Source organism: Promicromonospora panici, assembly GCF_900608595.1.
Taxonomy (GTDB): Bacteria; Actinomycetota; Actinomycetes; order Actinomycetales; family Cellulomonadaceae; genus Promicromonospora; species Promicromonospora panici.
In genome coordinates this window covers 1-115343 of the sequence record NZ_UWYY01000011.1, presented here as the reverse complement: position 1 = coordinate 115343, position 115343 = coordinate 1, and the positions used below count along the sequence as shown (strand labels likewise).

The following is a 115343-nucleotide window of genomic DNA, read 5'->3' as shown; positions in this document are numbered from 1 at the left end:
CGCTACACGCTGCGCGTGCGCGACCTGGCCACGGGCGAGGACCTCGAGGACGAGGTGCGGGAGACCGCCCCCGGCGCCCTGTTCGCGCCGGACGGCGAGCACATCTTCTACCTCACCGTCGACGAGGCCTGGCGCCCCTGGCGGGTCTGGCGGCACCGGCTCGGTACCCCCGGGTCCGACGACGTGATCGTGTTCGAGGAGCCGGACGAGCGGTACTGGGTCGGCGTCGGGCTGTCCCGGTCCAAGAAGTTCCTGCAGATCGAGCTCGGGTCCAAGGTGACCAGCGAGTCGTGGCTGCTGGAGTCCGACGACCCGACCGGCGAGTTCCGCCTCGTGTGGCCCCGGCGCGAAGGCGTCGAGTACACGGTGGAGCACGCGGTGCTGCCGGACGCCGCCGGTGCACCCGCCGACGCCCTCCTCATCCTGCACAACAAGGACGCCCTGAACTTCGAGCTCGTCAGCTCCCCGGTTCCCGCGCCCGGCGCGACGGTGACCCCGGAGGAGGCGACCGTCGTCGTCCCGCACGACCCGGCCGTGCGCCTGGAGGGAGTGAGCGCGAGCGAGCGCTACCTGGTGCTCTACTACCGCCGCGAGGCGATCTCCCGGTCGGCGGTGCTCCTCCTGTCGAGCCTCCGCGACGGCGCGGCCTGGGAGTTCGACGAGATCTCGTTCGGCCAGCCGCTGGAGTCCGTCGGAGCCGGCGTCGGAGTCTGGGAACAGCCCAACCTCAAGGTCGGCTACACGTCGTTCGTGACGCCGTCGTCGCTCTACCTGTACGACGTCGCGTCCGGCGAGCGCACCCTGCTCAAGCAGCAGCCGGTGCTCGGCGGCTACGACTCGGGCGACTACGACCAGCGCCGGGAGTGGGCGGTGGCCGAGGACGGGACGCGCGTCCCGATCTCCCTGGTCTGGCGCAAGGACAAGGTGCGGTTCGGGGCCTCGGACGGCGACGGTGGCGTGCCCGCCGAGCCCGCGCCCCTCCTCCTCTACGGGTACGGCGCGTACGAGTACTCGATCGACCCGTACTTCTCGGTGCCGCGCCTGAGCCTGCTGGACCGCGGCGTCGTCTTCGCGATCGCGCACGTGCGGGGTGGCGGCGAGATGGGCCGCGCCTGGTACGACGACGGCAAGCTGGCCGCCAAGCGCAACACCTTCACCGACTTCGTCGCCTGCGGCCGGCATCTCGTCGACACGGGCTGGACGGCGTCGGACCGCCTGGTAGCCGACGGCGGCAGTGCCGGCGGCCTGCTCGTCGGAGCCGCCGTCAACCTGGCACCTGAGCTTTTCGCGGGAGTGCTGGCGGGAGTGCCGTTCGTGGACGCGCTGACGTCGATGCTCGACCCGACGCTCCCCCTGACCGTCACGGAGTGGGACGAGTGGGGCGACCCCCTGCACGACCCCGAGGTCTACCAGTACATGCGCTCGTACTCACCGTACGAGAACGTGGCCGACGACGCCTCCCACTACCCCCGGATCCTCGCCACGACGAGCTTCAACGACACCCGCGTCCTGTACGTGGAGCCGGCGAAGTGGGTGGCCCGGCTGCAGGCAGCGGGCGCGCCCGCGATGCTGAAGATCGAGATGTCGGCCGGGCACGGCGGCGTCTCGGGGCGCTACTCCGCGTGGGAGCAGGTCGCGTTCGAGCACGCGTGGGTGCTGGACGTGCTGGGCCTCGCCGACCACTGATCCCGACGGCTTGCGTCAGAGGCCGGCCTTGGCCGCGACGACCCGGGCCGCCGCCGCGTCCACCTTCGCGGCGAACGCCGGGTCGGCGCGCGCCGTCCTGATCAGCGCGTTCACCATGGCCGGCGTGACCGACGGCTTGGCAGAGGCGAGCACCAGGTCCACCCCGGCGTCGACGGCGCGGACCGCGCGCTGCCCCGCAGGCACGCCCTCGACCTGCACCGCCGCGGACAGGTCGTCCGAGACGATGACGCCGTCGAACCCGAGCTCGCGCACCAGGCCCACCGCCTTCGGGCTGAACACGGCGGGCGCGTCCGGATCGATCTGCGTGTAGATCGCCGACGACATCATGACCAGGCCAGTGCCCGCCTCGATACCGGCGTCGAACACGTCCACCGAAGGGGCGTCGGGGCCGGTGACCGTATCGGTCACCCCGGCCGTGGTGTCGGTGTTCCCGGTGACGCGGCCCAGCCCGGGGAAGTGCTTGATCGATGTCTCCACGCCGGCGTCGCGCTGCCCCTGCGCGAACGCGTTGCCGTGCGCGATCACCGACTCCGCCGTGTACCCGTAGTTCCGCCCGAACGCGCCGATCGGCGCGTTCGACGAGGCCGTCGCGGGCGGGACGAGGTCCAGCACCGGCGCCAGGTTGAGGTTCACGCCCGAGGCCGCGAGCTCGCGCCCCCATTTCCGGGACCGGGCCTGGAGCTCGGACGGGTCCAGCTCCGCCTGGTCGAGCGCGCTCGGTATGTCGCTGAACCCCGCGCCGCGCAGGACCTGCACGGCGCCGCCCTCCTGGTCGGTCGCCACGAAGAGCGGCTCCCGCTCCTTCGCCGCGGCGTCGACGGCGGCGTCGACCAGGTTCTTCACCGGTTGCCGGCCGGCCTGGGTACGGCCGTGCAGGAACACGCCACCGATCTGGTTGTTTCGGAGCATGTCGAACGTCGGCTGGAACGGGCCGGCCACGGGGAGGCCCACCATGACGATCTGGCCGACCTTCTCCTCCAGGGTCCAGCCGGCGACGAGCGACAGGTCCGGCTCCCCCGGCGTCGGCTCGGGCACGGGCTGCGCCGGTCCCGCGGTGGCGCCGGGGCTCGCGGTCGGTTCCCCGGGCGACGCCTCGGCGGACGGCGATCCCGAGCCGGACGGCGTACCGCCCGGCGGCGAAGAGGCCGGCCGGCTCTCCGACGGGGTGTTCGGCTGGGCGTTCGACTGAGCGGGCTCGGGCAGCGCTGTCGGCTCAGGTTCCGTCGTCGGACCGGCGCAGCCGCCGACCAGGCTCGCCACCGCGAGAACCACGGCGGCGACCAGGCCGAGCGGGCGAAAACTGGTCATGGGGCTCAGTGTCACCCAATCGCCGACCTCGCGTGCAATCGGCCCCCGCGCCCGCCGCGCTCGGAGCGCCCTGCTCAGAGAGCGGCGGCGACCGTCCGCACGAGCTCGTCGACGTCCGCCTCGGTCGTGTCCCACGAGCACATCCAGCGCACCTCGACGCGGTCGGCCGTCTCGCCCGGCGCCCAGTCGTAGAACCGCACGTGGGCCCGCGCGCGGTTCGCCGCCGCACGCGGCAGCGTCGCGAACACGGCGTTCGCCTCGGTGCGGCAGGTGAAACGGATCGCGCCACGTTGGTCGCCCTTCGACAGGCTCAGATCGGGACCCCCGGATCCGCCGGACCCGGTCAGCCCTGCCGCCTCGATCCCCGCGCGCAGGCGTGCGGCCATCAAGTTGGAGCGCGCGGCGTTGCGCAGCCACAAGGGCGCGTTGTCCCCGGTGCCGGACGTCGGCGCGCCGGGCTCGCCGAGCAGCGCCAGGAGCTGCGCGGACAGGAACCGGGTCTTCGACGCGAGCTGCATGGTGGCCTTGCGGAGGTACGGCACCGCTTCGGCCGGGCCGGCCGCGGTGCCAGGGCCGCCGCCGTCGGACAGCACGACGACCGCCTCGCCCAGCATGCCGCCGTTCTTGGCGGCGCCGAGGGACACGATGTCGACGCCGACGTCGGTGGTGAGGTCCCGCAGCCCGACGCCGAGCGTGGCCGCGGCGTTCGCGAGCCGCGACCCGTCGACGTGCACGCGCAGGCCCGCCGCGTGGGCCGTGTCGGCGAGGAGCTTGAGGTCGGCGACCGAGTAGACGGTGCCGAGCTCGGTGACCTGCGTGAGGCTGAGCACCGCGGGCTGCGCGCGATGCACGTCGCCGATGTCGCCGGCGTAGCGGTCCACGGCGTCCGGACCGATACGGCCCGCCACGCTCGGGATCGCGAGGATCTTGAGGCCGCCGACCCGCTCGGGGGCGCCGTTCTCGTCGGTGTGGACGTGCGCGACGTCGCTCGCGATCACGCCGCCCCACCGCGGGGCGACGGCCATGAGGCTGATGACGTTCGCGCCCGTGCCGTTCAGCACGGGGAAGATGCGGGCGTGCTCGCCGAACACCTCGGTGGCCCGCTCCTGCAGGCGGGCAGACACGGGATCGGCGCCGTACGAGACGGCGGCGCCGTCGTTCGCCGCGCCGATGGCGGCCATGACCTCGGGATGTACGGGAGCGTAGTTGTCGGAGGCAAAGTGCAGCACCCGCCAATTCTCCCCCCGCCGAGGTAGAACCCTGGCGAGGTAGAACTGGGGCGAGGTAGAACCGTGGCGTCGCTACGGTTCTACCTCGCCAGGGTTCTACCTCGCCAGGATGAGGGTCAGGAGGCCTTGTCCACGTCCTCCGCCAGGGTGCCCAGGTACAGCGAGATCACCTTGGGATCGGCCTGCAGCTCGCGGCCCGTCCCGGTGTACGCGTTCTGGCCCTGGTCGAGCACGTAGCCGCGGTCGCAGATCTGCAGGCAGCGGCGCGCGTTCTGCTCCACCATGACGATGGACACACCGGCCTTGTTGATCATCCGAGTGCGCAGGAACGTCTCGTCCTGACGCACCGGCGACAGCCCGGCGGACGGCTCGTCGAGGAGCAGCACCGACGGGTTCATCATCAGCGCGCGGGCCATCGCGACCATCTGGCGCTCACCACCCGACATGGCGCCCGCACGCTGCGTACGCCGCTCCCCCAGGGTGGGGAACAGGTCGGTGATGAACTCGAACCGCTCGGCGAACATCTTGGGCTTGAGGTACACGCCCATCTGCATGTTCTCCTCGACGGTGAGCGAGGGGAACACGTTGTTGTTCTGGGGCACGAAGCCGACACCCTGCGAGACGAGGCTGTTCGCCTTGTGGTTGGTGATGTCCTCGCCGGCCATCGTGACGGTGCCCGAGCTGACGTGCACCAGGCCGAACAGGGCCTTGAGCAGCGTCGACTTACCGGCGCCGTTCGGGCCGATGATGCCGACAAGTTCGCCCTTGGCGACCTCGAGGTTGCACTCGTTCAGGATGTTCACGCCGGGCACGTAGCCGGCCACGATGTCGGTCGCCTTGAGCAGGGTCTCCCGCTTGGCGGTCTCGGCTGAGTCGTTCATCGCTTCTCCTCCTCGGCCTCGAGCCGGGCCAGCACCGCGGGGTCGAGCAGGGAGTCGTCCCCGAGGTCGGTGTCGTGGTGGGCGCCGAGGTAGGCGTCGATCACTGCCTGGTCCTGCATGACGGACTGGGGCGGGCCCTCGGCCACGATCCTGCCCTCGGCCATGACCACCACCCAGTCGGAGATGTGCCGGACCGCATGCATGTCGTGCTCCACGAACAGCACGGTCATGCCCTCGTCGCGCAGCGCCTGGATGTGGTGGAGCAGCGACTGCACCAGGGCGGGATTCACACCCGCCATCGGCTCGTCGAGCATGATCATCGTCGGGTCCGTCATCAGGGCCCTGGCCATCTCGAGCAGCTTGCGCTGACCACCGGAGAGCGACCCCGCGAAGTCGTCCTTCTTGGTGTCGAGCTTGAACCGCGAGAGGATCTCGAGCGCCTTCTCGGTGTTCCGCTTCTCCGTGCCGGACCACAGCGGCCGCACCAGCGAGCCGAACAGGTTCTCGCCCGGGTTGTCCATCGCGGCGAGCAGCATGTTCTGCATCACCGTGAGGCGCGACAGCGCCTTGGTGAGCTGGAACGTGCGGACCATGCCGTTGCGTGCCATCTTGGCGGCGCTCGTCCCGGCCAGCGACCTGCCCTCGAAGGACCATGTGCCCTGGTTGGGCTTGTCGAACCCGGTGAGCAGGTTGAAGAACGTGGTCTTGCCCGCGCCGTTGGGACCGATCAGGGCGGTGATGACACCCCGCTGGACCTCCAAGTGCTCGACGTCGACAGCGGTCATGCCGCCGAACCGGCGCTGCACGCCGTCGGCCATCAGGATCGTGTCGGGCTTGCTGACCCCCACCTTCGGCTCGACGGCGGCGAGCACGTGCTCAGCCGCTCTGGCCGCCGCGGAGTCGCTGCGCCCGACCGCGTCCAGCGCCTCCACGGTGCTCGCGGGCTCGGTCACCTCAGTCACGGTGTTCTCCGTAGTCACGGTGTTCTCCGTCGTCTCATCGGGCATCGAAGGCCAGCTCCTTCTTGTTCCCCAAGATTCCTTGCGGGCGGAAGATCACCAGCAGCATCAGGGCCAGGCCCACGACGAGACCACCGATGTTCTCCACCTGGGTGGGAGCGAGTGTGCCGGCCATGCCCTCGCGCAGGCCGGCCCGCAGGAGCATGAAGACGGCCCAGAAGAGCATCGCGCCGAGCACGGGCCCGAACAGGGTCGCCGCACCACCGAGCAACAGCACGGTCCAGACGAAGAACGTCATCGACCGGGCCATGCCGTCGGGCTGGATGGCGCGCGGTAGCACGTACAACACACCGCCGAGGGATCCGAAGACGCCGCCCAGGATGAGGGCCTGCATCTTGATGGCGTAGACGTTCTTGCCCAGCGCCCGGACGGCGTCCTCGTCCTCGCGGACCCCCTTCAGGAGGCGGCCCCACGGGCTGCGGGTGAGCAGCCAGACGAAGACGAGGGCGAGCGCGACGAGGCTCCAGCCGACGAGCCGGACCCACCAGGAGTCGGAACCGTTGTTGAGGTACTCGAACGGGCCGATAGCGGTACGGCCGTCGGGCAGGGGCGAGAGCGCGGCGAACGTGTCCTTGAACTCGTTGCCGCGCAAGCCCGCCTGGCCACCGGTCCACTCGGCGAGACCGCTGGAGCGGCCGAGCATGCGCACGATCTCGGCGGCCGCGATGGTCACGATCGCCAAGTAGTCACCACGTAGCTTCAGGGTGGGCATACCCAGGATCAGCGCGAACAGGATGCTCGCGACCAGCGCGACGATCAGGGCGAGCCACAGGGGCGCACCGGCGATCGTCGAGATCCCGAAGCCGTAGGCGCCGAGCAGCATGAAGCCCGCCTGGCCCATGTTGAGCAGTCCGGTGTAACCGAAGTGCAGGTTGAGGCCTATCGCGGCCAGCACGTAGGCAGCGGTGGTCGGGGCGATCAGCTCGCCGGCCGCTTGCGTGAGGATTCGGCTCAGTTCTTCCATGGGAGTTGTCCTTTCACCCGATCCGCTCGCGCCGGCCGAGCAGGCCTTGCGGCCGCAGCAGGAGGACGAGAATCAGGATCGCGAGCGCGGTGGCGTAGCGGAGGTCGTTCGGCATGCCGGGGATGAGCGGCGACATCTCGACGACGACGCCGATGACCATCGACCCCGCCAGCGCGCCGAACGCCGTCCCGAGGCCACCCAACGTCACGGCCGCGAACATCAGCAGGAGCATCTGCATGCCGGTGTTCCAGCTGAAGGTGCCCACGGACAGGCCGTACATGAGGCCCGCCAGGCCGGCGAATCCGGTGGACATGGTCCAGACGATGCGGACGATCTTGTCCGGGTTGATGCCGGTGGCGGAGGCGAGCGCCGGGTTGTCCGACACGGCGCGCGTGGCCCGCCCGATGCGCGTGCGGGTGAGGAACCAGCCGATGAACAGGATCGCGAGGACCGCGACGGCCATCGACGCCCAGGACCAGGACGAGAGCCTGATCCCGGCGATCGTCATCGACGTCGGGTTCGTGTTCAGGATGCGCTCCGAGCCGTTGCCGATCAGCAGCTGGATCGTGAACTGCAGGGTGATCGAGAGCCCGATCGTGATGATCATGAGCTGCGTCAGTCGCGTAGAGCGCTGCCGCAGCGGCTTCCACAGCACGACGTCCTGCACGAAGCCGGTGGCCGTGCAGATGACCACCGCGAGGATCGCCGCCGGCCAGAACGGCAGGCCCCACATGTTGATCCCCATGAAGGCCAGCACGGCCCCGAGCGTGAACTGCTCGCCGTGCGCGAAGTTCGACAGGCCGGTCGTGCCGTAGATCAGGCTGATGCCCACGGACGCCAGCGCGAGCAGCAGGCCGAGGCGGATACCCAGGCCGAACTTCTGCCAGGCGTTCGCCAGGGAGAACCCGCCCGACGTCGCCTCCTCGGACCCCGCCTCGCCCGCTGCGGGCGTCTCGGCACCGCCGGTCGCGGTCTCGCCCGGCTCGGCCGTCGGCGCGGCACCGGCCGGCTGGTCGCCGAGGGTGATCGCGCCGCGCGCAGTGGAGCCCCTCTGCGCCGTCACGTCGATCTCGGGCGGGTCGGGGAACAGCCCGTCGGGCACCGTCGCCTCATCGAGGGTGATCGTGTACGTGCCGACCTGCGGCACCTCCACGGACACCGGGCCCTCCTGGGTGGTGGTCACCTGGGCCTCGAACTCGGCGCCGGAGATGGTGACGCCGACGTCCGGGACGAAGTTGTTCTCCTCGTCCATGACGATTGCCGCGACGCAGGCCGTCGAGGCTTCGGGTGTGCAGTCTGTCGCGACTGGCGCCGTGGCTGCCATGGCTGGCGCCGCGGCGAGCAGGGCCGGGAAGGCTGCTACCACGAGCGTGGCCATGAGCCTGCGCGCGGCCGTCGCGAGGTTCGGTCGGTCGGCTGTCATCTGCCGGGTCCTCCGTCGGTTCTGGTGTGTAGTGCTCCGAGGTCTCGGTGCCGCACGACGCCACGAAGATTTAGCCCTGCTTAACCAGGCCTGCATCAAACTGATGGCATCAGCGTGCCGGAAGTGTAGCCGCACCGTGTGTCACGGGTTACACACGTCGTGTCACACGGAGTTTCGGCAGCCCGTAGGCCCGGAATCGAAACGATCCGCGCCGTTGCGGACCGGGTGACGGGCGTGCGTCGCGCGGCTGGTGACGGGCTCGGTGTCCGGTTCGGGACCCGCCTTGGTCCCGGTTCCACAACGATCGGCCCGGCCACCCCGCGGGGTGTCCGGGCCGATCACGGTTCGGTAGTCAAGGACGAGCAGGTCAGCCCTCGACCGAGCCCTCGACGACCTTGGTCCAGATGTTCTTGTTCGCGTTGTCGTACTCGTAGACGCCGACGAACGCGGACGACGGGTCGTTGTCCTCGTTCAGCGGCCCGATGCCCGAGACGCCCTGGTAAGCGATCTCGTCGCCCGCCTCGAGCGCCGCGACGCCCTCCTCGAACGTCGAGACCGGGGTGGCGCCCTCCTCCGAGCCCGAGACGGCGCGGATGTTGTCGGCGATCGTCTGGCCGTCGGTGCCCTCACCGCGAACCGCGGCGAGCGCGATGAGGATGGCGGCGTCGTACGACTCGGGGCCATACGCGTAGTCGGCCAGCTCCTCGCCGTTCTCCTCCTGGTACCAGTCGGTCAGGCGCTGCTTGAAGTCCTCCGGGGCGTCGGCGCCGGGGATGGTGCCCTTGACGCCCTCCAGCGTGCCCTTGTCGAAGTCCTTCGAGTAGTCGGCCGTGTTGCCGTCACAGAGGTACGTCTTGCCGGCGAACTCCCAGTCCTGGGTGACCAGCTCCGCGATGGCCGCCTTGGTCTCCTCGAAGGCGAAGATGGCGATCGCGTCGGGCTTGGCGGCCAGGGCGTCCGCGACCACGTTCGAGAAGTTGGTCTCGGCCTGAGCGAACTCGGTGCCGTCGCCGGTGGCGCCGTAGACGACCTCACCGCCGCCGGCCTCGACGGCCTTCTGCACGTTGTCGCGCAGACCGGTCGCGTAGTCGTCCTGCATGGTGAGGAACGCAACCTTCATGTGCCCGTCATCGAGCATGAGCGAACCGAGCGCCTGACCCTGGACGGTGTCCGGCGGGGCGGTCCGCGCGAAGAGGGGCGAGTAGCCCGACAGCGTGGTCGAGGTGTTGGCGGGCGACACCTGGATGACGCCGGCCTCGGTCACCGAGTCGACGACGTTGAGCGTCACCGTCGAGGAGGCGGCACCAATGATGGCGCTGACGTCCTGGCCGAGCAGGTCGGTGACCGAGTTGGTCGAGACCGCAAGGTTGTCGCCGTCGCCGGAGTCAGAGGGCACGACCTCCACGTCGTTGTCGAGGACGCCGCCGGCGGCGTTGATGTCGTCTACGGCAAGGCCGACGCCCGCGACCTCAGGCGGGCCAAGGTAGGCGAGGTTGCCGGTGAGCGGGAGCAGGGTTCCGATCTTCAGCGGATCGGTCGAGCCCTCCCCCTCCCCTCCGGAGGTGGAACAGGCCGCGAGGCCTACGCTGAGGACAGCGGCGATCGCAAGACCGCGCGCCGCCGTGGAACGTCGAATCATTCTGCTGGTCCCCTTCGAGCGGGAGTGAACCGGACGTGGCGACTTGCCTCGTCGTGGCGATGAACGTAGCCACATTGTGTGACGCGGGTGTGACTAGTCCGTCACACCGACTCGATCGTTACGATGATGTGACCCGGGCGTGCGATGCCCCCGAATCGGGGCTAAATCAGGCCTTTAGTGGGCAAGAAGAATGGTCCGGCGGCGAGGGGTGGAAGTCCCTTCTGGTGCCCGACCGCGGGCCCGCGGTCGCCGGCCCAGGGTCAGCTCCTGAACTGTGTGAACGCGGCGACAGCGGGGTCCGTGCCGATCCGGCCGTCCGGGGTGTGCAGAGCATTGATATCGGACATCTGCACCTCGCTGAGCGAGAACGAGAACAAGTCGATATTCGTGGCCATTCGCTCCGGATTCACGGACTTCGGAATCAGGATCAACCCGTGCTGTACGTGCCAGCGCAATACGACCTGGCCCGGGGTCACGCCCAGTTCGTTGGCGATGCGGACAACCGTGGGCGCCTCCAGGTCCGCGCCCCGCCCGAGCGGCGAGTAGGCCTCGAGGACGATGCCGTGGGCTCGGCTCCGCTCGACGGTGGCGGGCTGCCGGAAGGTCGGGTGGATCTCGACCTGGTTCACCGCCGGCACCACCTCCGACTCGCTGACCAGGCGGTCCAGGTGTTCCGGCAGGAAGTTGGAGACGCCGATCGCCCGGACCGCGCCGTCGTCCAGCAGCTTCTCGAACGCTCGCCACGTCTCGACGTAGAGGTCGCGGCGGGGGACGGGCCAGTGGATGAGGTAGAGATCGACGACGTCGAGGCCGAGCGCCTGGCGGCTGTTCTCGAAGGCACGCAGGGCGGTCTCGTAGCTCTGGTCGCCGTTGCGTAGCTTCGTGGTCACGAAGATCTCCTCGCGCGGGAGGCCGGACGCCCGGACCGCCGCGCCGACGCCCTCCTCGTTGTAGTAGGCAGCGGCGGTGTCGATGTGCCGGTAGCCGAGCTCGAGGGCGGTCTCGACGCACGCCTGCGTGCCGGTGCCGGGCACCTGGAAGACGCCCAGACCGACCTGCGGAACCTTGACGCCGTTGTTCAGGGTGACGGACGGGATGTCGGTGGCTGCGCTCATGTCAACCGTTCTAACACCGCACTCCCGGCCCGTCGATGGCAGCCCTGAGACGGGCTCCGACGCCCCTCGGCGCAAGTCACTCGCGATTGATCGGGCTTTCCTTGCCCTGGGCGGGTAGAGTGGACGCGTTGCAGTGCCTCGATCGTTCTTCCGTGAGATGACGACGACACCGTGATTATGCGATCCCGACGGTCGGGGTCGTCGCCTCATGCAAGGAGCAGTACATGGCATTCGGAACCGTCAAGTGGTTCAACGCCGAGAAGGGCTTCGGGTTCATTGCACCCGAGGACGGTGGGCAGGACGTGTTCGCCCACTTCAGCGCGATCCAGTCGAGCGGCTACCGCTCGCTGGAGGAGAACCAGCGCGTCGAGTTCGACGTGAAGCAGGGCCCCAAGGGCCTGCAGGCGGAGAACATCCGCCCGATCTGATCCCTTTAGAGACTTCGCAGCCTTCGTGGTGAGCTCGTCCGAGCTCGTCGCCGGTTGTACGACGTCGGCCCGGTCACCTTTCGAGGTGACCGGGCCTTCGCCATTTTCTCAGGGGAACCGCCGGTGCGATCCGGAACCGTGCGACCGTGCCGGGCGTTCCCCACGTGGACCGTCACCCTACGAAGGACTACATCATGGGCTTCCTCGACCGACTGCTTGGCCGCGAGCCGCGCGAGCAGACCCCAGGCATGTACCAGGGCGGCAGAATGCCGCAGCAGCAGTACCGGCAGTCCTCGGGCCAGACCCCCGAGTACGGCACGGCGCCCGTCTACGGCTCCGCCGCGAGCACGGGCCGCAGTGAAGACGAGGTGGCGATCGAGCGCTACCGCTACCTGCTCCGCACGGCCCCGCCGGAGCGGGTCGAGGAGGCACACGCCGAAGCGTTCGCGCAGCTCACGCCCGAGCAGCGGAACCAGGTCCTGGCCCAGCTCAGCGAGGACGTCCCGCCGAACGAGCGAGCGACGTCGGACGACCCGCGTGACCTGGCCCGGATGGCCACCCGTGCGGAGATGCGCAATCCCGGCACGCTGGAACGCAACTTCGGACAGAGCCGCGGGCCGGGCTTCGGCTCGATCCTCGGCGCGAGCATGCTCGGCACGATCGGCGGCATGGTCATCGGCTCGGCCGTGGCGGACATGATGTTCGGCAGCTCGTTCGGTGACCCGGCGCAGGACTTCGCCGGTGGCGAGGAGAGCGGCGGCGAGGCCGGCGGCGCGGAGGAAGCCGGTGCCGAGGGCGGCGACCCAGGCGCGGAGGCCGGTTCCGAACCGGTTGAGGCCTCCGGTGGCGACGCAGGTGGTGACGCGGGCGGCGACGCCGGCGGCGGTTTCTTCGGCGACATGTTCGGCGGCGGCGGGGGCGACCTTGGCGGCGGCGACTTCGGGGGCGGCGACTTCTAACCCCTCCCCTCCTGGCGAGGTCGAACTGTGGCGAGGTAGGACCGCAGCGCACCAAGACGGCGCTGCGGTCCTACCTCGCCACAGTTCTACCTCGCCAGAGTTCTACCTCGCCAGAGTTCTACCTCGCCAGAGTTCTACCTCGGCGGGAGGGTTCGCGTCAGGCGCCGATGAGGCGCAGGAAACCGCCGAGCTCCATGAGGTGTCGGACACCGTCGGCCTCCAGATCTCCTGGCAGGTAGTCGGTGAGCCGGGGCGACGAGATGACCACCGCCTGCCACTGCGCGCGCGATACCGCCACGTTGATGCGGTTGCGCGACAGCAGGAATCCCATGCCGCGGGAGACGTTCTCCGGCGTCGAGGCGGCGAGTGTCAGGATCGCGACCGGCGCCTCCCGCCCCTGGAACATGTCCACGGTGCCGACTGGCACCCCGCCGAGACCCGCCGCGCGTAGCGCTTCGCGCACGAGGTGGACCTGGGCGTTGTAGGCGGCGACCACCACGACGTCGTCGGGTCCCACGGGGCGGGGTGGGCGACCGCCGCCCGGCGCCCACGTCCGCCCGATGACGCCCTGCACCTGGCGCACGACCTCGGCGGCCTCCTCCGGGGACGACGTCGAACGCCCCTCGTGGGAGACCGGGACGTGCACGACGCCGGGCGCCACGCCGTCGAGCGACCGCGTGGTGGTGACCGGGTGGGCGGAGAGCCGGCCGGCGTAGGCGAGCTCGGACACGGCGGCGCACACGTCCGGATGCATCCGCCATGACTCGGGCAGCAGGTAGCCGAGGCCGTCGGGCAGCACGGAGCTGCCGGCGGCGAGCCACGCCAGCGCCGACTCGTCGACCGGTTCGGGATGTCGTCCCTGGCTGACCTGCGGAAGCTGCTGCGGGTCGCCGAGCAGGAGCAGCCGCTGCGCGGCGCGCCCGACGGCGATCGTGTCCGCGAGCGAGAACTGGCCCGCCTCGTCGATGACCAGCAGGTCGAGCCCGCCGTCGGGCCAGCGCTCGTGCGCGAAGTCCCACGCGGTGCCGCCCACGACGCAACCGGTGGAGCTGTTCGCCGCGAAGTCCGCGAGCTGGGTGCTCGACAGCTCCTGCCACGGCTGGCCGCCGGCCTGCTCGGCGCCCTTCGCGCGCTGCTTCTTCGCCACCAGCTCGACCGGCACACCTGCCTTGTCGACGACAGCGCTCAGCATGTTCTCGACGGCCGCATGCGACTGGGCCACCACGCCGACCCGCCACCCGGCGCCGACCAGCTTGCCGACGACGTGCGAGCCGACGTGGGTCTTTCCGGTGCCGGGCGGGCCCTGCACCGCGAGGTAGGAGTGGTCGAGCCGCTCGACGGCGGTCAGCACCGCCGACTCGAGGTCGAGCCCGCCGTCGCCGGCGCTGCGGCCGAGCTCGGGCAGTGTCCCGCCGAGCTCTGCCGAGGTGCCCTGTCCTGAGCCCGTCGAAGGGTCGATCAGCCGCGGCGGTCGCCGACGCAGCAGGTCGACGGCGGCGCCGTCGGGCAGCGAGCGGTTCGCGTCCCAGGAGGCGAGGGCGGCGCGGGCCGCCTCCTCGACCGCCTGCTCCTGCGCGTCGTGCGCAGGACCGCGCTGCGGCGCGAGCGCGACGGGCACCTGGTCGTGCGGCTCGGCTCCTCCCGAGAGCCGCTCGCGCAGGATCACCACGTCGCGCCCGCGCGGTACGTCGTCCCGGTCACCGACGAGCTCCCGGGTCTCCTGGATCAGGCCGCCGGAATGCTCGCCCCGCACGGCCCGCGCCTCCAGCTCACCCACGGCGGGCGGCACCGGCTGGTCGTACAGCACGTACACGGCGTCTCCGGCCCCGAGGTCGGAGCCGTCGATCCGCGACCCGTCCAGCATGCGCCCCACCAGCTCGATCTCCCGGGACGGCAGCCGGTCGCGCCCGACGACGCTCCAGTCCCGCAGCACGGTCGAACGTTCCACGTGGAACGTCGACCGCCGACCCGGCCATTCGTCCAGCGGCAGCTCCAGCCGCGCGTAGTGCTCCAGCCAGAACGGCTTCTCCTCACGCTGGTAGTACCCGACGGCGGCCCCGAGCAGCGCGAGCGCCTGCACCTCGAGCGACCGCTCCCCCCGGTTCTCGCCGACCCGCGCGGAGATCTCCCCGGCCAGCGCCAGCCGCCGAGCCCGCCCCTCGCGCCGAGCGACCACCCGAGGAGACTCCTCACCCTCCTCCTCGGGAGACCCGGCAGCGGAGGCCGTAGGGAGCGAGAATGCGCGCGCGTTCTCGCTCCCCACGGCGGTCTCGACAGGCTCGACCGACGAGGGCTCCACCAACGAGGCCGACGACCGCGCAAACCTCAACCAGTCGAGCAACCGCAAGGTAGACCGGCAGTCGTACTCGTTGTAGTCCAGGATCCGCTGCTTGAGCCCCGCCGCCCGTTCGTCCCCGTCGGCGGCGAGCTTCGCGTACTCCGCGTACTCGGTGACCGACGCCGTAGCGCTCGTCACCCCCTCGCGCGCGGGGTCGTCCTGCATGTAGAGCGGCTCGAGCTTCTTGATCGACTTGGACCGGTTCGAGATGCGCAGGCACGACCGGACCACCGCATAGAGGTCGACCAGCACGCCGTCGCGCAGCAGCTGGTCCACCTCGTCCTCGTACACACCGTGTCGTGCCGCGATAGAGAGCAGGTGCGTCTTCTCGTACGCGGCGTAGTGGTAGACGTGCAGGTCCGGGTAGGTCTGGAGGCGTGCGTTGAGGTAGTCCACGAACCGGACGAGCGCGTCCCGCTCCCCCGTCAGGTCGTCCGCCCAGAGCCCGTGGAAGGGCGGGGTCCCGCCGTCCGGGCCGGGGCGCTCGACCCAGCCGAAGAGGTAGTCGAGACCCATCGCCGGCGCCTGGTCGTCGCCGGGCAGGCGCGCCGCCTCCCACAGCGGATCGCCTTCGAAGTCGAAGAACACGTCGCCAGGGCTCGGCGGCGGGAGCCGGTCGATGGCCTCGGTTGCGGTGAGCTGCCAGCGCAGCCGCGCGTCGGGCCCGTCGGGGTCGACGCCGTCGGGCAGATGGTCGAGGGCTACCGAGCCGTCGCCGTCGTCGAGCCCGAGCTGGAGGCGCGCCTGGGCGCGCAGGCCCTCGAACCGTGCGGCGGCCATGCCGTCCGGCGGCTCCGTGGCTGCCGCCAGCGTGTCGATCGTGGAGATCCCTGCCGCCGACAACTTCACCCGCTGCGCCCCGTACACTCCGCCGACGAGCAGGACGTCGCGGCTCCGGGCGGCGGCGTCCGCGCAGTCGGGGCAGTCCCGGAGCTTGCCGCAGGCCAGGTACCGGTCGTCTGCCCAGCTCACCGGGGCGTCGTCGGACACGTGGGCGTCCAGGATTTCGAGGAGCCGCGCGCGCCGCTTGCGGAAGACCGGCAGCAGGTCGGCGAGCCGGTGGGACGTGGTCTCCCCGGTGCCGAGCACGAGGTGCACCTCGTCGGTCGGGTCGATCCGCGCGCCCATGAGCTGGTCGGCGTACGCGGCGAGCTGGAGCAGGGCCCGGACCTTGGTGCGGCGCGCGAGCTTGGAGTCGTGCACGGCGTACCGCGGCATGACGCCGCCCGGGTTGCCGGGGTGCGCCATCTCGCCGAGCGGGTCACGCACCAGGAAGTCGGCCCGGCCGTGGAACCGGCCGTCGAAGAACGAGGCCTGGTAGACGACGTCGGCCCGCTGCTCCATCGCGGCCAGCGTGCGCGCGTGCGCGTCGACCAGCTCGTCGCGGGACATCCGGCGCGCGGGTGCGACCTCGAGCACGCCCCCCGCGCGGCCGTCGTCGGCGGGGCCGAACGTGCGCAGGTGACCGTCGAGGACGCGGCGTTCGTGGTCCTCGCCGAGCGCCGCGGTGCGGGCGAGCATCTCGTCCTCCTCGCGCGGCCGGCGCGGGCTGCGGCCGAGCAGCTCGTCCAAGCGTCTCAGCAGGCGGAACTCGCACTCGCCGGCGATCACGAGGTCGCTTGCCGAGTGCACGAGGGTGCCTGTGTCGTCGCGCTCCAGGAGGAACATGCCCCCAGGTCTACCAGTGACCCCTGACACAGGCGCGCTACTGTCGCCCTCACAGGCGGTAGATATGTCCGGTTCGGCCCCAGGTTCTGGCGTCAACCCGCCTGGATGGCCGATAGTGGGGCCGACCGTATCGAAGGAGCAACCATGCCCGTGCGCTTCAACCCGCCTCCGGGTTGGCAGGTGCCCCCGGGATTCCGACCCGACTCCAACTGGGCTCCGGACCCGTCGTGGCCTCCGGCCCCGCCCGGGTGGAACTACTGGGTCGACCGGCCCGACACTCCTCAGCCGGACGGCGGAAACCGCACCGCGGCGCCACCTGCGCCCCCCGTCTCCGCCCCGCCGCCTGCCTCGGCCAGTGCCGGCCCGGCGGACGCCGACACCAGGACCGTCGCGATCCAGGTCGTCGACGCCCCGGGTGGCGGCAACCGCCCCGCGGCCGCTCCCGCCCCGACGGTGGTGCAGAACGTGCCCGCCATGTCGCCCGCCGAGGCGATGGGTTCGACCATGACCATGGCCCCGATCGGCGCTCCCCCGGCTCCCGGACCGCCCCGGCCGGGCTCGGGCCCGCAGCCGGTCTACCCGCCGGCGCCCGGCATGGCACCACCGCCACCGCCCCCCGAGGCACCGCGGAAGCCGACCACCGGCGTGCTCGCCGCCCTCAAGGGTCTCGGCGGCCGGGGTTCGGCGCCACCGGCCTCCGGGCCGCGACCCGGCCCGCTGAGCATCGACGACGTCAACCAGCCCGGCCCGCGCGGACCCATGCCGCCTGGACCTGTGCCCGCGGGTGTCGTGCCGACGGGACCGCGCCCCGCCGGGACCGGACGTCGGCGCGCGCCGGGCGCCGGGCTGATGATCGCCATCGGCGTGGCAGGTCTCGCCCTCGGCGTGATCGTCGGTGTGGTCATCACCGCCGGCCAGCAGGCCGACGCGAACCAGGCGATCACCGACGCGCAGAACATCCAGTCCCAGATCGACGACCAGCGCGCCGAGATCGAGTCGGAACGCGCCCAGGTCGATAAGCAGCGCGACGAGGTCGCCGCACGCGAGCAGGAGCTCGGCAAGCGCGAGGCTCAGCTCGAGGAGCGGGAGACGGCGCTCAAGCAGCAGGAGCAACAGCAGGAGGAGCAACAGCAGGAGGACCAGGAGGACGACGACAACGGGAACGGTGGAAATCCCGGCACCGTCTTCTACTGGAACTGCGACGCCGTGCGCGCCGCCGGTGCCGCCCCTCTCCCGAACGGGGAGCCGGGTTACCTGCCGCACCTCGACGGGAACCAGAACGGTCTCGCCTGCGAGGACGGCGAGTAACCCCGCACCTCCGACGAGCAGTCAAACCGCTCGGTTCAGCTAGAGATAGAACGGGCCGAGGCAGATCCCCAGACTCTGCCTCGGCCCGCTCGTGTGTTCCCGGCCCACGCCATCTCCCCAGACGAGACGTGGACCGGGAAGTCTTTTAACCCCCGAAGAGTCCCTCCAGGAGTGCACCGAGGCCGAGGGGATCCTCGTCCTCGGGAGTCTCGGTCGGCTTCGGGCTCGGGGTCGCCGGCTTGGGCGACACCCCGCCGTCGGGCAGGACCTCGCCCGTCGAAGCGAGCTGTAGTGCCTCGCTGAGGTCGATCAGGCACAACCGCCAGACGTCGGCGTTCACGCCGGCCGGCGCCTGCCAGAACGACTTGCCGGTGAGCTGCGGCGGCGCGGTCCAGTCCGTACCGGTGCGCTGCGCGACGCAGGTCTCCATCGCGGGGACCTCGTTCGCCTCGGCGTTCTCGGCGAGCATCGGGGCGAGCTCCGCGACCACCGGCGCGGGCGCGGCGGCCTGCGGCGTGTCCACGGTCTTGCCCGCGACGTCGTGGATGACCGCGCACTCGGGCGAGGTGCTGCGGCACCACGAGGCGCTCCACGTGCCCTGCTTCGAGTAGACGAACCCGCGCGGCTCCGCGGTCTCGCGGTCCACCTGCAGGACCCGCATCCACACGCTGCCGTCGCCGAGCACGTCGAACGGCGTGACCGGGATCGAGGCGCCCGCTGGGGGTGCGTCGGTCCCCGGTGACGCGGGCGCCCCCTGCGCGCCCGCGGCACCACCGGTCTGCGGGTCGTCGAAGACCAGGTGCTGGGTCCCCTCCGTCGCTGCGGAGGAGAACCCGAACACGAGCGCCGGTCCGCCGTCGGCGGGCAGGACCATCGCGTCGGACGTGACGCCTCGCCAGAGCAGGGTTCCACCGAGGTTGCCCTCGCGGAGGTTCGCGAGGGCGGTGTCGCCGCCCGCGAGGACCTCCAGGTCCGTGGCGCTGTGGTGGCCGTCGATCTTCGCCAGCGTGACCACCGCGAGGTAGCGGTCGCCGCCTCCGGCGTCCAGACCGAGGTCGAGCACCACCGTGTCGGCGTCCACGCGATACGTCGCGGGCTCCGCCACCGTGCGCACGCCGGGCGCGAGGTACGCGAGCCGCGTCTCCGGCTCGGGCGACGGGATGTCCGTGGGCGTCGGTGCCGGCGGGTCGACGTCGACCTCGCCCTCCATGATCGACGGCGGCTCGGCGCTGGGCGCGACCTCTACCTGGGAGTTGCCCCAGAGACCCGGGATACCCGGCAGCGCTCCGGCGGCACCTGCCCCGACCGTCGCGAGCGCCAGCGTGCCGGCGAGCGTGACACTCGCCCGCCGCGTGACGTGCTTACGACGGCTCGACCGCAGCACGCTGTCGAGATCCAGCGTCGATGCGGGTACCGCCGCGTGCGCCGACTCGCGGACCCGGGCGACGAATTCGTCGTCAGGGGTGCCGTGGGAGAGGTTCATGTTCATCGGGTCCCGCCCAGAGAGTCGATGTCGAGGATCGCGCGCAGGTGGGCGAGGCCGCGCGAGGCTGTGGACTTCACGGTGCCGAGCGGAATGCCGAGCTCGCTCGACACCTCGGACTCCGACAGGTCCAGGAGATGACGCAGCACCACGACACGGCGCTGCTTCAGGGGTAGGCGCAGGAGGGCGCGCACGACGGCGTCGCGATCGTCCACGGTGCGCGTGGGCATGCGGGCGGCCGCCCGGGCGACGCGGACGTCGTCCTGCGGCAGCTCGTCGGGGCCGGTCAGGACCTCGCGCCGGGTACGGCGCCAGGCGTCGATGCGCAGGTTGGCCAGCACGCGCCGGGCGTAGACGAGCGGGTCGCCCTGCCGAGCCTTGTGCCAGTGCCGGTAGCACCGTTCGAAGGTCTGCTGGGTGAGCTCCTCCGCGCGGTGCGCATCACCGCTCAGGAGGAAGGCCATCCGGTGGAGGGGATCCTTGGCCTCTCGCATGAACGCGGTGAACTCTTCGTTCTTCGAGATCTGTGCGTTCCTGCGCGCGTGAGTGGCCGTAGGCCGGTCTGTCCGCACGGGCAGCGAGGCTACGTCATCAGCGCCCGTCGACCCACCCCGGACCACCGTCAGTGGCCGGGTCGCGGGGACGGGTTCGGGCTTTCGGGGGGTGGTGCCGTCCGCCGCCGGCTCCGGCGTCGTAGTGGATGGAGAGTCTGGGGTGTTCTGCTCGGTGGTCACGGTCTCCAGGTCGTCCGCAGAGCTGGAGTCGGCGCGCACGACACGCAGAATCACGGGCTCGGGGGCCCAGGACTCTGGCGCGAGTGCGCGCGGACTCGTGACTGTCACGAACGGAACACGGGCCGACCGGGGGGAAGGTTCCATCGGGTTTCGGGGAATTTTCCGGACTCGATGTGATCCGAACCACCCGCCCCACGACGAAGCACGTGTCAGACCCACAGGTCACCGGGGTGACCTGCACGTCCGACACGTGCCGGGTTGCTACGGGTGCGTCAGCGCCGGAAGTCGAGCGTCCCCAGGAAGGTGTGGAGATCGTCGAGGCCCTGCTCGGTGCCGTCGAACTCGACAACCAGGAACAGGTTCTCGCCCTGGCCTTCCTGATGGAGGTAGATGTCGACCCAGTAGTGGTCGACCTGGCCGTCCGCGTTGTACGCGGTCGGCAGGACCTCGGCGTAGTCGGCGCCCGGAACGTCGATCATCTGGGACTGCGGCGCGTCCGTGCTCCGGCTCCACCAGTTGCCGCCGGGCTTGCCGCCCTGCACGTAGACGCGTTCGGGCCGCGGCTTGTCCTGGGCCGCGAAGGCCTTCTCCTCCTTGGTGGCATCCGTCCACGACTCGAGGGTCTCCGCGTCGACGCCCTGCTCCGTGTACATGACCGTCGGTCCGGTCCACTCGACGCCCGGGGAGAACTGGCCCTCCGTCTCCTTGGCGACCCAGCCCTCGGGCACCGCGAACTTCAGGCCGTTGTGCTCGGTCCTGACCCAGCCGGCCGGGACCCCGCGCTCGATGGCGTCCAGGACCGGGCTCGAGAACTCCGGCTGGTACCAGTCGGGCTCGCCTGACTCCTTGAGCCAGAGGTTCCCCACGAAGTTCCGCAGCATTGCGTCGCCCTGCTCGTTCGCCGGGAAGCGGGTCTCGATGATCCAGCCCTCGTCGCCGCTGCGGAGCCGGATGGTCGCCGGGCGGACGGCGCCGTCCTGCTCGTGCTGCTCGATGACCACGAGATCCGCGCCCTCGATGTCCAGCGTCGTCGCACCGGAGTCCTTCGCCGGAACGGTCCAGCCCGCGACGTCGAGCACGTTCCGCAGCTCGATGGTGGCGTCCATGTCGTCGATGGTGCCGGTCTCGCCCAGGCCGCCGGCCTGGGGGTGGTCCGGGTCCAGCCATCCGGCGACCCCGCCTGCGTTGACGTCGCCGACGGCGATCCAGCCGCCGGGCGGCACCTCGTACCAGAGGCCGCCGAGGATGTACGGGGAGTGCCCCCCGTCCTCGACGACGCCGCGCTCGACCCCCGGCAGCACCGGCAGCGCCCCGCCACCGGTCGGCAGGTACTCCGTGGCCGCCGGCTCCGGATCCTCGGTCGGGCTCGGGTCAGGTGTCGCGTCGTCCGACGGCGACTCGCTCGCCGGGGTCGGCCCCGCGCTCGACCTGTCGGTGCCCGGCAGCGGCTCCCGGTCGGCATAGATCGCGCCGGCCGCGCCGATGCCCGCGCCGGTGAGCGCGAGCACGGCGAGGCCGGCGGTCGCGGCGACCACCACCCGGCGACGTCGGACGTTGCGCACCGCGCGAACCGCCATGGTCGTCGGGTCCAGAGACCTCGGCGGCTCGATGGTCGAGCCCGCCGCGCGGAGGCCGGCCAGCATCGCCGCGTCCTGCTTCGAGTGGATGTCGTGGACGTTCATGATCGGCTCCCTTCGCCGTCGGACACCACGAGGGTGCGCAGGCGCGCCAAGGCGCGTGAGGCTGTGGACTTGACCGTGCCGGCGGAGATGCCGAGCTCCGCCGCGGTGTCGGACTCCGAGCGGTCCAGGAGGTAGCGCAGGACCACCACGCGCCGCTGCTTGACCGACAGCGCCATGAGCGCCCGGACCAGGCGGTCCCGCTCGGCGAGCTCGGTGTCGGACGACGGAGCGCTCCGTTCCCAGGTGTTGCTCCCCGGGTCGTCGGTCAGCACCTCACGGCGGGTGCGGCGCCAGGTGTCGATGCGGGCGGTGGCCAGGACGCGGCGCGCGTAGGCGAACGGGTCGCCGTCGCCCACCTTCTTCCAGGCCTTGAACGTCCGCTCGAGCGCGAGCTGCACCAGGTCCTGCGCGCGGTGCGGGTCGCCGCAGAGCAGGTAGGCGATCCGGTACAGCGCCGGGGTGTTGGCCTGCGCGAACATCGTGAAGTCAGCCACCGGGTCCAGACCGCTCCGGACGACCGCGATCTCGCCGGTGCCCGGCTGCACCTCCTGACTCACCGCTACCTCGCTCATCCGGAACACCGCCCGGAGCTGTGGCCGGTGACCTGCCCCGGCACTGGTTCGCGGCGCAGCGCGCGTCGCTTCGTGTGCGTCATGCACCATAGACGCAGACCGGCACCGCCGCGGTTCCGCTTCTTTCGATCGGGTTCTTACGAGGTCCGGACGGCCGCGCCCGACGCCGGTGCTTCCGGCCCGCCCGCCCGTACGCTGAGGCGTGGCCCGAGTTCTCGTGATCGACGACGACGCCACCGTCGCGCAGGTGGTCGTCGCCTACCTGGAGCGTGCCGGTGTGCCGGCCGAGCACGCCGCCGACGGCCACGCCGCGCTGGCGGCCGCCGCCCGGAACCCGCCCGACGCCGTCGTGCTCGACCTCATGCTGCCCGGTATCGACGGTCTGGAGGTGTGCCGGCGCCTGCGTGCCGCCCGCCCGGACCTGCCGGTACTGATGCTGACGGCGCGCGGCGAGGAGGAGGACCGCGTGCTCGGCCTGCAGATCGGCGCCGACGACTACGTGGTCAAGCCCTTCAGCCCGCGCGAGCTCGTGCTGCGGGTGCAGTCGCTGCTCCGGCGCGCCGGGGCCGCCGTCGGCCCCGCAGGCGGCGTCCCGGAGGCGCGATCGGCCACGGCCCCGGCCGGCGGCCACGAGTCCGCCCACGGGGCGCCAGGAGCCCTGTACGACGGCGATCTGCGCCTGGACCCCGCCGCCCACCGCGTCACCCGCTCCGGCACCGAGCTCGCGCTCACCGTGCGCGAGTTCGAGCTGCTGCGCTGGTTCCTCACCCACCCCGGCCAGGTGCACGACCGCGAGTCGCTCCTGCGCGGCGTCTGGGGCTGGGAGTACGGCGACCGGTCAACGGTGACCGTGCACGTCCGGCGGCTGCGCGAGAAGGTCGAGGCCGACCCGTCCCGGCCGACCCGCCTGGTGACCGTGTTCGGCGTCGGCTACCGGTGGGACGCGACGGCGCCGGCGGCGGGCGCGACGGACGCGGCGCCTGCCTCGCCGCCCGCGTCGGACGCGACGCCGCACGAGCCGGGAGGCGGCACGTGAACGACCTCGAGGGCGTGCTGCTGTCCGTCTCCGTAGCCGCCGCCGTGGGCGCGGTGGGCGCCGTCGCCCTGTTCGCGCTCGCCCGGCGCCGGGTAGCGCTCGCTGCGACCCTCGCCCCCCTCGTCGTGGTGGGCTCTGTGGCGGCGGGCGTCTACGCGAGCGCGCAGGCGATGTTCCTGTCGGACGCCGACTCGACGACCGTGCTGCTGCTCCTGCTCGCGACGGTGCCGGTGGCGCTCGCCGTCGGTCTGGTGCTGACGGCGCGGATCCGCGCGGTCACCGCCGCTGCCGCCGCCGAGAAGGCAGCCCGCGAGCGCGACCGCGAGATCGAGGTGCGCCGCCGCGAGCTGGTCTCGTGGGTGTCGCACGACCTGCGCACGCCCCTGGCCGCCGTACGGGCCCTGGCCGAGGCGCTGGAGGACGGCGTGGGGCCGGTGGACGAGCATGTGCCGCGCATCCTGGCGGAGAACCGGCGCATGGCCGCGATGGTCGACGACCTCCTCACCCTGTCCCGCCTCCAGTCCCCCGCGACGACGCCGCGTCGGGAACCGGTGGCCGTGGCAGACCTCGCGTCCGACGCGATAGCCGGCGCGCAGCCCCTGGCGGACGCCGGTGGCGTCACCCTGACGTGGGACGTCGCCGAGCCCGTGGTGACGGCGCTCGACGCCCAGCAGGTCGGGCGCGCGCTGGAGAACCTGCTCGTGAACGCGATCCGGCACACTCCGCCGGGCGGCACGGTCCGCGTGGCCGTGGCGTCCGAGGCCGATCCGGGGGGCGCCCGGACCGTGGTGATCGGCGTCGAGGACGAGTGCGGCGGCATCCCGGAGGCGGACCTCGGACGTGTCTTCGAGGCGGGCTGGCGCAGCTCGGGTGCGCGCACTCCGGAGCGCGGGGACAGCCCGGGAAGCGGAGCGGGCCTCGGCCTCTCCATAGTTCGCGGTGTGGCGGAGGCCCACGGCGGAACGGCGAGTGTCACCAATGTCCCGCCCCCGACCGGCGAAGGCTGCCGCTTCACCCTCCGCCTCCCCACCACCTCGCCGAAGTAGAACCAGGGCGAAGTAGAACTGTGGCGAGGTAGAACCGCTGCCCCGCTGTGGTTCTACCTCGCCAGGGTTCTACCTCGCCACAGTTCTACCTCGGCGGGGTGGGTCAGAGGACGTGGGAGAGGAAGTTTCTCGTGCGTTCTTCCTTCGGGGTGTCCAGGACCTCCGCCGGCGGGCCGGACTCCACGATCACACCGTCGTCCATGAACACGACGTGGTCGGCGACCTCCCGGGCGAACCCGATCTCGTGCGTCACCACGATCATCGTCATGCCGGACCGTGCCAGGTCCTGCATCACCGACAGCACCTCACCCACGAGCTCGGGGTCGAGGGCCGACGTCGGCTCGTCGAACAGCATGAGCTCCGGGTCCATGGCGAGCGCCCGGGCGATGGCGACCCGCTGCTGCTGGCCGCCGGAGAGCTGGGCCGGGTAGTGGTCCATCCGGTCCGACAGCCCGACCCGCTCGATGAGCTCCAGCGCCCGCTGCTTGGCCGCCTTCTTGGACAGCCCCCGCACCTGCACGGGCGCTTCCATGACGTTCTCGAGCGCCGTCATGTGCGGGAACAGGTGGAACCGCTGGAACACCATGCCGATGCGCGAGCGCTGCTTGGCGACCGCCTTGGGGTGCAGCCGGTGCAGCGTCCCCTTGGCGTCCTGGCGGTACCCCATGAGGTCGCCGCCGACGACGACGGTGCCGCCGGTGATCTCCTCCAGCTCGTTGATGCAGCGCAGGAGGGTGGACTTGCCGGACCCGGACGGGCCGAGGATCACGGTGACCTCGCCCCGCGCGACGTCGAGGTCGACGCCCTTCAGGACGTGCACGGCGTCGTGCCCGTGACCGAAGACCTTGTGCACCGCCCGCACCGAGACCATGTCGGTGGAGTCCGCCGGCAGTGCGGCGGAGTCGGCGACGACGCTCATGGCGTCACCTCCCTGTTGACGTCTTCCTGCACGGTCCCGGCGGCCGCGATGGCCGCCTGCTTGCCGCCCGGCCCCTTGCCGCGCCCGCGGCGGCCGGTGGCGGTGCCGAACCCGCGCCCGTAGTACTGCTCCAGGTAGTGCTGGCCCACCATCAGGATCGAGGTGATGAGCAGGTACCAGAGCGCCGCGACGACGAGCAGCGGCACGGGCAGGAAGATGCGGTTGCCGATGGCGCTGGTGCCGTAGGTCAGCTCGAGCGTGAGCGGCACGGCGACCACGAGGGACGTGGTCTTCAGCATCGAGATGGTCTCGTTGCCGGTGGGCGGCACGATGACGCGCATGGCCTGCGGCAGCACCACGCGGCGCATGATCTTGCCGTCCTTCATCCCGAGCGCCTTGGCGGCCTCGGTCTGGCCGGGGTCCACCGAGGTCAGGCCGGCCCGCACGATCTCGGCGAGGTAGGCGGACTCGTTGAACGCGAGGCCCAGGAGCGCCGCCCAGAATGCCGTGATCACGTCCTCCGTACGGAACGTGAAGAACTCCGGCCCGAACGGGATGCCCAGCGACAGCCGCGGGTAGAGCACCCCCAGCAGCCCCCAGAAGATGAGCTGGGTATAGATCGGCGTGCCGCGGAAGAACCATATCCAGAGCCAGCTCACCCAGCGCATCACCGGGTTGTCCGACCGGCGCATCATCGCGAGCGTGACCGCCAGCACCACGGCGATCGCCATGGACGCGAACGTGAGGACCAGCGTCCACGTCACGCCCCGGATCACGACGACGTCCCGCAGGTAGAGCCAGACGACGTCCCAGCGGAAGTTGTCGTTCGTGATCAGGGCGTTGGCCGCCATGGCGGCCAGCACCAGCACGACCGCCGCTGCGACGAGACGGCCAGGACGCGGCACGGGCCGCGCGTGAATGCGGTTGGGCACAGGGTCGCTGCCCGACGCGTTTGTCTGCGTCGTCACGTCACCCATCCTTCCCTTGAAGAAACTGAGTGCACGGTACCCGCCGTCGCATCATGTGCTGACCGCGGGTGCCGTGCACTCGGCGGACGGGTCACTCGGCCGGGTTCAGCTCCGCCTCGTCCACGACGACGCCTTCGCTGCCCCAGCCCGCGAAGATCTGCTCCAGCGTGCCGTCGTCGATGAGCTTCTGCACCGCTGCCTGGACGGCCTCGGTCAGCTCCTCGTCGTCCTGGGCGACGACGATGCCGTACGGCGCCGCGTCGTTGATCTCACCGATGGTCTCGACCTCGCCCGAGGTCTGCTCGACGGCGTACGCCGTGATCGGCGAGTCGGCGTACATGGCCTGCAGCTTGCCGCCCACGAGGTTGGTCGTGACGTCGGCCTGCGACTCGTAGCGCACGACGTCGATCGGCTCCTCGCCGTCGTCCTCGCAGTCCTTGGTGGCCTCGGTGAGCTCGTCGTCCTGGATCGTCGAGGTCTGCACGCCGACGGTGCTGCCGCACAGGTTCTCGGGGTCGAAGCCCTCGGGGTTGCCCGCCGCGACGCCGAACTGCGAGCCCGCGATGGCGTAGCTGATCATGTTGGCCTCGGCCGTGCGCTCGTCCGTGATGGTGAACGCTGAGACACCCAGGTCGTACTTGGAGCCGATCGCGGGGATGATCCCGTCGAACGCGGCCGTCTGGACGTCGGCGTCCAGCCCGAGCACCGCGGCCACGGCGTTCACCATGTCGACGTCGAAGCCGACCGGCGTCTTGCCGTCGGCGTCGATGAACTCGGCGGGCGCGTAGGCCGTGTCGGAACCGACGGCGAGCGTGCCCTTGTCGGCGATCTCCTTCGGGAGCATCGCGGCGATCTCGTCGTCGACCTCGACGGTCGACGGGTCGAACGATGCCTCGGCGCTGGCCTCGTCGGAGGCGCCGGTGTTGCCGGCGGTCTGCTGCGACGCGTCGGTGCACGCGGTGAGGACGAGGGCGGCTGCGGTCAGTGCGGTCGCAGCGGTGAGGGCGGGAAGCCTTCGCATCAGGGGTCTCCTGGGTCGGATCGTTTGGTATGTCACGAGGCCCGCACGACCCGGCAGATCTCCGTCATCAGGGGAGCGGAGGACCCGACGGCGCGCCTGGCACCTCGTATGCGAGTCTCACCTAACCGTGACGCACCGCTGGCGTAAACCCGGAAGTTCGAGACCGATGTCACATTGTGATGTATGACGCGTTACACGCGCGTTTCACCCTTGTCCTTCAGGGTTGGCCTGCGCAAACACTCCGGCAAGCCGGTTCATGGCCGACTTGCCGGAGTGCTGCTCACGTGTCGTGCTCGACAGGCGGTTCGGGGCGCTCCTCGGGACCGCCCTCGTGCTCCCAGCCCTGTGGGAAGTCGGCCCGCTCCGGCCGCCTCACGAGAGCGACGATGCTCACGGCGAGCCCGCCCCACACGACAAGAAGCGAGACGACCAGCAGTGCGATTGCCTCGGCACTCATGACTTACCTCCGTAGCTCGGCCACGCATCGAACCTGTCGGGCTCGACGCGCCACCGCATCAGCGTGAGCAATGCCGCCCCGACGACGAGCACGACGACGGTGCCCCAACCCGCCACCCCGAGGTAGGTCGCGTCGTACTCCTCGTAGCCCTCGAGGGCCAAGGTGACGATGCGCGAGACGAGCATGTAGGTGAGCACCACCGGCCCGAGCACGATGACGCAGAAGGACCACCAGCGGCCCACCGCGATGGTGGAGACCGAGTTCAGGTGGAACCGCATCTCCCCGGTGCGCCGCAGCACCCAGCCGACGGCCACGGTCGTGACCACCGCGGACGCGACGATGCCGATGTTGTTCGCCCAGTTGTCGACGGTGTCGAGCGCGACCAGGCCCGTGGTCGTCGAGAAGCCCACCACCGAGATGACCGCCGCCACCACGCCGATGCCGATCGCGGCCTGCATCCGAGTCCAGCCGAACTTCTCCTGGAATGCCGCGGAGACCACCTGCAGGATCGAGATCAGTGACGTGAACCCGGCCATCACCAGGGAGCCGAAGAACAGCGCCCCGAAGACCGGCCCGGCCGGCATCTGGGACACGATCGCCGGGAAGGTGACGAACGCCAGGATGGGGCCGGTGATGCCCTCGAGCTCGGCGATGGCGATGCTCTGCTGGTTCGCCAGGAACCCGAGTGCCGCGAAGACGCCGATGCCCGCGAACACCTCGAAGCCGGAGTTGGCGAACGCGACCACCAGGCCGGGGGAGGTCAGGTTGGCCCGACGCCGGCGGTAGGAGGCGTACGTGATCATGATCCCGAACGCGATGGACAGCGAGAAGAAGATCTGGCCGTAGGCGGCGATCCACACGGCCGGGTCGGCGATCGCACCCCAGTCCGGGGTGAACAGCGCGTTCAGTCCGTCGGCCGCGCCCGGCAGGGTCAGGGACCGCCAGACCAGCGCGCCGAAGGCGAGGAACAGCAGCGGGATGAACACGAAGTTCACCTTCTCGACGCCCTTGGCCACGCCCGCGGCCAGCACGACGATCGTCGCCACCCAGACGAGCACCAGCGGGACCAGCACCGCGGACACGAAGTCGAGGGTGAACCACGGGTCGGCGCCGCCGACGTCGGCCAGCTGGAGGTAGCTACCGGTGAAGAAGCCCGCGGTGTCGTCGCCCCAGCGCAGGTCGAACGAGTAGACGAAGAAGCTGAGCGCCCAGGCGATGATCACCGCGTAGTAGACGGCGATGACGAAGCAGATCATCACCTGGAACCAGCCGAGGCCCTCCAGCCATCGTTTGAACCGGCGGAAGGCCAGCGGTGCCGAGCCTCGGAACCGGTGCCCGATCGCGTAGTCCAGGAACAGGATCGGGATGCCTGCCGTGAGTAGCGCCACCAGGTAGGGCACCATGAACGCGCCCCCACCGTTCTCGTATGCCACCCCCGGGAAGCGCCAGATGTTCCCCAGCCCGACGGCGGAGCCGATGGCGGACATGATGAATCCCAGCTGTCCGCTGAACTCCTCGCGCTTGGCGGGCTGCGCGGTTGCTCTCTGCGCGTCGCTCATACCCAGATCCTCCGAGAAAATCGCCGCAAATGCGAGACCGCTGCCATATCAATTTCCTTCCGTGAGCAGCTTATGGACGTATCCGCCCCGGAACTTACCCGCCGGATCGAGGCGCGCGGCCAGCTCGGCGAAGTCGCCGAACCGCGGGTACAGGCCCGGGAGGTCGGCCACCGGGACGGTGAAGAGCTTGCCCCAGTGCGGCCGCGCGCCCAGCGGCAGCAGTACCGCCTCCAGCTCCGGAAGCGCTGCCCGGACCGCCGGCCAGTCCTGCTTCCACGTGAAGTGGAACGCGAGGCTGTCCTCCGGTGTGGTGCTGAGCCACTGCTCGTCCCCGGCGATCGTGCGGATCTCCGACGTCAGCAGCAGCGGCCCGATCCGGTCCCCCAGGGCGCGCACGGCGCGGACGGCGTCGGGCCCCGCGGCGCGCGGCAGGAGGTACTCGGACTGCAGCTCCTCGCCGAGGGACGGCGTGAAGTCCAGCCGGAAGTGCGGCAGCCGCTCGAACCACGGCCCGGGCACGCCGCCCTGCTCGGTGCACGCGACGGCGGCGACGTCGGGCAGCGGGTGCATCGGCCGGGTCGCGGGAACGGCGCCCAGCTCGACGGGGAGCGCGGGCGCGGCTCCTCCCGAGCCCGCGGAGACCTTGGACTTGCACCAGACCAGGCGCACGTCGGGCTCGTGCCAGCTCGTGAAGACGCTGACGGAGTACGCGCTGCTCATGACGGCGTCGAGGTTGTCGAACAGCGCCTCCCACGGCAGCCCGGTGAAGACGTCCTGGCGCACGTCGAACGTCCGGACGGTCGACAGCTCCACGCGCGTCACGACGCCGAGGGCGCCGAGCGCGACGACGGAGCCCGGGAAGTCGGCGTCGCCACGACGCAGGATCAGCAGCTCGCCGGCGGCGGTCATCAGCTCGACCCCGACGACGTCGCCCGCGAGCGAGCGCGTGCCGTCACCCGAGCCGTGCGTGCCCGTGGCGACGGCGCCGGCCACCGAGATGTGGGGCAGGGAGGCCATGGCGGTCAGCGCCCGGCCCCGCGCGTGCAGATCCGCCGCGACCTCGCCGTAGCGCAGCCCTGCACGGACCGATGCCACGCCGGTGCCCGGGTGGACCTCGAGGGCCGGCCGTCCGTCGTCGAGCAGGTCGACCTGTACGTGCACGCCCGTCGTGTCGGCGACGTCGCCGAACGAGTGGCGTGATCCAAGGGCCCGGACGCGGGGCTCACCGGCGACGATGCCGGCGAGCTCCGCGAGGGTCCGAGGGCGCTCGACGCGCGCGGAGGAGTAGGTGAGGTTCGCTGCCCAGTTCTTCACCGGACAAGGGTGCCACTCCCCCGACTGATCGAACGGAGCCGACCAGATTCTGTTGTTCTACGACGTCAGGCGCTGGCCGCGGCGTTGCGGACCACTGGAATTCGCTGACTGATACCGACCATGTCCAGGACCTCCATCACCACGGCGGACGGCTCACGGAGCAGCACGGGCGAACCCGTCTCCTCGCCGAGCACGAACACCTGGAGGATGAAGGCCACCCCGGAGGAGTCGATGAACGTGACATCCCGGGCGTCGACGATGACGGGGTCGGGATCGGGTCGTGCTGCGAGCGTGGCCATCGCCTCGCTCGCGTTCTCGCGCAGTAGCGCGTCGATGTCACCCCAGAGGGTCAGCACCGTGCCCTCGTAGGTGTTCCGGCAGGCGATACCGGATCCCGGACGTCCGGGAACCATGTCCTGCGCTGAGTCTGACGGGAGAGGGTCCATGGGGTCATTCGCTCCGTCCTGCATTGGTCGGGCCTCGACTTCGTTAGACGCTGACTTCCACACACTTGCTTGGGCGTTGACTTGGACGCTTCTTGGTGCTCTCTGACCCCTCCTTGGTCGGGAGGGGCAAGAATTGCCTAGGGCGAGTGTTCACCCGGCACAGGGCTTCCGTCCACCCCCCAGGCGTTACGGTCACGTTGCACGAAGGAGAACTGCTGGCCTCCGCACCCTCGCGGGCCTGCTCGACACCTCTCCGAGACGGGCTCAGAGAGGGTCGGTCACGTCCGCCACCGTGGCATCGAGCGCCGTCGTGAGGTCGACGGCATCGACCGTGGCACCCACGCCGTGAGCACCTCCGCCGATCGACACGGGCCCTGGCTCACCGAGCCGGGAGTCCGCGACGACGGGCCATTTGTGGAACGCCCCGAACGGGGTGATGGTTCCCCTCTCGTAGCCCGTGACCTCGAAAGCCACCTCCTTGCTCGGCATCGACAGCCGCGAGACGCCGAGCAGCGCACGCAGCTTGGGCCACGAGATCTGCCGGTCGCCCGGGACCAGCACGAACAGGAAGTCGTCGTCCGCCCGGCGGACGACGATCGTCTTGATCAGCTTGCCCGGGTCGACACCGCGGGCGGCCGCCGCCTCGGCGAGGCTTGCGACCTGGCCGTGGCGCGTCACCTCGAACGGGATGCCCGCCGCCTCGAGTGCCGCGACGGCACGTTCTTCACTCATGGCATTTCCTATCCTGAAAACGCGAGTCTTCGTTGTCTCGCAATATGGTCAAGAGGGCCTCTGCGGGCAAGCCGGACTCCACGGGTTCTCGTCTCGGACCCCTCAGCCGTCGTACTCGGTGCGTTCGGTGCGCCAGTACTCGGCGCCGTCGCGCGTGCGCTGCACCAGGCCGTGGTCCACCATCGCACGCCTGAGGCCGGCCGGGTCGTGGGTCAGTTCCCGCAGGCGTTCCGTCAGCTCCCGCTCGGTGACGGGCTCGAGCAGCGTCGGAAGCGCCTGCACCGCCATGTAGCGCGTCACCGCCACCTTGTCGCGCCACCGCCGGGGCATCGACTCCAGGCGCCCGGAACGCAGGAAGCGCCGGGGATCGCCGGCAAGCCCTTCGCCCGGTGCCGCTGCCTGTGCTCTCGGTGTCTGTTCCGCTGTCATCCGTCAGCTCAGCCTCGCGGGCGGGAACGCCGGCTGGCCGTGACGACGCTCGTCGACCTGGGGAGGATCGCGAGCTGTCCGGACGACGACGCGTCAGCCTCATCCTCCGGAGCCTCGTCCGGGACCGCGCAGGGATCCTCGTCCGTCCCGCTCTCGGTGCCGCCATCTGCGGGGGTACTGCCAGCCGTGGCGCCGTCAGTCGCATCAGCGCTCGGTGCGGGCGACGGGTTCGGCTCGGGTTCCGTCTCCTGGCACTCGTCGGACGGCTCCCCGGACGGCGCTCCGCTCGGCTCCTCCGACGGTTGCTCTGACGGCTGCTCGCTCGGCTCCTCCGACGGTTCCTCGCTCGGCTCCTCCGAAGGCTCGGACGGGCTCGGCGACGGCGTCGGCTTGGGGTCGGACGGCGTTGGAGTGGGCGTCGGCTTGGGCGTCGTCGGCGGCTTAGGCCGCGTCGGCTCGTCCGTCGGGTCGCTCGGGGTCGGCTTCGGGGTCGGCTTCGACGGCTTCTGCGACGGCGGGTTGTCGCTCGGCTGGTCCGAGGGCTTCGTGGCCGGCTTGCGCACGCCGCCCGCGGACTCGTCGTCCTTCGGCTTGGGGTCGAGCGCGGGCTTGTAGCGCGGGGGCTCGGTGTCGGAAGGCTTCCAGGTGCCGACGTCGGACGGGTCGATGGCGCGGTTCGGGATCGAGCCGGCGGCGAAGAACTCGAAGTGCCACGGCTCCGGCTTCGCGCCGCCGAGCCGGGCCCAGGACGGGTTGTCCCAGCCGTAGTCCGGGCCGTGCAGGCGCAGCCAGACGTACTCCGCGGAGTTCCCACCGGCGATCGGGTTGCCGAGGTCCACAGCGATGCCCCAGCCGTGGTTCGACGTGCCGGGGATGGCCGCGAGGTGCGGCTTGATGCCGGCCAGGGTGACCTGAGCCCCGTAGGACCGGTAGGAGTCGGTGATCGGGATCGGGTAGCCGAACTCGGCCTCGAACTGCTCGTTGAGCGCCGTGAACCGTTCCGCGGCGTCGCAGCGCAACATGTGCCCGGGGGCGAACTCCAGCGGGCACAGCACGCCGGCGGGTATGCGGCCGTTGAGGTACCCGGTGGTGGTGCCACCGAACATGCTCACGATGTCCAGCAGGCTCTCCCGCAGCGAGACGCCGCTGCGGTTGCCCTTGCCCTGCTCGACGCCGTCCACCTCGACCAGTGCGTTGGGCACCGACGGGTCCAGCAGGTTCGCGAGCCGCACGGCCGCGATCACCACCTCGTCATAGGTGACATAACCAGCCTGCGGATCCTCGTCGTGCGGGTCGATCACCGAGGCGCGCTCGTTCGACACCTCGACCGCGGGCGGGGTGTCCTCCGCGGGCCGCGGCTGTTCGGCGTCTTCCCTGTCGCCAGCCCTGTCGCCGTCGCTGTCGGAGCGCTCGCCGTCGTCCTGCTTGGCGCCGCTCTTCTGGTCGACGCCGTCCCGCGCATCGGCGCCGTCGCGCTCGGCGGAGCCGGCCTGCTTCCCGGGGGAGGACGCCGGATCGTCGGCGTCCTCCTCGGAACCGGAACCTGAGGCGGCCGGGGCGTCGTCGGGGCGCAGACCCTCGTTGTTCGGGCCGAACGAGAGCTGCTGCATCTGGTACGTGGTGTAGAGCATGCCGAGCTCGGCCGCGGCCTGCGCAATCGTGGGGCTGAAGTTGGGCCCTTGCTCCCGCGCTTCCTTCTCGGCGCGTTCGAGGACCGCGACGATCTGGGTCAGGGTGACGCCCTCCGGGGCGGTCTCGGTCGTGCCGACGCTCTCAATGAGCCCGTAGAGCCGCATCGGAACGTCGCCGTCCTTGCCGGCGGGCTGCGAGGCAGGGACGCTCGCCACCGCCGTGAACAGCACGCCCACAGCGATCACGGCCGCGGCTGCCCCCGTCGAGGCGGTGCGGATGAATTTCCGCAGGCCTGTCGGGGGGACCTGCGGAACGAGCTTCTTCGCCTTGTCGTTCACGCTTCGCCCCCTCGATCGGTGCGCGGATTCCTGGTGCGCGGTACGTGCCGTTCGGATCCTGCTCCAGAACTATCACGTTCAAGTGAATACAGGCGGGGTAAATTATCGGCGCCCAGGGTGAACCGCTCTCCTCTAAGGAAGACGCGAGACTCCGAAGCTCATGACGCTCCGCCGTCGACAAGAGTAACGATTCGGGCGTACTGCGCAATGAGCTCTTCCAGGTACATCTCAGGATGCCCCACACTGACCCGGGTCCGTACGGGCGCAGCCGCGCCCGCAGTCGAACGGCCGGAACAGTGGCCGTGAAAGGAAGTCCCTCATGACCGAGACTCCCACCGCACCCGCAGTCGAGGGCGCAGTTCAGGACCCGCAGGCCAACACCGTGGCCATCGTGGGCTTCGTGCTCGCGTTCATCGCCCCTCCGATCGGGATCATCGTCTCGGCGATCGCCGTCTCGAAGGCCGGCAAGGCGGGTCTGGACAGCAAGCTGGCGAAGTGGGGTCTGGCCCTCTCGATCATCTTCACCGTGCTGTACCTGGTGCTGGTCGGCTTCGGCGTCTGGGCGGCGCTCTCGATCCCGCCCGTCACGACCATGTGATCCGAATCCGGACCGGGCGCCCATAGCGCACCGCACGACCAGCAGCACAGAGGCTGTCGCTCCCCCGGAGCGGCAGCCTCTGCCACTTGGCCGATACTGGTCTATCCAAGACGATTCGGATACTCCACAATATGGCCTGACATTTCCCACAACCTGCAACCAGGGGAGCACTACCACCATGACCACGCCCGACACCACGACTCCCGAGGCCACGACCGACGAGAACGCGGCCTCGGCCGCCACCACGGTCGTGGAGGCCGAGCCCGCCGCGCCGGAGACGACGTCCGAGGCGCAGGCAGGGACCGAGGCCCCCGCAGCCGAGGACGCCGCCGCGGCGCCCGTCGCGGAGACGCAGGCGGCGCCGGCCCTCGTGGAGACCGCGGCCGTGACCGAGCAGGCCGCCCCCGCGGCCGAGGTCGCCGTCGCCCCGCCGGCCGCCACCGGGTCGGCCGTCGAGGAGGAGGAGCCGCAGACCACGGTCTTCAGCCTCCTCACGTTCTTCCTCGCCGCCCTGCCGGTCATCGGCGTCGTCCTGAACGCGATCGCCGTCGCCCGTGCCGGCAAGGAGGGCTTCGACCTGTGGCTCGCCCGCTGGGGCCTCGCGCTCGCCATCATCGAGACCATCGGCGCGCTCGCCCTGGTCGGCCTCGGCTACTACCTGGGCATGCTCGCCGCCTGACCCAGGACTTCCCCCAGACGTGTCAGACCCTCAGGTCACTCCGGTGCCTGAGGGTCTGACACTTTCGAGCGGGCAGAGCGGGTGAAATTTCGTTAAACGTCACATCGAGGTCATTTGGGTGTCACCGCCCACCTCGACGATGAACGCGCCCAGGTTCAGTCTCGAGGAAGGTCTGTCCCATGTCGCAGTTCGTCGTCCAGCGAGGCCACCGGCGAGGGCTTCGATCCCGCCACCTGATCGCGTCGGTAGCGGTGCTCGCGCTCGTGGCGCTCCTGCTGGTGGCGCGGCCCCAGGCAGCCGGCGCCTACCCGCCCGACCTTCCGTCCAAGGCGGTGGCGCAGTCGGAGCTCGACGCGCTCACGGTGCAGGCGGAGGGCGCGTCCGCCCCGTACGACCGGGAGCTGTTCCCGCACTGGATCACCGTGGACGGGTGCACCACCCGCGAGACCGTCCTGCAGCGCGACGGCGACGGCGTGGAGGTCGGCAGCGACTGCTATCCGACGTCGGGCAGCTGGTACAGCGAGTGGGACGGCGAGACGCGCACGGCGCCGGCGGACATCGACATCGACCATGTCGTGGCCCTGTCCGAGGCCTGGCACTCGGGTGCCAGCGAGTGGACGACGGACCGCCGGCAGGACTTCGCGAACGACCTCACCGGCCCACAGCTCATCGCCGTCACCTCCGAGGTGAACGTCTCGAAGAGCGACAACGACCCCGCCGAGTGGGTGCCGCCGCTCACCGACAAGCACTGCGCGTACGCGAAGATGTGGATCCACACCAAGGCCCGCTGGGACCTCAGCGTGGACTCCGCGGAAAAGGCCGCGCTGCAGCCGCTCCTGGACACCTGCTCGTTCTGATCCTTCGTTCCTGATCCCCGTCCGGGGTCAGGCACTCAGGTCGCTCGGGTGACCCGAGTGCCTGACCCGGACGTACGCCAGGGCCGCGTAGAGCGCCGCCTCCGCGTCCCGCACCTCCTCGTAGGCGTCCTGGCACGCGGCATACCCGGCGCAGGCGACGTCGAGCACGGCGACCGCTGCTCTGGACGCGGCCTCGGCCCGATCCGGGTCGACGCCGCCGCCGACCACCGGGAGCCCAGCCGCGTACTGCCGAGCGGATCGAAGATGCGCCACTCCGGACGCGTGCCTGGCCTGCCCCGACGCGAGAGCGGCCGCGTAGATGTCGAGGGCATCGGCCACGGTCCCGAAGGCCGGCGTACCGGTGCGGACCGTCCGCGCGCCGGCGCGCAGCGCGACGGGATCGCCGTCGGGCGGGCGGGTGTCCGCCTCGTCCCAGCCGGACGCCGCGGCGCGCAGGTCATCGATCAGGCCCTCGACGTGTTCCGGCGCACCGCTGTGCTCCAGCGCCTGACGCGTGCGGCTCAGGCCGTTGATCCGGCTCTCGCACAGGGCGATGAGGGCGCGGGTCGTCATGCCGCGTCGACCTTCAGCTCGTCAGCCATACCGCTCCCCCCTCCGCCCTCCAGGTCCCGGTGCACGTCACAGGAATGCCGAAAGCCTACGGAGGCAACGCTGCTGGCGACATGGGGAGCGGTCCCCGTGTCGGCGTCCGGGGCCGGCGCGTCCGCGGGCCCGGGAGCGCCGAGGTTCTTGACGTGCCGCTGGTTCCGGGTGAATCTGGTCGGGCCGCGGCTCGGGTCGGGCCGCGTTCGCGCTCCACCGCTCCACCACTCCAACGACGGAAGCCAGGCCGAGCACCAGGAGAATCGATGACACCGCTGTCAGCATTGTTCGACCACCCACGCCGACGCCCGGGCAGGCGCACCAGGTCCGGCGTCGGGGCACGGACCCAACCCGATGCCCAACCCGATACCCGGGGCAGGACCCGTACCGCACGCCGCGCCGTCGGCTCGGCGGTGGCCATCACCCTTGCCTGCCTGCTCGCCGCACCTCTCACGCCGGTCTCTTGGGCGGACGCCGCTCCGGCTGACGCCGCGTCGGCCGACGCCGTGATCTGTGACATCTACTGCGACGCGCGCGACCCCGCGACCGCCCGCGGCGACCGCGTTCCGGTGAGCGCCTCGGTCCACGGCCGCACGATCCGGCTCCACATCTCCGACCCCGACGTCATGGGCTGGGGCTCGATCGACGGCGGACGGCCGGGCGACGAGGTCTGGCTGGACCGGTCGTTCGACGGCGGCCGGACGTGGGCGTCGGGCAGCCGGCTCGGTCTCACGACGATCCCGGCGGGCTCCACCGGGTGGCGCACCCAGATGTACAACGTGGACGACTGGAACACGGCCGGCGTCGGTGCCCTGCGCGCGTGCGGCAAGGCGGGTGACCGGGCGGAGATCGCCTGCACCGGCTGGGCGCGCAACGACCGCAACACCGGAAGCCGCTCGACGGCGGCCGCCACCGCGCTGATGATGCTGTGGGACCGCGATACCGGCCTGTTCGAGACCAACGGCTGGTGGACGGCGGCCAACGCGCTGACCGCCGTCATCGACAACGCCCGGATCAGCGGGATGGGCAGCTACCGGTACGCGATCGCCCAGACCTACGACAAGAACGTGGGCGCGCGGCAGGGCCAGTTCCGCAACGAGTACCTGGACGACACCGGCTGGTGGGGCCTCGCCTGGATAGCCGCCTACGACCTGACCGGCGACAGCCGGTACCTGAGCACGGCGCGCGCCGACGCTGACCACATGCGCGCCTACTGGACCGACAGGTGCGGCGGGGGCGTCCAGTGGAACACCGACATCGCCTACAAGAACGCCATCACGAACGAGCTGTACATCCAGCTCAACGCGGCGCTGCACAACCGCATCGCCGGCGACACGACGTACCTCCAGCGAGCGCAGGAGGGCTGGGACTGGTTCCGGGCGAGCGGCATGATCAACTCGGGCAACCTGATCAACGACGGGCTGAACGACTCGTGCGTGAACAACGGCGAGCCCACGTGGACCTACAACCAGGGTGTCATCCTCGGCGCTCTGACCGAGCTGCACCGGGCCACCGGTGACGCCGGGCTCCTCAGCACCGCCCGGGCCCTGGCCGACGCCTCGACGAGCTCGACCTACCTCAACCCCGGCGGCGTGCTCCGCGAGGTGAACGAGGGCGACGACTGCAACAGCGACGGCGCCTCCTTCAAGGGCGCCTACGTCCGTGGCCTGGGCAAGCTGAACACCGCACTGGGCGACCGCCCGTACAGCGGCTACCTCGACCGGCAGGCCGACGCCGCGTACGGCAACGCCCGTGACTCCCTGGACATGTACGGCCCGCACTGGAGCGGCCCGCGGGTCCCGGTGACGGTGGGCCACGGCTGTCAGCAGGGCGCGGTGGACCTGCTGAACGCGGCGCAGGCGAGCTGACCCGCCGACGTGTCAGACCCACAGGTCACCCGAATGGCCTGTGGGTCTGACATGGCATGGCAAAACACCTTGCCGGTCCTGGGAGAATGGGGGGTTGTGAGTACCGAGCCCTCTTCCACCCCCGTGTCCGACGGCGATCGCGGCCGCCCGGGCGGAGGCCGGAACCGGCGTCGTGGGTCGGGCAGGCAACCGGACCGGCAGAACCGCCGTCCGCGGCGCACCGGGCCGCAGCGTGTGTCGACGGCGCAGCTCGAGGCGGCGGCCGCCAAGCGCGCCGCGGTCGAGGTGCCGCCCGTCACCTACCCGGCGCAGCTGCCCGTCTCCGCACGTCGAGCGGACATCTCGGCGGCGATCCGGGACAACCAGGTGGTGATCGTCGCGGGCGAGACCGGTTCGGGCAAGACCACCCAGATCCCGAAGATCGCACTGGAGCTGGGCCGCGGACGGCGGGGCCAGATCGGGCACACCCAGCCCCGGCGGCTGGCCGCGCGCACGGTCGCGGAGCGCATCGCCGAGGAGCTCGGCACGCAGCTCGGCGGCGTGGTGGGCTACCAGGTCCGGTTCACCGACCAGTCCAGCGACCAGACGCTGGTCAAGGTGATGACCGACGGCATCCTGCTCGCCCAGATCCAGCGCGACCCGCAGCTGCTCGCCTACGACACGATCATCATCGACGAGGCGCACGAGCGGTCCCTCAACATCGACTTCCTGCTGGGCTACCTGTCGCGGCTCCTCCCCCAGCGGCCCGACCTGAAGCTGATCATCACGTCGGCCACCATCGACTCGGAGCGGTTCGCGGCGCACTTCTCCCCCGCGGCCCTGGCGCAGCGGGGCGGCGCGCCCGAGTACGTCACCGACGCGCTCGCGGACCTGGCGCCGATCGTCGAGGTCTCGGGCCGCACGTACCCGGTCGAGATCCGCTACCGCCCGCTGTCGCCGGACGACGGCGAGGCGGCTACGGAGGGCGAGCGACCGGCGTCGGGCAGCCCGAAGAAGAAGGGCAAGGCGCGCGGCGCCGAGGAGAAGGACCTGGTCACGGGCATCATCGAGGCGTGCGACGAGCTGCTGCGCGAGGGCAACGGCGACATCCTCGTGTTCCTCTCGGGTGAGCGCGAGATCCACGACGCCGCCGACGGCCTCGCCGGGCACTTCAAGGAACGTGCGCGGGACCCGAAGCACCCCCAGCACATCGAGATCCTGCCGCTGTACGCGCGGCTGTCGAGCGCGGAGCAGCACCGGGTCTTCCAGCAGCACAGCTCGCGGCGCATCGTGCTCGCGACGAACGTCGCCGAGACGTCGCTGACCGTCCCGGGCATCCACTACGTCGTCGACCCGGGCACGGCACGCATCAGCCGCTACTCCAAGCAGACCAAGGTGCAGCGGCTGCCGATCGAGCCGGTGTCGCAGGCGTCCGCGAACCAGCGTTCCGGCCGCTCCGGCCGTGTCGCCGACGGCATAGCGATCCGCCTCTACTCCGAGGAGGACTTCGACGGCCGGCCCGAGTTCACCGAGCCCGAGATCCTGCGCACCTCCCTGGCGTCGGTGCTGCTGCAGATGATCTCGGTGGGCGTGGTCAGCACGCCCGACGACGTCGCCCGGTTCCCGTTCGTCGAGCCCCCGGACACGCGCGCGATCCGCGACGGCGTCCAGCTGCTGACGGAGCTCGGCGCACTGGAGGAGGTCGACAGCGTCACGCAGCTCACCGACATCGGCCGCACGCTCGCGCAGCTCCCGATGGACCCGCGCCTGGCACGCATGGTCATCGAGGGCTCACGGCACGGCGTCGCGCGCGAGGTGGCGATCGTCGCGGCCGCGCTGTCGATCCAGGACCCCCGCGAGCGCCCGGCCGAGCAGCGTGCCCAGGCCGACCAGCTGCACGCCCGGTTCGCCGACCCCCGCTCCGACTTCCTCACGTACCTGAATCTCTGGGAGTACGTGAAGGAGCAGCAGCACCTGCTGTCGGGCTCGGCGTTCCGCCGCCAGTGCAAGGCGGAGTACCTGAACTTCCTGCGCATCCGCGAGTGGCAGGACGTCGTCGCCCAGCTCCGCGAGATGTCGAAGCCGCTGGGCATCGAGATGGCCTTCCGCCCCAAGACCCGCCCCAACCCCCTTGCTGTGAGCGGGACCGTTGCGCCCAAAACGGACACGACGTCGCAACGATCGCGCCCACAACAAGAAGAGGCCGAGTCGACTTCGTATCGGCAGATGTGGGACGAGGACACCATTCACAAGTCCCTGCTCGCCGGGCTGCTGTCGCAGATCGGGATGCAGGACACCGGGGAGGTGAAGGCGTCCGCCGTCGCGCACCTGCGTGGAGCGCAGCGCGAGATCGCGCTCAAGCGGGCGAAGAAGCAGGCACGGAACGAGTACATCGGCGCGCGCGGTGCGCGGTTCGCGATCTTCCCCGGGTCGCCCCTGTCGAAGAAGCCGCCCGTGTGGATCATGGCGGGCGAGCTCGTCGAGACCAGCCGCCTGTGGGCGCGCGACGTCGCCCGTGTCCAGCCCGAGTGGGCAGAGGACCTCGCCGGGCCGCTGGCGAAGCGCACCTACTCCGAGCCGCACTGGTCCTCCAAGCAGGGCGCCGCGATGTGCACCGAGAAGGTGCTGCTGTACGGGGTGCCCATCGTGTCCGACCGCCGCGTGCTCTACGCGAAGGTCGACCCCGAGGCGGCGCGCGAGATGTTCGTGCGGCACGCGCTCGTGGAGGGCGAGTGGACCACGCACCACCGCTTCTTCCACGACAACCGCGCCCTCCTGGAGGAGGCCGGCGAGCTCGAGGCCCGCTCCCGGCAGCGCGGCCTCGTCGCGGACGAGGACGACCTCTTCGCCTTCTACGACGAACGCGTCCCCGACTCCGTGGTATCCGCCGCGCACTTCGACCGCTGGTGGTCGCGGGCGCGCAAGGAGACGCCCGACCTGCTCACGTTCACGATGGAGCAGCTCGTCGGCGACGCCTCGGTCGACACCTCCGAGTTCCCCGAGAAGTGGCCGCAGGGCGAGCTCTCCCTACCGCTCACCTACCAGTTCCAGCCCGGTTCCGACGCCGACGGCGTCACCGTGCACATCCCCATCGCCGTGCTCGCGCGCGTCGTGCCGGACGGGTTCGACTGGATGGTGCCCGGGCTCCTCGAGGAGCTGACCGTCGCCACCATCAAGTCGCTGCCCAAGGCGGTGCGGCGCGAGCTCGTACCAGCGCCGGACGTCGCGCGCGAGATCGTCGCCTGGATCCGCGAGGAGTGTCCGGCCTGGGAGGACATCGCCCGGGCCGGCGACATGGCGGAGCCGTACGTGTCCGTGTTCACCCGCGCCGTCCGCGCGCTGCGCGACGTCGTGGTGCCGCCCGAGGTCTGGGACGAGGAGCGGGTGTCGCGGCTCCCGGCGCACCTGCGGGTCACGTTCCGGGTCATCGAGGAGCGTGGGCGGGGGCGGTCCGCGTCGTCGGTCGTGCTGGACGAGTCGAAGGACCTGTTGCTGCTGCAGCGAAAGCTGGCTTCTCGGGCGGAGGCTGCTGTGCGGTCTGCTGTGCGTGGGGCTGTCGGGGCTGCTCTGGCTGAGGCTGCTGCTGCTTCCGGGTCTGGGGCGGGCGCGGAAGGGGAAGACCCCCGCGCGACACACTCACGCGCCCCAGGGGGCGCTCCGTTCGGGGATACGGTCGCGCGCGGGTCTTCCCCTTCCGCGCCCTCCGCTGTTGCGTCACCTTCCGAGGTGGGCGCACGCAGCTCCGGGGGTGGGGTTGGCGGAGGTGCTGGGGTTGGCGGTTTTGCCGGCGTCGGCGGTGCTGTTGTCGGGGAGCAGACGGGGCTGACGTCTTGGCCTTCCGGGTTGCCGGACGGAGGAGTGTTGCCAAATTCCGTGTCTACCGATGTGGGGGCCGGGGTCGTGGTGCGGGGATTCCCGGCGCTCGTGGAAGAAGTTGCTCCGAAGGTGAAGGGGCAGGCCCGGTCCGTCGGGGTGGCGCTGCGGATACTGGCGGACGAGAACGCTCAGGCCTCGGCGCATGCTGCCGGGGTGCGGCGGCTGCTGGTGGCCGAGGCTGGGCTTGGTGTCGGTCGGATCACGTCGCGGTGGACGGGGACGCAGTCACTGACCATGGCTGCCTCTCCGTATGCGAGCACCGATTCGCTGGTCGCGGATCTGCAGCTGGCCGCCGTTGTCTCCTTGACCTCTGCCGGGGACTCGGCGCGGTATGACACGCCGACGGGAGGGCCGGATGCGGCGTCTGTGCGATCTGCTGCCGCTTACGCCGACGCGCTGGCGTTCGTGCGGCGGCATCTGGAGGACGAGGTGTACCGCATCGTCGGGCACGTCGTGGCCGCACTGTCGGCGAGCCGGACGCTCGAGGCGGAGGTCCGCGCGTCGGGCAGCCTGGCGCTGCTGAACACGCTGCAGGACATCCGCGAGCACCGCGCGACCCTGATCCACGACGGGTTCGTGTCGGCGACGCCGCCGCGGCGGCTGCCGCACCTGGCGCGCTACCTGCGCGCGGACTCGCACCGCCTGACGAAGGCCACGGAGAACCCGGCACGGGACTCGGACCTGGCCTGGCGGATCGGCGACGTGACCTCGGCGTACGAGAAGGCGCAGGCCACGTACGCCGCCGGTGCCCCCGACGCCGCACGCGCGGCCGAGCTGGCCGACGTGCGCTGGATGCTTGAGGAGCTGCGCGTCTCGCTGTTCGCGCAGCAGCTCGGCACGGACGGTCCGGTCAGCGAGAAGCGGATCCGGAAGGTGCTGGCGCCGAACGGCTGGTGAGCCCACGCGGGCGCGGACCCCTTCCGACGACCACCGCCCCGCACCGCGGTGTCTACCCGCACCTGCCCTCAGGGGACTCTCGACGCTCACTCAGGGCAGAGTCCGGGTGAGCCCGGATACCGCCGGCGACGCGGTATGCGTAACGTCGATGGCATGAGCACACAGACAATCTTCCGCCCTCGTCAAGGCCGCATGATCGGCGGCGTCTGCGCCGGTATCGCCCGCCGCTTCGGCTGGAACCCCACGACCGTGCGGGTGGTCGCCGTCGCCTCGATCCTCATCCCGGGACCGCAGGTCCTCGCGTACCTCATCTGCTGGGCCGTCATCCCGAACGAGCCCCAGGCCGCCTGACCGGCCGCGGGTCAGTCAGGCGCCCGGACGCAGCCAGGCCCGCCCAAGCTGGGCCTGCCCGCAGCCGGCCCGATGTCACAGGGTCCGCAGACCCGCGCCCTCCGCCAGCTCCCTGAGCCGCCCCACGGCGGCGCAGGTCAGCGGCACCTGCGAGCCATCCGGCAGCAGCAGCCAATGCCGACGGCTCGCGAACACGTGCGGATCGCCGCTGACCAGTGCCGATCCCGCCGGCACCGGAACCGCGGAGCCACCTGCGTCCAGCACCATGCCGTCCGCGACGGCGCGCAGCACACCCTGCCCGGGGGCGACAGCGACGGGACCCAGCGGCGGGACGTCGTCGGCCGTGACGTGCACCCCGACGCCGTCCGGACCACCCTGCGAGCGCGCGGCGCGCGAGCGCACCAGGAACGACCCGGCAACGACCGCGACCGGCACCACGCAGATCGCGAGCCCGAAGACCACCGCCTGGCCCGTCATCTCGCCCGCCCCGATGCGGAACACCAAGATGGCCACCGCACCGAGCGCGACGGGCAGCATCGCCCAGTTCAGCCGCCGGTACCACGGCGTCATCGGTGTGGGTTCGTCGAGCCCGCGCACGACGCGCCAGGCCGTCCATCGACGGCGGTCGTCGGCCTGCAGGGCGACCAGCGCGGAGGAGTCCGCGACGCGCCGCCAGGCCCGGACCGTCGCGCACACCGTGGCCACGACGAGCGGCACGAGCGGGAGCGCCCGGCTGACCTGCCCGTCCACGCTGTCCGAACCGAGCGTCGCGAGGATCCCGACCAGACCGGCGAGGAAGAGGACCGGGTACAGCACGGCACGGACCGCGTCGAGGCCGCCCGACACCCCACCGACGCCGCGCAGCCCGGGGTAAGGCGCGAACGCCGCGCGCTCCCGCGCGCGGAAGTCGTGCTGCTCCTCCGGGTCCGGGGCCTGACCGCGGTGGGGCCTTGCCGGGAGCGCCAGCACGCGCGGGTCGCGGATCGAACGCGACCACGCATGCCGCAGTCGGCGCGCACGCACCCAGTCCCGCCGGTACCAGAACCACCACGCGAGGACGCCGACAGCCAGGACCGGCCCGACCACGAGGGACGCGACGTCAGCTCTCTCCCCCGGAGCCCCGTACCCGGACAGGACGGTCAGCGGCCCCCCGACGATCCCTGCCCCGGCGGAGACGCCCGCCACCATCACGGCGCCCGCCAGCATGCGCCGCGCGCCGCTGTCTCGCTTCTCCGCGACACCCAGGTTCGTCGCGGCGGCGTCGTACCAGTCGCCGAACGTGGCCGGCAGGGGCACGTCCTCGGGCATGGGCGGGAGCGATCGCGGGCGGCGCTTCGCCGGCGTCGTCCGTTCGGAGGTGGTGGCCATACCGCTCACCCGGCCGGATTCGCTTCGGGGGCATCGCCCGCGGCGCCGTCCAGCGGCGGCATGTCCGCGAGCGGCGGGGCGCCGCTGAAGACCGGTTTGCCGTCCTTGTCGACCGGCGTGATGGTCGCCGGACCGGCCATGGCGGCGAGCATCATCGCGACGCCCTGTACCTGGTCGGGGTCCGTCGAGAAGCCCATCAGGACCAGACCCGGGCCCCCGGTCTTCGGCGCCGCCACGACCGCCGCGAGCCCGACCGTGCCCCGTACCGGCTCGGCGTCCTGCGGAGCGCCCGGCTGCCGGTACGTGGCCTCGTAGCTCGTCGTCAGGCCGATGGCGGGGCCGATACCGGTCTCGAACGTCTCGGTGTACGCCTTGTCGAGGTCGATCCCTGCCTTCGCGGCGATCACCCGCCGCAACACCTCGAGGAGCGACAGCGGACCGTCGAACGCCGTGATCTCGGTGACGGTGCCGATGATGTTCCAGAAGATCTCCCGGCCGATCGCGGTCGGCCCCTCGTACTCGGCGCCCTGGTACACGAGGCCGTGGAGGAGCACCCGCTCCTTGCGCCACATGTCGCGCCAGGACTGCAGGCCCGCGAGGAGCTTGCCGGCGTCGGCCTCGGGCAGCGGCACGTCGACGTCGTCGAGCGCGGCCCGGATCGTGCCGAGCGCCTCCTCGGCCGTCAGCGTGCCGGCGAGCTCGATCCAGTCGTCGGGAACCCGGGTGCGCAGGCGCCAGCGCGTCGGGTTGTCCGCCTCGGTCGACGTCGTCACGGTCACCGCGTGACCCCCTTCTGGTTGTCGTACGTGCCGTTCTCGTCGTTCTTGGTGTCCCAGCCCATCATGCTGAGACCGATCGGCGTCGTACCGAACCACATGCCCTGGTCGAACATGACGTCCACCGCGCGCCAGCCCAGCTCGGCGGTCGACTCGATGGTGCCCCCCTTGGACGCGAGGGTGAAGATACCCGGAATCTGGTGACCTCGTCCAAGGACGAACTGTCCGAAGGTCGGCGCCGCCCGGCCCGCCGTCGTCGCCGCGGCGGTGGTCGCCTTGAACGTGGCGCCCAGGGCACCGACGCCGAGCGCCGTCGCGACGATCCCGACGATGACCGACGGGGTGAACCCACCCTTCCAGGATCCCGCCTGTCCCGCCGCCGACAGGTACGAGGCGAGAGTGCTTCCGGCGGTCGCCGCGAGGCTGATCAGGCCGAGAACCTGGACGCCGGGAATCGGCAGCAGGGCCAGGATGCCGGTCACCAGGGCGACCACGTTGAGGATGTTCGAGATCAGGTTCAGCAGGCCGGCGTTCTCCGCGGCCCACTCGAGGATCATGTCGCCGAGGTCGGCCACCAGGTCGCCCAGGTCCTCGAACTTGTCCCCGACCCAGTCGATCGCCTTCTCGTACCAGGCGGGGTCGTCCGGAGCCATCGCGGCGGCGGTGTCGAACTCGTCGAGGAGGTTCCGGGACGCGCCGTCGTACTCGCGGACCAGCTCCTCGATCTCCCGCCAGATGCCGTCGACGCTCTGCTGGGCCGCCTCCAGGGTCTCGCGCGCCTGACCCCGGTCGCGCTCGTTGTCCTCGTACTGCCGCTGCTCCGCGTCCGTGGCGTCGTCCGGTGGGCGCGGGCCGTCGGGGAGGTTGTAGTAGGCGCTCTGAGCCGCGTCCCGGGCGGCCTTGGCCTCGCCGAGACGCCGGTCCAGGGTGTCCGCGTCCCGGCGGAAGGACGCCAGCTTGGTAGCCCACGTCTCCAGAGCCGACGCCGCCTTTCGGAACGCGCCCTCGGCGTCGACCACCTTGGGCCGGAAGTCGTCGTGGAGCATCGACCGGAAGGCGATGGCCGTCTCGCCGAACCACTCGCCGTCGTTGACGCTCTCCAGCAGGAACTTGACCCGCTCCAGCGTCTCGTGACCGCTGGTCAGGCCGTCGGCGAGGCTCCCGGTCACGACATGGTCGCCGGGCGTCGGGTCGCTACCGATGTGCTCGTACTGGACCATCACTCGCCTCCGAGCGCTGCTGCGAGGTCCGCGTCCACCTTGGCGAAGCCTTCACGGATCTTCTGGAGCTGCTCCTGCGCGTTGCCCGTGGCCTCGCACATCTGGTCGATGCTGTGGTCCCACCTGTCCTTGAAGTGCTCGACCTTCTCGATGAGCTCCGGCTCGCCCACCGCCGTCGGGTCTGCTCGCTTGATCGCGTCCAACGGGTCATACAGACGGTCCTTCATCTGGCCCAGGTCACCCTCGACCGTGGCCAGGAACTCGTCGTTCATCACGAGATCGCCCATGCTGCTCTCCGCCCAGCTCGACATGACAACTCAACATGACAAGGCCATGGCCTGCGCCGCATCGCGGGCGGGTCATGGCCTGTGGATCGCTTGATCCTTCCGGCAGCCAGGATCCCAGGGTGTGTACGCGCCGACAAAGGGGAGAACTCCCCATCGCACACCCTGGCGACTCCCAGGGCCGGATCAGGGGACGACCGGGGCATCACCGGATACTCAGGCGTCGGCGATGAACATAGCGTCGAGGACATGAGCACAACGACACTCTCTCGTCCACGTCAGGGGCGCATGATCGCCGGCGTCTGCGCCGGGATCGCCCGCCGATTCGGCTGGGACCCGACTCTGGTCCGGGTCGTCGCCGTCGCCTCGGTCTTCATTCCCGGACCGCAGTTCCTCGCGTACATCGCGTTCTGGATCCTCATGCCCAACGAGGACTGACCCGCACCCCCGACACGCCAGGGCCCGGGGCTTTTTCACCCGCCCCTCTGGCGTGTCGCCGCACGGCTCTGCAACGCTTGCAGCAAGATCCGGAAATGGCGCTGCAATGCCGCACGCGCCCCAGCCCGGGACGACGCCGCAAGGAGCCGCCATGACGCGCCATCCGAACGTGCCCCGACGCCTGCTCGCCACTCTGACGACGTTCGCCACCGCGCTCGCCCTGGGCCTGGTCGCGACAACGGCCGCACCCACCGCCGAACCGGCCCGGGCCGCCACCCCTGAGCACGGCGACGGCGACGTCATTCTGAACATGTTCCAGTGGACCTGGGACTCCGTCGCCGCGGAGTGCGCCGACGTCGTCGGCCCGGCCGGGTTCGGCTACGTGCAGGTGTCACCGCCGATGGAGCACATCCGAGGCACCCAGTGGTGGACGTCGTACCAGCCGGTGAGCTATCGGATCGAGTCCAAGCTGGGCACCCGCGCCGAGTTCGCAAACATGGTCGCCACCTGCGACGCCGTGGGAGTGGGCGTGATCGCCGACGCCGTCGTGAACCACATGGCCGGGGCCGGCCAGTCGGGTACCGGGGTGGCCGGGACGGCGTACTCCGACGACAACTTCACCGGCACCTACGGCGCGCAGGACTTCAACGACTGCCGCACCGACATCGCGGACTACACGAACCGCTACGAGGTCCAGCACTGCCGCCTGGTCGCACTGCAGGACCTGCGCACCGGCTCGGACTACGTGCGCGGCAGGCTCGCCGCCTACTTCGACGACCTGGTCTCGCTCGGCGTCGACGGGTTCCGGATCGACGCGTCGAAGCACGTCCCGGCGTCGGACCTGGAGGCGATCAAGTCGCGGATGAGCAACCCGAACGTGTTCTGGGTGCACGAGGTGATCGGCGCCGCCGGCGAGCCGATCCAGCCGTCGGAATACCTGGGCAGCGGCGACTCGCACGAGTTCGACTACGCGCGGCAGCTCAAGCACGACTTCGACGGGCAGATCAAGAACCTGCGGTTCATCGGCGACGGAAAGCTGCCGTACAACCGAGCGGGCGTGTTCGTGGACAACCACGACACCGAGCGCAACGGCGAGTCCATGAACTACAAGTGGGGCGCCAAGTACGTGCTGGCCAACACGTTCCTGCTGTCGTGGCCGTACGGGTCGCCCACGGTGTACTCGGGCTACGAGTTCTCGAACAACGACGCCGGCGCGCCCGGCGCCACCTCGACCACGGTGCCGGACGCGACCTGCGGCGCCGGGCAGTGGACGTGCACCCAGCGCTGGACGGAGGTCCGCGGCATGGTCGGCTTCCACAACGCCGTCGTCGGCACCGAGGTCACGAACTGGTGGGACGACGGCGGCAACCTCGTCGCCTACGGCCGCGGCAGCCGGGGATACGTGGTGCTGAACAACACCGCGTCGGCGGTGCAGCGCTCGTTCCAGACGTCGCTCCCGGCGGGCACGTACTGCGACGTCGTCGCGGCGGCGGACTGCTCGGTGGCGCGCACCGTCAACGGTGACGGCTGGTTCACGGCGTCGATCCCGGCCTACGGGGCCCTGGCGCTCCACGCCAACGCCCGCACCTGAACACCTTTGTTGTGGGCGTGGTCGTTGCGCCTAAAACGGGCACGTAGTCGCAACGATCACGCCCACAACAAAGTGTTTGTCAGCGGGAGAGGGTGCGGGCGCTGCCCAGGTTCAGGAAGACCGTCTCGCCCGTCGCGTCCTGGACGCCGTCGTTGTCCGTCACCGCGTAGACCCGGCCGTCCCCGCCGATCGTCAGGCCCTCGAGCTTCTCCTGCGTCCACCCGTTCGTGGCGCGCAGCGCGGGCAGGACGTCGATCGCGAGGCGCTTGCTCAGCACCGGGACCGTCCCCGGACGCGGGTCACGCTTCGGCAGGTCCACCGTGTACACCGCCTTGAGCGCCGCCGCCGGGCCGTTGAGCTTGTCGCGCTCGATCACGGCGAGCGTGTCCTGGTCGACGACGGTCACCTCGGACAGGCCGATCCAGTCGCCGTCGGCGGTCGGGGCGGACAGCGGGTAGCCGAACCAGGTCCATGCGCCGGAAGCGACGTCGTACCGTCCGATACGGGCGTAACCACCCACGCCGTCGTCACTGGTCAGGCCGCGCTGCAGCGCGACGAACAGGTGCTCGCCGGACCGGTCCACGGTCCCGGCCACGCCCTCGATGCCCCATTTTCCGAGCCCCGCGGCGACGTCGTCGGGCAGGCTCACGCGCTCCTCCACGCGGCCCGACGCCGCCACGCGCACCAGAGCATTCTCCGCGCCGGTCTTGCCCTCGACGCCGAGCCAGAACCCGCCCGCCTTGCCCCGGACCGACGGCCGGGCCCAGATGCCCTCGGCGTCCAGGCCGACGGGCTCGCCGTCCTCGGTCACGAGGATCTCGCGGTCGATCACCGCGGGGCCGCTCTTGGCGCGCCGTCCGGCGGTCGAGACGGAGAGGATCGACGTCGGCGACTTGGCGGCGTCGGTCACCGTCCACAGGCGATCCCGCTTGCGCGGGTCGGCCGAGAGCGCGCCGAGCGCGGTCCAGCCGATCGGCTTCCTGGTTCCGGCGGTGGTGACAGCGTCGGCCGACACGATCGACGGGAAGGCCTGCACCGATGAGCGGCCGTGCGCGCCCCGCGGTGCCGTCGAACCGGACGGCGCCGCGTACTGCCGGCCCTTGCCGAACACCGAGACCGACGCGCGGACGCCGTCGTCGGCCGAGTCCTCCTCGGAGGACACGACGAGCAGGTTCCGGGACGGAACCGGCAGGAGCCCTTCCGGGCCGTTGGTCGTGGCCAGGACCTGCACGAACCGCGGGGAAGCCGGGTCGGACACGTCGTAGACGGCCACGAAGTTGGAGCGCTCGGAACCCACGAACGCGTAGCGGATGCCGTCGAGGGTCGCCACCGCGAGGCCCTCGATCTCCACGCCCTTCTTCCCGGCGCGGTCGTCGTTGTGCAGCCCGACGCGGACGGCGAGCTCCTCGAGGTCGGCGCCCGCGTCCCACACGACGTCGCCGGTCGCGGCCTCGAAGACCGACCAGCCGCGCGTGCCGCCCTTCCAGTCGCCCTCGTTCGCGGTGGCGACGTGCTCGTCGTCGACCCAGCCGATGGCGTCGGGCTCACGCGGGGCGGCCTCGACGGACCCGGTCTGGTCGATGGCGCCCTCGTCGTCTGCGTCCACACCCTCCAGCGCGACGTCGCCCGCCGAGAACACGTTCTCGAGCTCGCCGGACACGACGTCGAGCACGGCGACGCCGTTGTTCTCCTGCAGCGTGACCGCAACCTTGGTGTCGGACGGGTTGATCGACACGTACTCCGGCTCCGCGTCCTGCGGGGTGTCCAGGCCGGCGGCGGCGAGCGCCGCCACGTCGAGCGCGACGGGGCGGGTCTGCCAGGCCTCGGGGTTGCTGCCCGCCAGGTCGACGAACTGCAGGAACCCGGCGGGCGCCTGCGGGAGGTCGCCCTCCTCGCCCTCGCCGGTGTCGGACAGCACGTCCTCGTCGCGCTGGTTCTCCATGGCGATGACGGCGTGGGCGCCGTCGTGCGTGACGGCGATCGAGTCGGGCTGGCCGCCCAGGTCGATCGAGCGCACGCGGGTACGGGTCGCGAGATCGACGACGTCGAGGCGGCCCGACGGCGCGGTGAACGACGTCGAGCTGTCGACCACGACGAGCACGTAGTCGCCGACGACGGCGACCGACGTCGGCTCGTCGTGCTCGGAACCGAGCTCGGCGAGCGACAGGGAGCCGAGGCCCTGGGGCGCGGAGGGGTTGCTGATGTCGACGAACCCGATGCGGTGGGCTGCGGCGTCGGTGTGGATGAGGGTGTTGCCGTCCTCGCTGACGGCGGAGATCTCGGCGACCGTTTCCTCTGTCGGGTCGGTGCCCGCGGGAGCGTTCTGGAAGACCGGGTACGTGGCGAGGCGGTGGAAGGTCTCGCGGGGGCTGGTGCGGCCGATTCCGCTGACGTCATCGATCGAGCCGAAGGCGCTGGTCGAGATTGTCGAGACCTGCTGACCGACGGCGAACGCCGGGAACGCGCTCAGCCCCAGTGCGAGGGCGGCGCCGGAAGCGATGAATGCCGCGTGGCGGCGGTTGGGAGACACACGGGGCAGGTTGACCCCGACCTGTGGCAGCTGGGCTGCCCTCAGGTGGCGACGAAGTGGCCTTGGCATGAACTTCAGGAGTGCGTCCGCCGACCTTTCGAACTCGGATCGACGGCCGCACTCGAGGGCCATGTGGACGTCCAGGCTCAGAGAGCCAAACTACCCGCGCGCCCTGCGACGTCCTCCCATGATGCCTCCGCCAGGCCCGCCAGAGGGTCCGGCAAGGCCTCCGCGAGGGCGGAAAGGAGCGTCTGGTCACCGACGACCGCGTAGCCGCCCCAGGGATGACGGTCCAGTGGGATCACACTCGCATAACCGCTCGCGGGCCCCGCCGCCAGATAGGTGAGCGAGGCCGACCGATCCGCCTCCTCGCGATCGACGTCGCCGATCCCCCCGAGGGCGAGCAGGCCTCGCTGCATCATTGCGGTGGACGCCGCGTACCAGGCTCGGGGCGAGGCGTCCTGCGCCATGAGGGCGAGACACGATCCACTACCGCGGGCTTGCCGGATTGCCGAGAGGAATGCATGCAGGCTGCCCGAGCGCGGGTTCAGCGTGCTCCACTCCGAACGCACCTTGAGCCCGCGGGCCGTTGTCAGAGACCCTTCAGCGATGAGCTCATGCTGAAGATCGCTGTAGCGTCCCGCGAAACCCGCGGGTGGCTCCGGCGCGGTGCCTGGTGCGAACCACGTCCCCAGCCCGCACCATTGGTAGGACTCCCAGGATGTACCGAGCAGGGTGACCAGCGGTAGCTCATCATCCACATCAGCCGGAAGCCACAATGCAGACGGCAAACGCCTCACCATCTCGTCGGGCCAGTGGAGCAGCGCTCCCAGCTCAGAGCCGTCGATCGATGTGGCGGCTACCATATGCGCTCGCTTCCGTAGAAGTAGTGACCTTCCGGCCCGTGGTAATGGGGTAGTGCGTATTCATTCGTATCCGCGAAGTAGTGACCATTCGCGTGGTGGTCGATCTTCACAAGGTTGCCGCTGTCGTCGATGGCTTCGAGCTGCTCCCACGGCTGGCCCTGAGGGCCCCTGATGTTCGGGTTCGGGCCGTACATGACGTGGGTGTCCACCAGAGACTTGTCAGGGACTCCGTAGGCGTCGAGCACAGCGTTCCGGGCATCATCCTGAGTATCGAACCACTTGTCCGCCTTCTTTGAGACGATCTCGGTGGCATCGTCCGCGGCCCCGCCGTGGCTGTTGTGGACGAGGACGGGTGTGTCGCCGGCGTGGACGTAGTAGCTGAGGTTGTTCTCGACGTGGAAGTTGTAGACCGTGACGATGTCGGCCAGGTCGCGATCTTCGACGTCGACCGCTTCCAGGACGGTGGTGCCTCGGGGGGTGACCAGCACATCGCCCGGGCGGAGGTTGCCAGCCATCTGCCAGCCCTTGTCCTGGACCATGAACGGGTGCTCGGCCGTGGTGGAGACTACGGACCCGTTGATGGTCAGGTGGTACAGAGCCAGCGTCTGGTGCACGAACGTCTCGGCGACCAGCTGCAACTCGTCCAACCCGGTCTGCAGGTTGCGGGTCCAGACCTTGTCGCCGACCACGATGTCCTCGATCGGCTTGATGCCGTCCACGGTCAGCACCGGGGTGCCGGCGACGAAGCAGGCACCGAAGCCGAGCTTGCAGGTCTTGCCGGACTTCAAGGCGCCCTTGCTGATCCCCTTTGCCAGCCCAGTCGCTGCCTTGGCCGCGCCACCCAGACCGATCAACGACAACGCCGCACCCGCGATCGCGATGCCCGCCTCCGCCCAGGACCGCTCACCCGTGGCCGCCAGCGTGATGTTCGCGACCGCCGACACGATGGCGGCCACCGCCGCGATCACGATCAGCACCCCGGCCAGCGCGGTACCCACCACGGGAATGAACGCGACGATGATCGCGAGGATCCCTGCGATGGTGGAGATCATGTCGGCGATATCCGCGATGGCGGCCACCAGCTTGGAACCCCAGTCCTCCCACCAGCCATCGTTCAGGTCATCGGAGCTGGTGATCTCCTCGATCTGATCGATCGCATTCTCCGCGGCCCGGTCCCGGTCCGAGACGGCGGTCTCGATCGTCCCCTGTGCGCTCGAGATCGTCCCGGCCGCCTGATCGGCGTCATCACCGGCCTGGTCGGCCTTCTGCTGGTACTCCTGCTTCTCGCTCTCGTCGGTCGCGGAGTCGGCCATCTCCTGCCACCGGTCCTTCGATCCCGACGCCGCATCCGCCGCATCCCGCGCCGTCCGCGCCTGCTCCAACGCGGCCAGGGTCTCGGACTGCACCCGTTCCAGGGCGTCCGCGTACCCGACCAACGCGTCACCCGCGGCGACGTACCGGCCGTGCGCCTTACGGATCTCGCCGATGGTCTCTTCCTTCGTCTCCATCAACGCATCCACCGCCAACGAGATCGTGCCCTCGACATCCAGGCGCGACATCGCCGACGCCGCGTTGTCGATCGAGTCGGCGACCTCCAGGTACTCCTGCCCACCAGAGAGCACCAGCACCGGATCACCCGGCGTGGGGTCAGCGTCCAACCCCACCGGCGACCAATCAGACGGCCTCGACATCGCGCACCCTTCGCAAAACGGACAGGCTCCTGACCAGGGAGGATATCCAACGAGTTCCGAACCCGCGATGGATAGCACTCCCCATGACACCGGCCGCCGGACCAAGCCAACCCACGACCGCCGTCGGCCCGCGCCCATGGTTGGCAGGACAACTACTGTGAGCGAGTGACCGTCCTTGGCGAACTACGCGCCCTGTTGCGCCTTCCCGGGTTCCGCAAGCTGTTCACGGTGCGCCTCGTCTCCCAGGCGGGCGACGGCATGTTTCAGGTCGGCCTCGCGAACCTGTTGTTCTTCAGCCCGGAATCGCAGGGTTCGGCCGCCGCGATCGCGGGCGCATTCGCCATCATGTTGGCGCCATTCACGATCGTCGGCCCGTTCGCCGGCGTCTTCCTGGACCGGTGGCAGCGCCGCCAGGTACTGGTGTTCGGCAACGCGGTGCGCGTGCTCATCACCGGCACGATGGCGGTGCTCATGCTCGCCCAGGGCGTCACGCCCGCGATCTACGTGCTCGGGCTCGCCGCCCTGAGCGTCAACCGGTTCCTCCTCGCCGGCCTCTCGGCAGGGCTTCCCCGTGTGGTCCAGGGTGACCTGCTGCTCACCGCGAACGCGCTCACGCCGACGCTCGGCGCGGGCGCCGCGTTCCTGGGTGGCGGCATCAGCTTCGTGCTCGGGTTGGCCATGCCGACCGGCCGCATCCAGGACGCCACAGCCCTGACCTGCGCGTGCGTCGTCATGGGCTGCGCCTCGTTGCTGGGGCTCCGGATGTCCCGCACGCTGCTGGGACCGCTGCGCCCCGCCGTCGGCCCGATCCACAACGAGGTAGTGGTGGTGGTCCGCGGCCTGGTCGACGGCGCCCGCTACCTGGCCGCCCGCCGGACCCCCGGCCAAGCCCTGCTGGTGATGTCGCTGCACCGCTTCCTGTACGGGGTGGTGTTCATCGCGTCGATTCTCATGTCGCGCAATCTCCTGGCCGCACCCGGCGACCGCACTGCCGGCCTCGCCACCTTCGCGACGGTGATCGGCGCGACCGGCGTCGGCGGCGGGCTCGCGATCGTGCTCACAGCGGTGCTCGCCCGGCGGATGGCCCCGCAGTCCTGGATCGCCGTCATGCTCCTGGTGGCCGGCGTGTCACAGCTGATCCTGGTGCCCGAACCGGGATTCGTCACGGTCGTGACCGCCGCCGCACTGCTCGGGCTCGCGGCGCAGGGCGCGAAGATCGCCGTCGACACGATCGTGCAACGCGACTCCGAGGACGTATACCGGGGTCGCGCATTCGCCTTCTACGACGTCCTCTACAACGCGGCATTCGTGGGCGCCGCGGCTCTCGCCGCCTTCCTCGTGCCCGACGCCGGCTGGTCACCCGGGCTATTCGTCGCCCTCTCCGTGGGGTACATGGCGTCCGCGATTCTGTTCGGCACGATGGCTTCTCGCACGGCAACGCTCGCGAGGCAAACGCAGGAGGGGTGAATTTGTGGATGAGGTCCGGTCTCTGATACCTATCGTGCCCGTTTTGCAGGTAGAACGGTGCAAAGATTGATGCACTTACCTACACAGGGACTGGAGGTTTCCGTTCATGTCCGACGCACCCGCCGTCACCCCGACACCCACCTGGGGTGAGGTGTTCCCATGGTTCCGCGAGGTCATGGCCGAGGACGACGCCTGGTACGTCGGCCAAGTCGACAACAAGACCGATATCGGCACCGCCCGCCTTGCGGACGCCGCTGTGACGCGCCTCAAGTCATTGCCCGTCGGCCGTCTCTTTCCCGCCGTGCGGCGGGTCGAGCGCCTCGACGAGCTCCCCTGGCCGAAGCACCGGCTGCTCAACGCACTGCATCGCGGCGGCTGCTTCACCGGGGACGACCTGTCCTACATGGTGATCGCCGAGATGCTTTCCTGGGAGTCCGTCGGTCCGATCATCGTGAAGCAGATCCTCGAGGTCGTCGCGCTCGAGGAGATCCGAGCGAGCTCCGCGAAGTAGTGCCGACACGTCGGCCCCGGGCTCAGGCCTCTGCAGAGGGCTGTGCCTCCGCCTGGGGCTGAGTGTCTGAAGTGCTCGTGTCCTGCCGAGACGCCGCCAGCCTGCGGGCGGCGACCACAGCGAACGGCACGACGGCGAGCAGCAGCAAGCCCTGCACGATCTGCACCGCACCGTACGCACCGCCGTTGTCACCGATCACACCGACGGCCCCCGCGATCCCGAGCACGCCGACGACGCCGGCCAGGACCGCACCGATCCGACGCGTCACCGGCGATGCCCAGCCGCAGAGCACAGCCGCGGCGACGGCGAGCAGATTCAGCAGCATGATCGTCAGGTACGAACTGATCATCCCGGGCAGCGGTCCGCCGTAGGGCATCATCGCGATCACCGGCTGAAGCATGCTCGCCCACAGGATGTAGAGCAGGGCGCCCGCCAGGACGACCCAGAAGCCCGTCCGGCGCGCCGCCGCCGGCCCGTGCAGCAACCGTGCGAGCAGCGCCCCGGCCAGCACGAGCACCAGCTCGAGCATCGCCAGGAGCGTGCCGAGCAGGTATTCGGGCAGGGCGCCCTGGAGCAGCTGCACCGTAGCGGTACCGATCTGCAGCAGCAGGTGCGCTCCCACCACGACGATCGCCACGGTCAGGACTCGCCGGGCGCGGAGCACCGTGGCCCCGACTGCGAGCACGATCGTCCCCGCCATCGCCGCGTTCTCGACCACGTAGACGGCGTTGGCCGCCGTGAAGCCGAGATCGAGCTCGGTCCCCGGCACCAGCAGGCGCAGCGGCACCGACATCCACACGGCGACAGCGAGGAGCAGGACGCTCAGGGCGGCCGGGCGCCGTCCGGCGTCGGGCAGACTCTTCATGCGGACACTCTCCCAGAGGTCACCAGCTCCGTGGAATCGAAGGCGCACTGTGGACAACTCCACGGGCGTGTCGGTGGGGCGTGGAACCATGGGGTGGTGTCCTCGCCCATACCCGCTCCGCGCATCCACCCCGCGGCCATCAAGCTGCTGGTGGGCAGCGGCGCGTACCAGCGCGGCGAGGACTACCAGAAGCAGGGCCGGGTCATCTCGTGGGAGTGGTTGCCCGACGACCTCCTACTCGTCTCCTGGGTGCGCGGCAGCGGGCGCAGCACGTACTCGTGCTCCATCGGGTTCAGGACCAACGAGCCCGGCCCGCCGGTAGTCGCCGGCTCGGACTGCACGTGCCCGGTCGGGTCCGCCTGCAAGCACATCGCCGCGACGTTGCTCGAGTCCGGGTCGGACGGGCTGGCCTCGCTGGTCCGGCCGGCTTCGTCGCTGAAGCGCGCACCGCAGGTCCCGGCGTGGAAGGCCGCGGTGCAGCAGCTCGTGCCGACGGCGCCTGCCACCGCCCCGGCGGCGTCCGACACCGAGCCGGTACTCGCGCTGCAGTTCCGGGTCGACGGCGCCGCGTCGGCCAACAACCTGTCCCTGTCGGTCCGGCCGGTCCAGCGCAACGACCGGGGTGCGTGGGTCGGCGGCACGGCGTCGTGGAACTACATCCGCAACGGGTTCCTGCGCGGCGTGGACCCGAGCGTCCGGGAGTGGTTCACCACGCTCGACGCCCTGCGCGCCACCAGCCCGCACGGTTACGGGTACCTCAGCACGGGCGACTGGATCAGCCTCGACGACGTCCTCCCCCGCCCGTTCTGGCGCCATCTCGCCGACGCCGCGAGCCTCGGCATCGAGCTCGTCGGTAAGTCCAAGCGCGAGTCGCTCCGCCTGGCGAGCGAGGCGTCCATCGCCCTGGACCTCTCCCTGCCCGACGGCGGCGCGCGGCTCGAGCGGACCGTCGCCTTCGACGGCGTGGTCACCCTCGCGACGTCCGTGGGCACGCTGGGCCTGCACGGCCTGTTCGCGGTCGAGGAGTCTCCCTCTGGCCGCACCATCGTCCTGGGCCCGACGGCGGCGCCGCTCAGGGATCAGGAGCACGCAGCAGTCCAGCTGGCCGACGTCGCCATCCCGGCCGACGCCGTGGACGAGTTCATGGCGGACTACCTCCCGCTCCTGCGCCGTGAGGTGCAGGTGCACGCCGATGCCGGCGTCGAGCTGCCGGCCCTGCCTCGTCCCGAGCTCGTGGCTTCGGTCGAAGCGGTCTCGCCGGCGGAGATCAGCGTGGCGTGGCGGTGGGCGTACCCGCCGTCGGACAAGGAATACCCGCTGACCACGGCCCTGGAGCCGGGCAGCGACCTGCGCGACCTCGCAGCGGAGGCCGCGACCCTGGGCCGGGCGGTCGCCGCGGTGCGCGACGTGCCGGGATTCGGGCACTTCCGGGTGGCGCCCGAGGTGTTCCGCGGGCTGCAGGCGATGGACTTCGCCACCACCGTGCTGCCCGTGCTCAGGGAGCTGCCGGACGTGCGCGTCGAGAGCGAGGGGCTGCCGGAGTACCCCGGTCTCGAGGCCACGCCGGTGGTCAGCATGCGCGCGTCCGACAGCGGCGACCTGGACTGGTTCGACCTGGGCGTTCTGGTCACGGTCAACGGGCGGGAGATCCCGTTCGGGCCGCTGTTCGATGCCCTCGCCCGGGGCAAGAAGCGGTTCATGCTGACCGACGGCACGTGGCTGCGCACGGACCTGCCGGTGTTCGGGCAGCTCCGGACCCTGATCGAGGAGGCACAGCGGCTGTCGGACCGCCCGGGCAAGCTGCGGATCAGCCGGTTCAACGCCGGCCTTTGGGCGGAGCTGGAGCAGGTCGCCGACGTCGTCGAGCAGTCCGACCGCTGGCGGCGTTCGGTGAGCGACCTGGTCTCCCTGACCGCGGACGGTGTCGACGGCCCGGAGTCGCTGCCGCCGCCCGTAGGTCTGAAGGCCGAGCTGCGCCCGTACCAGCAGCACGGATTCGAGTGGCTCACCTTCCTGTGGCGGCACGGGCTGGGCGGGATCCTCGCCGACGACATGGGCCTCGGCAAGACCGTGCAGACCCTCGCGTTCGTGGCGCAGGCCCGGCAGGAGATGGCCGACGGTGCGGCCGGTCCGCACGGAGTGCCGCAGCACCGCGGAGGCACTTCGCCGGGTGAGGGCGGCAGCCGGCCGCCGTTCCTCGTCATCGCACCCGCCTCCGTGGTGAGCAACTGGGCGGCGGAAGCCGCGAAGTTCACGCCGGACCTGAAGGTCGCGACGCTGCCGACCACCGCGCGCAAGGCGGGTACGTCCGTCGCCAAGGTCGCGGCCGGTGCGGACATCATCGTCACGTCGTACGCGATCTTCCGGCTGGACTTCGACGCGTTCACCGACGTCGAGTGGAGCGGCCTGATCCTGGACGAGGCGCAGTTCGCGAAGAACCACCAGACCCGCGCCAACGAGTCCGCCCGCCGGCTGAAGGCGCCGTTCAAGCTGGCCATCACCGGCACGCCCATGGAGAACAACCTCATGGAGCTGTGGGCCATGCTCGCGATCGTGGCGCCGGGCCTGTACGGGTCGGCGAGCAAGTTCCGGGAGGACTACGTCAAGCCGGTCGCCGGCGAGGGCGACTCGACGCCGCTGCTGGCCCGGCTCCGCCGTCGGATCCGGCCGCTGCTGCTGCGCCGCACCAAGGAGCAGGTGGCGCCCGAGCTGCCCGAGCGGCAGGAGCAGGTGCTCCGGGTGACCCTGGGCGCCCAGCACCGCCGGATCTATGACACGCACCTGCAGCGCGAACGCTCCCGCCTGCTCGGGCTGCTGGAGAGCTTCGACGAGAACCGGGTGGCTGTCTTCCGGGCGCTGACCACGCTGCGCCGGATGGCGCTGGACGCCTCCCTGGTGGACCCGGAGTACGAGGGCGTGCCATCGGCGAAGCTGAGCCTGCTCGCCGAGCAGCTCGCCGAGGTCGCGGCCGAGGGGCACCGCGCGCTGGTGTTCTCCCAGTTCACGTCGTTCCTGGCGAAGGCGGCCGAGGTGTGCACGGAGCTGGGGATCCCGTACGAGTACCTGGACGGATCCACCACGAAGCGGGCCGAGGTGATCAGCCGGTTCAAGGACGGGTCTGCGCCGGTGTTCCTGATCAGCCTCAAGGCCGGCGGGTTCGGACTCAACCTCACCGAGGCCGACTACGTCTACCTGCTCGATCCCTGGTGGAACCCGGCGACGGAGGCCCAGGCGATCGACCGGACGCACCGCATCGGGCAGACGCGGAACGTGATGGTGTTCCGGATGGTCTCGGAGGACACCATCGAGGACAAGGTGATGGCGCTCAAGGCACGCAAAGCACGGCTCTTTGATGCGGTGCTGAGCGACGATGCGGGGGCGTTCGCTGGGGCGCTGGGGGCGGAGGAGATTCGGGGGCTGCTGGAGGGCTGACGCTTCCGCGGGTCGGTCCGGTCCGTCGCTGGTCGAGATCGGCGCAGTTCCGCGCATCGTCCCCTGACCGGTACGTTTACCTCCGTGGCCGACCTGATCAGCGCTATCGCCAGCCTTCTGTGGCCCCTGCTCGTGATCGTCGTGCTGCTGGTGTTTGGCCGGCAGCTTCTGTCGAAACTTCGTAGTTCTGACGACGTCACCCTGGAGATCGGTGGGCAGCGGCTCAACTTCAAGCAGGCGACGGACCAGCAGTCGGACATGATCACGGACCTGCAGCGCGAGGTGGCGTCGCTGAAGCGGCGGCTGGACTATGTGGACAGCGTGCCGTTTGGAGATTCCGCCGTTCGACGCTCGGAGCCTGACCAGGCCCAACATGGGACGCCCGGGGGCGTCTCGCAGGTGCCTGACGAGTCTGGGGGCGTTCCTCGTTCCGACGACACGTCCTGGATGCTGGAGGAACAAGAGCGGCGGATTTCGGTGCCCGCGCCCCGGTCGATCCTCTGGGTCGACGACCACCCCGAGAACAACGCGATGCTCGCGGAGTCGTGGCGACGCGACGGCGCGGAAGTCGAGATCGCGCGCTCGACCAGCGAGGCTCTGCGAATTCTCGGCGGGCGCGCGTTCGGGCTGATCATCTCGGACATGGGCCGGCGGGAATCCGACGTCGACGTTCCGGACGCGGGGCTGCAGCTGCTGGCTAAGGTCCGCGCGATGAATACGAGTGTGCCGTTCGTGCTGTATGGGAACGTCGGGCCGTATGCCAAGGATGCTCGGGCGGTTGGGGCGACGATGGTGACGGACTCTACGTTTGAGCTGGTGGAGTTCGCTAGCGGGCTGGGGATGCTCGACCAGGTGTGACCTGAGCGGTTACGCGTCTGATCGTCGAGCCCTCGGTCGGCCCCTTTCGCTGGTCGAGCCTTTCGAGATCTCCTACTTGCGCGTCGCGGCCAGGGCCCACGCGACGAGCGCCGGTTGACCCAGGAGCCGTAGTGCCCGCTTGCGATCAGTATCCAGGCCGAACGCGTTCCGGTGGTCAACGAGCTGCGCGATGTTCCCGGGGAAGACCGCGACGAAGAACGCTGCCGCGAGAGCACCCAACCGGCGTCGGGCGGGCTGCTTCCAGGTAGCGATGAGCGCGGTGCCGAGGCTGATCTCGACGACTCCTGAGCCGACCACGACCGTGTCGGGATCGACCGGAACCCAGTTGGGGACCTGGGCCTGGAACTCCTTACGTGCCTTGGTGAGGTGGCCGATGCCTGCGGTGAGGAGAACGGCGCCAAGGGCCACTTGGCCAATGCCGCGGATGATGCTTCCGGTGGTCGCCATGGGTTCCATCTTGCGCCCAGGGTGGCACCTAAGTGCCAACAAGATCCGCCCATCTCCTTACGGTCACGAACCTTGCGTCATCTGTGACGCTCCTGCGCCGAATACCCATGCCCGAGAGCCTTCATGGTGCGCTGATGACCGGTGCCCTCACCTCCGCCTTGAACAGACCCCGACCTCAACGCGCAGTTGGGTAAGGCTCTCGGCTATCAACCAGCAGCCTGCCTGATCCCCGCTCGATCGGACACGCAGATGCGGCAATCGATCTCAAACGAGCTCCCCGCCTGTTCATCGTCCGCGTCACCGGGTGACATTTTCACCAGCCTGCCCCGATCCGACCTCGTCGCCACGCTGTCACGTAGCATCTGACCTGGTTCGTTGCCTATACGCAACAGCGATTCGGGGGGATGGTACGCATGCTGGAGCCAACGGTCGGTCGCTTGTCACAGACCGCACAGCTGGCTGTCGACGAGCTCTACACGTCCGGCTTGGCGCAGTTTGCACGGCAGCATAAGCGTCAGAAGGCGGACGATCAGTTGATTCGCTTCGGACAGATGGCCGTTCCGTTAACATCAATGGCGGCAGCGATTATCCGCTTGAATACCGACATCACCGCAAATGCTCGCACGGACCTGACCGCACCGATCAATGCGGAGCGCTTACTTGGTGAGCACGGGCTGGATGCGCACACGGCAGGCGGATTTCAGTCGCCAGAAGTCGGCGATCAATTCCTCAGCCGAACCGACGTATGGCGCGCCTACGGAGGTGACAGAAACGCGGGGATAATTCGATTTCCAGGTGACGACGTCGTCAATTGCTTTTCTGACGATGATAGCGGGTCTTATGCTGACGATGAGCCCTCTGTGTTCGAGCCATTCGGATATCGAGGCGAAGGACTACACGGTGATCAGAAGTTCATACGCGGGAATCGCCGCCTCGAAGAGGCATTGCAGGGCGGGTCTGTAATTCGCTTCTGGCACCGGCCGCTCGGCGGCGCCTTCACATTCCTGTACTGGTGCGCCGTCGTGGGTCGCCGTTGGGACAGAGGTATTGATGCCGATGGCAGGAGCCGCAAGGAGATCGTCTGGATTCTCCACAAGGTGTCCGACCCGTTGAACGTTGAGGTGCCGGAACATGTAATGGAAGTGGGCCGTGCAGAGATTGCCAACATGAACGCCGGTCCCGGCCCGGAAGTTAAGGACAGCCCGTCCTACCTTGAGCTACGCCATCGCGCCATCGATAGAGATCCGAATCAGTCACGCCACGATTATCTTGTGCGTAGGCCAATACGCAGCCGAGCTGCTCGACGTGCCGTACTTCTCCGAGCACAGAACAAGTGCGAAGCGCCCTGGTGCGAGGGCATGCCCGTTGACCGGTTGGAGTCAGGGGAAGCAATTCTCGAAGTCGATCATGTTGACGGCCTGGCCGGAGGTGGAGATGACTCTCCCAGCAATATGGTTGCACTCTGCCCGAACTGTCACGCTTCCAAGACCAGGGGAAAATACGCCAAGAGCTGGCAGCGCAAACTGGTTGAAATTGCCAGAAGAAACGATTCGGCGATGATGCAGTCGGGAAAATAAAGGCGACCGCGGATAGCTTCTTTCCGTAACCAACAGAAGGTCTCGGATCGCAGTGCATTTGGCACCAAGTTTTACCGAAATCTACGTCGAACTAATGCGGGTTGCGCGGGTCCAGAACAACGCACGAATCACCGCACGAAGTAGATCGTCCTGACCTTCACGCTCTTGGTGCCAGTCACGGCCAACCGCACCTTAGCGACCGTTACCTTGCCGGACGACGTACTGAGGGTTGTCCACTTGGAGCCGCTCCTCGAGGCATACGCGTTGACTGTACCCAGGTACTCCGCTCCGGCATACACCTTCATGACTCCGTAGCTAGGTCCGGTCTGCACCTTGACTCGCACGGAGCGGACACCGACGACGCCCTTCGTCTCAGCACCAAATCGGCTCGTGACGGTCGCGCCGAAGTTGCCGGTGTCCGCGGCCGTCATATAGCGGTCACCAGTCATGAAGGGCGCATTGACACACTTCCAGGCCGACCATGAGCCGATGTTCCCGACTCCGTCCTTAGCGCGAACACGCCAGCACGACTGGTCGCCCGGGTCCATGCGGAATGTCATGTCCCTGCCGGGAATCTCGCCCCAGAGGTACCGACTAGCTTCCGTGGGCATCCGGGATCGACCCCCTGCATACCGGTTCTCAACTTGATAAGCCGCCACACCCTGGTCGTCCGACGCGGCGAAACTGAACTTGGGCCTCCAGGTCATCTCATCCGCGATGATCGGGACGAGCCACCGCGATGACATGGTCGCCTTCGTGACCTTCGGCGCCGTTCCGTCGACGTAGGTGCAACGCGACGATGTCCAGCCGGAGACATTGCCCGCCACGTCACGGGCGCGCGCGGAAAAGCACACTCGGTACGACTTCCCGGTGCCCACGGTGAACGAACGCGTAGTGATGCCCGTGCCCGATCGCGGGTAGATCCACGAGCCGATCTGCGTGCCACCCTTGTCCTTGTGGTATCGGACGTCGTAGGTGGCGACCTTGCCGTTGTCCCTCGCCGAGTACCTGAAAGTGACGGGCGTTGCGATCCCTGTGGCCTTAACCCGTGCAGGCAGGGCCGCCGTGGTCAGGGTCGGCCGGGTGCCGTCGATCGCCACACACTGCTCGGTACTCCAGATGCCTTGGTTGCCGGCGCGGTCCACCGCTCGAGCCGACCAACAGGTCGTCGACCCGGCGGGATGGGTAACCGAGACTGACGAAGCCGTGACGATGTACCCGCCGAACGTACTTTGTCCAGCAAGCTTCTGCCGGAACCTGAGCTCGCCGTTCGCCACGCCGGAAGCCTTGTATGGATACGTTCCCGCGTCGGTCGCCGACATGGATGCCGAGTAGTTGCGACTCGCCATCACCGACCCGTCCCCGCTCGACGTCCCGGTGATGCTCACGCTCGTCGAGGGTGCCGTTGTATCGACGATCTCAGTTGCAAGCTCCGATGACCACGCGCTGAGGTCAGCCGCCCGAACGTCACCACGGGCGTCGACAAACGCAACAGCAGTCGCACCGTCATCCAGGTCGAACGACGTGACCGGACCAAGCGTTCCGCTACCCGCAGCAGTGATCCCACTCAGGGCGGGCACTACGGTCAGGTCGCCGGATGCCGTCGACCTGCCAAGCGCGAAAGCCTCTCCCGTCACGAACCCCCGCTCCAATGACCCCGCGGACACGAGCCTCGTGTAAATGCCGCCCATGTCGGCCGCCCCGATGGCACCGTCCGATCCACATGATGCGAGCACCAGTCGGGAGCCGGCCCCGGAAAGGGCCGCATCTCGCCAGTCCTCCTCCGGGCACACAGCGTCCCAGGCGATACGACGGGTGGTCGGGATGTCGAACACCCGGACGTCGGTCCTCATCATGGTCACGACATCGTCGCCAACGACGACGAAGCCCTCTTCGCCGTTCCCCGGGGACTGGGCAGGAAGTTGCAAGTCCTGGTCGGACACCACCGACTGCACGGCGACATATCGCATGGAGTTGAGATATGCGATGTACTGCGCGCCGCGTCCCAGGCTCGTCCCGACCGGCACTGTGCGGCTCCCGCCGCCGTTTCGGGTCCAGGCGACAGTCTCGTTCTCGCCCTGCCGCAGGTGCACAACGTCGTTCTCCGCCGCGATCAGCTCGCCCGCAAGATCAGTGCCGCCCCAGGTCGAGGACCACTCTCCACCAGCACGGTCACGCCACAGCACCTGTGGCCCGGTGTCCCCCGCGATCTGGACGAATACCGTCGAGGCGGTGAGCGCGACGGTCTGCACCATGCCGGGCAGGTCGGCAGCGGCGGCCAACAGGGTGGACGGAACCTCGGTGGTGGACAGCGCGGATGTGGTGTCCAGTGCCACACTGCTCGACTCCGGACGTGCTGTCGCCTCGTGCACCGGGATCAGGCCGACCGTCAGCAGCGTCGTCGCGGCCACGGATGCCATCCACGCCATTCCGCGGGGCCCGAACGTCGGGCGTGCTGCAACCTCGCGAGAACCCATGAGTTGCCCTCCACTGTCGCCGCGAGCGGAGATCGCAGAGCGGCACGACGAGGACTGTATCGGCGGTGCGGGCCGCGTCAGGGGCCTTTGGCACAGCAGGCCGGGTGAAGTCTCTGAGCCGAATGTTGGATCGAGGATCAGACGCTGCGCCGAGGTAGCGGCGAGAGCCGGTCAGTCTTGCACGAGTGCCTGCAGCTCGCCGATACGGATTTGGGTGCTATTGGACGGTGACGTGAAGGGAATCTGGCCACCCAGACCGCCGCTGCTCTGCCACTCGACGACCCAGTAGGCCGTGCCCGTAAGAGTTAGGCTGCCCGGGCTGTTGTTCAGGTCGGCCCCAAATCCACAGGTTGGGGACGGCTCCGCGCTGTTGCGACCGTCGTACGGCGTGCCCGGAGCGTTGGGGCCATCGCACGTGATGGCACCGATCGTGGTGCCGCTTGCTGAAGTCAGGGTCCACTCGACGCGGTCGAGCGTTCCCGTCGCGCTGACTGAAAGTCCACCCTCGCTCGCAGATCGCGCGATCGGGCCGATCGTGTTCTCAGCACGGTTCGCAATCCACAGCCAAATCGGCAGGCCAATCGCGCCAACCGCGTTCGGGTTGCTTGTGGTTGCCGGTGGGGTGGAACCGATCTGACCCATCGTGAGGTTCATCGCCGCGACAGCGCGCTGAGCGAGTTCCTCGGCAGTAGGGCCAACTGGTGCAACTGGATCAGCGGACCAGTAGTACGAGTGGCCCTGGCAGGCCCTCACGTCACCGCCCGCTTCTGCGCAGTCTGGCGGGGTGCACTCAAGAACGATCCCATCCCCCGGTTCGTGACCTTCCCAGGCCGGGTCGCCCGCAGGTGGTTGCGGGCTGGCATTCCGCACATAGCAATCGCCGTCCCACCCGCCGTACTCAGTGCTGCATGGGACAACCTCACCAAGGTCGCGACACACTTGTGGTCCATTGCCACCACCGCCGGGATCGCCCCCGTCACCATCACCTCCGCCGCCAGCGTCGTCTTCGCACGGAATCATGACCCCGTCTGGCGTTGTCCCTGGGGTGCATTCGTCCGCAACGGCCATTGGTATGGGAACAAGCATGACTAGCAGGGTCGCCAATGTCGCCACTGACCCAGCCATGGCTCGCGCGACCGTCCGTGTCACCGGTGAGGTCAGCATGCTTGCTCCGGGTGTGGCGTCTGCTCGTTCAGTGTCCAGTAGCTCCCCGGCCCCTGGTGGCGCATCACGTAGTCGAACGTGTAACGAGTGGGCGCACCGGCCTTACGCGGAGTCTCCTCGCCGTTCTCTGCAAAAGTGCGCACGTCACCAAAGTCAACGCAGGCGTTGAGGTGGACCTCTTCGTTCCCGACGTCTGATGTCTTGTAGTTGGTCACGTTCATTGTCTCAACCGATGCTGCGCCGGTCGTATAGTCCCCGGTCTCCGCCGATTCGGTGTACACAGCTCGAAGCGAAGCTCGCAGCGCTGGGTGTCCCCAGAAGGGTCTGAGTTCCGTATCCCAGTCCTTGTACCCGTTGTTCGCCACGGTCGCCGTTGTCTCGTAGTACTCCACGAGGCGCGCCTTCGCGTCAGCGATGTTCTTCGCCTTGATCTGCTCCGGCGTCGTCGGCTTGGGCGACGCCTTCGGAGACGGCGACGCCGAAGGACTCACCGACTCCGAGATCGACGCCGAAGGTGATGACGAACCCGGACCGGGGATCGCTCCTTGGACCGTCTCCGGCTCGAACACTCCCGAACGCACGACCGCGAACCCGGCTACCGCAATGACTGCGACCCCGATGAGGACGGCGATGGTGCGCGTGGGCGTGATGGCGGACGAGACCATCCGGCGACTCCCTCAACTTCGGGCAGAACTCAGTGAACACGGCCGTAAGCAAGGGTGCGCTATATCCGTCTTCTCGGCAAGGTGCTTCCGTGATAATTCACAACATCCCGCCAACGTAGGACAACGACGGTCCAGGAACTCGTCATGACCTCGCCCAGATCCGGCTGAAGCTTGTGCGGTTTCGTTGCGTATACGCAACTCGGGTGGCGGATGCTGAGATCTCTCTACAGGCTTGGGCTATGAGCGATTCCACCAGCACAGAGGCCGAGCCAGCACCCGAACGCTACGACCAGTTCATCGCAGACCTGAAGGCGCGTGTTCGGGCCGCTCAGCGCGGGTTCGAGGCGGCGTTTCCAGGCGGCGTCGTTGCCTGGCCCGGTGCCGACGGCTTTCCAGGGCGCGAAATCGCGAGGATCAATTCATGAGCTTCTTCCTGCGCACCGAGGACTTCCAACCGGAGGGATTCGAGGACGTCGTCGGAGAGCTCGTCGACTCGATCCGGCGCTCCTTCACGGGCATCGTCGTGGACCATCTCGAGGATCTGCTCGCCGTGCCGCCTCGCCACATGTGCCTGGTCGACCGCCACGTGACCATCACCGAGGACGCCCGCGACTACACCGTCGACCTCTTGCTCTTCCACGTCACCCAGATGCGGTACATCGCCATCCAGGTCCGGGCCGGCCGCTTCGACCCCGCCCTCGTTGCCCGCGCTCGCTACACCCTTGACCTCGTTGACGACCTGGTCCGCGTGCCCACGGTCCACGCCCCCAGCGTGGGCGTGCTGCTCTGCACGGATGCCGCAGCCGACCAGGAACCGGGCCCCGTCGCCATCACACTCTACGACGGCGTCAGTCCCGCCGAGCAGGCTGAGCTCCCGCTCTCAGTGGAACTGACCGGGCTGATCGATCGCTGCATCGACACCAGTGCTATCAGGAGCCAGACAGCCTGATTGCGCGGCGCTGTGTGCGTGGCGAATCCGCCTCGGAATCAGCCGCCGTACAGGTCTTCCACCAGTCGCGCTCGCGCTTCCAGGATCTCCAGGCTGTCCGACGACGACACCGTGGTTCCCTCGCCTGCCACGTCATGCCAGGTCGGCTCGCCGGCCAACCGGAACTGGCCGTGCCATGTCGTGGTGAGCGAGATAGTTGCCGCACCCGGATTCGCGTAGGCGTGGGCAACCGTGTGGGCCGGGTACGGCGCGCCAGGATCCGTAGTGACCAACGGAGTCGATCCGTCGCCGAAGTCCCACGAGTAGTTGGTCGGCAGAGCCCGGATCTCTACGGGTATGCCGAACAGACTGGTACTCATTGTGCGGGGTTGGCTCTCAGTGAAGGCGATCGTGTCGACATTGACCAACGTCCAGCCGTCCGGCGGTTGCACATTCACCTCCGACGGCGCGATCTCCATCTCCTGGAACGCTCGTGCCGCGGCTACAGGGATATCGACTTGCTGCCGTTGCTCGGCCAGGCACGACTCCTCCTCGACCATTTCTGCGTCCGTCCATCCGCCTGCCTGTCGGCGCTGCTCGAACAGGGCACCGACAGCCCGCTCGTTTTCCTCGCACTCGATGCCGGCATAGGCGAGCTGGTGGCCCTCGTTGCAGGACTCGGCGAAAGAAGTAGCGCCGCCGAGGTCTCGGAGGAAACACATGGCCGGGGTCACGCGCCATTGGCGGACGGGCGGCGGCTGGCGCGCCGGCGAGACATTCGACCCGGAATCAGCGCTACCTCCTTGCACCGACCTAGGAGCGGCGCGTTCGGCACCGACGGATATCGTCTGCCCGCGCGCAGTTCCACCGAACTGCTCGTAGCCGTCGTCTGCGTGAGCCCACAGGGGTGAGCTGACCGCGATGAATATCCCAACGATCGCAATCGTCGTGCCGATACGGGCGCTGGCGCCGTTCACGGGGTCGGCCCAGACGCGATCTCCACAACGACCCAGTCGCCGCTCTTCCAACCGAGCTCCACACGGTATGTGGCCTGCTCATCTTCACCCTCAAAAACAGTGACACCATCGGCATCGGTGATCTGCGCTGCGGACTGCTCGACTTCGAAGTCGAGCGGGTATATGCCAGTGACCTCGTCTCTCGCGTAGGTTTCGAGCAGGACGCTGCGAATTTCACCGCCAGTCCACGTCTCATGGCGTGTTCGAATTCTCTTAGCCTGTTCAAGCGCGTCATCGCAGAACCCGCAAGCCCGATGCGACATCGCCTCGAACTCCTCGGTATCCCCCGTCGCCATCACATACGGGTAGAGCTCGATGAAGTACTCCGCCGCAGCCGCCGCCCCCTTCGCGTCGTCCCGCTTCATCGCCTCAGGCCGCTCCGGCTTCGCCGGCCCCGTCGGCGTCGGGCTCGCGGAATCAGACGCCACCGGCGTCGACTCACCAGTCGGGGACCCAGTCACGCCTGGATCAGGCGCCGACCCAGTACACCCAGACAGCGCGAAGCCGACCGCCACGATCAACCCCGCCACGCGCATCGTCGCGCCACTCATCCGCGTCCCCCTGCCGCTCACGCCCCACCGTTGCGTATCCGCAACAGCCGAGAATGACGCTAGCCCGGCCCAGGCGATCCGGAAAGTGGGTCCTGTGGATAACTGTCAACACCCGGGCAATCCCACCGAAACTCCCGCCCCATAGCGTCGGCGACGAGCCGACCGAAGGGGAAGAACCCATGCCCACAGTCATCGCCCTGACCAGGCGCACCATCGCGGCCGCCACGGCCGCCGTCGTCGGCACGGCGACGCTTGCCGGCGCCGTCGGCTGGAACATCGCCGCCGACCGGGCGCCCGCGCACGTCAGCATCCAGGCCGCCGGGACCAACCCGCTCGGCATTCGGTCCGCGGCGTACGAGCAGGCCACGGCGCCGAAGAGCCGCACGCCCAGGGTGGTCGTCATCGCGACGGGCGGCACGATCGCCGGGAAGGCGTCGGGCCGCGACACCTTCACCAACTACCGTGCCGGGACCTACCTCATGGAGGACATGCTCGACACCCTGCGCCCGGAGCTCGACTCCGTCGCCGACGTCTCGTCGATCCAGTTCGGCAACGCGGGCTCGTCCGGCTACACGATCGCCCAGTTCCACGAGCTCACGCTCACGGTCGAGAACGCACTCAAGAACGCGGACGCCGTCGTCGTCACCACCGGGACCGATACGCAGGAAGAGTTCGCGTACTGGCTCGACCTGACGGTCCAGTCCAAGAAGCCCGTGATCACGTCGGGCTCCATGCGCCCCTGGGGCGCGGGCGACGGACCCGACTCCGACCTCGTGTTCGGCACCGACGCGCCCGCCAACCTCTACAACGCGATCAAGATCGCGGCGTCCCAGCAGACCTACTGCTTCGGCACGGTCCTCATGCTGAACGACGAGATCCAGGCTGCCCGCGACGTCACCAAGACCAGCTCGTACCGCACGGACACCTTCCAGTCGCGCGAGTACGGGGTCCTCGGCTGGATCGACGGCGACACCATCATGCTCGGCCGGGCGCCCGCCCGCGTGCTCGACTGCGACAGCCGCCGCTGGTACACACCCTTCGACCTGTCCGACGTCGGACCCGGGGAACTGCCGAAGGTCGAGATCGCTATGTCCTACCAGGGCGCTGGCGGCGAGGCGATCGCCGGCTTCCACGAGGCCGGCGCGACCGGCATCGTCACCGCGGGCACCGGGGCGGGCGGCATCTCCCGCGCGATGGGCACCGCCCGCTCGGCCGCGGTAGCCGACGGCGTCTGGTTCGTCTCGACGACCCGCACCGGCTCCGGCGGCTCGTACGGAACCGGCGACGGCGTGATCGCCGGCGGAGACCTCACCCCCGTGAAGGCCCGGTTGATGCTGCTGCTGTCCCGCACCTTCACCGACGACATCGACGAGGCGCGCGACTGGTTCGAGGACTACGGCACGCCGACCTTCGCCCAGGACTGACAGGCCCTGCTGCCCGCTTCGCTGGTCGAGCTTGTCGGAGAGCGGGAATGCCCTCCGACAAGCTCGACCAGCGACGGCCTCAGCCCCGCGGCGTCCTCTCCGCATCCGCCGCGCGCCGGCGGTCCTGCTCGTCCACCTGCGCCAGCAGCTCCTCGGTGTCCGGCTCGGGCTCCATCGCGAGCTGCTCCAGGTGGTCGCGCAGCCGGTCGACGAGCCGCCCGACGGCGTCCCGGCGTCCGGAAGCGATCTCCGCGCGGATCCCGTTGCGCCACGACCGCTCGTCCACCGGGTCGGCAAGCCGCCCCACCTGGGAGGCGTGCCGCGCCATCGCGAAGTCGCCATCCAGCAACGCCCGGCGAGCCACCTCGTGGGACACGTCCACCACCCCGGACGAGATCGTGTGCATCAGCTGCTCCGCCCACGCGTACTTGCGCAGCGGCACTCCCTCGAACGGCCGGCCGCGCACCATGTCGAGCGCGGCGAGCAGGTCCGACGTCGGCGTCTGCGACAGGTCCGGGCCGACCAGATCGCAGAACGTGTGCCAGTCCGTGCGGACCCCGCGCAGGCGGTAGCCGGCGGACTCGAGGTCGGCCTGGCCGCCGTCGTCGGTGGACCAGTAGCGCGGCAGGTACTCGTAGCCGCCCGCATCGGTGCCGAGCCAGCGCCGCGCCCGCGAGACCGCGGAGCGCCGCGTCGCAAGGTTCGGCTCGCGCGACGGCCACAGTGCCTTCGAGATGTCCGACCCACGCGAGCCCGGGTTGAACGCCAGGAACGCGATCAGCTCGGTGGCCTGACGCTGGTGCGTGGACGGCAGCTCGACGCCGCTCGTCCCGGCGAGCTCCACGCTCCCCAGCACCCGCACGACCGGGGCCGCGAGGCGCTCGGGCTGCGGTTCGGGCTGGGCCGGCGGCGGGGTCTCGACGGGCTGAGCGGTCTCGACAGGCCCGACCAGCGAACCCGACCCCGGGACCACCGGCGTACCCAGCGGCGGCGTCGCCACGCTCACGGCCGCATTCGCCCACGGAGCGAAGCTCCCGGACCGCGTGCCCGATGTCGTCTGTCCGCCCGCCGTCCCCGTCGCGTAACCCGGCGACGGCGCGAGGCCCGCCCCTTCGCCGACCGCGACGTCGGAATCCGCGGCACCAGCGCGGACAACATCCATGGGGATCTCCTCCAGCGTCGGTTCGGCGCGGTTGATCGAGCGGCTCCAGGCGGGGCCGGGTGCGGTCTCGGGGTCGGCCAGCAGGGCCAGGGCTTGGGCGTAGGTGGCGGCGTCGAGCTGTTGCGGCCGCACGGCGATATAGGCCGGCATGAGGATGCCGCGGGCGGTGTCGCCGTTGGTGAGCTCGCCGGTGAGGTCGAGGACCCAGTCGCCGACCTCGGCGCTGGAGGTCACGGCGGCAATGCCGACGCCGGGCACCCGCTCGACCAGGCCCTCCAGCTTGGTGCGCTCGACCAGGCCTAACCGCTCCCCCACGAGGAGAATCTCGGGGGTCCAGGCATCGGTCGCCAGACCGCGGCCGCGCGCATCCGTGACGGACGTGGCGCCGACCTGGGCGAGCGTGCGGTCGACGTCGGCGGCGCGCGCCTCCAGCTCGCGGATGATCCCCGCCAGGCTGGGCACGTGCCGGACCCTGCCCGTGTCGACGACGCCCGGCAGCTCGCCGAGGGTGCCGACCACGGTCACCTGCAGGTCGTCCGCCCAGAGGCTGGTGGCCAGCTCGATCGCGAGCGCCGCGAGCGTGGCCTGCGCCGCGGCGTCCGAGCCGCGGATGTCGAGGCACGCGAGGTTCTCGAGGTCGAGCATGAGGTGCGTGTCCTCGTCGTCGTGGCCGACGGTGACGAGGGCCGGGTAGGGGGCCTCGCCATCGGTGTCGGCGGCCTCCCCGGAACCGACCCGCGACGCCGCATCGGCATCGGCCGCCGCGAGCTGCCAGACGAACCGGTCGGTGGTGCTGGCCCAGGGCTCGGGCAGGTCGGCGGGGCGGTCGAGGTAGAGCTCGACGAACTCGCCGCTCTTGAGCCGTGCGACGCGCACCCCGGGCAGCGGCAGGCCACGCTCGCGGTGCCACTGCGCGAGGGTGCGCAGGGCGCGGTCGACCTGGTCGCGCCCGAACGGGTCCTCGACGGTGTGCAGGTCACGCTCGAGTGCGCCTGCCGGGGTCTCGGGCCCGGGCACGACGACGGTCTCACCGGGCACCCGGCCCTTGCGCGCGCGGCGCCGCTTCACGGCCACCAGCGCGAGCAGCCCGGCGGCGAGCAGTCCGCCGACGCCGGCCGCGGTCCGGACGCCGACCGACTCGTCGAGGTCGTCGACCACGTCGGAGACGACGTCGGTCGCGGAGTCCAGCAACGACGCACCGCCAGCCGTCGTACCGGCCGCTGCGGTGGCAGCCGTGGTCGCGCCCGCCACGTCGACGGGCGCGGACCCCGCGCCGGACGCGGACTCGACCGGCGCCACCACGGGTGGGGACGACTCGACGGCGACCTCCGGCACCCGCTCTCCGGCGACCGGCTCGTCCCCGGACATCTCGTCGGGCAGGACCTCCTCGGTCACCGCTCCGCCGGACGTCGCGGTCACATCGGAGTCCGGCAGGATCTCCGCGGGGTCCCCGGTCAGTCCTTCCGCACCGTTCTCCACCACGCTGTCCGACGCCGGGTCGCCGCCCCACGTCGTGCCGCTGCCGGACGACGTCTCCTCGGCGGGCTGCTCCGGCTCGTCCTGCGGCATGAGCTCGTCGGCGATCAGCCCCTCGCCCGGAATCGTCTCCCTGGGCGAACCGTCCTGCCGCGCCGACTCGTTCGGCTCGAGGTTCGGGTCGTTCCGGAGGTCCTCGGGCGTGACCTCGTCGTACTGCGGCCCGGGAGTCTCCCGTGGTGCGGGCGGAGCCTGCGGGACGAGGTTGCCCTCCGCGGTCTCCTCGGGGGCGGGCTCCTTGTCGGCAGGATCCTCGGCGTCGCGCCCGCCGAGACCGGCACTCCCGCTCCCGACGTCGGCGGGGTCGGGCAGACCGGTCCCCTCCCGCTCGCCGCCGCCCTGTCCCGCGCCGTCCCGGTCGGAGAGCTCCTTGGGCTGTGCGTTCTGCGCCACCCGGTTCGGCTCCGGCGCCGCAGGCGCCTCCCCGGCCGGCTGCTCGCCGGAAGGCTGCTCACCCGACGGCGTGCGCTCCACGACGTCGTTGCCCGCGCCACCCGGCTCGTCGATGTCGTCCGGCTCGACCTCGACGGCGCCCTCGGGCGTCACCTCGGCCGACGGCGCCGTCTGCTCCGGCGCCTGCTCCTCGGGAGCCGAGTCCTCCGGCGCCGAGCGGTCTGGCTTTCCGGCCGCGCCCGCAGCCGCTGCCGCGGACTCCGAAGCGTCGGGCTGCCCGGCGTCGGCGTCCTCCGGCGTCGTCTCGGTCGACTCGTCCGAAGCGTCCGGCCCGGCCGACTGGGACGGCTCGTCCGCCGACTCGTCCGCACCCGGTGAGCGCTGCGCCGCATCATCGGTGCGCGAGCCCTCGCCCCCGCCGCCCGACGTCGGCTCCCCCGCCCCGGGGACCGTCACGGTCCAGCCCGGCAGGATGTAGTCGGGATCGGTGAGCCGGGCCCCGCCCGGCTGCTCCGTGGCGCGCGACGCCTCGAAGACCTCCGGATACTTGGTCCCGTCGCCGAGCTCCTCCTCGGCGATGCCCCACAAGGTGTCGCCCGACTCGACGATCACCTCGGCCGACTCCGGCGCCGCCCCACGGTTCCGCACGTCCACCGTGCCGTCCGAGTCGTCCGGGTCGGCCTCGTCGTCGGTCGGGGCCTTCGACGGCGCGATCCCTACGGGATCGTCCTCGTCCGCGCCTGTCGAGGTCGCCGCGACGTCGGTCTCCACCGAAGCGCCCGATGCCTCCACCGGCAGCCGTAGGACCCAGCCCGGCTCGATCCAGTGGCCGGCGTCGAGCGCATTGCCGTCCGCCTGGGGGACGCCGTAGTTGAGGTCGGCGATCTGCTTGAACCGCGCGCCGTCACCCAGCGTCTGCTCGGCGATCCGCCACAGGGAGTCGCCCGGCTGCACCGTATAGGTGGCCGACGGCGCCTCGTCCGCGCGGGCGTGGCCGCCCACCTTGTCGGTAGCGCCGGAGACACCGGACGGCGCGGCGGCATCCGAGGCGACCGGCGCGGTCGCCACCGTCCCGGTCCGGCCGGCCTCGACCGGCGACGGCGCCGCCATCGCGGGCGCCACCGACGGCGCCGCGACCAGCATCGTGATCACCGCTCCGACGAGCACCGCCGCGGCACGCTGCTGCGCCCCGAGCCCGCGCACGTGCGGCGAATGCCGGCCGCGCAGCGCCGCGACCACCTCGATCACCACGGCGATGGCGAACGTCAGCCACCCGATCCAGCCCACGATCTTGACCAGCCCGAGGAGCACGGATCCCGTCACGTCGGGACTGCTCAGCGTCGAGATGATCCGGTTCAGGCTGACGGGGCCGGTCCACACCGGCCCGCCGAGTATCCACAGGCCGACCGGGATCCCGACGACGAGCGCGACCAGCAACAACGCCGCGCCCAGTCCTCTCACCACGCGTGCGCCCGTGCCCCGCTGCGGTCCACCCGGCTCACCGGTCACCGCACGGCCCTGGACTGTCGAGGTGCTCATCAGGATTCCTCCTGTCCTATCCCGCGGACTGCTCGCGCCTCGGCGTCCGCCGTGACAGTGAGCGAGCTGATTCCGATCAACGTGAGGAACGTGGTCTCGTAGGTGACCTGTGTACCCACGTTGACGGTGGCGCCGTTGACGGCCGTCACGCCGCCCTGCACATCCAGCGCGCCGAGGGTGTCGGCGGCAGCCTGTGTCGCGCGCGCGGGATCCACCTCAGGGGGCAGTCCCAGCTGCGCGCGATCGATCCGGATCTGTTGCGCGGCGGCCCGCGCGGCCTGGTCGGCGGCGTACTCGGCCTCGTCCTCGGCGTGCAGCCGCCCGCCGCCGTCGACCACCAGGCCGATGGCGATGATGAGCGCGGGCACCATGCCCGCCGCGAGGATGTTGACCTCGCCCCGCTCCCGCACCTCCCGGACGCGCGACGGCGACCCCGCCGTCCGCCCACGCAGCACCCGCATCCGCCCAGCCCCCCTGGTCATGACCGCCCCCGATAGGCGTCGAGCACCGACGTCCCCGTCGCGCTGATCGTCCGCGAGCCGGGCGCGCCCGGCAAGCCGAGGTCGCTCAGCGACACCACGCAGTCCACCCGCACGGTGATGGTCCCGACGGTCCCGAGCGGCAGGGTGAACGCGTCGGTCGTCGGTATGACCGATGTCTGCGCACAGCGCACCCCGGAGTTCAGCAGCGTCGACGTAGCGGTCGACGTCGCCTGCGCGCCCGCGACAGTCGCCGTCCGGCTGATCGACGCCGCCCGCGCGGCCTCGTTCGCCGCCGACTGCACCACGCCCTCGGCCAGCACCAGCCGCCCCGCCATCACCAGCAGCAGCCCGATGAGCAACAGCATGGGGAACACGACGGCGGTGTTGATGGCGACGTTGCCGTTCTCGGAACGATCGTGGCCGCTGCTCATCAGCCCGCCCCCGACGTGAACCGCTCCACCGGCCCGGTGGCGGACTGCTCCACCCGCAACCCCCGGAACCCCGGCACGATCGACGGCGCCAGCCCGACCACCCGAGCGGTGGCCATCTCTTCCCCACGCGTCACCGACACGTCGACCGACGCGAACGCGTCGCCCCCGCGAGCGAGGCGCGAGGCCGCCTCCGCGTATCCCGAGTCCACGCTGCCGCCCTCGACACGCGCGGCCTGGACGGCGCCGTTGGCCACCGACTGGGCGGTGTTCTGCGCGTGGAAGTAGAGCACCCCCTGCACCATCCCGAAGATGAGCATCAGGACTATCGGGTACGTCAGGACGGTCTGGATGGAGGCGGCGCCGCGTTCGTCCATAGCTCTACCCGTTGCCCCCGCCGCCACCGCCGCCACCGAGCTGGCCCATGTACTGCTGGACGAGCGCGCGGATCGCGGCTCCGAGCGCGATGGCGATGCCGAGTCCCACCACGGAAAGCACGACCACCTCGATGGACTCCAGACCGGCGTCGTCTGGCTCGCCGTCGCGCCCTGCGGCCAGCCGACGTCGGAGCTCGGCCGAGCGTTCGGCGAAGCGGGTGTTCAGGGTGTCGACGTGACCGCGCGCCGCAGCCACGCGCAACGACGCTCGTGCGGCGGCGCGCGACGCCGCCGACCGGCCCTGGCTCAGGTGCTGGTTCATGTTGACTCCTGGGGTGCTGTCGACTTCAACAAATGGGTAAGAAGCGGCTCGTGTGACACCGGGGTGCCACTGGAGGTGGGCCGGTTCAGGGCGCAGTCTGAAACATTGTGACCCCGATGGGAAATATGAGCATCAAAAAGTACACAAAAACTGTCATAGTTCCCGGCACCGTCATGCGCACCGTCGCGTCGTGAGCCAGCTGCTGCTCGACGTCGAGCTGCGCGTCGCGCATCGCCGCCGCCTTGGACTGCAGCTGGTCGTGGATGGCCGAGCCCTGGGTGCCCGCGAGCTCCACGATGGAGGCGACCTCGCCGAGCGCGTCCACCTCGACCTCCTCGCCGAGCTCCCGCAGCGCCACCCAGGGCGCCTGCCCCTCCCACCTGCTGCGTTCGAGAGCCGCCGCGATCCGCCGGAACGGCCACGACCCGGCGACCTGCGCCGCGGCGAACGTCGCCTGTGTGGCGCCAGCTCCGGAGATGCGCTCGATCGCCAGCAGCTCCAGGTACGTCGACACGGCCCGGGAGAACTCCTGGCGGGCGCGTTTGGCCTTGGCCTTCGCGTCGAGGTCGGGCAGGAACCAGGCGCCCAGGGCGAACACGAGCGCCACCCCGAGCGGCACCGACACCGGCATGCCCAGGTTCAGCAGCCCCACGCACAGCCCGAGGAACGGCACCGCCACCAGCACGATCACCGTGCCAAGGGCCTTCTCTCCGTAGTGATCCGTGGCGGTCTTGCCGATGAGGTCGAGGTCCGCGCGGGTCGGTCCCCCTCGGCCCAGCACCGCGACGGGCAGCCGGCGCTGCGCCCACGCCCCGAACACCTGGGTGTACCGCTGCGTGGCGGTGAGCTCACCGCCGTCGGACACGGTGATGGGCTCTACCTTGTCGTCACCGCTCAGCCGGTCCAGCGCGGACTGGAGCCGCGGCGTCGACGGCAGCAGCTCGCGCACCACGAGGAACAGGCCGAGCCCGGCTACCAGGCCGCTGCCGACTGCCCAGGGCCACATGTCAGGCCTCCCGCTCGTCGGGCAGGAACCGGGGGATCGGCTGCCCGAGGCTGATCTTGCGCATCCACAGCAGGCAGACGACGTACGCGCAGAACAGGACCACCGCGACGACCTGGCCGAGCGGCGAGTCGTACCCGCTGAGGTACCCGGACATCGCCGTGGCGGCCAGCACCACGAGCGTCACGATCGTCACCCAGCGCACGGTCGCGCGGCCGGTCGCGCGCTCGGTCTCGATCTCGCGCCGCGCCTTGGCCTGCGCCGACAGGGACTCGGCGAGCTGCCGGAGCGCGGGAGCCACGGCGCCGGTGCGGTTGTCGGACTCGAGGATCATCGCCGAGGCGATCATGTCCGCGCTAGTGTCGTCCATCTCCTCCGCCCACCGGTACAGCGCTGGCTTGATCGGCTGGCGGGCCTCCAGGCGCGCCACGAGCCGGGCGAGCGACGGCCGTACGGACGGCGCCGCGCTGTGCAGGGTTGCCGCTATTCCCTGCTCCAAACCGACGGCTCCGCCGGACAGCACGCCGATCAGCGACCGCACCCAGGCGGTCAGGTCGGTCAGCTTCTCGACCTCGTTGGACTGCGTGGTCGTGCGGAACAGCGAGGGCAGCCCCACGATCAGCACCGGGACGATCAGGATGAGCGACCACCAGCCGGTCACGATCCCGATCACCAGACCCGCAGCCGCGCCGATCCCCAGCAGCTTGCGCTGGGCGTACAGCGGCCCGCCCTTGGTCAGCCCGAGCAGCCGGAGCAGCCCGTGGAACGGCGGGGTGGTCCGCGCGGGCTTCGGCGTCGGCTCGTGCTTCTGCGCGCCGACGACGACGAACCACACCCCGAGGCCCAGACCGAGCCCGGTCAGCACCGCGATCAGCATGGTCACGCGTGCCCCCAGAGCCCGTCCCGGTAGTTCAGCAGGCTCGCGTCGAAGCCCACCGCCTCCAGGTCGCCGAGGAAGGACGGTGTCGTCTTCGGTACCGCGCGGCCGTCCGGACCCGGCTCGAACACGTCGGTGATCGCCACCGGGTTGCCGGCCTCGCCACGCGTCACCTCGATCACCTCGGAGACGTACCGGTGGCGGCGGCCGTCGCCCTCGGCGTCGACCCGGAGGAAGACGATGAGGTCGACCGACTGCGCCACCTGCCGGTAGGCGTAGGTCTCGGAGAGCGTGGAGTCCTGCACGGCCATGCCGACCAGTCGTTCGACGACGTCGCGCGCGCCGTCGGCGTGCACCGTCGACAGCGAGCCGTTGCCCATCTGCATCGCCTGGAACATGGACACGATCTCGGGCCCGCGCACCTCGCCCACGATGACGCGGGAGATGTTGTGCCGCAGCGACTCGTACACGTTGACGTTCGTGTTGATCTCGCCCACTCGGCGGCCCGACGTGTTCATCTCGCCGGAGCCCTCGCGCGTGCGGAGCGCGACCACCCGCTTGTGCTTCTCGGGCTCGAGGTGCAGGTAGAGCTCGTAGTCGGTCTCGATGGTGGCGATGGATTCCCAGGCATCAAGGCTCGCGCAGAGTGCCCGCAATAGGGTGGTTTTTCCAGATCCTTGACCCTGCCCCGAAACGACTATCGACTTGCGCGCCCGGACCGCCGCCGTGAGGAACTCGGCCAGCACCGTGTCGACGGTGTGGTTGCGGCGCAGCAGCTCCAGGTCCACCGACTGCAGGCGCTGCAGCCGGATGGTCACGCGCGGCCACGGCACCACCCAGCCGACGGCGGCGAGCCGCACCCGGCCGGGCAGGTCCAGGTTGAGGAACGGGTTGGCGCGGGTGAACGACCGCTCGTTGGCGGGATCGCGCGCCGCGAGGAACTGCAGGAAGTCGATGAGCTCGGCGTCGGAGTCAGCGATCGGTTCCGCGTACGCCCGGCGGCCGTCGCCCATCAGCATGAGCACGGGTGCGGTGCCCGTGATCTCGATGTTCTCCACGTCCGGTGTGTCGATGAGCGGCTGCAGCCGGCCGAGCCGGAACAGCGCGTCGAACAGCGCGCGCGTGACCTCTACCTGGTACTCCGTGGTCCAGTTCCGTTGGCCGCCGGAGAGCAGGGCATCGTTGTGGTCGCGCACCACCTGCTGGATGAGCTCCTGGCCCAGCGCCTCGCGCTGCTCCTCGTCCAGCTCGCGCGTGGCGAGCGCCGTCGTCAGCCGCGAGGAGACCTCACCGCGCAGGCTGTTGACCTGACGCCAGAACTCGGAGTCGCGCAGCCGCGGGTTGCCGGGCTGCCCGTGGTACTCCCGCCCGGCCCGGGCCACGGCCCCCACCCACGGTGAGGTGCCGCTGCCCGACGACGCGCCGCCGCTCCTCCCGGGCCCGCCGGGACGGGCGGTGCGCGCCGCGCCGTTGCCCTGCTCGACCGGAGCGACCTGGCTGTGCTGCGCCGTTGCCGACCGCCGGTCCGGGCCGGTCCCGCCGCCGGGAGTGCGCTGCGGAGGTGCGGGTGCCTGGGCGTCCGACTCGTGGAAGATCGGTAGGGAGGACAGGTCGGGGAACTCCGGTGTGCTCATGCCTCTCCCCTGCCGTCGCCGCGCCATGGTCCGGCCTGCACGGTGCGCGCGCCGCCGTCGGCGCCCCACTGCTCGGGCGGACGCCGTGGGCCCGTGCCACGGCTGGGCTCGCGTGGGCCGGTCGAGAACCGGGCACGCCGCCTCTCGGTACGGTCCTGGAGGCGCGAGATCACCGGGCCGGCCGACCGCACCAGCGGTGACGTCGAGTACCGGCGCCCCGCGGGCGCCCCCACCGACAGAACCTCCGCGTTCACGGGGTCCCAGGCCAGCGAACCCAAGGTCCCGAGGCCGAGCGTGCGGGCGATCTCGTTGGCGTCGTACGGCCGTCCGGGCCCGACGGTCAAAGCGGTGAGGTTGGTGAGCTCGCGCGCAGCGGCGTCGACGACCGACGTCCGGGACTTGACGAGCTCGCGCGTCACGGCGATGTCGGGCAGGCGCGAACCGGTGGTGATCAGCACCTGGTCCGCCAGCCGGACTATCGGCTCGCGGTCCTCACGGACGGCGCCGCCCGTACCGAGCCGGCCGAGGTCGACGAGGACGTCGATGCCGCCGCGCTCGAGCGCCACGAGCTGGTTGGCGAGCGGCCCCCACAGGTTCGCGACCGCTGGGGCGGTGTGCGGGCTGACGATGCCGGGCAGCAGCTTCTTGTCCGGATCGTTTCGAACGAGCGGAATGGTCTGCTCCCAGAACGAGGCTTCGAGGTCGCCGTGCGAGTGCGCGATGGCGAGCGGCTGCAGGCCGCGGTCGTGCGGGAGCTGTCCGCGGAAGTACCCGGCGAGGATCGACGATCCCGCGAGGTCGGCCTCGACGAGGAGCACCGGCCGGGGCCACTGGAGCGCCAGCACGAGAGCCGCCGTCGTGGTTCCCGGCGAACCCTTCGCATTGGCGAGGGCAACGAGGGCCACGCGAATCACCCCGCCCCGACGGCGTCGATCACGATCGCGACGCGACCGGTCGCGGCGCGGGCCGCGAGCGCCGCGGCGTTGTTCGACGTGACCTGCACGTCGACGACCATCTGGTCGCCGAGTGGCGACGGCTCGGAGCGGATCACTGTGGCGGCGATGCTGAACGGTGCCTCGGTCGGCGGTTCCCCGCCGGTCGCCGGCGTCTCGACCACGCGTACCGCGTCACCGGGCCGCAGGGCGGTGATCGGCATCTGGCTGGGCGCGAGTGCCACGCCCACGATCGACTGACCGGTGGGCGGGCCGAGCTCGTCCACGGCGTTGGCTTCCGTCAGGAGCTGCCCCGGGCTGAGGTCGGTGGCGGCGATCTTGCCGACCATCAGATCGAGCTCGTCGGCGGAGATCGACTCCAGCGCGCTCGGGCCTGTGGGCAGCTCGGCGACCGTGAGGTCTCCCGCCTCGATCACGGTGCCGCGTGGAATCTCCTGGGCCACCGCGAGAACCCGGAAGGTCTGACCGAGCATGGTGGTCAGATAAACAACGGCGAGCACGCTCAGCGCCACGAGCGCGAGACCCAGGGCGATGAGCGCAGGACGGCGTCGGGCGCGCGTCGGTTTGAGCGGCCCGGGGGGCGCGGGTCGCTGGGGTCTCGTCGCGGACCGGGCGTGCTGATCCTGGTTCGCGACCTTCGTGCCACTGCTCACCGTGCCGTCTCCTCCGGGCCCGCCGGCGGAGTCCGCCTCGGGTTCTCCCGGTGCGGGACCCGTCGAGGTTCCCATGTGTGCGCCTGTCTCCACCGTGCTCCTGCCCGTGCGTGCGAGGTAGTCCCTGCGTGGTGTCACCGCAGGTAATCCTCGACCACACGGGCGGACCCGGCAGGTTGAACGCTAATCAGGGTTCAGGATGCCCGCTAGGTCAAGGAGACTTCAAAGTTGTGGAGATGACTTGAATATTGAGTGACCCTCAAACGATCTGACCCTTACACGCCAGAACCACAACCGTGGTGTTGACTTCGCAGGTCAGCCCGTGAGAAAAGCCTCCCGCACCACGGGGTGTCCGGACAAACCGTGGGGGCGGTCTTTACGTTTGCTGTGTGCGAGGGAGGCACGTCGGCGCGCAGCGGTGTGCGGACAGAACGAGAGGGCCCCGCTGGCGGTGGGGCCCTCTCGCGATGAGGCGGACTTCGGACAACTTCAGGGCTTCACGCACCCCCCAGTGCTCAGCCTGTCGGTCGTCGTCACCCCTCACCGTCCCGTTCGCCCGGCTGTCCCCCAGACAGACCACCGGACTGAACGGCTTCCGCCAGCCGTCGCACTGCGCGACTCGCCCGCTGGCGCAAGGCTGCGTGCGAGATGCCCAGCTCGTGGGCCACCCGCCGCTGATAGTTCCCGCGACCCGAGCCGAGCTCGGCGTACTCCGGGAGATCGGGGTCCGGCGCGTACAGCCGCGCCAGAAGAGCTGACTCGTCCTGCGTCAGGACGCCCTTGTCGAGTCCCCACGCGATGACGTCGAGGACCTCGCCAGTGGTGCCGAGCGACATGCTCGCGAGCGAGTAGACCGCGTCGGGTCCGGGCTCGGGCGTCGTCGGCCGCTCGAGGACGGCCAGTGTGTCCGTGTCGGTGGGGATCTCCGCCACCCGGGGTCCGCGGCTGGCCCGGCCACCTCGTGCATGCGGCGCCCGGTCGCCGACGACGCGCGTCAGGGTGTGCCCCTGCAGCCGCATCGCGACCCGGCTGCTGCGCTCGAGGTCGTAGTGGGTGATCGCGTCCCACATCGCCGCGGCGGCCTCCTGCTCGAGGTCCTGCACGTCGGGATAGTGGCGGCGTGACCGGCGGACGATGGTGCGCACCGCGGGGAGCATGCACTGCAGCACCGCACGGCCGGCGGCGAAGCTGCCGCTCGCGTGCTCGACGATGAGCGCGTACAGCACCCTGTCGGCGTCGTCGGGGGCGAGCTGCACGGTGCCACCCGTACGCAGTCCGGCGAGCTGCGGGAAACGTCCGACGAGACGAGCGATCTCCATCGCGAACGACCGCGTGCGGACCAGGTCGGCCCAGTCATGGTCAAGCTCTCGCATCAGCGTTCCTGATGCCGGTGCAGGCATACGTGCAGGCATGGCGGTTCCCCCCTCCGTTCAGCCCCGAGTCCACCGAGAGGGTGTTGCCCGCCACTGTTGCCCGCTCGGTTTGCTCTGGTGTGACCTGCGTCACAGTCAGCCAAAACCCGGGGACTACCGATGTCACACGAACTCGTCACCTGCCATTTGTGCTCAGCAGACGCAAGAGACGGAGAAACGGGAGAGGCGAGATGAGCAAGGACGAGCTCGACCAGGCGCCCGGCGCCGGACTCGGCAGCACCGACCTCGGCAGCGCGGGCGTCCGCAGTGCGGATCCCGAAGCCCCGGACTTCGACCACACGTGGTCCCTGCTCCGGGACACCGCCGAGGTGCACGCAGCCCGCGGCGAGGTGGCGCCCGTGGTCGCCGACCTCATCGCTTCCCTCTCCGAGGATCCCCTCGGCGAGGAGGACACGACGGCTCGCCTGACCGAGGCGCTCGACAGTCCCCGGGTGCGTAGCGCCCGTGAGGCCCGCGAGCGCATCCGGGCGGACCTGCAGAACGAGGTGCGTACGCGATGAGCTCGCTCCTCGTCCGCCGGCGCGGCAAGAAGGCGGCCAAGCCGGCCGAGCTGCCCGCCCCGGCCGACGGCGCTTCCAGTCCCGCCTCGCCCTGGGCCGGCGGACCCGACCAGCCCACGACGCCCCCATCGTCGTCGGGCGGCGGTGACGGCGAGAGCCAGCCCCCGCAGGTGGTGGAGTGGTCCAACGGACCTGCCCTGGTGACCAAGGCCTGGGGCGCCCTGCTCGCGCTGGCTCTGCTCGCCGGTCCCGCCGCCCTCGTGTGGACCGCGCTGCGGCCCGAGCCCGCCCCGGTCGCCACGGCCGGCGGCGCGGCGGTCTCGGCCGAGACCGCCGCCGCCAGCGAGCGGGCCGTCGAGCTCGTGGAGACCTGGCTGCGGGCGGATGCCGACGACCAGCAGCTGATCGCGTCCCTGACCAGCGCCCCGGTCGGCTCTCTCCCCCAGGAGGGTCTGACCATCCGCGACTCGTCGGTGGCCCAGGTCGAGCAGGCGGAGGACGGCGTGTGGTCGGTGACGGTCGGCGTGGACGTCGCGGAGCCGGCCCCCGGCTCGACGCCGCCGGCGTCGGGCGGTACCGGTAAGGCCGACAAGGAGGCGGAGGTGCCGCTCGTCTGGGTGCGCCGCTACTTCCAGGTGCCGGTGCTGGTGGACCGCACCGAGACCGAGTGGTCCGGGCCGAACCTGGCCGTGACCGCCCTCGCGCTGCCCTCCCCCGTGCCCGGGCCGGCGGCCGCCGCCGAGCCGCCGAACCTCGACTACCCCGAGACCATCTCTCCGACGTCGGGCGCCGGTCAGTCCGCCGCCGGGTTCCTCACGGCGATGATCGCCGGCGAGGGCGAGATCACGCGCTACCTGCGCCCCGGTACCTCCATCTCGGCGATCACCCCCGCCCCGTACGCAGCCGTGACCGTGACCGACATCAAGGGGACGCACGAGGTCACGGAGGACCCGGCCGACAACGACGGAACCCACGCCCTGATCACCGCCGAGCTCACCCGGCTCGACGGCGACAAGACCACCGCCCAGTACGTCCTCACGCTCCGTGGGCGTGACGGCCGCTGGGAGGTTGCCGGCCTCGAGCCGGCCGTCCGTATCGACACCACGCCATCCGGCACGATCGACCCCGGCACCGCCGGGGAGTAGCGAAGGAGAAAATCATGACCAACGAGATCGTTATGGCCGGCTTCCTCGACCTCATCACCGTGAAGTCCGAGGAGGTCAAGAGTGCTATCGAGTCGGTGACCTTCGTCGTCGTCATCCTCATGGTCGTCATCACCGCGGTGAAGACCAAGATGTCGATCGCGGCGATCCTGATGTCCGCGATCGTCGGCGGCATAGTCCTGTGGCTCGTGAACGGCGGCATCAACGTCACCTCCGACCTCGCCCGGGACGAGTTCAACTCGGCTCCGGCGATCGTGAACACGCAGACAGTCCTCTGACGGTCCAGGGGGCGACAGGGCACGACGTATGGGCACGACGCTGAGGGCACGGCGCAGGGTTGGTCAGGTGGGCGCGTTCGCGCGCCCGGCACGTGGTGAGGAGGGTGTCCGGTGACCGAGACCGCGAAGTTCTACACGAAGGCCCGACGCATCCCCATGCTGGTGGGGAAGCTACCCAGCGGCGGGCGCATCTGGGGTGGCCCGTACACGATCACCCAGGTCGGAGCGGGCGCCGTGGTGGCGTTCACGCTGTGGAAGACAGCTCCGCTGTGGGCGCAGCTGGGCGGTTTCATGAACATCGTGGTCGCCGTCGGGGTGGTCGTCGGCGTCGTCTGGGCCACGGGCAAGCTCCCGAGCAGCGGCCGCAACCCCATCGCGTTCGTCATGGACGCGATGAACCTGACCTCCAGCCCGGGGCGTCTGGTCGGCGGGCAGGTCGCACTGCCCAAGCCGCGCCTGATGACCCACCGGGTGATGGTCGTCCTTCCCCCGTCGCCCACCGTCGCCGCGCGGCCCACCGAGCCCGCGAGCGGACAGGTCCGGCAAGCGCCGCGACCGGCCGAGCCGGCGCGCGTGGTGGAGATCCGGCCCATCCCGACCGAGCTCCTGCCGGCGCTGACCGGGCGGGGTCCCGCGGACGCCACGTACGAGGGCAGGCAGCTCCAGCCGGCGCCCGAGTCGGCACCGGAGCCGCAACCCCGGACCCAACCGGACAGGCGCTCCCCGGCGGACTGGGCAGCGGCGGCCGCCACGGTGGCGGACGACCGCAGGAGCGCCGACCTGACCGGCGTCGGGAAGCTGCTCGCCGGGAAGCTCCAGAACACCGACGACTCCACCAGCAGCACAGCACCCACCACCCCGCGAGAGGACTGAGCCCCCATGCTGAGCCACATCTCGGCCCTGACCGACGGCCTCATGTGGACCCGCACCGGGACCGTGTGGGCGGTCTGGCGCGTGTCACCCGTGCCGTACGCATTCCAGCCCGACGACAAGAAGCACGCCGCCCGGCGGCACCACACCGCGCTGTACCGCGCGCTGCGGGGAGAGTCCCTGCACCTCGGCCTGACGGCGGCCACCGACCCGGCGTCGGTGGTGCTCTCGATGATCGAGGGTGTCGACCTGACCGAGCGCGAGGCGTGGGCCGCGGAGTGCGAGGCCACTCTCGACTTCCTGGAGCAGATCCCGATCGGCCGGCGGGTCCACTGGATCGCCGCGCCCCTGGCGAACCCGGGCGCGAAGGCGTTCATGGAGCCGCTGCACGCGAGCTGGACCACGCTGCAGGACACGTTGATGATGCCCCGTTCCGTGCCCGGCAGGCACGCGATCGGCGAACGGGCCGCACAGGCGGAGGCACTGCGCAAGGAGATGCCCTCCGCGTTCGACCCGCGGCCGGCGACGGTGGCCGAGATGGCGTGGATGTTCGGGCACGCGATGCAGCGTGGCCTCGGGCTCGACACCGCGGTGCCCGTCGACGGCTCGCTGGACGCGGAGATGCACCTGTCGGGGCCGTCGGTGCTGCCGTCCGCGCTGGTGGACCCGGCCGGGCAGACCGACTCCGAGAAGAAGCTGGGCCCGCTGCAGATCCTGAAGCGGCCCTACGTGAAGGTCCTGGACCCCACCAACCCCGACCTCGCCTCCTACCAGACGACGCTCGTGGTGAGCGATACGCCGTCGGGCGGGATCATCTACCCGGGGTGCGAGTGGATCGGGCGCGTCGACGAGTCCGGCGTGCCCTGCGACTGGGCGATCCGCATGACCGTGCGCTCGCGCGACGAGGTGACCAACCGCAACCGCCGCGCGGTGCGCACCCTGAACGACCAGTTCGACCAGCGCTCCGAGGAGGAGCGCGCCGGGTCGTCCCTGGACACGACGGCGCGGGCGCTGGGCGAGTACCAGGCGGTGATGGACGCCGACGAGCTCGAGGTGGAGGTCGACGCCACCACGATGTTCACGGTCTCGGGCAACACCCCCGAACAGGCGCTCGACGACGCCCGCGACCTCACCAAGTACTTCGCCGCCATGCAGTTCTCGCTGCGGACCGACCCCACCATCCAGCCGACGCTCTTCGAGGCCACCCTGCCCGGCATGCCGACGCCGCGCGCGGTGCGGGAGTACTCGCAGATCACGACGGCGCGGGCGTTCTCGGCCGCGGTGCCGTTCGCGACGACGGAGCTGGGCGACACCTCCGGCGCACTGTTCGCCCTGGAGATCTCGAACGGGGCCGCCCGGCCGAACCCGGTGTTCGTGAACCTGGCGGGTGCCACAGACAAGCTGGACGTCGCGCTCGCGATGGGGTTCGTCGGGGAGCTCGGATCGGGCAAATCGGTCAGCATGAAGACCGTGGCCATGGACAACGTCGACATGGGCGCCACGCTCATGGCGGTGGACCACACGGAGATGGGTGAGTGGGGCATCGCCGTGTCCGAGATCCCCGGCTCGCAGGTCGTGGAGATCTCCGAGGACGCGACGGTCTCCATGGACCCGCTGCGCATCCTGCCGCCCGCGCAGGCGCCGCGGGTCGCCCGGTCCTTCATCACCGTGCTGCTGTCTGTGCAGACCAAGTCCGAGCAGAACGTCCTGCTGTCCAAGGTGCTGCAGACCGAGTACATGTGGCGCCACAAGATCACGTCGCTCGGCTCGCTCGCGCGGCACCTCGAGACGGACTGCGAGTACCCGGGCGCCAAGCTGCTCGCCGACGAGATGCGGATCTTCTCCGAGCTCGACTTCGGGCGCGCCCTCTTCGACGACACCCTGCCACCGCTTGACCTGAGCTCGCCGGCGATCGTGCTGCACACGCACAAGATGCAGCTGCCCTCGCGGGCCGACATGGAGCACGGCCACCTGTTCGCCGAGCTCAAGGCCGAGAAGGTGTTCGGCCGCGCCACGTTCGCGCTCATCGCCGCCCTGGCCAGGTACCGCTGCTTCGCGGACCGCTCACGGCTCGACATCTTCGCCGCCGACGAGGCGTCCAAGACCATGTCGTCACCCGAGGCGGCCGAGGAGATCGGCACGTTCATCCGGGACGGCCGTAAGCACAAGGCCGCACTCCTGCTCGGCAGCCACGACGCCGAGGAGGACTTCGGCAACGAGGTCGTGCGCGGGCTGATCCCGTTCCGGGTGCTGCTGCGCCACCGCGACGCGAACCTGGCCCGCCGCGGCCTGCGCTGGCTGCACGGCCTGTCACACGACGCGCCCGTGGACGAGGGCTTGGTCAAGCTCATCACCGAGGGCACCGCCCCGGTGACGGACGCCGCCGTCGGCGTGGTCGAGGAGCGCCGCGGCGAGTGCCTGATCCGGGACTTCCAGGCCCGGTACGGCCGGGCCAAGGTCATGGCGCCGCTGGTGGAGACGCGCGCCGAGACCGTGAAGACGACGCCGACCAGCTCCACCGGTGCGGTGATCGGGGCATGATCGGGCTAGCGCCCCTCCCGATGGCCGATCCACAGGGTGGGCTGAATCTGGAGGACACCCAGGGCGTGGCCGTCGACCGGTTCACGCTCCAGTGGGACACGGGCTCGCCGTGGAACCCGCTGAACGTCGACTCCGAGATCTTCTCGACCCTCGCCGGCATGTTCTGGGTCTGGTACCGCGACATGGTCGCCGTGCAGGTCTGGGTGCTCGACTGGGTGCTCGGCATGGACTGGCTGGGCTACCTCCTGGCGCCGCTGGCCGGGCTGAGCATCATCGTGCAGGGCATGATCGCGCAGATCGGCCTGCTCAACCTGATGCTCATCATCCTGGCGTTCGTCGTGGGCTTCTGGCTGCTCAAGGGCCGGTACGCGGGCGGGTTCATGGAGCTGCTCATCGGCTGCCTCATCGCCGCCCTGGCCACCACCTTCCTCGCCAACCCGATGGCGACCATCGGCGGCGACCAGGGCGTCATCATCCAGTCGCGCGACGCCGGCATGGACATCGCCACCGGCTTCGCCACCGAGGGTGCCTCGTTCGAGCAGGACTCCACGGTCATCCGCGACGGGCTCAAGGGCCAGCTCGTGGACACGCTGCTCCGCGTCCCGCACCAGATCATCAACTACGGCTCGGTCATCGACGGCACGGGCTGCGAGGACACGTACACCGAGAACGTCGGCCGGGAGGACGCCGTCGATGCGATCGGCGGCTGCGACGACGCGTACCAGGAGGCGGCGTCCACCGTCGACGCCGGTACCGTCGTCTCCACGCTGAGCCTGCTCACCACGGGGTTCGTGTTCCTGCTGCTGTCCGTGGTGATCGTGGGCGGCACCATCTTCGCGGTGGTGCTTCTCGGCTGGTCGGCGATCAAGCTGCTCTGGCAGCTCCCCGTCGGTGTCATCTCCAGCGGCACCCGCGCCCAGCTGTTCCGCACCTTCGCGAGTGTGCTCTTCGGCTGCATCCTCGTCGCGATGGCCACGATGTTCCTGGTCGCGTGGATGAAGATCCTGCTCGGCTTCTACGACGCCACGAGCGGCCTGCCCTTCCTCGTGCGGCTGTACCTGTTCAACACGCTGGTCATCGCGGGCGCCGTCTTCTACGTGCTCATGGGTGCCAGCGTGCGGGCGGCCCTGCGCGGCCTCGCGGACAAGCTGGCCGCCGCCGGCGTCCCCTCGCAGGTGGGCGAGCCCGCCGCGATGCCGTGGGACGGCACCGCGAAGTGGCGCGACCGCTACAACAAGGCAAGGGAGTGGGCGGGCGTCGGGCTCGGCCCGGCACCCGTGCAGCCGCACGGCAACGCCGTCGACGTCGATCGCGACGACGTGCCCGCCGCGGGCCCCTCCACCATGGACGGGACACCGGGCGGCGGCTCGGTCGGCAGCACCACCGGCGGCGTGGCCGGCGACGACAACCGCACCGTGCCCATCCCGGTCGACGGCTCCGGCGCTCCCGCCGGGTCCAACGGCGTCCCGACCGACGGGAGTGGCGGCGGCAACGCCTGGACCACGGCGGCACGCGCGGTCCAGGACGGTTCGCCCGACGGACGCCCCGGCGCGGACCCACCGGCGGACGGGTCGAACGCCGGCGAGAAGGCGTCGAACGAACCCGGCCCGCACCTGCCGCCCACGGCCGGCGAACGCCTCAGCGACCGGCTGGGCAGCGCGCGCCGCGCGGGGACGTCGATAGCGCTGCAGGCGGGTGCCATGGTGACGAGCGGCGGCACGTCCGCAGCCGCGGCTGGCGCCTCCAAGGCGCTCAGCGTGGTGCGCAAGACCAAGCAGGCCAAGCAGATCCTCGGCGCGGCGCGTGGCCTCGGCCGGCGCGGCGAGCGGTCGCAGAGCGCGGCCCGGCTGGCGGAGTCGCTCAACGCCGCACGCCAGGGTGCTCCGCAGGCCGGTGCGCCGCAACCGTCGGCCATCGTGCACAATCCGGGCCGGCGCCAGATGCGAGGGCTGGGCCGCTGATGAAACGAGCAGTCGTCGTGACGATCACGGTGATCGCCCTCGCGATCGGGACCTGGATCGGCTGGCCCCGCGAGGGTGGCCCGATCGACCCCACCGCGCAGGAGAGCTCCGGCGTCGTCACTCCGAGAGGTCAGGACGACTTCGACGATCCCGTGGGCACACCGGACGACCAGGCGGGCGACGCGACCGCCACCGAGGAGGTCGAGGGTGAGCCGGAGGCCGGCGATCCCGCCGTCGAGGTGACGGCCGAACCGGAGTTCGACGAGACGGCGCCCAGCGAGCCGGTCGAGGCGACGTGGGACGACGCCGTCCGGACGGCCGCGCGCGAGGCCGCCCTCGCGACCATGACGGCGTTCGCCGCGACCGACCAGACGGCGACGGCCTGGTGGGACGGGCTCAAACCGCTGCTCACGCCGCAGGCGCAGCCGGTCTACCAGGACGTCGACCCGCGGCTCGTACCCGTCACCGAGGTGACCGGCGCGCCCGAGGTCACCGACGAGACGTCCACCCTGCTCGCCGAGGTCGCGGTGCCCACCGACATCGGCCCCTACACGGTCCTCCTGACCCGGGCCGACGGCGCGGCACCCTGGCTGGCCGAGCAGATCAGGCCTCCGGAGGGGTCGTGAGCGGGCGGAGCGCCGCCGGGCTCGCGACACGGGTCGCGACACAGGCCGTCCGGTCGCGCGGAGGACGTCCGGGCAGGAAGAAGGACGACGCGACCAGGCGCGCCGTGCTCGTGCTGGCCGTGCTGGCCGCCGCCGTCCTGGCGGTGCCCGCGGCGGTGATCGCCATGGTCGTGCTGGTCGGCGGCGCGGTCAGCGAGAACCAGTCGCAGAACAGCTGCAGCCTGTCGGCCTCCGTGGTGCCCGCGGGTGACCCGGCCACCTCGGCCGGCGGCTTCACGGGCGAGCAGCTGCAGAACGCCTCCGTGATCCTGCAGGTCGGCCAGGAGCGCGGCGTTCCGGGCCGGGCCCAGGCGATCGCGGTGATGACCGCCCTGGGCGAGTCCGGCATGCGCAACCTGTCCTACGGCGACGACCGCTTCGGCGTGCGCAACCCCGACGGCACGCTGACCTCCTCGATCGGCATGTTCCAGGAACAGAAGTGGTACGGCACGGTTGAGGAGCGGCTCGACCCGGTCCAGTCGTCCGGCCGGTTCTACGACCGCCTGCTCGCGGTGACCGGCTGGGAGACGCTCGAGCCGACCATCGCGGCACACAAGGCGCAGCGGAACGCAGACCCGTACCACTACCAGCAGTACTGGGACCAGGCCCTGACGGTGATGCAGCTCGTCAGCGGGGCGGACGAGGAGGACCTCGCTGCGCTGTCCCAGTCCATCCAGGGCGCCGCGGCGGGTGCGCCCTGCATGAGCGGTTCGATCGGCCAGGCGGCTGTCGGCGCCGGCGGGTGGGCCAACCCGGCGGTCGGGACCAAGGCGTCCGGGTTCGGCCCGCGCAGCACGGGCATCGCCGGGGCGTCGACGTACCACCTGGGGCAGGACATCGCGGCGGCGTGCGGCACCCCGGTGTACGCGGCGGCCGCGGGGCGCGTGGTGATCTCCGGCGCGACCGGCTGGGGCACGGGCAACACGATCCGCATCGAGCACGGCATGGGCCTCGACTCGACGTACGGCCACCTCCTCACCGGCACCAACGTGGTGCGGGTCGGCGACACCGTGCAGGCCGGGCAGCAGATCGCCTCGATGGGCGGTGACTCCCGCATCGACCCGGCGGGCGCCGGCACGTCGTCGGGCTGCCACCTGCACTACGAGGTGCGGATGAACGGGCAGGCGGTGGACCCGGAGCCGTTCATGGCGGGGCAGGGCGTGACCCTCGGCGTGGCCGCGCCGGTCATGGAGTCGGTCGCGCCCGGCGACGCGCAGGACGACGTGGAGCCCGCGGACGCGACAGGGAACTGACGCAGCACATTCCCTCGGACCGATGATTTCTGCTGACCGCAGACGTCGATAAAAACAGGTCGCGATCGTCGGCGGGAATACCCGACGATGGTCCGGCGTCGTTAGACGTAGGTCGTGTGCAGTGTCGCTCTCGATCTCGGCCCGCGCGCACCGTACCGAGAGGGCAAGGCTTATATGAGTACCGAAACGATCGACACGTCCGACCACCTGAGCGATCCACCTGGCAACCAGCCCTCCTCGGGCGACACCGCGATCGAAGCACCCGTCGAGTCCCGCAGCGACAAGCTGGCTCCCGGCCACTTCCGGGCCATCGCGCTCCTCATGGCGAGCGCGTTCACCGTCATCCTCAACGAGACCACGATGTCGGTAGCGCTGCCGCCGATCATGGCCGACCTCGGCGTCACCGCCACGACCGGCCAGTGGCTCACCACCGCGTTCATGCTGACGATGGCCGTGGTCATCCCGGCGACAGGGTTCCTCATCAACCGGCTGGGCACGCGCGGTGCCTACCTGCTGGCGATGTCCCTGTTCACGCTCGGCACCGCGCTCGCGATGATCGCACCGGGCTTCCTGATCCTCGTGACCGGGCGTGTCGTGCAGGCAACGGGCACGGCGATCATGATGCCGCTGCTCATGACGACCATCATGACGATCGTCCCACCGCACATGCGCGGCCGGATCATGGGCAACGTGACGCTGGTGATCGCACTCGCGCCGGCGCTCGGCCCGGCACTGTCGGGTGCCGTCCTGGAGCCGCTGGGCTGGCGCGGCGTGTTCGGCGTCGTGCTGCCGATCTCCGCGCTCGCCCTGGTCGCGGGCATCCTCTGGATCCGCGACGTGTCCGACAAGGACACGCACCACCTCGACCCGCTGTCCCTGCTGCTCGCGCTGGTCGCGTTCGGCGGAGTGGTCTGGGGCCTCTCGGGCCTCGGCGAGGCCGCGCAGCACGCCGCACCGGTCAACCCGTGGATCCCGCTCGCGGTGGGCCTCGCGGTGCTCGGTCTATTCATCTGGCGGCAGATCGCACGGCAGCGCACCGAATCCGCGCTGCTCGACCTGCGCACGTTCCTCGAGTCGAACTTCCGCGTGGCGGTCGCGATCATGGCGATCTCGATGATGGCGATGTTCGGCACGATGATCGTGCTGCCGCTCGTCCTGCAGGAAGCTCTGGGTATGGCGCCGCTGACCGTCGGCCTGCTCATGCTGCCGGGTGGTGTGGCGATGGGCGTGCTCGGCCCGGTGGTCGGGCGGTGGTACGACCGGTTCGGCCCGCGGCCGATCATGATCCCCGCCACGGCGGTCGTCACCGTGGCGATCGGCGCGTTCGCGTTCATCTCGCCCACGACGTCGATCTTGTACATCCTCGGCGCGCACATCCTGCTCATGATCGGTCTGGCCTCCGTGTTCACACCGCTGTTCAGCGCAGCGCTCGGGGTGCTCAAGCCGCACCAGTACTCGCACGGTTCGGCGACGATCAACACGGTGCAGCAGGTGGCGGGTGCCGCTGGTACCGCGCTGTTCATCGCGATCATGACGATCCGGTCGGCGTCCCTGACCGAGGGCGGGTCGTCCGCCGCGCAGGGCATGGCAGGCGGCGCGGGCCTGGCCTTCGGGATCGGCGCCGTCCTGATGGCGCTGACCATCGGGCTGGCGACGCTGATCAAGCGTCCTGAGACCGACGGCGAGTTCCAGGGCGGTCACTGATCTGACTGGCCACCGGCCGTAGGCATGACGAGGGCGGAAACCCAGACCAGGGTTCCCGCCCTCGCCGTATCTGGCTCACGCCTCCCGGCCCCCAACGTGCGGACGCCGCACGGTGGTGACCTCGATCGGCGCCAGCCCGCGCAGCTCGAGCAGCCGGTTCGCCACGGTGATCGTCTCGGTCAGGGCCGGCGGGTGCGCGCGGTCGGGTACGAAGCCGGCTGCCTTGAGCGTGTCCGGGACAGTTCCGGCGTCGAGCCGTTCGGTCCATTCAGCGGGCTCGAGGTTCATGAACTCTGCCTGCTCGTCGAGCTTGTCGGGACCCCGCTCCGTCCGGCTCGCCCCGTGCGACGGTTCCGCCGAGCCTGCCGTCCGCCCCGTCAGCAGCGCGGCCAGGCTCTCTGCGCGATACGCCGCCCCGGCGTGCAGCTCGTGGTCCAGGAACACGAGCTGCCCCAGGTGCCCGTTCTCCCCCGGCGCGAGGTCGACGGCATAGACGTTGCCGGCGCCGTCGGTCCCGACGGGGAACCAGAGCGGCGAGCCGATCGCCGTCTGCACCCGCCCCTCCGGATCCTGGGGCGCGGACGTCCCGGCGTCGGCGGTCCAGGTGCTGAAGCGAGCGGCAGGCAGGAACGCCTCCCGGAGGAAGCTGCCGCTCAGCGGCACGATCTCGAACCCGCTGAACTGACCGGCGTCGGCTCCGAGCTTCAGGTTGCCCGACCCGGCCGTGGCATACAGGGCGCGCACCTCTTCCGGCAGCCGGACGCCGTCGGGCAGAGCGGCCTCGGCGGCGGCGATCTCCTCGGGTGCCGCGCCGACGGCGCCAGGCATCCGGTCCGCGATCACCCGCCGCACGACGTCCGGATCGGCCGACAACGCCGGGGCGGCGTCCGGGGACGGCGCGATCGTCTCGCGGTACCGCGGCGGAAGCGCTCCGGGCTCCAGCACGACCTCGAGCACCGGAGCACCCGGCCCCGAGACGACGGCGGACGACAGAGCGATCAGCTCGACCACATCACCGTCGGGCCGCACGCCGGCGCGGACCCGCACGGGACGCTCGACGTCGGGCGAGAGCTCGGCGACTGCCCGGAGCGCGTCGTCGAGGTCGGCCTTGGGACCTCTGCCGCCGGTCTTCGCCGCTTCGCGTGCGAGCACTCGGAAGTTGTCCCGGCGCGCGTCGGGGTCGCCGTCGTCCAGGTAGGTACCCTGCCATGCGCCACGACCGACGGTGCCCACGAACTCGCTGATCTCCGTCCCGGGCGGCGCGGACCGACGTAGCGCCTCGACGAACGGTTCCCAGGACTGCCAGTCGGTGAGGCTCACGGGATCCATGATGCCGTCTGATGACCGGTCCGTGGCTCCGGGCGGCGCTTTACTAGTTTCCGGACTTTTGAATCATTGCTGTAGGCATGTGGGCTCGTCGTTCCGTAGACTCCAGCCATGGCCGAGGTGCGGGTCTTTGCTGGTACCGGAGGTCAGCGCTTCGCTTACGAGATGTGCGCTGATCTCGACGTACCGCTGAGCCCGATCTCCATCCAGCGCTTCGCGAACGACTGCCTGCAGGTCCAGCTCCTGGAGAACTGCCGCGAACGCGACGTCTACCTCGTGCAGTCCGTGGTGCGGCCCGCGCAGGAGAGCCTGATGGAGCTCCTGCTGATGATCGACGCCGCCAAGGGCGCGTCGGCGGCGCGGATTACCGCCGTCATGCCGCACTTCGCGTACGCGCGCTCGGACAAGAAGGACGCGCCGCGGATCTCGCTCGGCGGCCGGCTCGTCGCGGACCTGCTGGAGACGGCGGGCGTGAACCGCATCCTGACGATGACGCTGCACGCTCCGCAGGTGCACTCGTTCTTCCGGGTGCCGACCGATCAGCTCAATGCGCTGCGGGAGCTGGCCGCGCACTTCCTGCCGAGCGACCTCTCCAAGGCCACGGTGGTCTCCCCCGATCTCGGCAACGCGAAGAGCGCGTCGGCGTTCGCCAAGATGCTGGGTATCCCGGTCGCGGCGGCCGCGAAGGAGCGGTTCGACGGCGACCGGGTCGAGATCACGTCGCTGATCGGGGACGTGACGGGCCGCGACATCATCGTGCTCGACGACGAGATCGCCAACGGGTCCACGATCATCGCCATCCTCGACCTGCTCCGCGAGCACGGCGCGCGCACCGTGCGGATCGCCTGCACGCACGGCATCTTCGCCAACGACTCAGCGCACCGCATCGCGGCCGACCCGGACGTGGTCGAGATCGTCACGACCAACACGGTGCCGACGACCGGGCTGCTGTCGCACGACAAGCTGACGGTCATCAGCGTCGCGCCGGCGTTCGCGGAGGCGGTGCGCCGTATCCACAGCGGCGAGTCGGTCAGCGCGCTCTTCGACCCGACCCACGTCTGACTACCGGTCGGCCCACCACTTCCTCAGTTCTTCCGTGGCAGCTTCCTCGCCCAGCGGGCCCCGTTCCATGCGCAGGCTCAGCAGGTACTTGTAGGCCTCACCGACCTCGCGCGACGGCGAGATCCCGAGGATCGCCATGATCTGCGTGCCGTCGAGGTCCGGCCGGATCGCGTCGATCTCCTCCTGCTCGCGCAGTGTGGCGATCCGGTTCTCCAGGTCGGTGTACGCGTCGGACAGCCGCTTGGCCTTGCGCTTGTTGCGCGTCGTCGAGTCGGCGCGGGTGAGCCGGTGCAGCCGCTCGAGGAGCGGGCCGGCATCGGTGACGTACCGGCGGACGGCGGAGTCCGTCCACACACCGTCGCCGTAGCCGTGGAACCGCAGGTGCAGCTCCACCAGCCGGGACACGTCCTTGACCACCTGCTTCTCGAATTTGAGCGCCCTGAGCCGCTTGGCGGTGAGCTTGGCCCCGACGACCTCGTGGTGGTGGAAGCTCACGCCGCCACCGGGCTCGAAGCGGCGCGTGGCCGGCTTGCCGATGTCGTGCAGCAGCGAGGCGAGCCGTAGCACCAGGTCCGGGGCGGGCACGGCGCCGTCGGGCCCTGTCTCCTGGGCGATGGCCTGCTCCAGCACGGTGAGCGAGTGCTGGTAGACGTCCTTGTGCCGGTGGTGCTCGTCGATCTCGAGCTGCAGCGCGGGCAGCTCGGGCAGCACCTGCTCGGCTAGTCCGGTGTCGACCAGTACCTCGAGGCCGGCGCGAGGGTTGCCGCTCAGGAGCAACTTGGTGATCTCCGCCTGCACCCGTTCGGCCGACACGATCTGGATCCGCTCGGCCATGGCGACCAGCGCGGCGAGGGTCCCCGGTTCCACGTGAAACGACAGCTGGGCGGCGAACCGGGCGGCGCGCATCATGCGCAGCGGGTCGTCGTCGAACGAGCGCTCGGGCGCGATCGGCGTGCGCAACACCTTGGCCGCGAGGTCGCTCAGGCCGTTGAACGGGTCGACGAAGGTCAGGTCTGGCACCCGAACCGCCATCGCGTTCACGGTGAAGTCCCGGCGTGACAGGTCGCCGTCGAGCGTGTCCCCGAACTCGACGAGCGGCTTGCGGGACGCCGAGTCGTACTTGTCGGTCCGGTACGTCGTCACCTCGACGACGACGTCGCCCCGCCGCGCCCCGATGGTGCCGAACTCCTTGCCGATGTCCCAGTTCGCGTCGCCCCAGCGCGCGAGGATCTTCTGCGTCTGGCTCGGCGACGCCGATGTCGCGAAGTCGAGGTCGTTGCTCGTACGGCCGAGGAACGCGTCCCGGACCGGGCCGCCGACCAGCGACAGCTCGTGCCCCGCGGCACGAAACTGCTCGCCCAGCTCGAGCGCGCTGGGCGCCATCTCGGTCAGCACGCCCAGCGCGCGCCGCAACAGATCCTGCTCAGGGGTAGACACAGCCGCCCATTCTCCCAGACCGCTCACATGTTGACAGCACGTTGACCGCCACAGACGGCCCTCCGACGAATGAAACCGAACCCTGCCCGAAACCGCCCGACCCCCTGACCAGACCAACGGTGCTCAGTCGGTAGTGTTGGGGCATGTCCACCCCTGTTCCGGCGAGCGACCGTCCTGACGGTCGGCCGGAGGTGCCAACGCCACCCGGCGGAGCGCCTTTGCGGGTGAATCCTGCCCGGCGCGCCGCGACGACCGCCCCGGCCCACCTCCCCATCGTGGACGAGACGTCCGCCGGCGGCCTGGTGCTGCGGTCCGGGCCGGAGAGCCCCGAGGACTTCAGTGCTGCGGTGCTCCTGCGGCGAAACCGCACAGGTCGGCTGGAGTGGTGCCTGCCCAAGGGTCACCTCGAGGGGCGCGAGACGCCGCAGGAAGCGGCGATCCGCGAGATCCGCGAGGAGACCGGGATCCGTGGCTCCATCCAGGCGGAGCTGGGCGTGATCGACTACTGGTTCACCGGTGAGGACCGGCGAGTCCACAAGGTGGTGCACCATTACCTCTTGCGCGCGGAGGGCGGTCGCCTGACCGTGGAGAACGATCCGGACGGCGAAGCCGAGGACGCTCTCTGGGTCAGGATCGACGAGCTCGCCGAACGCCTGTCGTACCCGAACGAGCAGCGACTGGCCGCTGCCGCCCTGGACCTCCTCGAGTCCTCGAGGAACCTCCGGGACGCGCTGCGCGCCGACGCCTTCCCCACGGAGCGCCCCGACCTGCCATGACGCAGCACCCCGACTTCTCCCGCAGTCCCGCTCGCCACCGGGTGGCCCGCCGCACCGGCAAGATCAGCGCCGTGCTCCTGGCGGTCGTGGCGCTCGTCGGGTCGACAGTCCTCCCGGCGTCCGCCACCGGCCCGACGGCGGATCGCGCCACGGCCGGCACGACCGTCGCCGGCAGCCTCCCCGCGACGACGTCCGCACAGGGACCGGTGAAGGTCTCCGTCGTCGCCGTCTCCCACCCGATCGCGAAGCCCGGCGACGAGGTGACCATCAGGGCGAAGGTCACCAACACGACCGACGCCCCGGTGACCGACGCCGTGGCGCAGATGAGCGTCGACTACGAGGCGCTCACGTCGCGCTCGGAGATCGCCGAGTGGTCGACGGCCGACCTGCTCGAACCGGCCAGGGGGGTGCCGGAGCAGAAGTCGATCCCGGACCTGGCACCCGGCGCCTCCACGAACGTCACCTTCACCTACGACCCAGGGGCCCAGACGCTGCGGGGCTTCGGCGCACGCCGGCTCGCGATCGCCGTCGACGGCGCCACGGGCCGCCTCGGCGTCGCCCGCTCGTTCCTCATGTACGACGCCGACGGCCTGGAGCGTGAGCCCATGAAGCTCAGCGTCCTGGCCGCGGTGACCAGCCCGCCCACCGATCCCGCCGACCCGAGCACCGCGGAGATCGCGCTGGCACAGCGCACCGCCACGGGCCAGCGGCTGGACGGCGTCCTGCAGGTCGCGGAGCAGACCAACCTGTCGCTGGCGATCGACCCGGACGTCATGGGTATCGCCGCCACGTCGGACGACGCGTCCCTCAAGGAGTGGTCCGAGCGCATGCTGACCGCGGCCGAGAAGACCGCGACCTACGCGCTTCCCGACCATGACCCCGACCTCGCCGCCCTCGCGCACGCCAATGTGCGCACCACCGGGCCGCGCAGCTTCCTCCAGGCACCCCGCACGGCCAACTGGGAGGTGCCGGAGAGCTGGAGCTCGAACCTGGCCTGGCCTGCGGACGGCATAGTGCCCGACCTCCAGACCCTCGACCTCGCGGTCGACGCCGATCGCCCGAACATCGTGGTCGGCAGCGGCGGGCTGGGATACGAGGGTGCCGGCACGGTGACGGGCCGGGCGGACGTCAACACCCCGTCGGGGACCGCGCGCGCGGTCGTGACCGACACGATCCTCACCGGGGCCTTCCTCTCGGCGACCGACCTGTCGGGCGCCGAGACCGCCTCCTCCACCGAGAGCAGCACCGACACGTCGGTCACGACCAGCACCACGACGGCCGAGGGCACGCAGCGCCTCCTGGCCGAGACGGCCGCCGTCGTGAACCAGACGCCGTTCGACCCGCCGAGCCTGTCGATCGTTGCGCCGCGCACCTGGACGCCCGACGCCGAGGCAGCGTCCACGATCCTCAAGGAGCTCGACGACGCCGACTGGGTCGACACCACGACCCTGAACACGCTGCTCCTGCAGGACGCGCAGGAGGTGCCCCGCATTCCACTCCCGAACCATCGGGCGTCCAAGGCCGAGGTCGGCGCGGCTCAGGTGGCGGAGCTCGAGCGGGCGCGCGACGCCGTCGTCACGTTCTCGTCGGTCGCCACCGAGAACCCCGGCCGGATCTGGCGGCCGGGCGTCTCGCGCCTGGTCGCTCCGCTCGCCGTCGCGCACCGCAGCGATCCAGGCCTCCGGGAGGTGTTCGTGCGGCAAGCCCTGCGCTCGTCGAAGAACCTCACGCAGAAGTCCGTGACGGTCGTCCCGCGCCAGGACATCAACTTCATCACCGACGTCGGCAACATCCCGGTGCGCGTGCGCAACGGGCTCGACGTGGACGCGACCGTCACGGTGGTGCTGCGCCCCGATCATCCGCGGCTCACCGTCGACGACCGCAGCACGGAGACCATCCCCGCCGGGCAGGATATGGACGTGCAGGTACCGGTCCGCGCCATCGGCTCCGGCGACGTCGAGGTGACCGCGCAGGTCCTGACCCCGACCGGTGCCAAGATCAGCGACGACTCGTCGTTCCAGGTCCGCGTCCGCGCGGGCTGGGAAGAGGTCGGCACCTGGATCGCCGCGGGCCTCGTGGCGCTCCTGTTCCTGTCCGGCATCTGGCGCACCGTGCGTCGTGGGCGCTCGCCGTACCGCGCCACCCGCGAGGACGTCGAGGAGGCGACAGGGACGGCCGCCGAGCCCCCGGAGACCGCGCCCGCGGCGGCCGAGGAATCCGTGCCCGTCCGGGCAGAGTAGTGTTTCGGCCGCCGCACAATGTCGGCCGAACAACACCGGGCAAGGCCCAGACCACGGGAGTAGTCGCTTGACCCAGGAGAAGACCGTGACCGCAGCAGCCGACCCAGCGTCGGACCCCAGCCTCGAGGGCGCGAGCGGCACGGGCACGCCCGCCACACCGCCGTCGTCCCGGGGTCTCGGCCGCAACTCGATAGTGATGGCGGCCGGCACCGCGGCCTCCCGCCTCGGCGGCCTGGTCCGCAACATGATGCTGGTGGCCGCCATCGGCTCGTTCGGCAGCGTCGCGATCGCGTTCGACGTCGCGAACAAGCTGCCCAACGTGCTGTTCGCGATCCTCGCCGGCGGTGCGCTGAACGCCGTCCTGGTGCCGCAGATCGTGAAGGCGTTCCGCGCGCACAACGCGCAGGAGCGGATCGACAAGCTGCTCACGGTCTCCGCCGTCGGCATCCTCGCCATCACCGCGATCCTCACGGGCGCGTCGGCGTGGGTGGTGATGCTCTACACGGACGGCTGGAGCGCCGAGGAGCTCGCCCTCGGCACCATCTTCGCCTACTGGTGCATCCCCCAGCTGTTCTTCTACGGCCTGTACACGCTGTTGGGCCAGGTGCTGAACGCGCGCGAGCAGTTCGGGCCGTTCATGTGGGCGCCGGTGGCCAACAATGTGGTCTCGGTCATCGGGTTCGGCATCTTCCTCATCGTGTTCGGCACCGCGCCCGAGCTCGGCATCAACGACCTGTCCCAGTGGGACACGCCGCGCACCATCCTGCTGGCAGGCACGGCCACCCTCGGCATCGCCGCACAGGCCCTGGTGCTGCTGGTCCCGCTGCTGCGCTCGGGCTTCCGCTGGCGCTTCCGGCTCGGGTTGCGCGGCATCGGTCTGCGCGCTGCCGGGTCGGTGGCCCTGTGGACGTTCGCCGCGGTGGTCCTGGAACAGGCCGGCATCCTCTACCTGACCCGGGTGGCGTCCGAGGCGGGCGCGGCGAGCACTGAGCTTGAGGCAGTCGCCGGTAACGGCTCGTACACACAGGCACTCCTCATCTACCTGCTGCCGCACTCGCTGGTCACGGTCTCCATCGCGACGGCCCTGTTCACGGGCATCAGCAAGGCCGCCCAGGACGGCGACACCGACCGCGTCCGCGACGACCTCTCCCTGGGCCTGCGCACCATCGGGGTCTTCACGGTGTTCGCCACCGCCGCGCTCACCGTGCTGGCCGCACCGGCCACGGCTTTCATCGTCCCGACGGCGGGCGAGGAGGGCACCGCCCTGATCGCCCCCGTGCTGATCGCCCTCTCGTTCGGCCTGGTACCGCTCGGTGCGATGGCCCTCATGAAGTGGGTCTACTACGCGTATGAGGACGGCCGCTCGGTCTTCTGGATCACCGTTCCGTCCACGTCCATGCTGGTGATCGGGCTTGTCGCGGCGCAGATCTGGCTGCCGATCGGGATGTGGGTGGTCGCCGCGGGTGGCGCCTACGCCCTCTCGAACTGGGTCACGGTGCTCCTGCGCACGCGCGGCCTGCGCACCAAGCTCGGCGGGCGGCTCGACGGTGGCCGCGTCCTCCTCCTGCACGCCAAGGCGCTCCTCGCCGCCGTGCTCTCCGGTCTCGCCGGGTGGGGCGTCTACCAGCTCGTCGGCGGGTTCGACGTGCTGTCGTTCGGCCGCGGCTGGGTGCTCACCATGCTCAGCGGCCTGTGGGTGTCGGCGCTCTGCGGCCTGGTCATGCTCCTCGTCTACGTGGTGCTGCTTCGTCTGCTGCGGGTCAAGGAGCTCGACCGGCTGCTCAGCCCCGTGCTGTCGCGTTTCAAGCGCTGACCCCGCTCGATCGCCGCACCGAAGGTGTCGCCGTGACGAACGCGTCACCGTGACGAGAGCGCAGATCACTGATCTGCGCTTTCGTTGCGTTCAGGCGACATTTCGGCGGGTTGTCAGCGGTTCCGCGTAGCATGGCGACGGTGCCTGACCCCCGTGGTCACGCACCTGCTACTGTCCCCCGAGCGAGCGAGGAGGTCCGCGTGAGCACCGTCGAGCCAGGCACCGTGCTGGTCGAGAGATACAGGCTTGGCCAGCAGTCGTCGACCGACCTTGCCGCGGCAACCGCTTGGGAGGCGCACGACCTGATCCTGGACCGCGAGGTCCGCGTCACCCTCGTGACCGGCCCGTACGCGGGCGATGCCCTCGACTCCGCCCGCCGCGCGGCGCTCGTGACGGACCCCCGGCTCGTCCGCGTGCTCGACGCCGGGTCCGACTCCGACAACCGCAAGTACGTCGTCACCGAACCGCACACCGGCACTACGCTGACCGAGATCGTCTCGAGCGGCCTGGTGGACGAGCAGCAGGCCCGGGCGATCGTCGGCGAGGCGGCAGCCGCCCTCTCCGTCGCGCATGCCCGCGGTGTGCACCACACCGCGCTGCGCCCGGAGGCAGTGCGGGTCGACGGCCATCAGGTCCGCCTCACGGGCCTCGGTCTCGACGGCGGCCTCGCCTCAGGCGATACCCTCAACGGCAAGCCCGCGCAGCTCGACGCCCAGGGTCTGGTGGCTCTTCTCTACTACGCGATGACGGCGCGCTGGCCCGGCCAGGACCTCGAGGCCGACTGGATCGCGAAGGACACACTGATCCCGCTGCCCGCGCAGCTCGACGCTTCCGGCGCAGTAGCGCCGCTGTCCACGCTGGTTCCCCACGTGGACACCACCATCGATGCCCTGGTCGGCCGGACGTTCAACGCGTCCGGCGGCACCGACGGACCGATGAACCCCGACGACGTGACCACGGCCCTGGCGCCGTGGGGAGAGGTTTCCGTAGTGGCATCGCTGCCTGGATTTGTGCAGCCCGAGCCGGAGGGTCCGCGACGACAGTCGATCGCGGACGCTTTCAGCGGCGAGGGAGCACCGCCCGTGCGGCGCCCCGTCTCCGGCCGGATCGCACGCACTGACGAGACAATCGCGACGGGGGCGGGCGCCGTGCCCGCCGGCTACCCGGAGCCGCAGAACGAGTACACCTACGAGCCGCAGGCCTACGGACAGCATGCCCCGGTGCCGCCGCCTCCCCCGGAGGCCGCACCGCAGGGCTACGACCAGTTCGGCCAGCCCCTCGTTCCGGCCCAGCCGGGGTACGACCAGGCACAGTACGCCCCCGAGGGCGCGCCGCAGCAGTACCCACCGCAGTTCGCTCCCGGCGGTTACGACCCCAACGGCGGCTACTACGAGCAGGACGGCGGTTTCGCCACCCAGCCCGCACCCAAGCGAGGCGGCGTGAACCCGACGCCGATCGTGCTCGGCCTCGTCGGCGTCGCCGTCGTGGCCGGCCTGATCTGGGCGATCAACGCCGTGCTCTCGCCGCCCCCCGAGCTGATCGCCGACGCGAGCCCGACGCCTACGGTGTCCGCCTCCGCGACCGGCGCGGGCGAGGAGGGCGAGGGCAGCGCCGAGCCGTCCCCGCCCGCACAGACGGAAGCACGTCCGCTGATCGACTCGGCGGCCTTGCTGGGCACGCTCGAGTGGGAGGGTCAGACCATCGACCACCCCGAGGCGGTCGAGCGCGCTTTCGACGCCGATCCCCAGTCCTTCTACTTCACGACCACCTACCAGCAGGCGGCGTTCGGCGGGTTCAAGGACTCGCTGGGGATGGAGCTGAAGCTCCGCGAGCCGGCCTCGGTCACCAAGGTGGAGCTGCTCACCAACACGCCTGGTGGCAAGGTGCAGATCCTCAAGGGCGGCGCGGGCGGCGAGGTGCTCGCTGAAGGCACCTTCGCGGACACCACGACGTTCGACCTGACCGAGCCGGTGGAGAGCGACTCGTTCACCATCTGGATCACCGAGCTGCCGCAGGTCTCTGACGGTTTCCGCCTGGAACTGAACGAGGTAGTCCTCAGCTAACCCACCCTGGGGGTATGAGTAGGGCGCGAAGTCGCCCGAATGCTGCGCGGGAGCATCTGTCCCGGAGTGGAGGGCGCCCTGCCGCCCGTGAACGCTCCCGCGCAAGCGTTCGGGCGACTTCGCGCTCTACTCATGCCCCCGCCACTCCCCATGCATCGAAATCTGTCGATATTGTGTGGCGCGACTCACGCCCACGATGGGGCCATGGACGCCATCGGCTGGAACACTGGGACCCGCTCGCGTGTTGTTGCGTGTGCCCATGGAACTCGAGGAGACCGCCTTGACCGAACAGACCACCGCTCCGGCTGCCGGGAACACCGACACCCCCGTGCTCGACGTCGTGATCGTGGGGTCCGGCCCCGCGGGATATACCGCAGCCGTCTACGCGGCGCGGGCAGGCTTCGCCCCGGTCGTCATCGCTGGCTCGGTCACCGCTGGTGGCGCCCTGATGAACACCACCGAGGTGGAGAACTTCCCCGGTTTCCCCGCCGGAATCCAGGGACCGGACCTGATGGATGCCATGCGCGAGCAGGCGGAGAGGTTCGGCGCCCAGGTCATCTGGGACGACGCCGAGCAGGTCGAGCTCACGGGCGACATCAAGACCATCGTGACGGGCGGCGGCGACACCTACCGGGCCCGCTCGGTGATCCTGGCTACCGGCTCGGCCTACCGCGAGCTGGGGCTCCCCGACGAGAAGCGCCTCTCGGGGCGCGGTGTCTCGTGGTGCGCCACCTGCGACGGGTTCTTCTTCCGCGACCAGGACATCGCTGTCGTCGGCGGCGGCGACTCCGCGATGGAGGAGGCCACCTTCCTCACGCGGTTCGCGTCCAAGGTGACCGTGGTGCACCGCCGCGATGACCTGCGCGCCTCGAAGATCATGGCCGAGCGCGCCATCGCGGACCCGAAGATCGAGTTCGCGTGGAACAGCGAGGTCGCGGGTATCAACGGCGACAGCAAGGTCGCGGGCATCAGCCTGCGCGACACCGTCACGGGCGAGGTGCGGGACCTGGACGCGACCGGTCTGTTCGTCGCGATCGGCCACGAGCCCCGCACCGACCTGGTCAAGGGCCAGGTCGACCTGGACGAGAACGGCTACATCGTCGTCGAGGGCCGCAGCACTCGCACCAACCTTCCCGGCGTCTTTGCTTGCGGCGACGCCGTCGACCACACCTACCGCCAGGCGATCACGGCCGCCGGCTCGGGCTGCTCCGCGGCGCTCGACGCGCAGGCGTTCCTGGACTCGCTGAACGACTGATCTCTCGGCCGGCTCCAACCGGCCCCGCCCCATTCGGCCCCCACGGGACCACGAACAAGGAGATGCTGAATGAGCACCATCAAGGTCACCGACGACACCTTCAAGACCGAGGTCCTCGACTCTGACATCCCTGTCTTTGTCGATTTCTGGGCCACGTGGTGCGGGCCGTGCCGCATGGTGGCGCCGATCCTCGAAGAGCTGTCCGACGAGTACGAGGGCAAGATCAAGATCGTCAAGCTCGACACGGACGAGAACCGCCAGACGGCCATGGACTACGGCATCGTGTCGATCCCGACGCTCAACGTCTACAAGGGCGGCGAGGTCGTGAAGTCGATCATCGGTGCCCGCCCCAAGCGCGCGCTGACCGCCGAGATCGACGAGGTCCTCGAGAGCTGACCACAGCTCGCGCTGCTCGGCAGAGCGCGTGTCCCGTTCCACCTGGTTCCGGCCAGGCCCGGTGCGGGACACGCGCTCTTCTGCGTCGGGCGGGTTCTGCTGTGTCGTAGCCGGGTCGGTATCCGGGCTCGAACCGGGTCCCAGCCGCGTAATCTCACCGTTTCGCCACGAACGGACACTGGGCCGCACACCACCCACATGCGAGACTGGGGCGCGTGAACGAGCTTCCCGAGACTCCCGGTAACCGCCTCGACCCGTGGTTCGGTTCGTACGCGGCGCGAGCGCACGGCATGCGCGCCTCCGAGATCCGGGCACTCTTCGCCGTGGCGAACCGCCCCGAGGTTGTATCTCTCGCGGGCGGTATGCCGTACCTCGAGGGCCTCCCCCTGGACGTCATCGCCGAGACGATGCAACGACTCATCGCCACCAAGGGCACGACGGCTCTCCAGTACGGCTCGGGCCAGGGCGAGGAGGTTCTGCGCGAACACATCACGCAGGTCGTCGCCCTCGAAGGTGTCTCCGCCCATCCTGACGACGTGGTGGTCACCACCGGTTCACAGTCCGCGCTCGACCTCGTGACCCGCATCTTCGTCGACCCGGGCGACGTCGTGATCGCCGAGGCGCCGTCGTACGTCGGGGCGCTTGGCGTCTTCCGCTCCTACCAGGCCGACGTCGTCCAGGTTCCGCTCGACGCCGACGGCCTGGTGCCGGCCGAGCTCGATGCGACGCTCACCCGCCTCGCTGCCGAGGGACGCCGGGTAAAGTTCCTCTATACGGTCCCGAACTTCCAGAACCCCGCGGGCGTCTCGCTGTCCGCCGAGCGCCGCCCGCAGGTGCTGGAGATCTGCCGGCGGCACGGCGTCCTCGTCGTGGAGGACAACCCCTACGGCCTTCTCGGGTTCGACGGCGAGCCGATGCCCGCCCTGCGTTCCTACGACACGGACGGCGTGCTGTACCTGGGCTCGTTCTCCAAGACGTTCGCCCCCGGCTACCGCGTCGGGTTCGTGATCGCACCGCATGCCGTGCGCGACAAGCTCGTCCTCGCAAGTGAGTCGGCTGTCCTGTCGCCGTCGAACGCCTCGCAGCTCGCCGTGGCGACCTACCTCGACACGTGCGACTGGAAGGCGCAGATCAAGGACTACCGCGAGCTCTACCGGGAGCGTCGTGACGCTCTGGTAGGGGCGCTCGGCGAGCACCTTCCCAGCGCGTCGTGGAACGTGCCCAAAGGCGGGTTCTTCGTGTGGGTGCGGCTCCCTGATGGGCTCGACGCTCGCGCCATGCTCCCCCGCGCGGTCACCGCGCGCGTCGCGTACGTCCCAGGCACCGCCTTCTACTACGACGGCAGCGGCTCCGACCATATGCGGCTGTCCTTCTGCTTTCCCACGCCGGACCGGATCCGCGAGGGCGTACGCCGACTCGCCGGCGTCGTGAACGGCGAGTCCGAGCTGGTGCAGATCTTCGGCACGTCGGCGCAGCTGGACCCCGATGCGGACGACGTCGAGGGCCCCGCACCCGACCTGGCCTGATCCGCCATCCCCTGTCAGACGTACAGATCACGCGGGTGACCTGTACGTCTGACACGATGGCGGCTGACCCCTTGATCCCGACCGAGTGAGTCCCTCGATGACCAGTTCCGCCCCCGCCCCGTCCGCACCGGCGCCGTCCGGCGACCCCGCGGACTCTTCCTTCGGCCCCGCCGGGTCCGACGCCACGGACGGTGGTCCGCTGGTCGTCGTCCTCTCCGGTGGGCTCTCCCACGAACGGGACGTGTCGCTCCGGTCGGGGCGCCGAGTCGCCGAGGCCTTGCGGTCCACCGGTATCGAGGTGATCGTGCACGACGTCGACGCGGATCTCCTGACGTTCCTGCGCGACACGCGGCCCGACGTCGTCTGGCCGCTGCTGCACGGGGCCTCGGGCGAGGACGGTTCGGTGCGCGATGTGCTCGACATGGTCGGGCTGCCGTACGTAGGCACCGGTCCGCGTGCCAGCCGCGTCGTGTGGAACAAGCCGATCTCCAAGGCCGCCCTGCTCGAGGCGGGCCTCGCGACTCCCGACTATGTGACGCTCCCCCAGAGCCTCTTCAGGGACCTCGGCGCGCAGCCCGTGCTCGACACGATCGTGCGGCGCCTAGGACTCCCCCTGGTGGTCAAGCCGACCGAGGGCGGCTCCGCGCTCGGGGTCACGGTGGTGGCTCGTGCCGGAGACCTGCCCCGCGCGATGGTCGAATGCTTCGCCTACGGCGAGACCGCCCTCATCGAGCAGGCGATCGACGGTGTCGAGCTCGCGGTCAGCGTGATCGACGGGCCTGACGGACCCGAGGCGCTTCCCGCGGTCGAGATCGTGGCCGACGGCGGTTACGACTATGCGGCCCGCTACGTCGCCGGGGAGACCGAGTTCTTCGCGCCGGCTCGCCTCACCGCGGAGCAGGCCACCCTGGTGTCCGACGCCGCGATACGCGCCCACCAGGTTCTCCACCTGCGCCACCTGTCGCGCACCGACATGATCCTCGACCGGTCCGGCACGGCCCACATCCTCGAGGTCAATGTCGCGCCGGGCATGACGGAGATGTCGCTCCTGCCGCAGGCGGTGGCAGCGAGCGGCCACGATCTCGCGGCCCTGTACCGCACGATCATCGACATGGCGCTGGCTCCCGTGCGGTAACGCGGCACCGGAACACAGTGAACGGCTCCGGGCCGGCATCCCCCGCTGGGAGGTGCCGGCCCGGAGCCGTGTGTGCTTGTGTGTGTTCGCGAACGTCGCGCCCGGCCGTCGACGCCCGGGCGTCAGCCGTTGGTCGGCGGCTTGAGCAGGCCCCGCTCATCTGGCGCCATGACGTTGAGGATCCGATTGAGATCCTCCACGGAGGCGAACTCGACGGTCATGCGGCCCTTGGTCTTGCCGAGCGCCACCTTGACCCGAGTCTCGAACCGGTCGGAGAGGCGTGTGGCCAGCTCGTCCACCGCCTCGCTGCGCGTTCCGGCCCGCGGGGCCTTGCGGGCCTTTCCGGCGCTGCCGTCCGACTCCGTGAGCATCACGATCTCTTCGGTCGCGCGGACCGAGAGCCCTTCCGACACGATGCGTTGCGCGAGCCGTTCGATCTCCGCGCCGTCGCTCAACCCGAGAAGTGCGCGCGCATGGCCGGCCGACAGCACGCCGGCGGCAACCCGTCGCTGCACCAGCGGAGGCAGACGGAGCAGGCGCAGCGTGTTCGAGATCTGCGGGCGGCTGCGCGCGATCCGGGTGGCGAGCTCCTCGTGCGTGCAGTCGAAATCGTCGAGGAGCTGGCGATATGCCGCGGCTTCCTCGAGCGGGTTCAGGTCTGACCGGTGCAGGTTCTCGAGAAGCGCGTCCCGAAGCATGTCGCCGTCTTCGGTGTCGCGGACGATCGCCGGAATGGTCTCGAGCTCGGCGGCCTGCGTCGCACGCCAGCGCCGCTCACCCATGATGAGCTCGTACTCGCCCGGATGGTCCTTGTCAGGCCGGACGACGATCGGCTGAAGGACGCCGATCTCCTTGATCGAGTCGATCAGCTCATCGAGATCGCCCTCGTCGAAGACGGTGCGCGGCTGCCACGTGTTCGGTCGGATCGAGGTGACCGGCAGCTCGGCGAACCGTGCCCCCGGCACAGGGAGGAGTTCCGGTGTTTCACGTGAAACAGTGTTGGCGTCCGCCTGCTCGCGGCTGAAGAACGTATTGTCCAGCGCCGATGCGCTGCCCCCTTCCGCGGCATCGTTGGCGACCGAGAGTCGCCCGCTCGCGATGGCAGAGTCCCACTTCACGGTGCTGGGACGAGGGCCGTTGTTCTTGACCGTCTTCTTCTCGGCCGGCGACTCGGTGGAGACCGTTCCTACCGGGACGGTGCTTGCCGGCATCCCGTCCGTCTCATCGAGGGCTGGCTCCGGCCGCTCCTCGACCACCGTCGCGACCGAGCCGCCCAGCGCGCCGTCGGCGCCGTCGGACTCGCCGAGTCCTGCCCCCGCCGCCTGCTCCTCCAGCTCAGGACCCGTCGGGATCAGGGCGCCCAGGCCCCGCCCGAGCCCGCGTCGCTTCGCACTCATCGTGTCTCCTCGTCGGTTCCGGTCCGACGCCGAGCGCGGACGGGCTTCGTCTCCATCATCACGGTGCGCACCGCGCGCCGTTCGTCACTGCGGACCATCAGTCCTGCGCTCCGACCGTTTCTGCCTTCATCGCACGCCGTGGGCTTGAACCGCCCTGGCCACGCTCGGCGAGTTCACGGGATGCCTGAAGGTACGCCAGTGCACCTGTCGATGTCGCGTCGTACGTCATCACTGTCTGGCCGTAGCTCGGCGCCTCGGAGATGCGCACCGAACGCGGGATCGTCGTCTTGAACGTCTCGGCCGGGAAGTGCGAGCGCACTTCGCCCGCGACCTGCTGCGCAAGGTTGGTGCGACCGTCATACATGGTCAGCAGAATCGACGAGACGCGCAGTTCCGGGTTGAGGTGCGAGCGAATCAGGTCGATGGTCTTGAGCAGCTGGCTCAGACCCTCGAGTGCGTAGTACTCGCACTGGATAGGGATGAAGACCTCACGGCCCGCGACGAACGCGTTCACCGTCAGGAGCCCGAGGCTCGGCGGGCAATCGATGAGAACGTAATCGATCCGCTCCTCCCCGGCCGCGACACGGTCGGCGAGGTACTTGTCGATCGCCTTACGGAGTCTCGTTTCACGTGAAACGAGCGAGACCAGCTCGATCTCGGATCCCGACAGGTCGATTGTCGCCGGCACTCCCCAGAGGTTCGGGACGTCGGGGCACGGCTGGACGGTGCTCGCCAGCGACTCGCCCTCGACGAGGACCTCGTAGACGGAGGGCGTCCCTGCGCGGTGCTCGATGCCGAGCGCCGTGGATGCGTTCCCCTGCGGGTCGTTGTCGATGACGAGCACGTTGAGGCCGGACTGCGCCAGGCCGGCGGCGACGTTCACGGTCGTCGTCGTCTTGCCGACGCCGCCCTTCTGGTTGGCCACCGTGATGATGCGGGTCTTGGGTGGGCGCGGGAACCGTCGCCCCTGGAGCTCGATACGTCGGCGAGCGTCCATTGCGAGCTCGGCGGCGACTGGAGTCGTATCGTCAACGGCCGGGACGGTTGCGATGAGGGCTGACCGGCGCTCGTCATCGCCACCGTGCGGGCCGCCCGTGGGCTGCTGCGTGCCATTGGGCATCTGCACGGACCCGGACGTTTCACGTGAAACACCGGGAGCGGAGAGGCTCTGCACAGGAATCGGATCCGTCACGCGGACACTGTAATCGCTGGCCACCGCTTCTGGCTCGGACTCCAACCCACTTTCTCCGTCGAAATGTGTGAATTCCGCGTCGACGAACGCCACAGCCTCGTCATCGATGGCCATCGAGGACTGTCCGATGACCGCGGGCGCGGCGTTGACCGCCGCGTCCAGCGCCTCGCTCGCACGCTTGATCGCATCCGCGGGAACCGGGCGGTCTGACGGCAGCTCCTCCATCGAATCGGGATCCTCGCCCGTCGGCGCCGCGGCATCGGTTTCGGCGGCCGGCTCCAACGTCGCTGCTCGAGCGGGTGAGCCCGCCGTCTTGTTAGCGGGAACCGGCTCGACCGGAGCGGAGGCTGGTTCGCCGGCCTCTGACACGGACATGGTCACGGCCTCGATCAGCTGGTTCAACGCGGCGACGTCCTTACCCTGTTGGCCGAGGCGGTCCTGCCCCCAGACCTGGTCGCGAGGGGGGCCGTCAACGATCACTGGCTGTGGAAGGGCCATCTCCTCGGACGAGGGGACGGAGCCTGCCGGCGTCTCTGAGTCGACGGGCGGACCTGCCTCAGCTGATTCCGTCGATCCTGGCGCTGCCAGCGGTCCGGACGTCGGGACCGCACTTCGGAAGGACTCGTCGGTTCGCCCACCGTCGACGTCAGGCTCCTCGGATCGTTCCCCTCGGGGTGCTTCTCGATCCGGATGATTTGCGGGGACCCGTCCGTCCCCCGAGGCATTGGAAGTCTTGGCGGGAACGCCCGAGCTCGACACCGCCAGGTCGGCCTCGGCAGCCGGCTCAGCACCCGAGGTCGAGTTCGCTGCGTCGGTCGCGTCGGCCGACTCGACGTCGTCCCGTTCGATCGCCGTCGCTCCGCTGCTCGAGCTCGCCTCCGACGACGACAGTGCGTCGTAGGGATTGCCATTCTCGTCCGTCCGGATCGGTTCCTCGGTCGGCGCTTCCCCGGACCGATCGGCCGGCTGCCTCGCCGGTGTCGCATCAGTCGCAGGGATCGCGCGATCCGTGAGTACTGCGACGGGCGAACTCGACGTCGCGGTGTCGCCCGTCTCAGTCGCGGCCTCCCCGACGGCGGAGGGCGATTCCGAAGCGGACGAGTCGGGCACTGTTGTGGGGGCAGCCGGTGCTGCAACAGGCGCGGCTGCCGCTACTCGCTTGGACTTTCGTCTGAAGAAGCACACCTGTGTAACGCTACGGTCGAGGGCCTGCTCAGGCGTGCCGAAACGCCGACCCTCGGGCGATCAGATCCGCTCTGGGAGCCCGGGTTGACCAACCCCTCCGATTCGATGATCTCAAGCACCCTTCTACCCGGATCCTTGAGAATCACGACTCCACCGCGCGAGCGCGTTTCACGTGAAACGTGCCGTGCGTCGAGTCTCGTTCCGTAACCGCGGCATCTCCCGCGAACAAGCGGACCCGGGGACGCCCAGTCCGATCGGCGGACGCCGCGCTGAGCGTTGGCCAGGTTCGGCCGACGCCCACCTCCGTCATCCCCAAGGGCGCCTCCAACGTCAGTGCGGAGATCCGTCGTCAGCACCCTTCCCGGGACTTGGCCTCTGGCCTCCGCCGCCGCCTCGGAGGGTGCGCGTGTTCCCGTCGCGCGGTCTCCATAAGCCCTGCCGCCTTCGCTCGGGCGTTTCACGTGAAACGCAGGCACGGATTCTACTTCCGGACGCCGTTCCCGCTGGCACGTCTCCGTCCCCTCCCGGCGCAGGAGAGCATGGCTAGGATCCCGGCGCATCGAGCTGCCGGCATCCCGGCCGGC

At 70.2% G+C, this 115343-nt stretch carries 94 protein-coding genes (1 of these 94 running past the window's edge); 41 read left to right on the top strand and 53 right to left on the bottom strand.

All coding sequences use genetic code 11. The annotated features are described in order from the left end of the window. Positions 1-1686, top strand: partial view of a S9 family peptidase gene (locus EW117_RS14380; RefSeq protein WP_129787415.1) — the 3' portion only. 543 nt of this gene lie to the left of the window's left edge; the window shows 1686 of its 2229 coding nt (coding positions 544-2229); its start codon lies beyond the left edge, outside the window; it ends in the stop codon at positions 1684-1686. Positions 1687-1701: 15 nt separating this feature from the next. On the opposite strand, the gene EW117_RS14375 is transcribed toward EW117_RS14380, so the two are convergent. From EW117_RS14375 to EW117_RS14340, 8 genes are all read right to left on the bottom strand, one after another. Next, complete coding sequence (locus tag EW117_RS14375) at positions 1702-3015, bottom strand: glycoside hydrolase family 3 N-terminal domain-containing protein (RefSeq protein WP_129787414.1); 1314 nt, start codon at positions 3013-3015, stop codon at positions 1702-1704. Between the two features lie 74 nt (positions 3016-3089). Beyond that, positions 3090-4244, bottom strand: coding sequence for a threonine aldolase family protein (locus EW117_RS14370; protein ID WP_129787413.1), 1155 nt, complete (start codon positions 4242-4244; stop codon positions 3090-3092). A gap of 116 nt (positions 4245-4360) precedes the next feature. After that, on the bottom strand, positions 4361-5125 hold the full coding sequence (locus EW117_RS14365) for an ABC transporter ATP-binding protein (protein ID WP_129787412.1): 765 nt from the start codon (positions 5123-5125) through the stop codon (positions 4361-4363). Beyond that, positions 5122-6132, bottom strand: coding sequence for an ABC transporter ATP-binding protein (locus EW117_RS14360; RefSeq protein WP_129787411.1), 1011 nt, complete (start codon positions 6130-6132; stop codon positions 5122-5124). The genes EW117_RS14365 and EW117_RS14360 overlap by 4 nt, the downstream gene beginning before the upstream one ends. Further along, the gene (locus EW117_RS14355; protein ID WP_129787410.1) at positions 6122-7108 is read right to left on the bottom strand and encodes a branched-chain amino acid ABC transporter permease; all 987 of its coding nucleotides are present in this window, start codon (positions 7106-7108) and stop codon (positions 6122-6124) included. Before EW117_RS14355 ends, EW117_RS14360 begins: the two co-directional genes overlap by 11 nt. 13 nt (positions 7109-7121) lie before the next feature. Further along, positions 7122-8531 (bottom strand): ABC transporter permease subunit, encoded by a 1410-nt coding sequence (locus EW117_RS14350; protein ID WP_129787409.1) that lies wholly within the window; start codon positions 8529-8531, stop codon positions 7122-7124. A 367-nt stretch (positions 8532-8898) separates the two neighbouring features. Further along, a complete protein-coding gene (locus EW117_RS14345) occupies positions 8899-10170 on the bottom strand; it encodes an ABC transporter substrate-binding protein (protein ID WP_129787408.1) in 1272 nt (423 codons plus the stop codon). A 260-nt stretch (positions 10171-10430) separates the two neighbouring features. After that, positions 10431-11285, bottom strand: a complete 855-nt coding sequence (locus tag EW117_RS14340) for an aldo/keto reductase (protein WP_129787407.1) — start codon at positions 11283-11285, stop codon at positions 10431-10433. A 224-nt stretch (positions 11286-11509) separates the two neighbouring features. On the opposite strand from EW117_RS14340, the gene EW117_RS14335 reads away from it, so the two are divergent. Both EW117_RS14335 and EW117_RS14330 read left to right on the top strand, forming a co-directional pair. Beyond that, positions 11510-11713, top strand: a complete 204-nt coding sequence (locus tag EW117_RS14335) for a cold-shock protein (RefSeq protein ID WP_036971009.1) — start codon at positions 11510-11512, stop codon at positions 11711-11713. Positions 11714-11907: 194 nt separating this feature from the next. Next, positions 11908-12672, top strand: a complete 765-nt coding sequence (locus EW117_RS14330) for a hypothetical protein (protein WP_129787406.1) — start codon at positions 11908-11910, stop codon at positions 12670-12672. Positions 12673-12829: 157 nt separating this feature from the next. Here EW117_RS14330 and EW117_RS14325 read toward each other — a convergent pair whose 3' ends face one another. Next, positions 12830-16678 (bottom strand): TM0106 family RecB-like putative nuclease, encoded by a 3849-nt coding sequence (locus EW117_RS14325; protein WP_129787405.1) that lies wholly within the window; start codon positions 16676-16678, stop codon positions 12830-12832. Between the two features lie 144 nt (positions 16679-16822). Here EW117_RS14325 and EW117_RS30195 point away from each other — a divergent pair, with 144 nt between their 5' ends. Continuing rightward, complete coding sequence (locus EW117_RS30195; protein ID WP_129787404.1) at positions 16823-17986, top strand: excalibur calcium-binding domain-containing protein; 1164 nt, start codon at positions 16823-16825, stop codon at positions 17984-17986. 145 nt (positions 17987-18131) lie between these two features. Here EW117_RS30195 and EW117_RS14315 read toward each other — a convergent pair whose 3' ends face one another. From EW117_RS14315 to EW117_RS14300, 4 genes are all read right to left on the bottom strand, one after another. Continuing rightward, a complete protein-coding gene (locus EW117_RS14315) occupies positions 18132-19469 on the bottom strand; it encodes a hypothetical protein (protein ID WP_129787403.1) in 1338 nt (445 codons plus the stop codon). Positions 19470-19471: 2 nt separating this feature from the next. Then, positions 19472-20041, bottom strand: coding sequence for a SigE family RNA polymerase sigma factor (locus tag EW117_RS14310; protein ID WP_129787506.1), 570 nt, complete (start codon positions 20039-20041; stop codon positions 19472-19474). Between the two features lie 434 nt (positions 20042-20475). Then, entirely contained in the window at positions 20476-21885 is a 1410-nt protein-coding gene (locus EW117_RS14305; protein WP_129787402.1) for a hypothetical protein, read from the bottom strand. Next, on the bottom strand, positions 21882-22457 hold the full coding sequence (locus EW117_RS14300) for a SigE family RNA polymerase sigma factor (protein ID WP_129787401.1): 576 nt from the start codon (positions 22455-22457) through the stop codon (positions 21882-21884). Before EW117_RS14300 ends, EW117_RS14305 begins: the two co-directional genes overlap by 4 nt. Before the next feature lie 202 nt (positions 22458-22659). Between EW117_RS14300 and EW117_RS29760 the strand changes: the two genes are divergently transcribed. Both EW117_RS29760 and EW117_RS29755 read left to right on the top strand, forming a co-directional pair. After that, positions 22660-23493 (top strand): response regulator transcription factor, encoded by an 834-nt coding sequence (locus EW117_RS29760; protein WP_129787400.1) that lies wholly within the window; start codon positions 22660-22662, stop codon positions 23491-23493. Continuing rightward, positions 23490-24539, top strand: coding sequence for a sensor histidine kinase (locus EW117_RS29755; RefSeq protein WP_129787399.1), 1050 nt, complete (start codon positions 23490-23492; stop codon positions 24537-24539). Before EW117_RS29760 ends, EW117_RS29755 begins: the two co-directional genes overlap by 4 nt. A 103-nt stretch (positions 24540-24642) precedes the next feature. Here EW117_RS29755 and EW117_RS14285 read toward each other — a convergent pair whose 3' ends face one another. The 10 genes from EW117_RS14285 to EW117_RS30190 all read right to left on the bottom strand — a co-directional run bounded on the left by EW117_RS14285 (position 24643) and on the right by EW117_RS30190 (position 34354). Further along, on the bottom strand, positions 24643-25458 hold the full coding sequence (locus EW117_RS14285) for an amino acid ABC transporter ATP-binding protein (RefSeq protein ID WP_129787398.1): 816 nt from the start codon (positions 25456-25458) through the stop codon (positions 24643-24645). After that, positions 25455-26435 carry an amino acid ABC transporter permease gene (locus tag EW117_RS14280; protein ID WP_129787397.1) on the bottom strand — a complete coding sequence of 327 codons (981 nt, stop codon included), beginning with the start codon at positions 26433-26435 and terminating at the stop codon, positions 25455-25457. The genes EW117_RS14285 and EW117_RS14280 overlap by 4 nt, the downstream gene beginning before the upstream one ends. 82 nt (positions 26436-26517) lie before the next feature. Beyond that, on the bottom strand, positions 26518-27447 hold the full coding sequence (locus tag EW117_RS14275) for an ABC transporter substrate-binding protein (protein WP_129787396.1): 930 nt from the start codon (positions 27445-27447) through the stop codon (positions 26518-26520). A 280-nt stretch (positions 27448-27727) separates the two neighbouring features. Continuing rightward, complete coding sequence (locus EW117_RS14270; RefSeq protein WP_129787395.1) at positions 27728-27904, bottom strand: methionine/alanine import family NSS transporter small subunit; 177 nt, start codon at positions 27902-27904, stop codon at positions 27728-27730. Continuing rightward, positions 27901-29463 (bottom strand): sodium-dependent transporter, encoded by a 1563-nt coding sequence (locus tag EW117_RS14265; RefSeq protein ID WP_129787394.1) that lies wholly within the window; start codon positions 29461-29463, stop codon positions 27901-27903. Before EW117_RS14265 ends, EW117_RS14270 begins: the two co-directional genes overlap by 4 nt. Positions 29464-29511: 48 nt before the next feature. Further along, entirely contained in the window at positions 29512-30777 is a 1266-nt protein-coding gene (locus EW117_RS14260) for a D-arabinono-1,4-lactone oxidase (RefSeq protein WP_129787393.1), read from the bottom strand. Between the two features lie 65 nt (positions 30778-30842). Beyond that, on the bottom strand, positions 30843-31190 hold the full coding sequence (locus tag EW117_RS14255; protein ID WP_129787392.1) for an STAS domain-containing protein: 348 nt from the start codon (positions 31188-31190) through the stop codon (positions 30843-30845). A gap of 297 nt (positions 31191-31487) precedes the next feature. Further along, a complete protein-coding gene (locus EW117_RS14250) occupies positions 31488-31955 on the bottom strand; it encodes an aminoacyl-tRNA deacylase (protein WP_129787391.1) in 468 nt (155 codons plus the stop codon). 102 nt (positions 31956-32057) lie between these two features. Beyond that, positions 32058-32384, bottom strand: a complete 327-nt coding sequence (locus tag EW117_RS14245) for a DUF2087 domain-containing protein (RefSeq protein ID WP_129787390.1) — start codon at positions 32382-32384, stop codon at positions 32058-32060. Between the two features lie 8 nt (positions 32385-32392). After that, positions 32393-34354 carry a M15 family metallopeptidase gene (locus EW117_RS30190; RefSeq protein ID WP_129787389.1) on the bottom strand — a complete coding sequence of 654 codons (1962 nt, stop codon included), beginning with the start codon at positions 34352-34354 and terminating at the stop codon, positions 32393-32395. Positions 34355-34673: 319 nt separating this feature from the next. On the opposite strand from EW117_RS30190, the gene EW117_RS14235 reads away from it, so the two are divergent. The 3 genes from EW117_RS14235 (at position 34674) to EW117_RS14225 (ending at position 36488) form a co-directional block, all read left to right on the top strand. Further along, positions 34674-34952 (top strand): hypothetical protein, encoded by a 279-nt coding sequence (locus EW117_RS14235; RefSeq protein ID WP_129787388.1) that lies wholly within the window; start codon positions 34674-34676, stop codon positions 34950-34952. A 178-nt stretch (positions 34953-35130) separates the two neighbouring features. Next, positions 35131-35631, top strand: coding sequence for a hypothetical protein (locus tag EW117_RS14230; RefSeq protein ID WP_129787387.1), 501 nt, complete (start codon positions 35131-35133; stop codon positions 35629-35631). A gap of 179 nt (positions 35632-35810) precedes the next feature. Continuing rightward, positions 35811-36488, top strand: coding sequence for an HNH endonuclease family protein (locus tag EW117_RS14225; RefSeq protein WP_129787386.1), 678 nt, complete (start codon positions 35811-35813; stop codon positions 36486-36488). A 27-nt stretch (positions 36489-36515) separates the two neighbouring features. Here the strand turns inward: EW117_RS14225 and EW117_RS14220 are convergent, their stop codons facing one another. Further along, on the bottom strand, positions 36516-37061 hold the full coding sequence (locus EW117_RS14220; protein ID WP_129787385.1) for a hypothetical protein: 546 nt from the start codon (positions 37059-37061) through the stop codon (positions 36516-36518). Between the two features lie 443 nt (positions 37062-37504). Here EW117_RS14220 and EW117_RS14215 point away from each other — a divergent pair, with 443 nt between their 5' ends. The 3 genes from EW117_RS14215 to EW117_RS14205 all read left to right on the top strand — a co-directional run bounded on the left by EW117_RS14215 (position 37505) and on the right by EW117_RS14205 (position 44062). After that, entirely contained in the window at positions 37505-38959 is a 1455-nt protein-coding gene (locus EW117_RS14215) for a glycoside hydrolase family 76 protein (protein WP_242504291.1), read from the top strand. Positions 38960-39055: 96 nt separating this feature from the next. Continuing rightward, entirely contained in the window at positions 39056-43711 is a 4656-nt protein-coding gene (hrpA, locus tag EW117_RS14210) for an ATP-dependent RNA helicase HrpA (RefSeq protein ID WP_242504290.1), read from the top strand. A 153-nt stretch (positions 43712-43864) separates the two neighbouring features. Beyond that, a complete protein-coding gene (locus tag EW117_RS14205; RefSeq protein ID WP_129787383.1) occupies positions 43865-44062 on the top strand; it encodes a PspC domain-containing protein in 198 nt (65 codons plus the stop codon). A 75-nt stretch (positions 44063-44137) separates the two neighbouring features. On the opposite strand, the gene EW117_RS14200 is transcribed toward EW117_RS14205, so the two are convergent. From EW117_RS14200 to EW117_RS14185, 4 genes are read right to left on the bottom strand one after another with little or no spacing between them, the layout of a single operon-like run. Further along, a complete protein-coding gene (locus tag EW117_RS14200; protein ID WP_129787382.1) occupies positions 44138-45430 on the bottom strand; it encodes a hypothetical protein in 1293 nt (430 codons plus the stop codon). A 5-nt stretch (positions 45431-45435) separates the two neighbouring features. Beyond that, on the bottom strand, positions 45436-46209 hold the full coding sequence (locus tag EW117_RS14195) for a hypothetical protein (protein ID WP_129787381.1): 774 nt from the start codon (positions 46207-46209) through the stop codon (positions 45436-45438). Continuing rightward, complete coding sequence (locus EW117_RS14190; protein ID WP_129787380.1) at positions 46206-47426, bottom strand: putative T7SS-secreted protein; 1221 nt, start codon at positions 47424-47426, stop codon at positions 46206-46208. Before EW117_RS14190 ends, EW117_RS14195 begins: the two co-directional genes overlap by 4 nt. After that, complete coding sequence (locus EW117_RS14185) at positions 47426-47713, bottom strand: hypothetical protein (RefSeq protein WP_129787379.1); 288 nt, start codon at positions 47711-47713, stop codon at positions 47426-47428. The genes EW117_RS14190 and EW117_RS14185 overlap by 1 nt, the downstream gene beginning before the upstream one ends. Before the next feature lie 246 nt (positions 47714-47959). Between EW117_RS14185 and EW117_RS14180 the strand changes: the two genes are divergently transcribed. Then, complete coding sequence (locus EW117_RS14180; protein ID WP_129787378.1) at positions 47960-48148, top strand: PspC domain-containing protein; 189 nt, start codon at positions 47960-47962, stop codon at positions 48146-48148. A gap of 151 nt (positions 48149-48299) precedes the next feature. Next, positions 48300-49739, top strand: coding sequence for an alpha-amylase (locus EW117_RS14175; protein ID WP_129787377.1), 1440 nt, complete (start codon positions 48300-48302; stop codon positions 49737-49739). 79 nt (positions 49740-49818) lie between these two features. On the opposite strand, the gene EW117_RS14170 is transcribed toward EW117_RS14175, so the two are convergent. The 3 genes from EW117_RS14170 to EW117_RS14160 all read right to left on the bottom strand — a co-directional run bounded on the left by EW117_RS14170 (position 49819) and on the right by EW117_RS14160 (position 54904). Beyond that, positions 49819-52269, bottom strand: a complete 2451-nt coding sequence (locus EW117_RS14170) for an esterase-like activity of phytase family protein (RefSeq protein ID WP_242504289.1) — start codon at positions 52267-52269, stop codon at positions 49819-49821. Positions 52270-52415: 146 nt separating this feature from the next. Next, the gene (locus EW117_RS14165; protein ID WP_129787376.1) at positions 52416-53135 is read right to left on the bottom strand and encodes a hypothetical protein; all 720 of its coding nucleotides are present in this window, start codon (positions 53133-53135) and stop codon (positions 52416-52418) included. Continuing rightward, complete coding sequence (locus tag EW117_RS14160; protein ID WP_129787375.1) at positions 53129-54904, bottom strand: polymorphic toxin-type HINT domain-containing protein; 1776 nt, start codon at positions 54902-54904, stop codon at positions 53129-53131. Before EW117_RS14160 ends, EW117_RS14165 begins: the two co-directional genes overlap by 7 nt. 87 nt (positions 54905-54991) lie before the next feature. Between EW117_RS14160 and EW117_RS14155 the strand changes: the two genes are divergently transcribed. Together EW117_RS14155 and EW117_RS14150 are read left to right on the top strand one after the other, a co-directional pair. Continuing rightward, positions 54992-56293 carry an MFS transporter gene (locus tag EW117_RS14155; protein ID WP_129787374.1) on the top strand — a complete coding sequence of 434 codons (1302 nt, stop codon included), beginning with the start codon at positions 54992-54994 and terminating at the stop codon, positions 56291-56293. Positions 56294-56399: 106 nt separating this feature from the next. Then, a complete protein-coding gene (locus EW117_RS14150; RefSeq protein WP_129787373.1) occupies positions 56400-56804 on the top strand; it encodes a hypothetical protein in 405 nt (134 codons plus the stop codon). 22 nt (positions 56805-56826) lie between these two features. Here EW117_RS14150 and EW117_RS14145 read toward each other — a convergent pair whose 3' ends face one another. Further along, positions 56827-57669: a hypothetical protein gene (locus tag EW117_RS14145; RefSeq protein ID WP_129787372.1), complete on the bottom strand. Its 843-nt coding sequence runs from the start codon at positions 57667-57669 to the stop codon at positions 56827-56829. A gap of 96 nt (positions 57670-57765) precedes the next feature. Here EW117_RS14145 and EW117_RS14140 point away from each other — a divergent pair, with 96 nt between their 5' ends. Next, positions 57766-61101, top strand: a complete 3336-nt coding sequence (locus tag EW117_RS14140; RefSeq protein WP_129787371.1) for a DEAD/DEAH box helicase — start codon at positions 57766-57768, stop codon at positions 61099-61101. A gap of 84 nt (positions 61102-61185) precedes the next feature. Further along, a complete protein-coding gene (locus EW117_RS14135) occupies positions 61186-61959 on the top strand; it encodes a DNA-binding transcriptional response regulator (protein WP_129787370.1) in 774 nt (257 codons plus the stop codon). A 72-nt stretch (positions 61960-62031) separates the two neighbouring features. On the opposite strand, the gene EW117_RS14130 is transcribed toward EW117_RS14135, so the two are convergent. After that, positions 62032-62427 carry a DoxX family protein gene (locus tag EW117_RS14130; protein WP_129787369.1) on the bottom strand — a complete coding sequence of 132 codons (396 nt, stop codon included), beginning with the start codon at positions 62425-62427 and terminating at the stop codon, positions 62032-62034. A 413-nt stretch (positions 62428-62840) separates the two neighbouring features. Here EW117_RS14130 and EW117_RS14125 point away from each other — a divergent pair, with 413 nt between their 5' ends. Continuing rightward, positions 62841-64004 (top strand): HNH endonuclease, encoded by a 1164-nt coding sequence (locus EW117_RS14125; RefSeq protein WP_165362694.1) that lies wholly within the window; start codon positions 62841-62843, stop codon positions 64002-64004. Between the two features lie 128 nt (positions 64005-64132). Here EW117_RS14125 and EW117_RS14120 read toward each other — a convergent pair whose 3' ends face one another. The 3 genes from EW117_RS14120 to EW117_RS14110 form a co-directional block, all read right to left on the bottom strand. Next, on the bottom strand, positions 64133-66415 hold the full coding sequence (locus EW117_RS14120; protein ID WP_129787367.1) for a phage tail protein: 2283 nt from the start codon (positions 66413-66415) through the stop codon (positions 64133-64135). A 237-nt stretch (positions 66416-66652) separates the two neighbouring features. Next, a complete protein-coding gene (locus EW117_RS14115) occupies positions 66653-67135 on the bottom strand; it encodes a hypothetical protein (RefSeq protein ID WP_129787366.1) in 483 nt (160 codons plus the stop codon). Between the two features lie 503 nt (positions 67136-67638). Then, the gene (locus tag EW117_RS14110) at positions 67639-68310 is read right to left on the bottom strand and encodes a hypothetical protein (RefSeq protein ID WP_129787365.1); all 672 of its coding nucleotides are present in this window, start codon (positions 68308-68310) and stop codon (positions 67639-67641) included. A gap of 239 nt (positions 68311-68549) precedes the next feature. On the opposite strand from EW117_RS14110, the gene EW117_RS14105 reads away from it, so the two are divergent. Next, a complete protein-coding gene (locus EW117_RS14105) occupies positions 68550-68735 on the top strand; it encodes a hypothetical protein (protein ID WP_129787364.1) in 186 nt (61 codons plus the stop codon). Continuing rightward, a complete protein-coding gene (locus tag EW117_RS14100) occupies positions 68732-69259 on the top strand; it encodes a PDDEXK nuclease domain-containing protein (protein WP_129787363.1) in 528 nt (175 codons plus the stop codon). The genes EW117_RS14105 and EW117_RS14100 overlap by 4 nt, the downstream gene beginning before the upstream one ends. 38 nt (positions 69260-69297) lie before the next feature. Here the strand turns inward: EW117_RS14100 and EW117_RS14095 are convergent, their stop codons facing one another. Further along, positions 69298-70215 (bottom strand): PKD domain-containing protein, encoded by a 918-nt coding sequence (locus EW117_RS14095; RefSeq protein ID WP_129787362.1) that lies wholly within the window; start codon positions 70213-70215, stop codon positions 69298-69300. Further along, positions 70212-70790, bottom strand: coding sequence for a DUF6318 family protein (locus EW117_RS14090; RefSeq protein WP_277986466.1), 579 nt, complete (start codon positions 70788-70790; stop codon positions 70212-70214). Before EW117_RS14090 ends, EW117_RS14095 begins: the two co-directional genes overlap by 4 nt. Positions 70791-70984: 194 nt before the next feature. On the opposite strand from EW117_RS14090, the gene EW117_RS14085 reads away from it, so the two are divergent. Next, a complete protein-coding gene (locus tag EW117_RS14085; protein ID WP_129787360.1) occupies positions 70985-72229 on the top strand; it encodes an asparaginase in 1245 nt (414 codons plus the stop codon). 79 nt (positions 72230-72308) lie between these two features. Here EW117_RS14085 and EW117_RS14080 read toward each other — a convergent pair whose 3' ends face one another. From EW117_RS14080 to EW117_RS14030, 11 genes are all read right to left on the bottom strand, one after another. Then, positions 72309-76859 (bottom strand): AfsR/SARP family transcriptional regulator, encoded by a 4551-nt coding sequence (locus tag EW117_RS14080; RefSeq protein WP_129787359.1) that lies wholly within the window; start codon positions 76857-76859, stop codon positions 72309-72311. Further along, positions 76859-77341, bottom strand: a complete 483-nt coding sequence (locus EW117_RS14075; RefSeq protein ID WP_129787358.1) for a pilus assembly protein TadG-related protein — start codon at positions 77339-77341, stop codon at positions 76859-76861. The genes EW117_RS14080 and EW117_RS14075 overlap by 1 nt, the downstream gene beginning before the upstream one ends. After that, positions 77338-77772 carry a TadE/TadG family type IV pilus assembly protein gene (locus EW117_RS14070; RefSeq protein ID WP_129787357.1) on the bottom strand — a complete coding sequence of 145 codons (435 nt, stop codon included), beginning with the start codon at positions 77770-77772 and terminating at the stop codon, positions 77338-77340. Before EW117_RS14070 ends, EW117_RS14075 begins: the two co-directional genes overlap by 4 nt. After that, complete coding sequence (locus tag EW117_RS14065) at positions 77772-78146, bottom strand: TadE family protein (RefSeq protein WP_129787356.1); 375 nt, start codon at positions 78144-78146, stop codon at positions 77772-77774. Before EW117_RS14065 ends, EW117_RS14070 begins: the two co-directional genes overlap by 1 nt. 4 nt (positions 78147-78150) lie before the next feature. Continuing rightward, complete coding sequence (locus tag EW117_RS14060) at positions 78151-78468, bottom strand: hypothetical protein (protein ID WP_129787355.1); 318 nt, start codon at positions 78466-78468, stop codon at positions 78151-78153. Positions 78469-78553: 85 nt separating this feature from the next. Continuing rightward, on the bottom strand, positions 78554-79474 hold the full coding sequence (locus EW117_RS14055) for a hypothetical protein (RefSeq protein WP_129787354.1): 921 nt from the start codon (positions 79472-79474) through the stop codon (positions 78554-78556). 1 nt (position 79475) lies between these two features. Continuing rightward, positions 79476-80348, bottom strand: coding sequence for a type II secretion system F family protein (locus EW117_RS14050; RefSeq protein WP_242504304.1), 873 nt, complete (start codon positions 80346-80348; stop codon positions 79476-79478). A gap of 2 nt (positions 80349-80350) precedes the next feature. Further along, positions 80351-81982, bottom strand: a complete 1632-nt coding sequence (locus EW117_RS14045) for a TadA family conjugal transfer-associated ATPase (RefSeq protein ID WP_165362693.1) — start codon at positions 81980-81982, stop codon at positions 80351-80353. Continuing rightward, positions 81979-82887: a CpaE/TadZ family protein gene (locus EW117_RS14040; protein WP_129787351.1), complete on the bottom strand. Its 909-nt coding sequence runs from the start codon at positions 82885-82887 to the stop codon at positions 81979-81981. Before EW117_RS14040 ends, EW117_RS14045 begins: the two co-directional genes overlap by 4 nt. A gap of 5 nt (positions 82888-82892) precedes the next feature. Next, positions 82893-83588 (bottom strand): SAF domain-containing protein, encoded by a 696-nt coding sequence (locus EW117_RS14035; RefSeq protein WP_165362692.1) that lies wholly within the window; start codon positions 83586-83588, stop codon positions 82893-82895. A 533-nt stretch (positions 83589-84121) separates the two neighbouring features. Beyond that, entirely contained in the window at positions 84122-84961 is an 840-nt protein-coding gene (locus EW117_RS14030; protein WP_165362691.1) for a sigma-70 family RNA polymerase sigma factor, read from the bottom strand. 230 nt (positions 84962-85191) lie between these two features. Between EW117_RS14030 and EW117_RS14025 the strand changes: the two genes are divergently transcribed. The 9 genes from EW117_RS14025 (at position 85192) to EW117_RS13985 (ending at position 95956) form a co-directional block, all read left to right on the top strand. Continuing rightward, a complete protein-coding gene (locus EW117_RS14025; protein WP_129787348.1) occupies positions 85192-85521 on the top strand; it encodes a hypothetical protein in 330 nt (109 codons plus the stop codon). Next, a complete protein-coding gene (locus EW117_RS14020) occupies positions 85518-86666 on the top strand; it encodes a conjugal transfer protein (protein WP_129787347.1) in 1149 nt (382 codons plus the stop codon). Before EW117_RS14025 ends, EW117_RS14020 begins: the two co-directional genes overlap by 4 nt. Before the next feature lie 14 nt (positions 86667-86680). Next, entirely contained in the window at positions 86681-86962 is a 282-nt protein-coding gene (locus tag EW117_RS14015) for a hypothetical protein (RefSeq protein WP_129787346.1), read from the top strand. 111 nt (positions 86963-87073) lie between these two features. Further along, entirely contained in the window at positions 87074-87835 is a 762-nt protein-coding gene (locus EW117_RS14010; protein ID WP_129787345.1) for a hypothetical protein, read from the top strand. Positions 87836-87841: 6 nt separating this feature from the next. Then, positions 87842-90373, top strand: coding sequence for an ATP-binding protein (locus EW117_RS14005; protein ID WP_129787344.1), 2532 nt, complete (start codon positions 87842-87844; stop codon positions 90371-90373). Positions 90374-90393: 20 nt separating this feature from the next. Next, positions 90394-92334, top strand: a complete 1941-nt coding sequence (locus EW117_RS14000) for a hypothetical protein (RefSeq protein ID WP_129787343.1) — start codon at positions 90394-90396, stop codon at positions 92332-92334. Between the two features lie 17 nt (positions 92335-92351). Then, on the top strand, positions 92352-92960 hold the full coding sequence (locus tag EW117_RS13995; protein ID WP_129787342.1) for a hypothetical protein: 609 nt from the start codon (positions 92352-92354) through the stop codon (positions 92958-92960). Further along, positions 92957-94252, top strand: coding sequence for a M23 family metallopeptidase (locus tag EW117_RS13990; RefSeq protein ID WP_129787341.1), 1296 nt, complete (start codon positions 92957-92959; stop codon positions 94250-94252). The genes EW117_RS13995 and EW117_RS13990 overlap by 4 nt, the downstream gene beginning before the upstream one ends. A gap of 174 nt (positions 94253-94426) precedes the next feature. Next, positions 94427-95956, top strand: a complete 1530-nt coding sequence (locus tag EW117_RS13985) for an MDR family MFS transporter (protein ID WP_129787340.1) — start codon at positions 94427-94429, stop codon at positions 95954-95956. A gap of 75 nt (positions 95957-96031) precedes the next feature. Here the strand turns inward: EW117_RS13985 and EW117_RS13980 are convergent, their stop codons facing one another. After that, a complete protein-coding gene (locus EW117_RS13980; protein WP_165362690.1) occupies positions 96032-97276 on the bottom strand; it encodes an SMI1/KNR4 family protein in 1245 nt (414 codons plus the stop codon). A gap of 117 nt (positions 97277-97393) precedes the next feature. Between EW117_RS13980 and EW117_RS13975 the strand changes: the two genes are divergently transcribed. After that, complete coding sequence (locus tag EW117_RS13975) at positions 97394-98344, top strand: ribose-phosphate diphosphokinase (protein WP_129787338.1); 951 nt, start codon at positions 97394-97396, stop codon at positions 98342-98344. On the opposite strand, the gene EW117_RS13970 is transcribed toward EW117_RS13975, so the two are convergent. Further along, entirely contained in the window at positions 98345-99781 is a 1437-nt protein-coding gene (locus EW117_RS13970) for a CCA tRNA nucleotidyltransferase (RefSeq protein ID WP_129787337.1), read from the bottom strand. Positions 99782-100005: 224 nt separating this feature from the next. Between EW117_RS13970 and EW117_RS13965 the strand changes: the two genes are divergently transcribed. The 8 genes from EW117_RS13965 (at position 100006) to EW117_RS13930 (ending at position 110985) form a co-directional block, all read left to right on the top strand. Beyond that, entirely contained in the window at positions 100006-100557 is a 552-nt protein-coding gene (locus EW117_RS13965) for an NUDIX hydrolase (protein WP_129787336.1), read from the top strand. After that, a complete protein-coding gene (locus EW117_RS13960) occupies positions 100554-102797 on the top strand; it encodes a DUF6049 family protein (protein ID WP_129787335.1) in 2244 nt (747 codons plus the stop codon). The genes EW117_RS13965 and EW117_RS13960 overlap by 4 nt, the downstream gene beginning before the upstream one ends. A gap of 85 nt (positions 102798-102882) precedes the next feature. Continuing rightward, on the top strand, positions 102883-104610 hold the full coding sequence (murJ, locus tag EW117_RS13955) for a murein biosynthesis integral membrane protein MurJ (protein ID WP_129787334.1): 1728 nt from the start codon (positions 102883-102885) through the stop codon (positions 104608-104610). A gap of 200 nt (positions 104611-104810) precedes the next feature. Continuing rightward, on the top strand, positions 104811-106673 hold the full coding sequence (locus EW117_RS13950; RefSeq protein ID WP_129787333.1) for a protein kinase family protein: 1863 nt from the start codon (positions 104811-104813) through the stop codon (positions 106671-106673). Positions 106674-106932: 259 nt separating this feature from the next. Then, complete coding sequence (gene trxB, locus EW117_RS13945; RefSeq protein WP_242504288.1) at positions 106933-107928, top strand: thioredoxin-disulfide reductase; 996 nt, start codon at positions 106933-106935, stop codon at positions 107926-107928. 69 nt (positions 107929-107997) lie between these two features. Further along, positions 107998-108324 carry a thioredoxin gene (gene trxA, locus EW117_RS13940; RefSeq protein WP_129787331.1) on the top strand — a complete coding sequence of 109 codons (327 nt, stop codon included), beginning with the start codon at positions 107998-108000 and terminating at the stop codon, positions 108322-108324. A 215-nt stretch (positions 108325-108539) separates the two neighbouring features. Further along, complete coding sequence (locus tag EW117_RS13935; RefSeq protein WP_129787330.1) at positions 108540-109850, top strand: aminotransferase class I/II-fold pyridoxal phosphate-dependent enzyme; 1311 nt, start codon at positions 108540-108542, stop codon at positions 109848-109850. Positions 109851-109947: 97 nt separating this feature from the next. Next, a complete protein-coding gene (locus EW117_RS13930) occupies positions 109948-110985 on the top strand; it encodes a D-alanine--D-alanine ligase family protein (RefSeq protein WP_129787329.1) in 1038 nt (345 codons plus the stop codon). Positions 110986-111107: 122 nt separating this feature from the next. Here EW117_RS13930 and EW117_RS13925 read toward each other — a convergent pair whose 3' ends face one another. Together EW117_RS13925 and EW117_RS13920 are read right to left on the bottom strand one after the other, a co-directional pair. Next, on the bottom strand, positions 111108-112382 hold the full coding sequence (locus tag EW117_RS13925; protein ID WP_129787328.1) for a ParB/RepB/Spo0J family partition protein: 1275 nt from the start codon (positions 112380-112382) through the stop codon (positions 111108-111110). Between the two features lie 97 nt (positions 112383-112479). Then, positions 112480-113688, bottom strand: coding sequence for an AAA family ATPase (locus EW117_RS13920; RefSeq protein ID WP_422890933.1), 1209 nt, complete (start codon positions 113686-113688; stop codon positions 112480-112482). A gap of 619 nt (positions 113689-114307) precedes the next feature. Here EW117_RS13920 and EW117_RS29445 point away from each other — a divergent pair. Next, positions 114308-114475 carry a hypothetical protein gene (locus tag EW117_RS29445; protein WP_165362689.1) on the top strand — a complete coding sequence of 56 codons (168 nt, stop codon included), beginning with the start codon at positions 114308-114310 and terminating at the stop codon, positions 114473-114475. Positions 114476-115343: the final 868 nt, after the last annotated feature.

What these genes read in the sequence shown, in the direction of transcription:
- EW117_RS14300 (WP_129787401.1), bottom strand. Translation starts at nt 22,457, where the DNA reads ATGAGCGAGGTAGCGGTGAGTCAGGAGGTGCAGCCGGGCACCGGCGAG.
- EW117_RS14125 (WP_165362694.1), top strand. Translation starts at nt 62,841, where the DNA reads ATGCTGGAGCCAACGGTCGGTCGCTTGTCACAGACCGCACAGCTGGCT.
- EW117_RS14075 (WP_129787358.1), bottom strand. Translation starts at nt 77,341, where the DNA reads ATGACCAGGGGGGCTGGGCGGATGCGGGTGCTGCGTGGGCGGACGGCG.
- EW117_RS14165 (WP_129787376.1), bottom strand. Translation starts at nt 53,135, where the DNA reads ATGGTAGCCGCCACATCGATCGACGGCTCTGAGCTGGGAGCGCTGCTC.
- EW117_RS14200 (WP_129787382.1), bottom strand. Translation starts at nt 45,430, where the DNA reads ATGGCCACCACCTCCGAACGGACGACGCCGGCGAAGCGCCGCCCGCGA.
- EW117_RS14190 (WP_129787380.1), bottom strand. Translation starts at nt 47,426, where the DNA reads ATGGTCCAGTACGAGCACATCGGTAGCGACCCGACGCCCGGCGACCAT.
- EW117_RS14025 (WP_129787348.1), top strand. Translation starts at nt 85,192, where the DNA reads ATGAGCAAGGACGAGCTCGACCAGGCGCCCGGCGCCGGACTCGGCAGC.
- EW117_RS14055 (WP_129787354.1), bottom strand. Translation starts at nt 79,474, where the DNA reads ATGTGGCCCTGGGCAGTCGGCAGCGGCCTGGTAGCCGGGCTCGGCCTG.
- trxA (WP_129787331.1), top strand. Translation starts at nt 107,998, where the DNA reads ATGAGCACCATCAAGGTCACCGACGACACCTTCAAGACCGAGGTCCTC.
- EW117_RS14230 (WP_129787387.1), top strand. Translation starts at nt 35,131, where the DNA reads ATGACCACGCCCGACACCACGACTCCCGAGGCCACGACCGACGAGAAC.
- EW117_RS14365 (WP_129787412.1), bottom strand. Translation starts at nt 5,125, where the DNA reads ATGAACGACTCAGCCGAGACCGCCAAGCGGGAGACCCTGCTCAAGGCG.
- EW117_RS13930 (WP_129787329.1), top strand. Translation starts at nt 109,948, where the DNA reads ATGACCAGTTCCGCCCCCGCCCCGTCCGCACCGGCGCCGTCCGGCGAC.
- EW117_RS13975 (WP_129787338.1), top strand. Translation starts at nt 97,394, where the DNA reads ATGGCCGAGGTGCGGGTCTTTGCTGGTACCGGAGGTCAGCGCTTCGCT.
- EW117_RS14305 (WP_129787402.1), bottom strand. Translation starts at nt 21,885, where the DNA reads ATGAACGTCCACGACATCCACTCGAAGCAGGACGCGGCGATGCTGGCC.
- EW117_RS14085 (WP_129787360.1), top strand. Translation starts at nt 70,985, where the DNA reads ATGCCCACAGTCATCGCCCTGACCAGGCGCACCATCGCGGCCGCCACG.
- EW117_RS14340 (WP_129787407.1), bottom strand. Translation starts at nt 11,285, where the DNA reads ATGAGCGCAGCCACCGACATCCCGTCCGTCACCCTGAACAACGGCGTC.
- EW117_RS14105 (WP_129787364.1), top strand. Translation starts at nt 68,550, where the DNA reads ATGAGCGATTCCACCAGCACAGAGGCCGAGCCAGCACCCGAACGCTAC.
- EW117_RS14265 (WP_129787394.1), bottom strand. Translation starts at nt 29,463, where the DNA reads ATGAGCGACGCGCAGAGAGCAACCGCGCAGCCCGCCAAGCGCGAGGAG.
- EW117_RS14185 (WP_129787379.1), bottom strand. Translation starts at nt 47,713, where the DNA reads ATGGGCGATCTCGTGATGAACGACGAGTTCCTGGCCACGGTCGAGGGT.
- trxB (WP_242504288.1), top strand. Translation starts at nt 106,933, where the DNA reads ATGGAACTCGAGGAGACCGCCTTGACCGAACAGACCACCGCTCCGGCT.
- EW117_RS14060 (WP_129787355.1), bottom strand. Translation starts at nt 78,468, where the DNA reads ATGAACCAGCACCTGAGCCAGGGCCGGTCGGCGGCGTCGCGCGCCGCC.
- EW117_RS14270 (WP_129787395.1), bottom strand. Translation starts at nt 27,904, where the DNA reads ATGAGTGCCGAGGCAATCGCACTGCTGGTCGTCTCGCTTCTTGTCGTG.
- EW117_RS14115 (WP_129787366.1), bottom strand. Translation starts at nt 67,135, where the DNA reads ATGAACCTCACGATGGGTCAGATCGGTTCCACCCCACCGGCAACCACA.
- EW117_RS14015 (WP_129787346.1), top strand. Translation starts at nt 86,681, where the DNA reads ATGACCAACGAGATCGTTATGGCCGGCTTCCTCGACCTCATCACCGTG.
- EW117_RS14005 (WP_129787344.1), top strand. Translation starts at nt 87,842, where the DNA reads ATGCTGAGCCACATCTCGGCCCTGACCGACGGCCTCATGTGGACCCGC.
- EW117_RS14325 (WP_129787405.1), bottom strand. Translation starts at nt 16,678, where the DNA reads ATGTTCCTCCTGGAGCGCGACGACACAGGCACCCTCGTGCACTCGGCA.
- EW117_RS14000 (WP_129787343.1), top strand. Translation starts at nt 90,394, where the DNA reads ATGGCCGATCCACAGGGTGGGCTGAATCTGGAGGACACCCAGGGCGTG.
- EW117_RS14065 (WP_129787356.1), bottom strand. Translation starts at nt 78,146, where the DNA reads ATGGACGAACGCGGCGCCGCCTCCATCCAGACCGTCCTGACGTACCCG.
- EW117_RS14110 (WP_129787365.1), bottom strand. Translation starts at nt 68,310, where the DNA reads ATGGTCTCGTCCGCCATCACGCCCACGCGCACCATCGCCGTCCTCATC.
- EW117_RS14080 (WP_129787359.1), bottom strand. Translation starts at nt 76,859, where the DNA reads ATGAGCACCTCGACAGTCCAGGGCCGTGCGGTGACCGGTGAGCCGGGT.
- EW117_RS14315 (WP_129787403.1), bottom strand. Translation starts at nt 19,469, where the DNA reads ATGAACCTCTCCCACGGCACCCCTGACGACGAATTCGTCGCCCGGGTC.
- EW117_RS13920 (WP_422890933.1), bottom strand. Translation starts at nt 113,688, where the DNA reads ATGGCCATCGATGACGAGGCTGTGGCGTTCGTCGACGCGGAATTCACA.
- EW117_RS14360 (WP_129787411.1), bottom strand. Translation starts at nt 6,132, where the DNA reads ATGCCCGATGAGACGACGGAGAACACCGTGACTACGGAGAACACCGTG.
- EW117_RS14145 (WP_129787372.1), bottom strand. Translation starts at nt 57,669, where the DNA reads ATGAAGAGTCTGCCCGACGCCGGACGGCGCCCGGCCGCCCTGAGCGTC.
- EW117_RS14330 (WP_129787406.1), top strand. Translation starts at nt 11,908, where the DNA reads ATGGGCTTCCTCGACCGACTGCTTGGCCGCGAGCCGCGCGAGCAGACC.
- EW117_RS14345 (WP_129787408.1), bottom strand. Translation starts at nt 10,170, where the DNA reads ATGATTCGACGTTCCACGGCGGCGCGCGGTCTTGCGATCGCCGCTGTC.
- EW117_RS14355 (WP_129787410.1), bottom strand. Translation starts at nt 7,108, where the DNA reads ATGGAAGAACTGAGCCGAATCCTCACGCAAGCGGCCGGCGAGCTGATC.
- EW117_RS14175 (WP_129787377.1), top strand. Translation starts at nt 48,300, where the DNA reads ATGACGCGCCATCCGAACGTGCCCCGACGCCTGCTCGCCACTCTGACG.
- EW117_RS13960 (WP_129787335.1), top strand. Translation starts at nt 100,554, where the DNA reads ATGACGCAGCACCCCGACTTCTCCCGCAGTCCCGCTCGCCACCGGGTG.
- EW117_RS14350 (WP_129787409.1), bottom strand. Translation starts at nt 8,531, where the DNA reads ATGACAGCCGACCGACCGAACCTCGCGACGGCCGCGCGCAGGCTCATG.
- EW117_RS14100 (WP_129787363.1), top strand. Translation starts at nt 68,732, where the DNA reads ATGAGCTTCTTCCTGCGCACCGAGGACTTCCAACCGGAGGGATTCGAG.
- EW117_RS14090 (WP_277986466.1), bottom strand. Translation starts at nt 70,790, where the DNA reads ATGCGCGTGGCGGGGTTGATCGTGGCGGTCGGCTTCGCGCTGTCTGGG.
- EW117_RS14250 (WP_129787391.1), bottom strand. Translation starts at nt 31,955, where the DNA reads ATGAGTGAAGAACGTGCCGTCGCGGCACTCGAGGCGGCGGGCATCCCG.
- EW117_RS14375 (WP_129787414.1), bottom strand. Translation starts at nt 3,015, where the DNA reads ATGACCAGTTTTCGCCCGCTCGGCCTGGTCGCCGCCGTGGTTCTCGCG.
- EW117_RS14275 (WP_129787396.1), bottom strand. Translation starts at nt 27,447, where the DNA reads ATGCGAAGGCTTCCCGCCCTCACCGCTGCGACCGCACTGACCGCAGCC.
- EW117_RS14180 (WP_129787378.1), top strand. Translation starts at nt 47,960, where the DNA reads ATGAGCACAACGACACTCTCTCGTCCACGTCAGGGGCGCATGATCGCC.
- EW117_RS14285 (WP_129787398.1), bottom strand. Translation starts at nt 25,458, where the DNA reads ATGAGCGTCGTCGCCGACTCCGCCGCACTGCCGGCGGACTCCACCGAC.
- EW117_RS14205 (WP_129787383.1), top strand. Translation starts at nt 43,865, where the DNA reads ATGAGCACACAGACAATCTTCCGCCCTCGTCAAGGCCGCATGATCGGC.
- EW117_RS14335 (WP_036971009.1), top strand. Translation starts at nt 11,510, where the DNA reads ATGGCATTCGGAACCGTCAAGTGGTTCAACGCCGAGAAGGGCTTCGGG.
- EW117_RS14020 (WP_129787347.1), top strand. Translation starts at nt 85,518, where the DNA reads ATGAGCTCGCTCCTCGTCCGCCGGCGCGGCAAGAAGGCGGCCAAGCCG.
- EW117_RS14245 (WP_129787390.1), bottom strand. Translation starts at nt 32,384, where the DNA reads ATGACAGCGGAACAGACACCGAGAGCACAGGCAGCGGCACCGGGCGAA.
- EW117_RS14235 (WP_129787388.1), top strand. Translation starts at nt 34,674, where the DNA reads ATGACCGAGACTCCCACCGCACCCGCAGTCGAGGGCGCAGTTCAGGAC.
- EW117_RS30195 (WP_129787404.1), top strand. Translation starts at nt 16,823, where the DNA reads ATGCCCGTGCGCTTCAACCCGCCTCCGGGTTGGCAGGTGCCCCCGGGA.
- EW117_RS14255 (WP_129787392.1), bottom strand. Translation starts at nt 31,190, where the DNA reads ATGGTTCCCGGACGTCCGGGATCCGGTATCGCCTGCCGGAACACCTAC.
- EW117_RS14030 (WP_165362691.1), bottom strand. Translation starts at nt 84,961, where the DNA reads ATGCGAGAGCTTGACCATGACTGGGCCGACCTGGTCCGCACGCGGTCG.
- EW117_RS14130 (WP_129787369.1), bottom strand. Translation starts at nt 62,427, where the DNA reads ATGGCGACCACCGGAAGCATCATCCGCGGCATTGGCCAAGTGGCCCTT.
- EW117_RS14070 (WP_129787357.1), bottom strand. Translation starts at nt 77,772, where the DNA reads ATGAGCAGCGGCCACGATCGTTCCGAGAACGGCAACGTCGCCATCAAC.
- EW117_RS14225 (WP_129787386.1), top strand. Translation starts at nt 35,811, where the DNA reads ATGTCGCAGTTCGTCGTCCAGCGAGGCCACCGGCGAGGGCTTCGATCC.
- EW117_RS14150 (WP_129787373.1), top strand. Translation starts at nt 56,400, where the DNA reads ATGTCCGACGCACCCGCCGTCACCCCGACACCCACCTGGGGTGAGGTG.
- EW117_RS14220 (WP_129787385.1), bottom strand. Translation starts at nt 37,061, where the DNA reads ATGACGACCCGCGCCCTCATCGCCCTGTGCGAGAGCCGGATCAACGGC.
- EW117_RS13925 (WP_129787328.1), bottom strand. Translation starts at nt 112,382, where the DNA reads ATGAGTGCGAAGCGACGCGGGCTCGGGCGGGGCCTGGGCGCCCTGATC.
- EW117_RS14045 (WP_165362693.1), bottom strand. Translation starts at nt 81,982, where the DNA reads ATGAGCACACCGGAGTTCCCCGACCTGTCCTCCCTACCGATCTTCCAC.
- EW117_RS13985 (WP_129787340.1), top strand. Translation starts at nt 94,427, where the DNA reads ATGAGTACCGAAACGATCGACACGTCCGACCACCTGAGCGATCCACCT.
- EW117_RS14050 (WP_242504304.1), bottom strand. Translation starts at nt 80,348, where the DNA reads ATGCTGATCGCGGTGCTGACCGGGCTCGGTCTGGGCCTCGGGGTGTGG.
- EW117_RS14280 (WP_129787397.1), bottom strand. Translation starts at nt 26,435, where the DNA reads ATGGGTGACGTGACGACGCAGACAAACGCGTCGGGCAGCGACCCTGTG.